Source organism: Mariniflexile sp. HMF6888 (genome assembly GCF_044335535.1).
Lineage (GTDB): Bacteria > Bacteroidota > Bacteroidia > Flavobacteriales > Flavobacteriaceae > Mariniflexile.
The window spans coordinates 1-115343 of record NZ_JBIQVZ010000008.1; the positions used below are offsets into that span (position 1 = coordinate 1).

Genomic DNA, 115343 nt, shown 5'->3' on the forward strand with positions numbered 1-115343 from the left:
TGGTTAATCTAAAAAGAAAAAATTCTACATTTTTAACCCCTCTAAACTGCGCTCTAAAGGCTTTAATTTTGTATTAAAAGATTCAGCCGACGCATTTGTGCTTCTGTTAAGGAAATAATTAAGGATTGACCTGTAATTTATCGAAATGGTGTTTGCAATGGTGTAGCCTTCCTTAGTATGACTGGTAATATCAAAATGGTAACTAATAGTTCTGGTAATAGTAATTTAAGTAGGTCTAAAGATAAATGCAAGGTTTTGTCTTTTTCTGCAAAAAGATTATTCCTTTTTTATTTACTCAACAACTTTTGACTTGATCCATCCTCCTTGAGTTCCTTAAAACAAGTCTTAATATTAATCAAAAAAAAATCCCGTAAACAATAAAGTTTCGGGATTTTTTTGTGGTACCTCCAGGAATCGAACCAGGGACACAAGGATTTTCAGTCCTTTGCTCTACCAACTGAGCTAAGGTACCTCGCCAAAGCGGTTGCAAATATATATCGATTTTTGTTATTCGGCAAGAGAAATTTGTAAAAAATGCATCTTCTTTTGTCTTTTTTTATTTTGTACGATGCATGTGTTTTATAATCAATATAATGAAGTGATTTGATTTTTTTGTTTGTAAGCGAAACTACCCTTTACGCAAGCTGGCTCGTTCACTAAAATAACCCATCGGGTTATTTTTACGCTCCGCCCTGTTTTATAATGAAGTCTTTTTTATGTCACATAGCAGAGCTACGGGACTTAAAAAAGGCAAAATTAGGAGACAAAATGTGGATTTTACAGGTAAAAGAAAAAGTTTAAATCACTTCAATAAGTTAAAAGGAATTGTTGTTGTTTTTCATTTTGTAAATTTGGACTTTAATAAGTATTATGAATTTAATAATTGACGTAGGAAATTCTTTTGTGAAATTAGCTATTTTTGATGGCGACCATATTGAGCATAAAGAAGTCGTTGAGCTAAATTTGATTTTAGAACGCATAAAAGCCATTGACTACACGTATAAACATATTAAGGAAGCTATCGTTTCTTCGGTCGGTAAATTAAGTAAAACGGATATTAACCTGATAGGAGAGCGTTTTGATTTATTGATTTTAAATTCTGAAACAAAATTGCCTTATGCAAGTCTTTATAAAACACCCGGAACTTTAGGGGTTGACCGAATAGCCCTTGTAAGTGCTTCTGTTAAAAGCTATCCAGATAGCAATGTACTTATTATTGACGCTGGGACGTGTATCACTTACGATTTTATAAACAATAAAAATGAATATCTTGGAGGGGCTATTTCTCCTGGTTTACGTATGCGGTATAAATCGTTGAATAATTTAACGGCTAATTTACCGTTATTAGATACGGAATTACCAAATAATATTATTGGAAATTCAACAGAAGCATCCATACATTCAGGTGTGGTTTATGGTGTTTTAAAAGAAATAGACGGAGTTATAGAGGCATACAAAGCAAATTATTCAGATTTAACAGTTATTTTAACAGGAGGCGATAGTAATTTCTTGTCTAAACAATTAAAAAGTAGCATATTTGCGACTCCTAATTTTCTTTTAGAGGGACTGAACTTTATTTTACAATTTAATTCAAACGAATGATTAAAAAACTTGTATTAGTTTTTATTGCAGTTTTTGCAATTAATAGTTATGGACAAGAGGGCACTGCCTCACCTTATTCCTTTTATGGTATAGGTAGTTTAAAATTTAAAGGTACAGTCGAGAACCGAAGTATGGGAGGTTTAAGCATTTATACCGATAGTATACATATTAATTTGAGAAATCCTGCATCGTACGCTGGAAAGAATCTTGACATGTTGGGAGGTGAAAGCAGACCCGTAAAATTTACTGTAGGAGGCACCTATTCGGATATAAAATTAAAGAGTAACTCAGGAAGTGCAAAAGCTAGCTCAACCACATTTGATTATTTAGCATTATCTATACCAATGGGAAAATTTGGTTTTGGTTTTGGCTTGTTGCCTTATACATCTGTGGGGTATAAATTGGAATCTTTGGATGATAATTATACCGATGGTAGAATATCAAATAAGTTTAAAGGTGAAGGCGGACTAAACAAAGCATTTTTAGGTTTTGGTTATCAAATTACCGATGAATTAAGTGTTGGTATTGATGCACAATATAATTTTGGAAACATTCAAAACAGTAATATAGCGTTTACTTATGATGATGATGGCAATTCTGCACAATATCAAACTAGAGAAAACAATAGATCTGATTTAAGCGGTTTGAATGTGAACTTAGGGTTGTCTTATAAAACCATGATAGGTAGTGATTTAGAGCTTGTTACTGGTGCTACATATACTCCTCAAAGCAATCTTTCTTCAAAAAATGAAAGATCTGTTTCTGCAATTATAGTTTCATCTACTGGAACCGAAACGGCTGTTAATACCATTGAAATCGATTTGGAATCTTTAGGATTGTTGGAAACCGATTTGGTGTTGCCATCCAAATTCTCAATAGGAGCTGGTATTGGCAAACCAAGAAAATGGTTTGTAGGTATAGAATCTGAATATCAAAAAACCAGCAATTTTTCAAATGATTTGTACACAAGTACAGCTGTTAAATACGAAAATGCAGCATCAGTCTCTATAGGAGGGTTTTATATTCCTCAATACAATTCATTTACAAGTTACTTAAAACGCGCAGTTTATAGAGCAGGATTGCACTATGAAAATACAGGATTAAACATAGAAAACGAATCCATAAACGAGTTTGGCATATCTTTTGGAGTAGGTTTACCAGTTGGTAGTTTTTTCTCTAATGCCAACTTAGGTTTAGAACTTGGAAAAAGAGGAACAACAAACAGTAATTTAATACAAGAGAATTTTATAAATTTCCAAATAAGTTTATCTTTGAACGATAGATGGTTCCAGAAAAGGAAATATGACTAACAGCGTAACATTATTATCATGAAAACAAAAATTACATTATTATTAGCAGCGTTATTTATTGGTTTAAATATAGGATTTGCACAGCAAGATGAAGAGTGTATGACAAAACTTTCTATATTCCACGAATATGTGAAGGCTAAAAACTATGATGCAGCATATGAGCCATGGATGACCGTAAGAAACAAATGTCCTAAATTTAATAATGCAATATATGTTGACGGAGAGAAAATATTAACCGACAAAATTGACAACGCTACTGGGGCAGATAAAGCTACTTACTTAAACGATTTAATAAAGCTTTGGGAAGAAAGAGGCGAGCATTTTTCCAGTAAAACTCCAAAAGGAGAATATGGCGCAAAAGCTTGTCAATTAATGTACGATAATAGAGAAGTATTAAATAAAACAAACGAAGAATTGTATGCATGTTTTGATGCCGTATACCAAGCAGATAAAGCCACATTTACACACCCACAAAGTTTATATACTTATTTTTCTTTGATGGTAGATTTATTTGATGCTGGAAAAAAACCTGCGGAAGATTTATTTAATAAATACGATGATATTGTAGAGAAAGTTGAAGATGAAGTGAAAAACTACTCTGAGAGCTTAAACGTACTTATTGAAAAAGAAGAAGCTGGTACCGAATTAACAAGTAAAGAAGGGCAATACAAAGCTTATTACGAAAGTTATTTAGAAGCTTATGACCAAATATCTGCAGGTGTAGATGAAAAAATGGGAACTAGAGCAAATTGCGAAATTTTAATTCCATTATATCAAAAGGGTTTTGAAGAAAACAAAACAGATGCTGAATGGTTACAAAGTGCAATGAATATGATGTATCAAAAAGAATGCACTGACGATCCATTGTTTGTGAAAATCGTTGAACAAAAAAACTCTATAGCTCCAGATGCAAATACTGCCTTTTATGTAGGCATACTTAAAGACAAACAAGGTAAATCAAACGAAGCTATTTCTTTTTACAAACAAGCAATTGATTTAGAAACAGATAATTTTAAAAAATCTAATCTTAATAACAAAATTGCATTAAAACTAAAAGCTAAAGGCAGCTATTCACAAGCAAGAACGTTCTTTAGAGAAGCTTTAAGATTAAACCCATCGAATGGACGTCCTTACTTATTTATTGCAGCTATGTATGCCGCAAGTGCTAACGATTGTGGCGACACTAACTTTAACAAAAGAGCTGTGTATTGGTTAGCAGCCGAAGAAGCTCAAAAAGCTGCACGAGTGGATTCTAAATTATCAGGTTCCGCAGCACAATCTGCGGCAAGCTATATGGCTAAGGCGCCTTCAAAAGCGGAGATATTTAGTGCTGGTAATTCTGGAGAAGTAATAAAAATTGGTTGTTGGATTGGTGCCTCGGTTACAGTTCCAAAAATGTAATGAAAAAAGTAAGTTTATATAAAATATTAAACATAGTCACCATATTTTTGGTGACTATGTTTTTTTCATGTAACGACAGTTTTGACCAAGTTCAAAAAATAGGGATCTCTGAGAATGAGCCCATTGGAGTTGCTGAAAACATTAATTTAAAACATACCGATTCGGGTAGAGTTACAGCTAACCTTTTAAGTCCTAAAATGCTGGATTTTACTAATCGAAACTTTCCTTATAGAGAATTTCCAGAAGGTATTACCCTAAACTTATTTGACGAACAAAATAAAAAAAGTGTAGTAGTAGCCGATTTTGCTATTGTTTATGATCAAACCGATCTTTTAGACTTGCAAGGAAACGTTGTTATTACAACCAGCGATCATAGGGTTTTAGAAACTGAACAGTTGTTTTACGACCAGAAGAAGGAATGGTTGTTTACCAATAAACCGGTAACATTTAAAACCGAAACCGATATTATAAATGGTAACGGTTTCGATTCTAATTCCAAATTCACCAATGCCGAAGTACTAGAAGTTACAGGTATTATTACTGTAGAAGACTAATTTTATTCAAGTTAATTTAAAAATCGCTATTCTTCAATTTTAATTATCTTTACAAACAAAACGAACACATGTAACATCCATGTCAAAGTCTTTTCTCCCAAGGGAATGATTGTGTAAGGATGTACCAAGCCTGTGCTGAGCGCAGTCGAAGCATAACCGCTAAAAAATAAAATATACACATGAAATATTCTAAAATTTTCCAATACGCCTATTTGGTTTTTGCTGTACTGTTTATTTATGATGGCATTACAAAATGGAATGACGGCACCAACAGTGCTTATATTTCACTTGGATTGGCTGCGTTAGCTATCTTTATGTATTTCTTTAGAAGAAAGTTTGCTAAAAAATATGATAATACCAATAATTCAAAATAAATGAGTATTGATGTCATTATCATCATTCTATCATTAATACTTTCAGCCTTTTTTTCGGGCATGGAGATAGCCTATATATCTTCAAACAAAATTCATATAGAGATTGAGAAAAAGCAAGAAGGTATTTTATCAAAAATTTTAACCAAACTAACCGCAAAACCCTCAAAATTTATTGCAACCATGCTTATTGGTAACAATATCGCTTTGGTTATTTATGGGTTTTTTATGGGGGATTTGTTGGTAGCTTGGTTTAAATCCATGGTGCCAACATCTTATGGTTTTTTAGACCTGATGCTAACCGATTTTAGTTTATTGACACAAACCGTAATTTCTACGCTCGTTATTTTAATTACTGCTGAATTTTTTCCTAAAGTGTTTTTTCAAATATATGCCAACTCTCTAATAAAAGCACTGGCAATTCCTGCTTATGGATTTTATATTGTGTTTAGTTTTATTTCAGATTTTGTTATTTGGATTTCAGATTTTGTTCTGAAACATATTTTTAAAACTGAAGGGGACCAAATACAATTGGCATTCACAAAGGTGGAATTGGGTAACTATATTAGTGAGCAAATGGAATCGGTAGAGGCGCATGATTATGTAGATTCCGAAATACAGATTTTTCAGAATGCTTTGGAGTTTTCCGAAGTTAAAGCCCGAGAAGTTATGGTGCCTCGAACTGAAATAACAGCTATAGAAATTAACGATTCCATTAAATCACTCAATGCTCTTTTTACCAAAACAGGTTTTACCAAAATTTTGGTTTATAAGGATACTATCGATGATATTTTAGGTTATGTACACTCTTTTGAACTGTTTAAAAAACCTAAAAACATTAAAGCCATGATGCTTCCTGTAGAATATGTTCCGGAAACCGTGCTGATTAAAGACGTACTCAGTGTGCTTATAAAAAAGCGAAAAAGCATTGCGATTGTTTTAGATGAATATGGCGGGACTTCAGGTGTTATGACGGTTGAAGATATTGTTGAGGAATTGTTTGGGGAAATTGAAGACGAACATGATACAGTCGATTTAATTGAAGAAAAACGGGATGATGGCACCTACACATTTTCCGCACGATTGGAAGTCGATTATATTAATGAAACCTATAAGCTAAACCTTCCGGAAAGCGAAAATTATGAAACTTTAGGAGGTTTGATTGTAAATCATACCGAAGAAATTCCGGCACAAAACGATGTTGTGAAAATCGACACTTTTGGTTTTACGATTTTAGAAGTATCAAACACCAAAATCGATCTTGTAGAGCTTAAACTTTTAAACGAAGATTAGCGGTAGTTTTCAATCAAAATTGCAGTAATTTTTCTTAACCCAGATTATGCTATAGAACTTTGTGATGAGGGCTGAAAGACCAATAAAAGAAGTGATTTCACCGACTGAATCATGGCATCGCTATGGTGAAGGAAGGAAATCAAGCGCAGCACCTTGTTTTACAGGTATTTCAGTCTGTAATAAATTTTCTATTGTATAATCTGGGTTTGATAAAAAAACAATCAACTTTACAGCAAACAAATGCCTAATAACACTTTTATTATTAAATAGAAAATAGTATTTTCGCCCACGATATTTTGTCAAGTAACAATTGGCAACCAACTTAACAAGCTAAATCTTAACAACAGATTTTTTTAAAAAAATAATTTCAAATGGCAGTTTTAAATAAGATAAGACAACGTTCACTATTTTTAATCATCGTCATAGCATTGGCGTTATTTGCTTTTGTATTAGCAGATTTATTTAAGAGTGGTAGTGCGTTTTCATCAGGGCCCCAAAATATTGTTGCGACCGTAAACGGAAAAGACATTACCCGTGAAGACTTTATGCAAAAAGTAGAAGCAGCACAACGTCAAGCAGGACCAAACGCTTCTAATACACAGGTTATCAACCAGGTTTTCGAACAGGAAGTAAGACAAGCCGTTATGGAAAGCCAATTTGAAAAATTAGGTATTTCTATTGAAAAAGACCAAATGAGAGATGCTTTAAAAAAGGCATTGGGTACGAGTCCTGAGTTTTTAAATGAAGCAGGTTTGTTTGATGAAAACAAATTAAATGAATTTATAGCTAATTTAAAAGAAATATCACCTAACCCTAGTTTTATTGCAGGTCAGCCCATAACTTACTCCGATTGGGTTAACTACGAAAAATCTATTGCTGCAAACACTTTGCAACAAAGCTATTTTAACATGGTTAGGGCTGGTTTAACAGCGACACTTAAAGAAGGCGAGTTAGAACATAAATTAGAAGGTAATAAAGTTGATATTCAATATGTTCAAATTCCTTATTCTTCAATTGAAGATGATAAAGTACAAGTTTCAACTTCTGATATTTCTGACTATATAAACAAACACAAAAAACAATTTGAAGTAAAAGAGTCCAGAGATATTAAGTTTGTACAATTTAATGAGGTCGCTTCTGAAGTAGATGAAAATGCCATTAAAGCAGATTTACAAGCGCTTTTAAAAGATAAAGTAGAGTACAACGATGTTTCAAAAGCAGAAGAAACAGTTGTTGGGTTTTTAAATACAATCAATAACGAAAGCTTTGTTAATAGTAATTCAGACATTAAGTTCGACAAGCGTTTTGTTTTTAAATCGGCATTGCCTTCTGAAGTTGCCGATAGTATTTTTAAATTGGATGCAGGTCAAATTTATGGCCCCTATAAAGATAATGGGTACTATAAAGTTTCTAAAGTAGTAGCCGTTAAACAAGTCCCGGATTCTGCAAAAGTAAGACACGTTTTAATTCCATTTATTGGTTCTCAAAGTGCAGGTCCAGAAGTTACGCAAACGGAAGCGGAAGCTAAAGCAACTGCCGATAGTTTATTAGCGGTTATAAAAGGAGACCGTAGCAAGTTTCCAGAATTGGTAACTTCGTTTTCATCAGATCAAGGAAGCGTTCAAAATGAAGGACGTTACGATTGGCATCCTTATAATTCTATGGTGCCAGAATTCAATGATTTTGAGTTTGAAGGTAAGGTAGGTGATTTAGGTGTGGTAAAAACCATCTTCGGTTTTCATATTATAGAAATTGAAGGTCAAAAAGAAAGAAAAAGAGCTTTGCAAATAGCAACACTCGCAAGAAAAATAGAACCATCTGAAGCGACTGTTGATAAGATATTTAGAGATGCTTCTAATTTTGAAATCGCTGTTGATAAAAAAGATTTTGAAGCGGCTGCTAAAGAAAAAAGTTATACTGTACGTCCTGTAAATGGCGTAAGGATTTTAGATGAAAATATACCTGGAGTTGGAAGCCAAAGACCTATAGTGCGTTGGGCTTTTGAAGACAATGCAAATGTAGGTGATGTGAAGCGTTTTAATATACCTAATGGATACGTTATTGCACAATTGGTAGCGAAACATGAAGAAGGACTGATGTCTGTTGAAGATGCCAAAGCTACGGTTATGCCAATTGTTCGTAATGAAAAGAAAGCAGCATTAATTAGAAGCCAAGTATCTGCAACGACATTAGAAGCGTTGGCGAAAGCTCAAAATACTACCGTGAAATCGGCATCAGCAGTTAATATGAAAAACCCAATGATTACAGGCTCAGGAAGAGAGCCTTTAGTAGTTGGTGCTGCCTTCGGATTGAAAGAAGGACAAACTTCTAAATTAATAGATGGTGCTAATGGTGTTTATATGATTAAAGTTACAAAAGTAACGCCAGCAGTTAAGTTAGATAGTTATCAAGCGGTAGCTAACAGAGTGGAGCAACAAAAATTAAATGTGGTCTCTTCTAAGCTTTATAACGCATTAAAAGAAGCTGCCGATATTGAAGATAACAGAGCTGAAAATCAAATTCAATAAGACTTTTCAATTAGAAGATTTTTAAAATATTTAAAAAGGAGCAAATTTAATTTGCTCCTTTTTGTTTGAACAAAGTTTTGCTTAAGATTTTATGGTCATGTGTAGAACAGGTTATGCAAATACCTGAAGACTTATGAAATTGACGATCGATTAAAAATGACACTGTTTTATTGGAATTGCAATATAAAAGTAGAGACATTTTAGGTAGCTTCTTAGTTTTTTAAAACCATATCATCATAAGGAATCACTACATCAAACCCTTTTTCTTTAAAATAAGCTGTCGGGTTTTCTTTTGAGGTTGCTAAAATAAAATCGCCGCCCCAAGCCCCTAGGCTTTTTATGCTTCCTTTAAAATCATTAAAGAAGATGGATTTTACAGTCGTTTGCTTAATCATGTTGGAAATGATCTGTTCATGTTTGTTTATTAAAGCTTCAAAATCTTCTAAGTTCTGACAATCGATAATGAGAGACGTTATGGTGTTTATACTTGAAATAACAGACACTAAATGATGCTTATTAGCGTTGTAAGTAGCAATACCATCCCGACTGTTTTGCTTTCTGTTTAAATAAACAAAATATAAGCAGTCCTTAAAGCTTGGATTAAAACTAACCGAATTTATTTCCTTAGTGTCACCTAAAGGTTGTAATTGGTAGGTTATGGGTGTATTGTTTTGCGCACAAGCAATATCATACCCACTGCCACCAAAGGTCTTTTCTAACAGTTCAAAGGCATTAACATGTGCCCATTGAGAAATATTATTAATTAAAGTTGAAGAAGTGCCCAATCCCCAATTTTTAGGGAACGTTAAATACGTAGAAATTTTAAAACCGTTTTTTGAGCTTAAAAAATCAGGATTCAGTGTTTTTGCAGCCTTTAAAATTTGAACAATCCTTTGTGAAATGGCATCGTCATGTTGAACCTGTTTCAGCATTTCACGAGTCTCTAATTCGAATGAATTTTCAAACCAACAAACCCCATTAGCATCAAAACTTTTCCAAATAAGTTTCGACTCGTTTATAAGTTCTATGTTTAACGATTGCCCAAACCTCGTAGGAACGGCAAGCGATAATGCGCCGTCAAGTACGACATATTCACCTGTAATTAAAAGTTTTCCGTTGCTGTAAAATGTCTGCATTCGTTAATCGTTAACCTTCATTCGTAAATTTTCAATAGCTTCAACTACTGCACTATGTGTTACGATATTCACTTTAAAATATTCAGTTAAGATTTCTTTTTCAATGTCTGTAGCATCAAACAGATTTAAAATATTCATTAAGTGCATCTTCATGTGCCCTTGCTGAATCCCCGTAGTGGTTAACGAGCGTAAAGCAGCAAAATTTTGGGCTAAACCAGCCACCGCTACAATCTGCATCAATTCCTTGGCTGTTGGATGGTGTAGCAACTCTAACGATAATTTCACCAAAGGGTGTAAGCCTGTAAGTCCTCCAACAGTGCCTAATGCCAATGGGATTTCCATCCAAAAGGTAAATATGCCATCTTCAATTTTTGCATGCGATAAGCTACTATAGGTTCCTTTTTGGGAAGCATAGGCATGCACACAAGCTTCAATAGCTCTAAAATCGTTGCCGGTAGCTAACACCACGGCATCAATACCATTCATAATACCTTTATTATGGGTAACAGCTCTATAGGGTTCTACTTCGGCAATCTTAACAGCTTGTACAAATTTAGTGGCGAATTCTTCGGCCGAAATATTTTTGTCCTCACTTAAATCTTCAATTTTACAGCTTACTTCAGCACGCACCAAACATTCAGGGACGTAGTTGGAAAGGATGCTCATGACTATTTGAATGATTTTTTCTTCAGCAGAAAAGGCATTAAAATTTAAAGCTTCAGTTTTAAAAGTTTTTGCTAACTGTTCTAAACAAGAATTTATAAAATTAGCACCCATAGCATCCAATGTTTCAAACGATGCATGTAATTGGTAATACCCTTTAATATCTTTGGTTTTATCACGTAGTTCAATATCTAAAATACCACCACCACGTTTTTCCATATTTTTGGTGATAGGTTTTGCATCTTCAATAAGTTGAGTCTTGATGTGATTGAAATAATTTTTGAGGGTTTCAGGATTTCCGTAATACATGAAATGTACCTGCCCAATTTTAGTGGTCGATATAACCTCTGTTTTAAAACCGCCTCTATCCATCCAGAATTTGGCAGCTTTACTTGCTGCGGCTACTACCGAACTTTCTTCAATGGCCATGGGAATAGTGTATAATTTTCCGTTTATTAGAAAATTAGGAGCAACTCCAAGCGGTAAATAATAATTGGTAATTGTGTTTTCTGTAAACTCGTCGTGAAGTTGTTGGATTTTTTCGTTAGTATTCCAATATTGTTTTAAAATACGTTTAGTATCTTCAGCATTAGAAAAGTAGGTTTCAACTATCCAATCAATTTTTTTGGATTTCGATAATTTGGAAAAACCGGAAATAGAAGCGCACATTAATTTGAGTTTAAATATAAGACAAAGATACTACATCCTTTTTTTATTTGAACCTAGCCGTATTTAATTGTTAATATCTGTGGGTTTTTAAAGAATTTTTAGTAAACTTGAAAACTTTTAGTAAAATCGCAACGATTGATTGAAATTAGCAAGATTATTTTAATGCAATAATATTTTGTCATTCAGATAATAAGATTCAAATAATTAAAATTTATATGTCAGATACTACGATAAGGAAAACAGAAGGTCAACAAATATTTGGGCATCCCAAAGGATTATTTATTTTGTTTTTTACTGAAATGTGGGAACGATTTTCGTTTTACGGAATGAAAGCACTTTTGATTTTTTATTTGACGAAATATCATTTGTTTACTGATATTGATGGTAACTTATTAATAGGAAGTTATGCTGCTTTAGTTTATGCAATTCCTGTAGTTGGTGGCTTTTTGGCCGATAGATATTTAGGTTTTAGAAAAGCCATTGTTTTTGGTGGTATCATGTTGGTTTTAGGACATGCTGGTATGGCTTATGAGGGGAATGCCGCTACTCAATCGGTAACTGGCGAGATTGTAAGGGATAATTTTGCGCTTCAAGTGTTTTATCTATCCTTGGCCTTTATCATTTTAGGTGTAGGCTTTTTAAAAGCTAATATCTCGTCTTTGGTGGGTGAATTGTATCATGAAGGCGATAAACGCAGAGATTCAGGTTTTACTATATTTTATATGGGCATAAATCTTGGTTCATTTTTGGCAACCATTATTTGTGTTTGGTTAGGAGAAACATATGGTTGGAGCTATGGATTTGGAGCAGCTGGTGTAGGTATGTTTTTTGGGTTGTTAACATTTATATCAGGTAAGAAACATTTGTTGGGAAAAGGAGAGTCTAATGTGCCAGAATTATTAAACAAAAAGACATTGGGCATTAAGAATGAATGGCTAATTTACGGATTAAGTGTATTGGGAACATTGATTGTTTGGCAAATGGTTCAAAGCCATAGTGTTGTTCAAAATTTATTAATTATTGCTGGTGCTGCGTCTTTTATTTATATAGTTTACTATGCCATTACACAATTAGATAAAGTAGCAAGAGAACGCTTAATAGCTTTGACCATATTGATAGTTTTCACTGTTATTTTTTGGGCATTGTTTGAACAGGCTTATACCTCATTAAATTTATTTGCAGATAGAATTTTAGATAGAGGCGAAATTGCCGCAGGAACATTTTTAAGCCTAAATGCACTATTCATCATTATTCTAGCTCCAGTTTTTGCTTGGTTGTGGATAAAACTTGGTAAGTATAATCCAAATACAGCAGTAAAGTTTTCTTTAGCACTTATGTTGGTAGGATTAGGTTTTGGTTCATTGGTCATGGGAATAAATGCTTCTGAAATGGGTAAAGTTGCTATTTTTTGGTTGGTGATAACATATTTTTTACATACTTGTGGAGAGTTGTGTTTATCACCTGTTGGTTTATCGGCAGTAACAAAACTTTCACCAGTAAAAATTGTTGGGTTTATGATGGGGGTTTGGTTTTTAGCCACAGCAAGCTCAGAATTTATAGCATCTGTTTTAGCCAATATAGCCTCTGTAGATACCACTAACGGAACTGCACCAGATTTAAATTTAGCAAAACAGAGTTATCTCAAACTTTTTGAATATTTATTCTATACAGGATTAGGTTTTGGAGCATTGCTTTTAATACTGTCCCCAATAATTAAAAAGTTAATGCATGGCGTAGATAAAGAATTAAATAACTAAATATTATGAGTGAGAATTCAACCGACCAATTTTTTAAAAGTACCGTTTTAGGTCATCCGTCAGGATTATTTGTATTGTTTTTTACCGAAATGTGGGAGCGTTTTTCTTATTATGGAATGCGGGCATTATTGGTTTTGTTTTTAACAGCTTCATTATTGGATGAAGGTTGGGGATGGCCACGTGAACATGCCATGGCATTATTTGGTTCTTATGTGGGGTTGGTGTATTTATCAACGATGATGGGTGGTTATTTTGCAGATAAAGTAATTGGATTTCGTTGGGCAGTTGTTGTGGGAGCTTTATTAATGACGTTAGGGCACGCTTCTATGGCAGTTGAAACTCAATGGTCAATTTATTTAGGATTAGGGCTTTTAGTAATTGGTAATGGTTTTTTTAAACCTAATATGACATCTATTGTTTCTGAAATGTACAAAGACAGACCAGAAAAAAAGGACGGTGCATACACCATTTTTTATATGGGTGTAAATGCAGGAGCGTTTTTGGGTATTTTACTTTGTGGTTATTTAGGCGAACGCGTGGGCTGGAGTATTGGGTTTGGTTTAGCGGGAATATTTATGTTTTTTGGTTTAATTCAATTTTGGTTAGCTCAAAATATTTTTGGTGATATAGGTTTGAAGCCTATAAAAGAGGATAAAAACTCAATTGAATCAAAAGATACTGATAAAAGAGTTCCATTTACTTCATGGCAATTAGGATTGATTGTACTCATGGTGGTTTTAGGATTGTTGTGGGTTTTAAATGCTCCTGCCACTACAATTTCCAATGGTAACGTGAATGTATTTTCATTTTTAGGTTCGAACGGTAATAATATAGCCATTTTAACGGCACTTGTGCTGTTCTTAATTTTGTTGGTTTACAGGTTTACACAATATTCTAAAGTTACTAGAGAAAAACTAATTGCGGTTACGTTTTTTGCGCTCCTGTCGGTTTTCTTTTGGGCTATTTTTGAACAGTCACCAGGAACTTTAACCATTTTTGCTAGGGATTATACCGATAGAACTTTAGATGGATCTTCAGCCACTATATTTAGAATTGTAAATGCGTGCATGACAATTATCCCCCTTGGAATTATTACTTGGGTTTTGTTCTTGCTTTTTAAGCAAACATTTGCCAAATATAAATGGGCGAATTTGGTTTTAAGTCTAAGTTTTGTAATCGTTTGGGGTATTGCTATTTGGATGTTATTGGATCAATTAAATGATAAAGAGCTTGAAATTCCAGCCTCTTGGTTTAGTGTTTTGAATTCCTTATTTATAATAACATTAGCTCCTTTGTTTTCAAAATGGTGGGAGAGTAAATATAATCCTTCTGCAAACGGAAAGTATGGGATTGGTATGTTTTTACTTGCGTTGGGAATGGCATGTGTTGCTTTTGGGGCTATGGGAATAGAACCAGGAGCTAAAACAGCTTCGGTAAGTATTATTTGGTTGATTTTAGTGTATTTATTTCATACCATGGGCGAATTATGTATATCTCCTGTTGGGCTTTCTTATGTAAGTAAATTGGTGCCAGCAAGAATGATTGCATTCATGTTCGGCGTTTGGTATTTAGCAATTGCCATAGGAATGAAAGGTGCAGGAGTTTTTGGTGAAAATGTTGATAAAATAGCCAATGAAAACGGAATTAGTTACTTTTTCTGGATATTGACAATCATATCTGTTATTGCTGGAATTGTTTCAATAATAATGACTCCAATAATTAAAAAACTCATGCATGGTGTTCGTTAATCGAAAATAAAGTTAAAAAATAATCAAAGTGCGCCATTTTTGGCGCATTTTTTGTAAGTTCGATATTCGTTTACAACAAAGTAAATTATGAAGAGAATAGTATATATAGTAGTTTTTGCTGTTTTAACCTCGGTTAGCAGTATAGCACAAGAAATTAATTGGGTAACACTTGATAAAGCTATAGAGCTTCAAAAGAAAAATCCTAAAAAAATAATGATGGATGTTTACACTAGTTGGTGTGGGCCTTGCAAGATGTTAGATAAAAACACTTTTCAAAACCCTGATGTTGTTAAATATGTAAACGCCAATTATTACGCTGTTAAGTTTAATGCTGAAGGAAACGATAAGATTACATACAAAAGTAAAACATTTTCAAATCCGGGATATAAACCAGAATTAGCCAGCAGACGTAATTCTTCGCACGAATTGACCCATTATTTACAAATTCAAGCATTCCCAACCATTGTTTTTATGGATGAAAAAGCGGAGGTTATTGCGCCCATTAGAGGGTATCAGTCACCTACACAATTAGAATTGTACCTGAAAATGTTTAAGGCAGATGAGCATAAAAATTTAGATACTCAAGAAAAGTTTAATACCTATTACACCGCTTTTAAACCTGAATTTAAAGGATAGTGTTTGTCAGGTTGAGGGATCTTTACAGTCTAAAAAGAACAATATAAAATGATGACGTTTAGTTTGTCAGACTGAGCTTGTCGAAGTCCCAATTTTAAAAAACCTCATTGGTAGCGCAGTCGAAACCTAAATATTTTTAAATCAATATTCAATAATAAAAGCACCCTTTTTGCTCGTTTGGTGAAAAGGGATTTTTCGTTTTTTACATACGGTTTCCCAATAAGTTACATATGATTTGTAATTGCTTCCATCGGCAATAATGTGCTTTGGTTTTATCGAGTCTATGAGCCGATTCAAATTTATTTTGGGAGATTGCCTTAATAAAACATAGTCGGGTTGAAATGATTTTATGTTGTAAATGCCTAAGCTATCAATGACTAAAACCTTTTTGTTGTTAAGTAAGTAAACCAATTGAAACGAGTCTTTTTCAATGGTTTTAATATGATTTCCAACCGTGTAATCTTTAATTATTTTATTTTTACTTTCAGTAATACTATCAAAATCTGATGCAATATGCATCTTATTGTTGAACGTGTTTCCTAAGAGAGAATGCCTGTTTTTATGGAATACAATGAATTTATTTTTTGGTCTTTCATAAGTGGTATAAATAATAGCACATTGTCCAATTAAAATAGCGATTAAAAATAACTTTAGCGAAGCATAATGTCGCTTTATATAAAATCGAATTAGAGCAATGATACATATATAAGAAACAAAAACATATAAAAGACTAAAAGGAATCTCTTTAAACAGAAACGATTCTTGTGCTGAAATCCATTCGACAAAACGGTTCATTAAACTAATAATATACCCATAAATTGTCGCTGCAAACTGAGGTAATATATTTAAAACTGCTAATAGGATTAGAAAAATTCCATAACCCAGGATAATTCCCAAAAGAGGTATGATGACTAAGTTGGATAGAAAAAATAAACTTGGAAATTGATGAAAATAATACAGACTAAGCGGAATAATACCCAATTGTGCTGAAAATGTAACAGTCAAGGTATGCCAAAGTTTATCAGGAAGCCAGTATTTGGTTTTCCATAATTTATACAATAATGGGTCGATGGAAACGATAGAAAAAACAGCCAGATAACTTAACTGAAACCCCACATCGAACAAGAACAGTGGTTTAAAAAGCAGTATAGTAAACATGGAAATTGCCAGCGTATTATAAATATTGGTAGGGCGTTTTAAATTCATGGCAATGGCAACAACACTAAACATAGTTACTGCTCTGGTTACCGAAGCCGATAACCCTGCGATTATGGCAAAGCTCCACAGGATGCTTACTATTAAAATAGCGCTTAGTAGTTTGCCATATTTAATACGTTCAATAGGTTTGGAAATATATTGTAATATCAATAAAATAATCCCAATGTGTAAACCCGAAATGGCTAAAATATGTATCGCACCAGCATTGGTGTAACTGGTATACACTTCTTCGCTAATATCCTGCCGTTGCCCTAATAAAAGGGCGTTTATAATAGCCAATTCATCTGGATTGAAATTGTAACGTTTAAGTCTTTCATTGATGTGGTTTCGTGTGTTATTGGCAATTCCAAAAAGGGTTGTTCCGTTCTGTTTTATTTTGAAAAGGGATGCTTCCGAAGTGAATAGTTGTTGATAAATATATTTTTTGTCTAAATATATTTTATAGTTGAATTGATTTGGATTTAACGGATTTATTAAATCTTTAAATGAGGTTTCTGTAATGTAAATAGCATCAACTTTTAAAGATGTGGTTAAAGAATCTTTTTGAATGTTCAATAACGATTTGCCTGAAACTTTTATATTGTCAACCTCCAATAAATCAACAACATATTTATCATAATACGAGCTTGGTTTTAAAACCTCCCGAATTCTACAAGTGATGGTTTTTAAGGAATCTTTTTCTTTTGAAAGTAGTTGGGTATAGTGCTTGGGGTGGTTTTTTTCGTTGTGAAGATTGGTTACAAGTATTCCAACCAAAATCATTGTAATAAAACTGAAAACACCAAACCAAACCGTTTTAATGAATTGTTTTTTTGCAACTAAGTAAAGTACGAGTAAGAAAACGAGGCTTATGCCTGTTAAAACCAAACTTAAATATAAAGGCATGTTAAAAAAATAGCCAATTATAATGCCTATAACAAGGCAAGCCGTTAGTTTTATTATGATAAAATTAAGTAGTCTCATGACTACTCAAATATAATAAAATATCTTACAATATTCTACGTGCTTCAACAAAAGCTTTATCCCAGTAACTTTCTGATAGTTTAGAAACAATAACGCCAGCACTTGTAGTTGAATGAATAAATTCAATATCGCCATTTTCGGTAGTGACAACAAGCCCTACGTGACTAATATCGTTTCTTCGGTTCATAGTCCTAAAAAAAAGCAAATCACCTTCTTGGGTATTTTTTAAGGAGATTTTTTCGCCTTGTTTTGCCATGTCTCTTGAAATCCTTGGTAAAATTATATCGAAGGCCCTAAACGATTCAAACACCAAACCAGAGCAATCCATACCGTCTCTTGTCGCACCGCCAAATTTATATTTGACACCACTAAATTGTCTCGCATAGTCTATAATATCAAGTGCTTTTGAATTGGTAGAATGGTTTTCGTTAGTTTCGGTATTTGTGCTTAAATCTTTGGGTTCAACATAAGTAGCGTCACTTATGTCTGTTGTTCGTTTAGGTATAATGGTTTTAGAAGAGGTTCCCTTTTTAACAATAATGCTTTTTGAAGATTTGCAACTGGTAAAACAAAAGCTAATTATAAGTAGAACGGTCGTCATGTTTTTTAAGAACATCATGAGGCTTTAATAGATTTGTAAATTAATTTGGCTGTTTTTTCGCTGGCACCTTTACCGCCAAGGGCTTTTTCCAATTCGTAATAATGAATAAAGATTTTAGAACGCTCTTCCTCATTTAAAATTATTTCGAGTTCTTTTTTTAATCGCTTTTTATTGAAATCATTTTGAATAAGCTCCGTAACAACTTCTTTATCCATAATCAAATTAACCAATGATATATATTTTAAGGTTATAATTCTTTTAGCAATTTGATACGAAATGGCACTTCCTTTATAACAAACCACTTGTGGTATTTTAAATAAGGCTGTTTCTAAAGTAGCAGTTCCAGAAGTTACTAAGGCAGCATAGGATAAACTCAATAAATCGTAGGTTTTATTAGAAACAAATTTCACGTTATGCGATTTTATAAAGGGCTTGTAAAAACTGTATTCCTGACTGGGTGCTCCTGCAATAACAAACTGATAATTGGGAAAATCATCAACCAGACTAAGCATAACCGAAAGCATGCTTTTTATTTCTTGTTTTCGGCTTCCAGGTAATAAGGCAATAATGGGTTTGTCGCTTAGCTCGTTTTCTGCTCTAAATTCATATTCGCCAACTTGTGTTCTATTGGCAATAGCATCAATTAATGGGTGACCTACAAATGTTACTTTGTAATCGTATTTTTTGTAAAAAGCTTCAACAAAAGGCAATATAACATACATGGCATCAATATCACGTTTTATAGCTTTTACTCTGCCTGCTCTAGATGCCCAAACTTGAGGCGAAATATAATAGTTGGTTTTAAATCCGGCTTGTTTTGCCCATTTCGCTATGCGTAAATTAAACCCTGAATTATCTATAAAAATAATAACATCGGGCTTAAATATCTGAATGTCGTCTTTACAAAATGAAATATCTTTAAAAATGGCAGATAGGTTCATAATTACTTCAGCAAAACCCATAAAGGCACGTTCTTTATAGTGTTTTACTAAGGTACCTCCAACTGCCTGCATGAGGTCGCCACCCCAAAACCTGAAATCGGCATATACATCTTCTTTTTGTAATGCTTTCATTAGGTTCGAGCCATGTAAATCACCCGATGCTTCTCCAGCTATAATGTAGTATTTCATTTTTTGTTGTCAGCTCGAGCGCAGTCGAGACCTATTTTTAAAACCTCTTGCAAGCTGCGCTTTTATCTTCAAATAAAAATATATTTTCACTTTTGATAATGCTTGAGGCGACAAGAATAATTAAAACAGTTTAAATACAAAGGTAAAAATAGCTATAAAAATGGTTATTAATAAAACGCCCCGGGCACGATAATCTTGTCGTTTTATTATGAAAATAAAAAAGGCAACTAGATTTAGAATAGCACCTAAACTAATAAGTTTGCCTAAAAATCCTTCGCTAGCGGCTGCTTTTATAACAGTTATAAAGTCATCACCTTGTCCTAAAAGTGTAGCGGTTGCAAATAAACCAATGCCATTTGCAATTAAACCGACAAGGATGCCTATAAAAATATCTTTTTTAATCATTTTAAATTCCAAGTATTTAAAGTTTGAATATAATGATGGGCCGTTAAATCAAACTGAATGGGCACAACCGAAACATAGCCATTTTCCAAAGCCCATTCATCGGTATCTTCGCCGCCATCTAAATTAACAAATTTTCCTGTAAGCCAATAATAATCCCGTCCTTGAGGTGTTTTTCGTTTGTCAAATTCTTCTACCCAATTCGCTTTGGCTTGACGGCAAATTTTAATGCCTTTTATGTGTTTCTTTGAAAGGTTCGGGATATTAACATTTAGCACGACACCATTAGGCAACCCTTCTTTTAAAGCATTTTTGGTAATTGTTTTTACAAAGTCTTTGGAGGTTTCAAAATTGGCACTCCAAGCATAATCCAATAAAGAAAAACCAATAGCAGGGATTCCTTCAATACCTGCCTCAATGGCAGCACTCATAGTACCCGAGTATATCACGTTTATTGAAGAGTTGGAACCATGATTGATACCCGACACACAAATGTCTGGTTTTCTGGTAAGTTTTTCTCTAATAGCCAATTTCACGCAATCGGCAGGAGTCCCCGAGCAACTGTATTCTATTTGTGGACCATCGTCAATAAAAACCTGTTCAACATACAGTGTCGAATCTAAAGTGACGGCATGTCCCATACCACTTTGTGGACTATCGGGTGCCACCACCACTACATCTCCAATGGTATTCATTATAGAAATTAAAGTTCTAATACCTGGTGCGTTGATGCCATCATCGTTAGTAACTAATATAAGCGGTTTTTTTGTCATTTTATACTAAAAAAAGTATCGCTAAAATACATAATTTCCTTAGGAAATGGCGTATTTCTTCAGTTTAACAAAAAATTATTAACGATTGCCCGTATTGGCATGGTTTTTTCTTTATTTTAGTAAAAAAATGATGGACTTTAAGAGTCATAGAATATTAACCGATATGAAAAAAATTATGAGAAGGAATTATAAAGTGTTGTTATTATCGTTATTGTTAGCTTTCGCATCGTGCAGTTTTACAACCAAAAAGTTTAGTAATCCTGATAAAGATAAATTACTAATTCAGGTCATTACTTTTGTGTTGGAACAAGGTCATTTTGATCCTATTGTTTTAGATGATGCGTTTTCGGCAGAATTGTTTAAAGATTATTTAGAAATCATAGACCCTGTAAAACGTTATTTTTATGAATCTGATTATAGGGAATTTGAAAAATACAAATTAACAATTGACGATCAACTAAAAGCAACTGATATCACCTTTTTTAATGTGGTACAAGAGCGTATGTTAAAACGTATTGAAGAAGCTAAGGAAATTTATAAAGAGGTGCTATCTGAGCCTTTTGATTATTCAACCGACGAATCATTTAATACCGATTACGAAAATAGCAGCTTTGTAAAAAATAGAAAAGAGCTAAAAGAACGTTGGAGACAACAACTTAAGTTTTCTACACTTTCTAATTATGACGATTTAATAGCACAAGAAGAATTGGCTAAAAAGAATGACCCGTCATATGTGATGAAAACCAATAAAGAGATAGAAAAAGAAGCGCGCGAATCGACTTTAAAATCGATCAATGTGTATTTTAATGATACTATTGACGACTTAGAACGCGAAGATTGGTTTGCGATTTATGTAAATACCATTGTTGAGGAATTCGATCCACATACCTATTATTTAGCACCAAGAAATAAAGAAGATTTCGACCAACGTATGTCTGGCAAGTTGGAAGGCATTGGTGCCAGATTACAAAAGAGAATGGACTACATAAAAATTGTAGAACTTATTTCAGGAGGGCCTGCTTGGAGGAGTAAGGAATTGGAAGTTGAAGATATTATTTTAAAAGTAAAACAAGAAGATGAGGCATTTCCTGTGAATATTGTAGGCATGCGTATTAATGACGCTATTAAATATATTAAAGGACCAAAAGGCACTAAAGTCACCTTGACCATTAAAAAAGTTGACGGGACTATTAGAGATGTTGTTATTACTAGGGATGTGGTTGAATTGGAAGAAACCTATGCTAAATCATCGTTGGTTAAGAAAGACAATATGACTTTTGGGATTATTGATTTACCTTCCTTTTATGTTGATTTTCAGGACTATAAAAATATAAATGCTGCCAAAGATGTAAAAGAAGAAATTGAACGTTTAAAAGCTGAAGGTATTCAAGGGTTGATTTTAGATTTGCGAAACAATGGAGGTGGTTCTTTGCCAACCGTAGTGGACATGGCAGGTTTGTTCATTAAAGAAGGTCCTATTGTGCAAGTGCGTTCAACAGGCGAAGCTAAAGAAGTGTTACGAGATAAAGATAAATCCATTTCTTGGGATGGGCCATTGGTTATTTTGGTAAACGAAATATCGGCATCGGCTTCCGAAATTATGGCTGCAGCAATGCAAGACTATAAACGTGCTATTATTATTGGCGGTAAGCAAACTTACGGAAAAGGTACTGTTCAAAATGTCATCAATCTTAATAATATGCTTAGGAACAATACCAGTGGTGATTTAGGAGCTTTAGCTTTAACCACCCAAAAATATTATAGAATTAATGGTGGATCGGTACAATTAGAAGGCGTTAAAAGTGATGTGAATGTACCTGGACGTTTTAGTTTTATAGAAGTTGGTGAAAAAGATAAAGAAAACCCATTGCCTTGGGATGAAATTGATGCCGCCGACTATACACCATGGGAAAACTATTTTGACTATGATGCAACCATTAAGAAAAGTAAAGAACGTATGAGTCATAACCAACAGTTAAAGCTTATTGAAGACAATGCGAAATGGGTAAAAAGTAAAATTGATGAAACTGTTGTATCTCTAAACTATAAAAAATATAAAGCAGGGTTGGAGTTGAATGAAGAGGAGGCAAAACGATTTGATGCCTTAACAAATTATAAAACCAATTTGACTTTCGATTCTACAAAATATGAAAAATCGCTTTTTAATAACGATACTACCGATTTAAAAGAAAAACGTACCCGTTGGCACGAAAGTTTAAGTCATGATATATATGTTGAAGAAGCTATCAATGTTTTAGAAGATTTAAAAATGTCATATCCTATAAAAAAAGTAGCATATACAACAAAAAATTAAGAGCTGTATGAGTCATAAATCAAGCTCATTAAAACAATTGGCGCTCCAAAAGTTCAAAAAGAACTTTTGGGGCGTTTTTAGTTTTTGTTTTATAATATTTATAGGATTAGTTTCAGTGTTTGCATATGTTTTTGCACCCGATAGTTCGCAATATGCCAACCAAATGCATCTGGCTATTCACTCAAAAAGACCTGGGTTTAAAGTCACCATGCTTACCATACCATCGCGTTTGGAAACCAATCAAAATGGTTTAGATAAATTGTTTTTTGGAAAGAAAGATGCCGATACCGAAATCCCAATTTCCGAGTATAAAATGAAAGGTGATATACTAACCTATAAAGAATACGCATCCGATGGATTGGAAGGTGTTGAAAAAACCATGAATATACATGAGTTTCCAAAGGGTTCATATAAAACGTATATTAAAGAAAAGACCTTCCTTTTTGGGACTGATAAATATGGTCGTGATTTATTAAGTAGGGTTCTAGTTGGTGCTAGAATCTCCTTTTTTATAGGCTTTGTGGCTGTTTTTATATCCTTGGTTATAGGCATATTTATGGGTAGCATTGCAGGGTATTTTGGAGGAAAAGTAGATGCCGTAATTATGTGGATTATTAACGTAACATGGTCTATACCAACTTTGTTATTAGTGATAGCCATTACCTTGGCTTTAGGAAAAGGTTTCTGGCAAGTGTTTATTGCCGTTGGTCTTACCATGTGGGTTGAGGTGGCCAGAGTGGTACGCGGACAAATAATAAGCGCCAAAGAAATGCAATATGTTACTGCGGCACGTGCTTTGGGTTATAACGATTTTAGAATCATAACCAAACATATTTTGCCTAATATTATGGCCCCCGTTATTGTTATTTCGGCAGCTAATTTCGCAGCAGCTATTTTAATAGAAAGCGGCTTGAGTTTTTTGGGTATCGGTGCACAGCCGCCCATGGCAAGTTGGGGCGCTATGATAAAAGACCATTACAATTACATTATTCTTGGGAAACCCTATTTAGCTATCATACCGGGGCTTTGTATTATGAGTTTGGTTATGGCGTTTATGCTTATAGGTAATGCATTGCGTGACGCTTTGGACGTGAAAGGGTAGGAGTTATTTTTGCTTACAAGGTTTATGTATGCAACTCAGATTGGCTTAGTAAAAACCAGTAATTTTTTATATGCGTCTTGTTGGCGGTAATATTTATTCCCAATCTGCTTTTTGTCAATCATTCGACCCTTTTCCTTCGAATATTTTAGGGATTGATTTTTCAATTCTCGATTCACGGGTTTTCGATTGCTTGGCTTGTGAAAAATATAGTAAATAACCTCTTTGCCTACCTGGTGTTAATGCCTTAAAAGCGGATTTTAAATCGGGATTGTCCTCTAAGGTTTTTTTAAATTCATCGGGCATTGTAAACTCGGAAGTCTTTTTCATTTTCACTTTCAAACCTGCTTTTTCAACCTCAATCGCTTCAAAAAGATAGGCTTTGATAACGGATTTTAAATTAATGATTTCTTGAACTTTGGTAAATCGGATTTGGCGAGCCGATTGCACATTTTCCGTTTGTTGAATTAGAATGTTGTTGGTATCCTGCAATAAAGCACCTTTATGAAAAAGAAGAGCACAATATTCTTTAAAGCCATGAATTAAGACGATATTATTTCCTTGGAATGTATAGCAAGGGTGCATCCACTTATAGTCTTCATCAAGTCCACAATCCAAACAGATTTTTCTTAAAAGTTTCGTTTCTTCTTTCCACCGCTCTATTTTTTCTATGTATTTTTCAACTTTTTCCATTTTCAAATTTATTTTGTTAATGAAGTGATTTTTCTGCTTTCTGGCCTGAAATACCAAGATAAAATAGTTACAAGCAATAATATTAATGATGGTATTGCCTCTGTTAATGGTTGACCGACTGCTAAATGGGAAATGGATGCTCCAGACATTACAAAGAAAAATCCAGCATATGCCCATTCTTTTAATAGGGGGGATTTGGGAATAAGAATAGCAATGACACCCAATATTTTCCAAACACCGAGAATACTTAAGAGGTATTGTGGATAGCCTAATTGTTTGATGATTTCATTGTATCCACCAATTTGAAGCATTTGCTGTACACCGCCTGCTAACATTCCAATTGAAAGGAAGCCAGTAACTATCCAATAAATGATTTTATTTCTCTTTGTTGTCATAATGTGTTATTTTGAATGGTTTAAAATGTCCTGTAATCTATCGTGTGCCATATTTAAACCACTAGCAAAAGGTAGTTTTAACTGTTCTGCTCGGTGTTTCTCAGACCTGTAAATTATTTGTATGGTCAGTTTACTGGTTTCGTCAGTGAGTTTTTCAAATTCCAAGAATTCAAGCTGCACACCACTAGGCATATTTTCCATTTCAAAGGTTCGGATGATTTTTTTATTGGGTAAAATTTCGTGAATTGTTCCGTTTGCCTTAAATACGACATTGCCGTTGTATGAAGTTTCAAACTGATAACCACCATGATTTCTATTTTCAAGTTTTATCACTTTTGTGCCCATCCATTGTTCTACAAGTTCAGGTTCGGTATATGCTTTAAAAAGTAATTCTACGGGTAATTCAAATGCCCTTGTTATTACTAACTCTTGTTTGCCTTCTATGGCATTGATTTTTGTTTTTTTCTCCATGGTGATTTATTTTTTGATTGATGTTTTTGCTCACTCCTAATTATTTCTTTTTGTGCTCGTGAATCTTCGATTTCATTAATGTTTCCAATTTATTAAATCGGTCATCCCACATGTTTCTAAAGGGTTCAATGAATTCAGCTATTTCTTTCATTCCTTGGGGGTTTAGCTGACAATAAATCTCCCGACCTCTTTGTTCCTGTTCGAGTATTTCGCATTCCGTGAGGATTTGTATATGCTTGGAAATCGTTTGTCTTGAATAGTCGAAATTTTCAGCAATTGCAGTTGGTGTCAATGCTTGAAGCGCAACTAAAGAAATGATTGTTCTTCGGGTTGGGTCAGCTATGGCTTGAAATACGTCTCTTCTTAGTTTCATTACGCAGTTATTTGACTGCAAATATAAATGCAGTTATTTGATTGCATAAATAATTTTTGAATTTTTTTTGTTGCTGGAATTTGGAATGTTTCTACTTGTGATGGTTTTGTGTGTCTTGGAAAGTTCTGTGTTTAGGGACAAGAAAATTAGAAGCTAGCAAACGGAGCAACTAACTTTGGCTTAGCTAAAAATAGCAATTTTTTATACACGGCTTGTGTCTAAGCTTTTATTTCATTCAGTTCTAGTGTATATAACCAATATTTAACTCCAAGTCTTGGCTCTAACTCTTCAAAGATTTTAAATCCAATTTTTTCATAAATATATCTAGCACTTTTCATTATTTCAGAAGTATGAAGTGCTATAGTTTGTTCATTATTTTCTAAAGCCAATTCAATACACATTTTGGTCAGTTTTTCTCCAATTCTATTGCCTCTGTATTTTGGGTCGACAGAAACAAATCTTAAATAACACCATTTCTCATCATATATTTCGGTCGGGTTTCCTTTAGGGATTAGAAAAGCCATACCAATTATGTTTTTGGTGTTATTTTCACAAATTAGACATTCCGATTTTTTAAGTAATTCAGAGTAAGTCTTATGGTCATCAAGAGTTTTATGTAATTTATTCCAATTATCATTGGTTAACTCATCTTTGAATTGTATCCAAGATTTTAACCCCAACTCTTTAAGTTGTTCTAAATCGTTTATACTTCCTTTTCTGAAAATCATTTGCAGACTTGTTTTCTAGCTTACACACAACTCGTAATATAGTACGTCTATTACCCTAATGCCAATCAAGATATAGTTACTTTTTGTTGCTGCTGCCAGTAAATATAATCAATATTTCCTACGAAAATAAAAAATCCCGACAGCAACCTATCGGGATTTTATAAATCTATTTTTCTCTAGTCTCTAGTCTCTAGTCTATTATCTATCGTCTTTTATCTCATTTCTTAATAACCCTAACATTCATTTCCTCAATCTTTTTATCAGATAGTATAGAAGGCGCACCAAATAATAAATCCTCACTGGTGCCTGTTTTTGGGAATGCCATGACTTCACGAATCGATGCTTTTTTCTCTAAAATCATCATCAAACGGTCAACACCCCAAGCAATACCGCCGTGTGGAGGTGCCCCGTAATGGAAGGCTTTATACATAGTGCCAACGCTTTTTAGCATCTCCTCTTTGCTATAGCCCATGTTTTTATAAGTAGCTTCCAAAATTTCGGGTTTGTGGGCACGTACCGAGCCGCCACCAATTTCGTAACCATTCAATATCAAATCGTATTGTTGGGCAATGATGCTTCCTATTTCTTCCTCTTTGCCATTCATGTGCTTATCGATATCATAAACCGCTGGCATCGAGAATGGATTGTGGGTAAAGGTCCAACGGCCTTCATCTGTTTTTTCAAACATAGGGAAATCAATCACCCACGCCGGACGCAATTCTTTCGCATTAATTAAATGCAACATCTTGCCAAGTTCCTGACGAACCGCATCCAGAGCTTTATTTGCTGTGGCATAATCGGCAGCCGAGAAAAACACAATATCGCCAACCTGAGCATTGGTTGCTTTTATAATGCCTGCTGCAATATCTTCACCCAAAAACTTAATAATAGGCGATTGTAAATCGGTTTCATTAACAATAATATAGGCCAAACCACCCAAGCCGTGCTGTTGTGCAATACCTGTTAACTTTTCAATTTGCCCTTTCGATAAACGTTTGTTGCCTTGTTCTTCAGCAGAGACTTTGATACATTTTACAATACCGCCTTCTTCAATAGGTTTGCTGAATACTTGGAAGGTCGTATCTTTTACAATGTCTGTAATGTTTTGAAGTTTTAGGCCAAAACGCAAATCGGGTCTGTCGCAGCCATAAAAATCCATGGCATCTTGATAGGTAATCACTTCAAACGGACGTAAAATCCATTTGTTACCGTATATTTTTGTCACCACTTCATTAAACATTTTGGTGTTTAAATCGATGATTTGCTGCATGCTGGCATACGCCAATTCCATATCCAGTTGGGTGAATTCCGGTTGGCGGTCGCCACGGGAATCTTCGTCCCTAAAACAGCGTGCAATCTGGAAATACTTTTCGTAACCGCTCACCATCAACATTTGTTTAAACTGTTGAGGTGCTTGTGGCAAGGTGTAAAATGCCCCGGATTGTTTACGTGTTGGTACAATGAATTCGCGAGCCCCTTCATCGGTTCCTGCGCTTAATATGGGTGTTTCAATTTCCAAGAAATGCTCCTCATCTAAAATATCACGCAGTAATTTTATAACCTTATGACGGTTGACAATAACGCGACGCACATCATCATTTCTGTGGTCTAAAAACTTATATTGAAAACGAATATTTTCATTGGTTTTTGTCGCACGTTTTATTTCAAAAGGAAGTGTTCTCGATAGATTTAAAATATCGAGTTCGTAAGCTTCCATTTCTATGGTTCCCGTTCTTAAAGCAACATTGTAATCATCTTCCTTACGTTGTACAATGGTTCCGGTAACAGTAATAACCGATTCTGGTTTTAACTTCACCAGTTCATCTAAATTAGGGAACGATTCCCTGCTTAAACGCACTTGGAAAACTTCGGTACTTGAATCGCGTAAATCGATAAATATCAATTCACCATGATCGCGAACACTGGAAACCCAACCTGCAAAGGTTACTTTTTCGGAAATATTAGTTTCAGAAATAGCGGTGATTACATGTGTTCTGTATTCCTCTTTTATAACAATAGGAATTTGAGGTAGAATTTCTTCTTTGGTTGATGGTTGTTGGTTGGTTGTTGTTTGTTGTGGAGTTGTTTGTTGTTGAGTTGTACTTCCGTCTTCGGTCATCGGTCTTCTGTCTTCTCCAGCAAGCGCTTTCAAAATTCCTTCACGAATCACTTTCCCAGAAGCTCCTTTTCCAATAATAGCTATGATTTTTCCAACTAAAATACCCGATTTCCCTTGGTTTCCGGCTTTAATGTCATTGGCTATGGCTTCATTTTCTGAAATGACTTTAGCAATGGCATCCTGGATTTTTTCTTCGGAAATACTGTTGTCTTCGAAATAGGTTTTATAATCAAAATGAGCATCAGCCAACAACGATTTAATGGCATTTTGAACCAATACCACTGTTATTTTTTCCTCTTTAAATAATTTGAAAACAGCAATAAAATCTTGAATGTTTTCAATTTGTGAATACGCTTCAGGCTTTATGTTGTTTGACAAGGTTTTGGCAACAAACGAGGCGTCATTCAACTCATTGTTAATAGCCACGAAGGTTTCCGAACGTAACGAATCGGCAGTAAAGAATTTAGCGTCCTGTGGTAATACGCCGCCATTTATTAAAATGGATTCTACGGCAAAAGGAAGCGTTTTGGTATCAACGTGAACTGCTTCAACAGCATCTTTAATATTTACAAAAGGTAAATCAGGCTCCGAAATGAAACGGTAATCAGCTTCAAATTCCTTTTTACGCATGGTTTTGGTTTGCTTTAAATCGGCATCCCATAAAACCGTGGTTTGGTCGGGTCTGAATTCTTTATGCTCAATATAGTAGTTGAATTGTTTTTCTACTTCCTCCTTTAAAGCATCGACCATAAACTTAAACGAATTTAAGTTTTTGATTTCGGTACGTGGGTTTAAAGTATAACTGTGTTTTTTACGAAGGGATACCGAAACATCCGATTTAAACTCACCTTTTTCAAGATTCGCTTCACTTATTTTTAAATTCTGAACAATACGTTGAATGTATTGAGCATAAATGGAAGCGTCCTCAATATGACGAATACAAGGTTCGGTCACAATTTCAATTAGAGGCACACCCGCTTTGTTGAAATCGACTAACGAAACAGTTTTTTCGTGCATCAATTTAGCGGCATCTTCCTCAATATGAACTTGGGTTAAATTGACCGTAAATTGGCTGCCATCATTTCTAAAACAGGATACTTGTCCGTCAGGAATAATCGGGTTATGAAACTGGGTGATTTGAATATTCTTTGGGTTATCCGGATATTCATAATGCTTTCTATCCCAAGAAATCACTTCGTTTTCAAAAGATGATTTTACTGCCTTTCCAAAATAAATAGCTTTGGTAATCGCTTCTTTATTGATGGCAGGCAAAACACCCATTTGCCCCGTACAAACAGAACAGATGTTTTGATTGGGTATGTCTATTTCTTGATTTGGACAAGAACAGAACAGCTTGGTTTTTGTATTTAGTCGAACGTGTGTTTCCAGTCCGATAACTAATTCTAACTCGTGGGCTTTTAATGCCGCGTCTAATTGCTCCAATTCCATTATATCGTGTCTTTTAAGAAGTTAGCAAACTTCAAAACAAGTTCGTCATTATTTTTTGCTGCCGTTATTTGCAAGCCGGTTTCCGTGCCTTGAGGTACAGTTAAGGTTGGCAATTGCCCAAGGCTAAAACCAACGGTATAAGCATCGCTTAAATACATGGCAAGCGGATCTTTTAAACTATCACCAATTTTTGGTGGTGTGCTTGGTGTTACAGGCGATATGATGATATCGACTTCCTTAAAATCGTTTTCAAAATTTTCAGAAATAGCATCGCGTAAAGCCAATCCTTTTAAATAAATTTCATCTGAAAACCCTTGAGACAATACTTGGTTGCCACCAACAATTCGGCGTTTTGTTTCTTCTGAAAAGTTTTCTGAACGTGTAATGGCATACGATTCCTTTAGGTTTTTATCCTCAATCCGATGGCCGTAATTGCTACCATCCAATCGGGATAAGTTAGAAGCCGTTTCAGCCATTGCCAAGGTGTAATAAGTAGAAACCAGAATATCGGATTTAAAGAAATCAAGTTCCTTAACAGCAATACCTTTGGCTTTTATTTTTTCTATAGCATCTAAAAAATCAGCTTTAATTTTAGGATCAATCGCTTCATTCTCAATAAAGTTTTTGAAGTATCCAACGGTTTTAATGCCTTCAGCATTTAAAATGGTTTCTTTTGAAATTTCCGAGGAAGCGTAAGTGGTTTGGTCTTTAGTGTCTTTGCCACTCATCACGTTCAATACGATACGAATATCCTCAACCGATTTGGCGATAGGACCCACACAATCTGTTGATGATGCATACGCCATCAAGCCGTAACGCGAAATACGCCCGTAAGTCGGTTTTAGGCCATATACATGATTGTAGCCAGCAGGTTGACGTACCGAACCTCCTGTATCGCCACCAATGGAAAATACGGTATAATCTTTAGCAACATTCACTGCGGATCCACCACTGGAACCACCACCTACCAAATTGGGGTTGATAGCGTTTTTTACAGCGCCGAAAATGGTGTTTTCACTTGAAGATCCATGACCAAAGCTATCGCAATTCTCTTTGACGATAGGAATCGCACCAGCATCCAATAATTTTTGAATGGCTGTTGCGGTGTAAGCCGACTTGTAATTTTTTAATAACTGAGAGCTCGCCGTTGCGTAAGTGCCTTGCAGCATATATACGTCTTTAATCCCAAAAGGAATGCCTTCCAATAGACCAATAGGTTCTCCTTTTGCTATTTTGGCATCTACTTTTGCAGCTAATTCTAAAGCTAAAGAATCTAGCAAAGTGTTAACGGTGTTATTGGTGTTGGCCTTTAGTAAATCTAATTTCCCTTGAATCAATGCTGTACAGGAAATTTCTTTGTTCATCAATTGCTGATGAAGTTGTTTTATTTGAGAGTCCATAATTTATTCTTCTATAACTTTAGAAACCACCAAATAGCCATTCTTTTTTTTGGGGAAGTTTTCGATAATGATTTGTTTCTCAATGGCAGAACTTTCAATCACGACATCGTCTCTTAAATCGCTTAACGACACGGCATTATTATGATTATTATTAAAAGAGTTATTATTTGTGGGTTGTGCATTTTTAATCACATCAAATAATTTGTTCACCGCCTCGCTGGGCTGTGCTCCTTTAATACTTGACAATATATCGACTGTCATAATTTTACTCATGTCTTACATTTTTTAGATTAAAAAAAGCCTTCCGTATTGGGAAGGCTTTATATATTTTTAAACAATAACCTTCCGACCCTAAAAATTAGGATTATTGAAATTATTATTGTTATTAGTTGTCATTATATGGTTTTTTACGCACCAAATATATACAGAAATAATATATCAAGCACTATTTTTTCTTATATCCTATTCTATATTGTCAAATTAGTAAAAAAAACGAGAATAAATTGAAAGTTCCTTAATATATCTGATGTATGGCGGAAAAAGGCACATAAAAGAGCAAAAGGATAAAACTTAAGCAAGTCTCTCAGTTCAAATTTTGTTGGGAAATTATTAAAGTGGCAATAAAAAACACTTTTTAATTTAAAGAATTCCTCGGGAATTGCCCTGTGGTTTGCTATCACCAGTTCGCTGTGTTCGTTCCCGCTTTGACTTCTCCTTGAGAAGAGGTCAAAACGGATCAAAAGACAGTTCTGGGTGAGGTGAAATAAAGTTAAAAAACATATCAAAATTTAGGTTTTAAGCCGTTTTTGGTTTTGCGGTTTATTTGAAGAGGATGAAATTAGCTAAAATCAATTTTAAGGCACTTTTTAGGCAATTTAAGACACTTTTAAGTAATTAACAAATGTTGATAATTTTGATTTATAATCGATAAAAAACTTTAAAAAAGCGCTATGGTTTTGTATATTTGTAAGTATCCTGAAATGATGCGCAAGTGTCATTTTTTTTATGAATTTTAATTAAAAAGATAACAATAAATGAAGGAAGAATTTAATAAGCACAATTATTCAGCAGATAGTATTCAGGCGTTGGAGGGCATGGAGCACGTACGTATGCGTCCGTCTATGTACATTGGAGATGTTGGTACAAGGGGATTGCACCATTTAGTTTATGAGGTTGTTGATAATTCGATTGATGAGGCACTCGCTGGGCATTGTAATAATATTACGGTAATAATTAATGAAGATAATTCGATAACCACCGAAGACGATGGTCGTGGTATTCCCGTAGATTTACATAAAAAAGAAGGTGTTTCGGCTCTAGAGGTTGTTATGACTAAAATTGGAGCAGGTGGTAAGTTTGATAAAGATTCCTATAAAGTATCTGGTGGTTTGCATGGTGTAGGGGTGAGTTGTGTGAATGCTTTGTCTGAACATTTGCGTGCTACAGTTTACCGAGATGGCAAAATTTACGAGCAAGAGTACGAGCGTGGTAAAGCCATGTATCCTGTTAAACAAATTGGTGAATCCGATAAAAGAGGTACGACCGTTACTTTTAAACCTGACGGAACTATTTTTACACAAACCCTAGAGTATAGTTATGATACTTTAGCGAGTAGAATGCGTGAGTTGGCTTATTTAAATAAAGGAATAACTATTCATTTAGTTGATAAAAGAGCGACTAAAGAAGATGGTTCTTTTGAAGGAGAGACATTTCATTCTGAAGAAGGTTTAAAAGAGTTTATCAAGTTTTTAGATGGCAATAGAGAGCCTTTAATGAAAGATGTTATTGCGTTTGAAGGTGAGAAAAATGGGGTTCCTGTTGAAGTTGCTATGGTTTATAATACCTCGTATGCCGAAAACTTGCACTCATATGTAAACAATATTAATACACATGAAGGCGGGACTCATTTGTCTGGTTTCCGTCGTGGGTTGACGATGACTTTAAAGAAGTATGCAGACGAATCTGGCTTACTTAAAAATTTAAAGTTCGAAATTGCGGGTGATGATTTCCGTGAAGGTTTGACTGCCATCATTTCGGTGAAAGTTGCAGAACCACAATTTGAAGGACAAACCAAAACCAAATTAGGAAACCGAGAAGTGTCTGCTTCGGTAAGTCAGGCCGTTTCTGAAATGCTGACCGATTATTTGGAAGAACATCCAGACGATGCTAAAATCATTGTGCAAAAAGTTATATTGGCGGCACAAGCGCGTCATGCAGCTCAAAAAGCACGTGAAATGGTTCAGCGTAAAACCGTTATGAGTATTGGTGGTTTGCCTGGTAAATTAAGTGACTGTTCGGAACAAGATCCTTCAAAATGTGAAGTATTTCTTGTAGAGGGAGATTCGGCAGGCGGAACTGCAAAACAAGGTCGTGATAGAGCATTTCAAGCAATTCTTCCGCTTCGTGGAAAAATCTTGAATGTTGAAAAAGCCATGGTTCACAAAGTGTTTGAAAACGAAGAGATTAAAAATATTTTTACAGCTTTAGGTGTAACCATTGGAACGGAAGAAGATAGTAAAGCACTTAACCTTTCTAAATTGCGTTACCATAAAGTTGTTATTATGTGTGATGCTGATATTGATGGTAGCCATATTGCGACTTTAATATTAACATTCTTCTTTAGATATATGAAAGAATTAATAGAGAACGGTCATATTTATATTGCAACCCCTCCTTTATATTTAGTTAAAAAAGGAAATAAAAAAGCATATGCTTGGAGCGATAAAGAACGCGACACCATAGCTGAAGAGCTTGGAGGTAGTGTAAGCATCCAACGTTATAAAGGTCTGGGAGAAATGAATGCAGAGCAACTTTGGGATACCACTATGAATCCTGAGTTTAGAACCATGCGTTTAGTTCAAATAGATAATGGTACGGAGGCCGATAGAATCTTCTCGATGCTTATGGGTGATGAAGTGCCACCTCGTAGGGATTTCATTGAAAAGAATGCTGTTTATGCTAAAATTGATGCTTAAATAAAATTCTAAATTATATAAAAATTATATAAAAAATGCCGCTTCAATTGAAACGGCATTTTTTTATATCTATCTATTGATTAAAAATCGAACCCAATAGAGAATTGCCAAACACGGTTTTTAGGATTGCCTTCATCGTAAACACTCCCTAATCCTAAATGATATCTAATACCTAAAGACACACCAGACTCCGTTTTAAAGCCAGCACCAAAGTTCATACCCCAATCAAAATTTTGTGGGTCAAATTCTTGAGAGGTATCAAATAATCCAAAACTGCTATCAAATTCTTCTTTGTGAGAGACTGCTAAGCCTACTTGAGGGCCCACTTCTAAAAAGAATGCTTTGTCTGGATAAAGCTTTAGCATTAAGGGCATGTTTATGTAATCTAATTTTTGGGTAAAAGTGCCCCCATTATCCTTTAATTCATAACCCTGTTGTGAATATTGTAACTCTACTTGTAATGCCACGCTTTCTGATAAAAATGATTCACCATAAAAACCAATATGGAATGAGTGTCTTTGTCCGGTTTCGGTATCACCATCAAAACTTACCGCAGCTAAATTATAACCACCTTTAAGTCCTGCATTGGATTTTTGTGTTTGTGCATTTGATGTTAATGCTATTGTAAGGATACATACTATTTTAAAAATTGTTTTCATGTGTTTGCTTTTTTTGAGTTGTAAGGTTATGAGGTTATGAGGTTATGAGGTTATGAGATTATGAGGTGATGAGATTATGAGGTTATGGGGTTATATGGTTATGGAGTTTCAAAGTCTTATCTCTTTGTCTTTTGTCTCGCTAATTTGTCTCGCAAAGCCGCTAAGACGCAAAGTTTTTAAGTTAAAAAGCTGCAAAGTGCCAAAGTTCTTCTTGTCTTGTCTCTCGTCTCTCGTCTCTTGTCTATTTGTTTTATTTACCGCCATTCGCCTGTAAATCGGCAATACATTGGGCATCTAACTCTGGTGCGGAATTTGCACCAATTAAATTATTTAAACCAGCGCCGCTTTCGACAGACCAATGCATTAAACAACTTTCAACGTTACAATGCTTGGTGTGTTCGGTGTCTTCATGATTTTCTACCATGTTTGCTCCTAAATTAGTGAGACCTAAAATATGACCAAATTCATGAGAAATTACAGTTGTTTCTAAAATAGTTCGGTTGGGCTCAAATGGGCTATTACTTAAATCCTGAATGGTTTCTTCATAAATTACAAACGATGTGTTTCTATAGGCTGTTCCTAAAACCACGCCCGAGTCGGTATTGCTTGCAGATTCACCATCCGCAAAAAAAGCCCAAACGGCTATTTGATCGTTTGTATTGTACTTAGTACGGTTGGCATCTTCTATGGTAATGATTTCTTGATTTGTGTAAGGAGCATTTCCAGGGGAGGCAATGGCTCTTTTTTCAACAGTAATGCCATGAGGTTTAAACGTTCTTGCTTCTAAAAAACTAACAAAGTTATTGATGCTGCTTTGGGTGGGTTCAAAACCTTCAACATAAACCAATTCAATAACCATACTTTTAAAAGTAGTATCTGATAGTAAATCGTTTGAAGAACTTCCCGTATTTTTTTGATTAGCTAATTTAGTGTTGGTTGCGTTTTCGTTATCAGTAGCATCTTCTTTTGAACAAGAAACCAAAAAGCCAAAAACCAATAGTAATGTTATTATTTTTTTCATTTGTTTTTTTTAAGTTGCAAAGTTGCAAAGTTGCAAAGTTGCAAAGTTTCAAAGCTTCAGAGTTTCAAAGTTTCAGAGTTTCAAAGTTTGTTGTCTTACTTCTCTTTCTCTCTTCTCTTTTTTCTTTTTTCTCTTTTTCTCTTTTTAAAATAAGCAGCTGTCAGTTTCCCGACAGCTGCTTCGCCATAAATACTATGGCAACCAACCAAAAATCAAATAGGTACTAAATTTGGGACAAAACTAATGTTACTGCAGCATTTGTCGTGCTTTTTAATGAAATGGATGTATTGCTAAAACTGGTTACTTCCCATGTGTTATTTAATAAACTAAATGTGGCGTTACCTGTAAAAGTTAGGTCTAAATACACTTCAGTTTCAGAAGCTACTTCATAGGTGCCTTCTACATTGTCTGCCAGTGCATTTACTTTGTCTTCTGCTACACACGATAAGTCGTTTGCGAAATCTATAGCGTAATTGGCATAGTCGGAAGTTTTGTCGATGCCTGCATTTACAAATGATTGTATTTTAAAGCTTCCTTCAACTAAAATAGTTTCCAAGTTATTTGCTTGGTCTTCTGCTTCATCTTCGGCATCTTCAATACCTAAACAATCTTCAATGCTAGCTTGTAAATCTAAATCGCTAGTAAGTGTTACCGTTGTGCTATCTGATAATGTAGCGGTAATAGGATAGTTTATTGCAAATAATTCGGTGTTGTCCATATCATTCATATACGCATATAATTGTTGTTCGGTTTCAATAACCACACTTCCGGTTTGCTCCAAACTTAGACTATAGGTTAAAATTGTTATGGGGAAATTAACGTCTAAACAAGAAATGGCATCTTCTCCAGCAGCTTCAGCAGCTTCACAGGCATCAATAATAGCATCGTATTCTCCTTGATTTGTAACAACCACTTCGGTATAATTACTTAATCGGACACTAAAAGGGAACTCCAGTGTTACAGTATCATTATCGTTAGTAAACTGGCCTAAAATGTTTAAAACAGTTTCATAATCAGACTGACTTATAATGCTCACTTGGATGCCATTTACTGTTGCAACAACAGGTAATAGTATAGATGAACAAGAAGCGTCATCTAAAAAGTCGTCAAAACTTCCGTCATACATAGAGCTACGCTCTAGGTTACTCGCAGTTTCAGAATTTGAATTATTGGTGTTTGGGTTTTGCCCGTTCTCATTATCAATTTCATCTTGACACGATGTAAAAGTTAATAAGGCTGTTAAGGCTAAACTTGTAATAAATCTTAAATTTTTCATGATAATAATTTTTTTGGGTTATGATATTGAACTTATTTAAACTTTTTTCAATTGGTTAAAAAATGGCCCTTTTACGCCACTCTTTGTTTTTTTTCCTTCCATAGCCCTGCTATGTAACTCTGAAAAAAACTTCGATTGGACAAAAAATGACTAATTTTCACTTCAATCAAAAAAGTTTAAATGCGTTCGTTTTCTTTTTCATAGCGATCTTTTCGCCTTTGTTTTAGTAAGACAACTACCTTTTATTTTACCCTACCTTATTTTAAAAGTCATTTTTAAATTTAGAAGTATTACTGCTAAAATAGATAAAGTTAGAATTATGATTAAGGTGGTTTTCATTATTTTATAAATGCAATCTTGCTTCATAATTGTTTGTGTTATCTTACACCATTAAGACAACTTAAAATATTTTTACCCTACTTTTGTAGAAATTTTTATTTTTAAAGCCTCAAGAACCTATATAAATGGATGCAAATAAACTTTGTGAAGAAACTTATTTTAATGCTTTTTATTTAGAACATGTACAATCGGCAAGTAATTTTGCCTATTATAAATGTGGAGATAAAGATGGCGCTTTGGATTTTGTGCAGGATGCCTTTTCTAAAATTTGGGAAAATTGTTCCAAAATAGATTTCACAAAAGCTAAAACCTATTTATTTACTACTATTAATAATTTGTTTTTAAACATGGTTAAACATAATAAGGTCGTTTTGGAATATGCCAAAGCAGCACCTTATTTAGATAAAACAAACGAAAGTCCTGAATATATTTTTGAAGAAGAAGAATTTAAAAAGAAGTTACAAGATGCCATCTCGTTATTAACTGAATCGCAACGCGAAGTATTTTTATTAAATAGAATAGAAGGTAAGAAATATAGGGAAATAGCCGATTTATTGGATATTTCCCAAAAGGCTGTAGAAAAAAGAATGTCTGGAGCTTTAAAAATATTGCGAGAACATATTGAAAATATTTAGAGTCTCTTAGACAGTTTCTTAAAATTGGGGTAGGGTAAAAATAGTTTAAGTTGTCTTGTATTTGAAGCGTAAAGAAATGAAAAACGAAAATAACATATTAAAATGGTTTGATAATGAGCTTAGCAAGGAGCAAATTCAAGATTTAAAACAATCTGAAAATGTTGAAACCCTTGAGAAGATAGCTTTTTATGCCAAACAAATGCAAGCACCTCAAGTTGATGTGCAAAAAGCATTGGCAGCTTTTAAAGAAAGAAACCTTACTAAAAAAGAGCCTAAAATAATTCCGCTTAATTTTAAAACTTTTTTAAGAATAGCTGCTGTGTTGGTGGTAATGCTTACATCGTCTTACTTCCTGTTTTTTAATAATAATGTGTCTTTTGAAACCCAAATTGCTCAAAATGAAACTTTAACGTTACCCGATAATTCCGAAGTCATTTTAAATGCCGCTTCAAAATTAAAGTACAACAAAAAAACTTGGAAAGATAAACGAAATCTAGAGCTAGATGGTGAAGCCTTTTTTAAAGTAAGCAAAGGAAAAAAGTTTACCGTAACAACCGATATAGGAACGATTCAGGTTTTAGGTACCCAGTTTAATGTAAAGGAGCGCGACAATTATTTTGAAGTGCAATGTTATGAAGGTTTGGTAAGTGTTACTTTTAAAAACGAAACGGTAAAACTTCCTAAAGGAAAAACATTTAGGGTTTTAAATGGAAGTATTCAGGAAGTGAATGATTTTAACGCAGAAACCCCATCTTGGATGCAAGCCGAGACCAGTTTTGAAAAGATCCCATTAAGTCAAGTAATAGCTGAATTTGAAAGACAGTATGATCTAAATGTGTCTTTAAAAGAAGTGGATGCTTCCCAATTATTCACAGGTACTTTTACCCATAAAAACAAAAATATAGCATTGCAATCAATCACTATTCCTTTAAAACTAAGTTATAGAATAGAAGGTAATCAAGTTACGGTGTATAAATATGAAAAATAATAAATGTATTATTTATATAGTTCTATTTGTCGCTAATTTCTGTTTTGCCCAAAATAATTCAAATAAAAAACCGCTTACGGAAATAATAGAGGCAATAGAGCAAAAATTTGATGTCAAGTTTTCGTATGCTTTTGATGATGTTGTTCATGTATTTGTTGAGCAGCCAGCGCCTGAGTATAACCTGCAAGAAACCATAGCATATCTTAATTCCAAAACCTTATTAAATTTTAAAACTTTAGATAATAGATATATTACCGTATCTGTTATAGAAAAAAACATTTCCATCTGTGGTTTTGTGATTGCTTCAGAGGGAAAAGAAGCATTATTTGGAGCTTCGGTAGCCGTAAATAATACTAATAAAGGCGTAATTACTAATGAAGTTGGCAATTTTCAGTTAGATGAAGTGCCTCTAAATGCCATTATTACTGTTTCGTATCTTGGGTATAAAAGTCAAGAATTAAATGCAAAACAATTTTTTTCAGAAGCCAACAATTGCAAACACATTCTTTTAGTTGAAAATAAAGAAGAATTAAACCAAGTCCTTATAACCAAGTTCTTAACTACAGGTTTTCAGAAGTTATTGGACGGAAGTACGGTTTTAAATACCAAAGCATTTGGGATTTTACCAGGTTTAACAGATCCCGATATTTTGCAATCTATACAGGTGCTTCCCGGAGTTGAAAGTGCCGATGAGAGTATTGCAAATATTAATGTGAGAGGTGGGACTAACGACCAAAACCTGATGCTTTGGGATGGCATTAAAATGTATCATTCTGGGCATTTTTTCGGGTTGATTTCGGCTTATAATCCCAATCTTACCAATAAGGTTATTGTAACTAAAAACGGTACAAGTAGTGAGTTTAGTGACGGTGTGTCAAGTACTATAAACATGTTTACTAAAAACGAGTTAACGGGTAAATTTTCCGGTGGGGCAGGCGCAAACTTAATAAGTGTCGATGCTTTTTTAGAAATTCCCATTACCAAAAAAATAGAACTTCATATTTCTGGTCGAAGATCTATTACAGATGTTTTTGGTACACCAACTTATGATAATTATTTTGACAGAAGTTTTCAGGATAGTGATATAAAAACCAACGACGGGCCTATAGAAAACCAAACCACAACATCAGATTTTGTATTTTATGATTACACAGCTAAAGTGTTATTTGATTTAAACGACCATCATAAATTTAGAGCCAATATTATTGGTATCGATAATAATTTAGATTATTATGAGCGTATCACAAACAGTAATGAAACCGCATCTAAATCAAGCAATTTAGCTCAAAAAAACATGGGATTTGGCGGTCATTGGATGGCTAATTGGAGTCCTAAATTAAGATCTCATTTTACTACGTATTATTCAAAATATAATGTAGACGCCAATGATTATAGAATTGAGTCGGATCAGTTATTAACACAGACAAATGAAGTGTTGGAGACTGGTTTTAAGCTTAATACTTATTATAAACTAACTGATTTTTTAACCCTTTTAAACGGTTATCAATTTAATGAAACAGGGATACTGAATAATACATCGGTATCAAGACCTTCGTACGATAAAACAAAGAAAGATGTATTGTTAAATCATGCTTTATATACCCAAGCGGAGTATAAGCAAGCCGGTACTTTTTTTAGAATTGGAGTCCGGGCTAATTATTTTCAGAAATTTAAAAAGTTATTAATAGAGCCTCGATTGAATCTAAGGCAAAAGTTATCAAATCAATTGGCCGTAAAATTAGAAGGCGAATTTAAAAACCAATCGGCAACACAAATAATTGATTTCCAGGACGATTTTTTAGGCGTTGAGAACAGGCGATGGATTTTGGCCAACGAGAAAAATTCATCTGATCCAAACGATAGGAATATACCGATTTCAGAAAGCAAACAAGGGTCTTTTGGGCTTGAGTTCAATCAGAATAATTTAAACATGGATGTTACTGGGTTTTATAAAACGGTTGAAGGTATAACAGCAAGTAACCAAGGGTTTTATAATAACTTTCAATATATCAATGCCATTGGGGATTATACAGTGAAAGGTCTGGAATTTTTAGCTAATAAAACAACCAATAATTTTAGTACATGGGTAAGTTATACGTATTCCATTAATGACTATAAGTTTGAAACTTTCACGCCATCGGTATTTCCAAACAATGTAGATATTAGACATTCCATTTCTCTAGGCATTAACTATGATATTTTGGAAAATCTGAAAATATCGATTGGTGGTATTTGGCGTTCCGGACGCCCATATACATCGCCCGTAGTAGGTAACGAAACTGTTCAGTCAGGAAATACCACTTATGTAAACTACGATGCACCCAATAGCAAAAACCTTGATGAATTTAAACGATTGGATGCATCTTTAAGTTATAAGTTTAATATTTACCAATCAACTAATGCCTCTTTAAAGATTGGTGTAATTAATATTACTAATACTAAAAACATAATAAACCGTTATTATAAAGTAAATCCAAACGATTCTAATGCTACCATTCAAATAAATAATGCTTCCTTAAGCTTAACCCCAAATGTGAGCTTTAGAGTTTATTTTTAAAACAAAACATCGTTAAAATGCTATTTTTTACGATAAAAAGTTTGTTTATGTAGTTTTTTATATATATTTGTGTAACCTAAATTTAAAAGAATGAAAAAAATTTGCCTACTTATGTTGTTGTGTATAGCAACGATATCATCAAAAGCACAAAGCGATTTAGATGCCTTACTTGCTGCAGGTGTAGATGATGCACAGCGTTTTGCTAATGATTATTTAGCGCCAGGAACCAATGGTTTAATGTATAGTATGAATGCCAACTGGTTTAATACAGCAGATGCTAAACCATTAGGTGGTTTCGAAATTTCAGTGATAGCAAATGCGGCTTCTGTTAAAGATGAAAATAAATCATTTTTAATGAATACAGATTTATACAACAATGTACAATTTGTTCAAGGACCAAGTTCGCAATATGTATCAACAGCTTTAGGATCTAACGATTTAGATGTTGTTGTAGAGGTTACTTATGAAGACCCTATTTTTGGAAGTCAAACCGAACAAATTACATTGCCAAGTGGTATAGGTTCAGGGAAGATTAATTTGCTGCCTACAGCCTTTATACAAGGAGCGTTAGGGTTAAGTAAAGGGATAGAGGTTAAAGCGCGTTTTGTGCCTAAAATAGATACGGATGATGTCGCTATAAGCATGTACGGTGCAGGCTTGCAAGTAGAATTTACTAAATGGTTACCTGCCGATAAAATATTACCAGTAGCTGTTTCAGGATTGGTTGCTTATACCCATTTAGACGGTACTTATGATTTAACGGGTTCTTCAAATTTAAATGGAGACAATCAGCGTTTAGAAAATGATACCAATACATGGTTGCTTCAATTAATAGCATCAACAAAATTGCCTATTATTAATTTTTACGGAGGTATTGGTTATATCAAAGGAAAATCAGAATCCGATTTATTGGGAACTTACGAGATTTCAGATGGTGTTTTTACAAAAGAAATTGTGGACCCATTTTCTGTTTCAAGTAAAGCTAGTGGTGTTAGGGGTACTCTGGGAACCAAGTTGAAATTAGGTTTTTTTAGATTTAATGCCGAATATCATTTGGCCGAATTTAATGCCTTTTCTGTTGGTATAAATTTTGGGTTTAGATAATCCTTAAATTTTCAAGAAAATTTTTAATGAATTCGAATTATATAATTGTTTAGTTTAAGTTATTTTAATAATGATTAGTTAATAAAAAAGTGCAAGATTTAATCTTGTACTTTTTTTATTTAGTGTATTTTAATTCGTAATTTAGCGTGCTTAAAAGCATAAAAATTAACCTTTTGTGGTGCGTGAATGCGTAATTTTTATATTGAACCCGTTTAAACTTTTCATAATTGGCTAAAAAATGGTCCTTTTACACTCGCTTTTTGTCTTTTTCTTCTTCCGTAGCCCTGCTATGCAACTCGAAAAAGCCTTTTACCGAGCATAGGGTGGAGCAAAAAATAACCTTGTGAGCTATTTTAGCGAACGAGCCAGCTGTCGCTGGGTTAATTTTAGCTTCAATCAAATAAGTTTAAACGAGTTCATTTCAAAAGGAAAAGATATCACAATTATTCAAAAAATTATTAAAAACTAAAAAATGAAAGTAACAGTAGTAGGTGCAGGAGCAGTAGGCGCAAGTTGTGCAGAGTATATTGCCATTAAAAATTTCGCTTCAGAAGTTGTTTTATTAGACATTAAAGAAGGCTATGCCGAAGGTAAAGCTATGGATTTAATGCAAACAGCCTCATTAAATGGTTTCGATACCAAAATAACGGGTATCACAAACGATTATAGCAAAACAGCAAATAGTGATGTTTGCGTAATAACTTCTGGTATTCCACGTAAACCGGGAATGACACGCGAAGAATTAATTGGTATCAATGCAGGAATTGTTAAAACTGTTTCTTCAAGCTTAATTGAATTTTCTCCAAAAACAATCATTATTGTGGTGAGTAACCCAATGGATACTATGACTTATTTGGTGCACAAATCTACCAACTTACCAAAAAACAAAATTATTGGTATGGGGGGAGCTTTGGATTCTGCACGTTTTAAATACAGATTAGCAGAAGCTTTAGGTGGTCCAATTAGCGATGTAGATGGTATGGTAATTGGTGGTCATAGTGATACAGGGATGATTCCTTTAACGCGTTTAGCTACTAGAAATGGCGTGCCAGTTTCAGAATTTTTAAGTGAAGATAGATTAGACCAAGTAAAAGAAGAAACTAAAGTTGGTGGTGCTACACTTACCAAATTATTAGGTACTTCTGCATGGTATGCACCGGGAGCTGCTGTATCTGGAATGGTTCATGCGATTGCTTGCGATACTAAAAAAGTATTTCCTTGTTCAACGTTGTTGGAAGGTGAATACGGTTTTAATGATATTTGTCTTGGTGTACCAGTGGTTTTAGGAAGAAATGGTATTGAGGAAATTGTTAATATCACTTTAAATGATGCTGAAAAAGCAACTATGGTAGAAAGTGCACAAGGTGTAAAAGCTGTTAACGATTTATTGTAATATATGAGTGCCTAAAGTGCGCTAAAGTTATAAGTGTACTAAAGTTATAAGTGTACTAAAGTTATGAGTGCCTAAAGTGGCGTGTTAAAAAGCTACTTTAGGCACTTTAAGTATTTATAACTTTCAATTTATAAGTATCACTTCAAAATTAAAAATATAAAAACTGTCAAATTATAAGCTAAAATCATATATTTGGCGCATGAAGGCAAAATGGTGCATTAGTACTTTAATTTTTATTTTTACTTTATTGGGTGTTGCAAATCATCAACAAGCTCCCGTGCCCAATCAGGAAATTGTATTGCAGTTTGCCCAACTGGAAGCCTCATCAAACCAAGCCAAAAACACCATCGCTATTGTTAAAAAACAATTGCAGATTTTAGGTGCTAATAATATTCAAGTAGAAGAACAAGCGGTAGGAAGCTATAAAATCTCATATTATAGCCATACCGATGTCGCCCATGTAAAAAAAATACTTTCTGAAGAAAAAGAATTAGCATTAGGTAAAGTGTCCTCTAATGAACACGAAAAACCAACTAAATCACCTTCCAAAAAACAAGCTGCTACATACAATTTAGATGTATTTGAAATACAAAAACATGACGCAAACACAGGTTTTGGTGGTAAATGTGCTTTAGAACTAAAGTACGATTACAACCGATTCTTTATTCCTATTGCATCTGTACCAACACAGGAAATAGTAATGAAGAACATAGAGCATCTTGAAAAAGAAGCCTATAGATTCCAAAAGAATATGGCGCTTGCCATAGACAATACGTCCCATAAAACACCTGAAGTTAGGGCGGGACCTACCTGCTAAAGAGGATCTTTACCAACACAAAAAAGCCATTTTAAGTATAGCTTTATTAGTAGTTTTAGAGCTATCGATATTCATTTATTATCATAAAAAAACAACTGTCAAATCACTGGTGAATTTTATATTTGCTCGTTTAAAAAAATTTGACCAAAAAAAATTACAATGCAAAACAAAGGACTCGTAAAGTTATTTGCCGTTTTGTTTGGTTTGGTAAGTATTTACCAATTATCATTCACGTTCAAGGCAAATCAAATAGAAAAAGCTGCTGAAGAAGTAGCCATTAACAAAATTCCAGAATCTGATCCAGATTATCGTGCAAAACGAAGTGCTGAAGAAGCCAACTATTTGCAATCTGTAGCTACAGATACTGTATTTAATATTGGTATTGCTAAATTCACTTATAACGATGTGAAAGCAAAAGCCATGAATTTAGGCCTTGATTTAAAGGGTGGTATCAACGTTATTCTTCAGGTTTCTGTAAAAGACATCTTAAAAGGATTGGCTAATAATACTAAAAATCCTGTATTCAATAAGGCTTTAAATGATGCCGAAACACTCCAGAAAAATAGTCAAAACACCTATTTGGAAGATTTTTTCATTGCATTTGATAAAATTAAAGGCGACACCAAATTAGCGTCTCCAGATATATTCTATACCAAAGCTTTAGATGGCGAGATTGAAGGAAACATGTCTGACGATGAAGTTAAAAAAGTCATCAGCACAAAGATTGATGAATCTATCGTTTCTGCTTTCGAAGTATTACGTAAACGTATTGATGAGTTTGGTGTTACATCGCCAAACATTCAGCGTTTAGGATCTTCTGGTCGTATTTTAGTAGAATTACCAGGTGTTAAAGATGTTGAACGTGCTACAAGTTTACTTCAAAGTACAGCGCAATTAGAGTTTTGGGATGCTTATAAAGGTGAGCAATTCTTTAACTTTTTAATGCAAGCCAACGAGGTTTTAAAAGAAACTGCTGAGGTTGAGAAAGACACGCTTAATGCGGAACCTCAAGATGAAGAAAATGCAACGGAATCAACGATTGATGCCCTTTTAGGAGAAGCTGCTACCGATTCTACAGCAACAAAAACCGTAAACCCAATTTTCGATTTAATTCGCGGACAAGGTTACCAAGGTGGACCGGTTATTGCACGGTTTGAAATTAAGGATAAAGAAAAAGTTCTTAACTATTTAAACTCACCAAAAGTACGTGCATTACTTCCTGCCGAAATGCGTTATGCCAAATTTGCTTTCGGGAAGCCAGAAAAAGATAGCGAAATAGTAGATCTATATGCTTTAGTGGGTAATAGAGATAACATACCACAATTAAGTGGTGCTGTTGTAACAGATGCCCGAAACGATTTTAGTCAAACTAATAAGCCAACGGTATCTATGCAAATGAATGCCAAAGGTGCTAAAATTTGGGAAGAAATGACCGGTAAAGCATATGCGCAAGGAAGTCAAATTGCCATTGTTTTAGATAATGTTGTGTATTCTGCCCCAGGTGTAACTACAGGACCTATTTCTGGTGGGAATTCAGAAATTTCAGGAAACTTTACACTAAATGAAGCTGTCGATTTAGCCAACGTACTACGTGCGGGTAAATTACCGGCATCTGCAGATATTATTCAAAGTGAAGTTGTAGGGCCATCATTAGGGCAAGAAGCTATTGATAGCGGCAGCATGTCTTTCATGATTGCTTTGGTATTAGTATTGGTTTGGATGGTGCTTTATTACGGAAAAGCAGGTGGTTTTGCCGATGTTGCCATGATTTTAAACATCTTATTAATCTTCGGTATTTTGTCGGGCTTAGGAGCTGTATTAACCTTGCCTGGTATTGCGGGTATCGTACTTACCATTGGTATGTCGGTGGATGCGAACGTTATTATTTTCGAACGTATTCGTGAAGAAATAGCCAAAGGCAAAGGACAAAAAGAAGCTATTCAAGACGGATTCAGTAATGCGCTGTCTTCTATTTTAGATGCCAACATTACTACAGGTTTAACCGCTTTAATTTTATTTATTTTCGGTACAGGTCCAATTAAAGGCTTTGCTACGACCTTATTAATTGGTATTGGGACCTCTTTATTTACAGCGATTTTTATTACCAGATTATTAGTTGATTGGTACGTGAACAGAGGTGGTAAATTAGAGTTCTCTACGCCTCTTACAAAAAACTTATTTAGAAATTTAAGTATCGAGTTCTTAAAGAAACGTAAAATTGCTTACATCATTTCAGGGGCATTTATTTTAGTGAGTTTAGGCTCTTTATTTACAAATAGTTTAGACCAAGGCGTTGATTTTGTTGGAGGTAGAACGTATCAAGTACGTTTCCCACAAGACGTTAGTGCTTCGGAAATTACAGCGACTTTAGTAGGTGCGTTTGGTAGTGCCGATGCCAAAACATTTGGTGATGCGAATCAGTTAAAAATCACCACTAAATATAAAGTAAATGAATCTGGTTCTGAAGTTGATGAAGCGATAAGAAAAACACTTTATACCACATTGCAACCACATTTAGAAGGTCAGTCTTATGACGATTTTATTAATGAATCTGAAGATAAGTCGGTTGGTTTAATGAAATACTACAAAGTAAGTCCAACGATTGCCGATGATATTAAACAAGCCTCTTTCTGGGCTATCTTAGGCTCTTTAATCGTCGTGTTCCTTTATATTTTATTGCGTTTCAAGAAGTGGCAATTCTCATTGGGAGCTGTGGCAGCGGTATTCCATGATGTATTAATTGTATTAGGTGTATTCTCGTTAACATACAAGTTTATGCCATTCAGTATGGAAATAGACCAAGCATTTATTGCGGCGATATTAACGGTTATTGGATACTCGTTAAACGATACCGTAATTGTATTTGATAGAGTTAGAGAGTATGTTAATGAGCATACCACCTGGAGTTTTGATAAAGTAATAGATGTGTCGCTAAGCAGTACCTTAGGAAGAACTTTAAATACATCGTTAACCACATTGGTAGTGTTGTTAGCCATCTTTACTTTTGGTGGTGATTCTATTAGGGGCTTTATGTTTGCATTAATAGTGGGTATTGTAGTAGGTACTTATTCATCATTATTTATTGCTACACCTTTAATGTACGATACCGTAAAAAGAAGTGATGACAAAAAGAAAGTAAAAGAATAACTTAATAAAATAGTTTCTCGAAAAAGCCTATTGACAGTTTGTTGATAGGCTTTTTTTTGTTTTATGGGCGTTCCCTAAAAAGGTCGGGTTTTACGCTATATCTTTTTAAAACGTCTTTGCAAGGATGTAAATATGGCAATCTGCTAAATTTTAGTATTTCACTATTTTTATTTCAATCAATTTTTAAAAAGGATGCCGCTTCAACCCCTAACGCAAAGCCCGTTTTCAAACCGAAGACCTGTTCAAGTATCTAATTAATAGTAAAAAAGATAACTAGTAATTTATTTTTAAACGTATATACAACAAACAACTAAATTATATACTTTTAATAAAGATTTCAATCATTCAAAACATATTCATTTCCTGTGAAAACACAACAACCCTTGAGCAAAAAGTTTCTTTTTGTATCGCGCTGGGGCGAATCTTTAGATATTATAAATACAATTAAATTAGAAGGCCACGATGTTAAAATGTTTATTGAGGACAAAGGCTCTAAAGAAATTGGATATGGCTTTGTTAACAAAGTAACACAGTGGGAAAAACACATCGATTGGGCAGATATTGTTGTTTTCGATTATACTGGTTATGGTAAAATGGCAAGCGAATTAAGAACAGCAGGAAAGTTGGTGATTGGTGGCACCGAATACACCGATAAGTTAGAGTTGGATAGAAATTTTGGACAGGCTGAATTACAAAAACATAAGATTAAGGTCATTCCGTCTAAAGAATTTACATCATTTAACGATGCTATCAAGTATATTGAAGCCTACCCAAACACCTATGTTATTAAGCCTTGTGGCGAAACCCAAGAGCTTAAGCAGCTCTTGTTTGTAGGGAGTGATGATGAAGGTTTGGATGCCATTCGGGTTTTAAAAGCTTATGAAAAATCATGGGGCAATGATTTTGGAGATTTTCAATTGCAACGAAGGGTCAAAGGTGTTGAAGTATCTATTGCTGCATTTTTTAATGGAAACGAGTTTATTTATCCTATTAACATCACTTTCGAACATAAAAAACTATTCCCAAAAGAGCTGGGTGTTTCAACGGGTGAAATGGGAACCAGTATGTTTTGGACCAAAGATTCACCTATTTTTGAAGCCACTTTATTGAAATTTCAAAGTACACTCGCCAAACATAACTTTATAGGACATATCGATATTAACTGTATTGTAAACGGAAATGGTATTTATCCGTTAGAGTTTACATCTCGGTTTGGATATCCACAAATCTTTATTCAACGTGCGGGAATTAACGAACCTATGGGCGAATTATTTTTAAAGTTGGCAGCGAAAAAGCAATTTAAAATCAATGTAAAAAAAGGGTTTCAGGTAGGAGCTTTTATTGTTGTACCACCGTTTCCGTATGACGACAAAAAAACATTCAACCTATTTTCCAAAGATGCTGTGGTCGTATTTAAGAAAAACGGAAAAGAAGGTGTACACCCCATGCATTTAAAAAAAGTAAATGACGAATGGTTAATTACAGGTAATACAGGTATTGCCGTTTTAGTTACGGGTGTTGGAAATACCATGAAAGATGCCCAAAAGATGATGTATAATAGAATTAGTAACGTGATCATCAATAACGGGTACTACAGAACAGATATTGGCGATCGTTGGACTGAAGATTCCGATAAACTTTGGTCGTGGGGCTTGCTGTAACTATGTCACCTTGAGCGCAGTCGAAAGGTACTTATTTTTCATCCAATTCATTTTTAATATATGCATAAATGATTTTTAAAGTTTGTACAGATACCGCCGAATTTTTTAAAATACTACCCAAGGATTGGCAAGACGGCATCGTGCCTTTTTGGGAACATTATAAAGAAACCACTAAATGCTATGCGCTTTTGGATAATAACCAAATAATAGCTGGTGGTTTGGTATTTTCAATCTGTCCTCCCGATATGTTGTATGCTGAAGCAGAAGCAAACACTTGGCTTCATAAAGGCTATCAATATTTAGGTTTTATTTTTGTTATAGAAGAAAGAAGACAACAAAATTTGGGCTCACTTTGGTTGAGTGAATTAAAAGCGATGCATCCAAAACAAAACTATTGGCTAACTATTGAAGATTTAAAATTAGATGCCTTTTATGTGAAAAACGGATTTCAACATAAAAAATGTTTATATAATAATGGAGTAGAAGAAGGGCTTTATGTTTTTGAAGCTACATGATGATTAATTTATCTTAGAAGTGATTTAAACTTTTTCAAATTGGCTAAAAAATCGCCGTTTTGCACCCTTATTTTGTCTTTTTATCGCTCCGTAGCCCTGCTATGCAGCTCAAAAAAGTCTTCATAACGGCACAAAACCATCAATTTTCACTTCAATTCAAAAAGTTTAAATCACTTCTTATTGAACTATTAATAAATACTTGCTGTCTAAGTTTTAATTATTGCTTAGTAGTTGTAACTTTGAGATTATAAAAATCATTTTAGTACATGACAAAAATCCAAATATAATCAGATGTCCGTATGGGTTTGTCGAAGCCGTATAAATAAAGAAGAGGTAGAGTAGGACTTCGACAAGCTCAGTCTGACAATGTATGGTTTAAATTGGTTTTGTCGAACACAGTCTGTCAAGCTGAGCCTGTCGAAGCTATATGCAGAAGTATTTGGGATTGGGCTTCGACAGGAACCTGTATGACACGCTTTAATTTTTGTCATGTACTAAAAAAAAACATAGATAATGAAATTAGTATTGTCACCAGCAAAGTCACTCGATTTTGAAACTAAGTTACCCACAACACAATATACCGAGCCGCAGTTTTTAGACCAATCGGAACGTATAAATAAATTGCTTAAAAAGAAATCGGCCAAAAGTTTATCGAAACTTATGGGTATTTCCGATGCTTTGGGACAATTAAATTATCAGCGTAATCAAGAGTGGCAATTACCTTTTACACCAGATAATGCAAGACCTGCCATGTATGCCTTTAGTGGCGAGGTTTACAGAGGATTGGATGCCTATACCATTTCAAAAGAAAAAATAGAAACGGTACAAAATACGGTGCGTATTATTTCAGGTTTATATGGTTTACTTAGACCCTTGGATTTAATTCAACCTTACCGATTAGAAATGGGAACCAAATTCCCTGTTGGAAAAAATAAAAATCTGTATGCCTTTTGGCAGAAAACCATTGCTAAAGCATTAAATGAAGAATTGGAAGACGGTGAGTTATTCTTAAACTTGGCCAGCAACGAATACTTTAAAGCCATCGATGCTAAAGCGTTAAAAGTACCTGTAATTACTGCAAATTTTAAAGATTTCAAAAATGGCGAATATAAAATGATTATGACGTTTGCGAAACAAGCCCGAGGCTTCATGGCGAGATACGTTATAGATACCAATGCAAAAACAGTTGATGATATTAAGGCTTTCAATTATGAAGGGTATAATTTCAGTGAACCTATGTCTACCGACACAGAATTGGTTTTTATAAGATAAGTTATGCCATACTATTTAATTCTATTACTTCAAGGTTACTGTATTTACCACGCATATAAACACAGAAACCCATACTATTGGTATTTTTTAATTATGTTTATACCCGTTATAGGCTGCATTATTTACTTAATAACCCAAGTTTATAATAAACGTGATGCGGAAAAAATTCAAGAGGAGATTGTATCGGTTATCAATCCAACCAAAAAAATTAAGGATTTGGAAAAGCGTCTTCAATTTACCGAGACTTACCAAAACAGGGTTAATTTAGCCGATGCTTTATGGGATCTTAAGGATTATAAAAATGCGATACCACATTATTTAGAAGCGTTGGAAGACAGTTCCCAAAACGATTTTTATGTTACTAATAAATTAATAGAAGCATATTATGGTATTGAAGATTATAGTAGCGTCATTCTATATGCTGAAAAAATTCAAAATCAATTTGAGTTTAAAAAATCGAGAGCACAATTTTTATATGGATTGGCTTTAGAAAAGTTAGGTAATTTTGAAGAGGCAGAGTCAAATTTAAGGCAAATTGATGTTCGCTATTCTTTTTATAATGAACGTTTAACACTTGCTAAATTTTTAATAAGCAGAGATAAAACGAGCGATGCTAAAGAGATACTAGAAGAAGTAAGAATTGAATCCCAAAACATGACACGTTCCAATAAACGCATTTACCGAGCCACTATTGAAGAGGCTGAAAAACTTTTGGCAGAACTTGGCCACTAGACATTATCTTGCAATGGCTTTTTTATCAATGCTAATTTTGGTTTCAACGGATGGTTTCTTTTTTATCCTAGGGCGTCTAACGCCAAAAGTGCCTCTGTTTATTTTGCCTCGTTTGGTTTTTTTATCTCCTTTTCCCATAATTCTATGTATTTTTAATCTAAATAACTCACCGAAGGTTCAGTCTCGGGGTATCCAATTCACCGCTCCTTTGGAGCGATCAGAACTGCCCGAAAAGGCAGTTCTAGGTAAAATACAAAATTTCAAATTAAAATCAAAGTAAAACTGTTTAAACATAAGCATCCATATCAACCATTTATACAAGCAGATACTACCAAATTAATTGTAGGTACACTGCCGCCGCCACGTTTTTCAATGGGCGAACTTTTAGAAAAGGATGTCGATTTTTGTTATGGAAGTTATTATAATTCGTTGTGGTTGTATATTGATGAAATTTACAATCTCAATTTAAAATATAACAATTCCCAAGAAGCAATAGATGAACGCAAAGCCTTTCTAATGATCCATAAAATTGGTGTTTGCGATATTGTTGAAAGTTGCGAACGCAATAAAATTGATGCATCCGATTTGGGGATGAAAAACATAAAACTAAGAAATTTAATAGGGTATTTAAAAGCATTTCCAAACATTGATACGCTTTTATTTACGGGTGGAAATAGTAAAAACGGTCCTGAATATTTCTTTAGAAAGCATCTTAAAGACTTTGGTTTAAAATTAGAAGTTGTTTCTTCCGAAGTGCCTCGAATACATCAATTTGAATTATCAGATGCTTTGAATGCAGTTGGAGCTTCCACAAGAATCATTAAAACGGTATCACTGACTTCAGGTTCTGGTGCTGCTAATATTTCAATAAGTAAACTACCGTTATACAAACAACTAAAGGCTGAAAACCCAAAATTCACCACCTTCGATTTTCGGGTGATGCAGTATAAAGCATTTTTATAGGCTATGTTTTATTGCGTTATAATGACCTTGGATTTGATTGCAAATAACTTCCATAAAAAACAAACATCCTTAAAAGGACGCATTTATATCTTGTTTTTATAAAATTATGGGTTTGTACAACCGGTTATCGGTGTTGGCATTAGTTTTTTTATCATATATTTTTAGTCAGATAATGTGAAGCATGACCTTTTGGCCGGCCATTTAGAGTTGCTATGTGGCTATATCCAACTTTTTCATAGAAGGGTTTTGCTTGCCAGCTTGTAGTTTCAACAAATACTTTTTCATAACCATTTTCCTTGGCAAAATTTTCAGCAGATTCAATTAACTTTTTTCCAATTCCTTTTCCACGACAGTCTTCAGATAACCAAAGTAATTCTATATGCATGGTATTCCAAAAGCAAACAGCTCTTATTCCTCCAATAATTTTATCAAATTCATTTCTAACAAAAACGAAAAATTTAATTTCTTTCTCAATAGGTTCAAGGTCGGAGGTTTTTGAGTTATTGAAGTTGATAATTCCTTGACTGATGGTTTCAGTATCTTGTTTATTAGGAGTTGTAGTTATTTCAATATTCATTTGTTTATCAGTTATCTTTTATTCTTGATTGATTCCGAAATTGCACACTTAGTGAGATACTACCTTTTATTTCAAAGAATAAAATATGGCCATTTAATAATACTCTATTGTCCTTTCAATGATGTATTTTGGTGTGTCTTCTCCAAAGTCAATCCGCTTAATCCAATTATTCTTTTCGTCATAGTCATATTTATAAATTTCTTTCGAACTATAACCGCCATCCAATAAATACTTCTTTTCAATTAAATTGTCTTTATCATCATATTTATATATGAATTTATGATTTACACCATTTTGATTAAAATTACTAGATTCAATTTTATTGCCATTATCATCATATTTATAAATTTCTTTCCAACTTAAAATACCATTTGTAAAGGTGCTCTTTTCAAGGGCATTTCCTTTATCATCATATTTAAAAATGTTTTTCCAATGCAAAATACCATCTACTGTATAAACACTAACTTCCGTTAGATTGTCTTTATCATCATATTTATAGGTGACCAAACTGCCTTCTAAACTCCCATTTGTATAAGTGATTTTTTCAATTATATTGTCTTTATCATCATACTTATAGGTGTTTCTGTAACTCATTTCTAAACTATCAATTGGGTAGTACGTATTCACTTCAATTGGGTTGCCTTTATCATCATATTTAAAAGTTTCTTTACCACTTTCTCCATTTGGGGCAAATTGATTTATATTAATTTTATTACCCTTATCATTGTATTTATAAATTTGTTCCAAAATTAAACTATCACCATCACCAAAATACCTTTCAACCCTTTCAATTATAAAGCCTTTGACGTTATATTTATTATAATATTCATCAGGTGCCAATATTCCTGGGCTGTCTATGTCTCCTTTTGTTATTTCACCAAATTTACCAATTGCATGATAAGAAATTTGCTTTAATGTTTTGATTATCATAAAATTATAGCTAACTTTCTATGCACTCCCCTTGTCAAAATAAAAAATCAACTTATATATTATGAAGAAAACCATCGTTTTCGTAATATTATTAACCGTAATTACTTACTGCAAGGGGCAAGATAAAGATTTTGGTCGTGGTTTGTCATTCTCTTATTCCACAAACAATGCTTGGGGTGTAGATATTTTCGCAAGAGCTGGCAATAATAGATTTCATCTAGGTTATGGTCACCAATTTAACGGACAGGAAATTAAAGTTGTAAAAAAACAAAAAGAAACTAATGAGTTAACGGAAATTGGGAATGGAGAATATTTCTGGGTTATTGATTTAGGATATAGCAGGATATTTATGGATAGAATAACTGTACATTCTGAATTCAGTATTGGAGGAGAAAATGAGTTCACTAGTTTTAAAGCTGATAGAACTTATTATAAAGATTATTCTCTAGTAACTGACTCAAAATTAGCCCTAGGTATCGGATTAAAAGTTGGCTACTTAATGAATAGTGGTATTGAACCTTTCATCGGGATTCATACACTAAAAAAATTGGATTTTGGAGTTAGACTTTCCTGGTAACAATTCTATCAATAATGAAAGGCCTAACAGTTTCAATTGGCAATCCCGAGTAGGAGTGAAATCAGAAATTATGATTTTGAAAATTCCAATATGTGTTTGAGTGAGTTCCAGAATTGCTTATAACCTTAAAAAGTACCTGAAATTCATAGAAAAACACAGTAAAAGTGGAGCGGCAAGCCTATATGCCTTTTTTCTCGTTTTATAGCAGCTATAGGCTTAATGTTAAGCCCGTATAACCGACTTAGATTTAGCTGTTAATAATTTGGTATAAAAATAAACGCCCTTAAAATGGGCGTTTTATATTTTGTTTTGTGAAATTGTGGGGTTGTGCAACGGCTACCATTGTTGTGCAACGTTTTATAATTTAAACTCATACAAGCTATTGTGGAGATTTCCTGTAATTCTTTTTGAATCCAAATCGGATTATTTTTAAAGACAAGTTATTTAAACACTACAGAACTATACTTAAAACTAATAATCATCTCATCAAATTGTTTTATAAAGTCTTGGCCTAAGTTGCCGTAAAAATTACTGACGTCTGTCTTAATTTCATTTTTGTGAAGTTGTAAACTCTTTAGGCTAGCAGTAGAATTACCAACAGATAAAGGTATACTATCCATTAAAAACCCTTCAAATTCAACAACGCCGCCAGCACTACCAGATTTAAAAGTTTGTGGTGTATAGCTCTTATCAATAGCCTTTTGATACTTTTTGTAAAAAGGAACATACAAAGAAGTTGTTCTTGCTCCTGTATCAAATCCAAAACTTAAAGTATCTTTTTGGTATTTAACTGCGATAATAGGAGTAAGACCATCTAAAGCAAAGTTTTCCTGTTTGTAATCTATGGGCTCTTTTGGAGTAAAAATGGTATCATTTTTTGAAATACGAACTTCATCCATAGCTTCAATTACAGGAAACCCAATAATACCATTTATGTAGTAATCTATTTGAGGAAAGGAAATATCCTCATCATTTAAAACCAAAAACACTACATTTTTAAAAATTAGGTTTCCAATCTTCAGCTTATCAGCAACAGCCAAGTCACTATCTACTTTTTCTCCTGTGAATGCTGTAACATAAAAATCAGATTCTATATAAGATAGTCCTAATTCTTCAACAAGAGACCGTTTTATGACCGAAATATTTGCTCCCGTGTCAAAAATATAATTCTTGGTTTGCCCATTCATGGACACATCTATATTAAAAAGCCCTACTTTATCTTTTATCAGTGGAAAAGAAACATCCGAATTTTTTACGATTTCTTGAGATGAACTATTCTCTAAAGATTTCCAAATTTTCAACTCGTTTTCTAACATTTCTATCTTGGAAGAATCGTTTAAATGATTGTAGCTTTTTAAAATGAGTTCACTTACTTCTCTTGCTTTTCTATATTGATATAGATTAATGTGATTCAATAGCTTAGTGTTGTACAGTTTGTTTAACATGGTGTCGGTTAAACTAAGTGATTCAAAACTTAACAATTCTTCTATTTTAGAGTTTGATTTAGATAGCTCATTAAATATATTCAAAACAATAGCTTCGTAATAAAGAACGTGTTCTTTAGATAGCTCATCCTTTTTAGAAATAAGGCTTTGTCTTAATTTAAAATAGTCTTGAATTTCTATTAGTGAATCCAGTTGTCTAGTTACTGTTGGGTTACTTACATTTTTACTTTGAGGGTTTTTACAGGCAACAGTTAAAATAAGTATAAAAAAAAAGAGGCTTCTCATTGTTTTAGTTTTTATCAGGTTTGAGTAAATGTAATTAATTATCATTGATTACTTCTCCAGATCCCGTAATTGAGGCGTTAATGGTAGGGAAATCTTTGTAATACACATTGCCACTGCCCTCAATAACAACATCCAAACTGTTTGAGCAATTTACTTCTACATCACCAGAGCCTTCAATTTCAACATTACAGTTATTTACCAAGAAGTCAAAGCTAAAAATATATCCAGACCCTTCGTTTACAATGTCTAGACTAGAGGACGATCCTTCTATATTAATACTTCCCGTTCCAGAATTATAAATTGAAAAAGAACCGTCTTCATCAATATTAGTAGCATAAATGTTTCCGACTCCTGAATTTTTTAAACCATTTAGGCTTGTTACGACAATATCTATCTGAACAGTCAGATTGCTATAGTTATTGTCATTGTCCAAGTAGAGTCTAAGTTCATTGTTCACCACCCTAGTTCTTATATGAGATATAATATTGTTGTCTGCTGTGACCTCTACAGATTGTTGTGTGCCTTGTGTGATGGTAACTTCAAAGACACCCTCTCCACTTACTTTAGTAAAATGCTCTACATTTCTAGATTCAGACACTAGGGTTCCAGACCCATCAATGGTCTCTTTTGAGCAAGAAAGGATTAATAAGGCAAAAGCCATGTAAATTAAAGCCTGTTTTTTCATTGTTTTTAAGTTTTATGATTGACTTCACAAAACTATTTGAGCAAACCGAATTTTGCATTGATCTATATCAAGTTTTTAGGGTTCTTAGTTTTGCTCTAACTCTAGATAACGTTTCTGGAGTCATATCTAAATAAGAAGCAATGATGTGATGCGGAATTCGATTGAATAAATGGATGTTTTTCTTATTAAATTCCTGAAGCCGTTGGGTAGCATTTTTGGTAAGGCTGGATATTTCCTTTTTGTGTTTTTCTATTATAAAATTTTTAAGTTTATAACTTTCAAAGGCTATAAACTCTGGTTGGGAAATGCTTAAGTCATCAAGTTGTCTTTTTGTCCAATACAGTAATTTGGTATTTAACAAAACTTGACAATTTATGTATGAAGGCTCACCAGTCCAAAAACTTATGTTTGATGAATAGAAAAAATCATTTTCTTTAGAAATCCGTATGGTTTTTTCACAGCCATGTATATCAGTCACAAAATGTCTGACAATACCTTCTATAACATAAAAAGCTCTATTTGAAGTATCACCTTGTTTTAAAATGTAATCATTTTTAGAGTATTCAACTTCACGGCCAAGTTCTAAAAAATTCTCAAGTGAAAATGCCATCGAAAACAGTTATAATTAATTGACGAATTTTAAATATAATTGTTACAATTTTTTAAATGTTGTACAACAGTTTGGTTATGGTGCGTGTTCCGCAGGGTCGCTATGCACTATATATTTTGTGCCTGTTGCACAACCCTTCAAATTTAAATAAAAAATTTAAATATTTGTAACTGAATTCTTATTTTTAAGGATGCAAGGCAAAAAACAATATCAAGAGAAATTGTTCAATCAATTTCAGTTAAGTGTTCGTGTTCCAGAACACAATTTCTACTGGCGGTTAAAAGCCGTGTTAAACCTAGACTTTTTATATAGCCAGACTAAAGGCTTCTATGGCAGCAGTGGGCAAAAGAGCATCGATCCCGTGGTATTCTTCAAACTATGTCCAGTGAGGTATTTAGAAAATATCATCAGTGACCGTAAGCTTATCGAACATTGCAGTATGCGCTTGGACATCCTTTACTTTTTGGGTTAGGATATCGACGAGGAACTGCCGTTGCATTCTACCATAAGCCGTACACGAGGGCTGTTTCCGGAGTCTGTTTTTGAAGATGTGTTTACAAAGGTATTTGAGATGTGTGTCGGCAGGTATGGTCAGTGGGCATACGTAGGCCATCCGATACTGGGCTATAATAAAACAATAAACGCCCTTAAAATAGGCGTTTTTTATCATAGGTTTGCAAAATTACGAGCTTGTGCAACGTCTACCATTGTTGGCTGTAGTTTTTATTTTTTCGTTTCTAAATTCTATATGATATTCCTTTTCTCTACTTTCAATAATGGCTTCAAATGGTTCAGGTTTTATTTTAATTGTAGTAGGAAACCAAACAGCTTTTAAATTATAGTTTGGTAAAAGAAAAATTCCTTCTTGTGTACCATTTGTCCCGAATCGTTCAATGTCTCCTTTCCAATATTCTGTTTTTAATTCATTCGAAAGTTGGTCATTTGTCTTTTTAATATTAGCTGTTGGCATTCCTATTTCATTTATTCCTAAAACTTTAGAAATGTCAAAGTCTGAATTATCATTATTTTTCAAGTCATACCGCGCAATAAATTCTGCTATATTTCCACTTGTATCATAAAAATAAAAGGAGTCGGCATTCCAAGATTCAAAGTTTTGAGTTTTTCTACCGTTTTCAATGGTTACAATTTCAGTTCTTTTTTCCATCCATTCCAAAGCCTCATATAATTTATTTGCAGGAATTAAAAAGCAATAATGATATTTGTATTCTTTTTCAGATTTTTCAAAGGATAATTCACTCCAACCAACTTTCACAGAGAATGAGTTGGATTTTTGCTCTAATAGTTCAAAACCTAAAGTTTCAGAATAAAACTTTAATTCCGATTCTAACTTATTAGTATACAGTTTTAGTTTCTTAAATTTCATTTTATGCATGTTGGTCAAATTACAGCCAACTGTATCATGTATGAGCAGTAGCGGATTTTATGCACTTACTGTTCGGTTAAGCCCAAAGATAACTAAAAAGCAGAAACTTTGGGTTTGGCACTTTCCCCGCTATTGCTTATACACAACTTGTTGTGTGTCGTTTTTTATTCAGTACTCCAAAAATAAACATTGAATTTCTCGATATCCGCTGTCATCATTCCATGTTTTACAGACGGGTCATTTTTTACAATGGTCAATGCTTCTTCATAGCTCTCAACTCGAAGTATAACCAATCCCTCGTGGTTTTTAAGACCTTGCTCTGTAATTCCTGCAACGATTATCTTCTTTTCGTTGGTTAAGCTATCCAAATAGGCAACGTGTTCTTTCTGAATGTTATGTTCTTTGTCTTTCCATTGGTTCTTAGTCTTGAACTTTTCGAGAAGCTCCAAACGATATAAGAATGTTTCTTGTGCTTTCATTGTCAAAGATGTTAAGAAGATGAATATTATGGTGATTAAATATTTCATTGCTTCAGTAGTTTTTTGATCGAATTATAATGAATCCATAATAGGATTGGCCCTATTCCAAACGCCACATAATTCATATTATGAAAAGGGCCTATATCGCTCCAAACCCAAAAGCAAATTCCTGTAACAATAACTAGTATATCTGTGAGACCGACAATGTTCGCAATCCAGAGCAGAACATTTTTCTCTTTCCAATGCTTTAGATATGCCATTGCTCCTAAAAGTGCAAGAAAACCCGATGCGATATGAAAATAGCCATCCAAAATGCTGAACCAACCTGGAATTATATTTACAACACCTTCCATTAAAAATCCTCCACCTACAAAAACCCGAAGCCCTTGCACGATTTGAATGTGCTCTTGACCTAGGTTAACCATCACTTTTTTTGATGTCAGTTCTAAAAGAATGACGACCAATAAAGCCCCACTTAAAATGATACCATAAAACCAAGTGCCACTAAGGTCTTCAGGCAATAGATTTTGACCTCCAAAAAGCCAATGCATAAAAAAAATGGTTAAGGCGAAAACAGTCGCTACAGTCCACAATGTTTTTGTCTTTGCTTTTCCTGTTTTAAAAAGCCAAAGAGTTGCAATTGCCACAACGATATCTACAAAAAGTACCCAATACGTTGTGTTTTGATAAAAAATTGATTCCATAGTATTAAATTTTAAAGTGATTATTTATTATTAATTGCCGATTGGTATTTGTGAAGCAGTTCAGGTTTTTCGATAGAACCGTGATGGTGTACTTGCCTCCATTGGTTTTCAATCCTCTCGAATATTCTGCTCGTCCTTATTTCGAGGTCTATTTTGTTACCGTTCAATTGAAAAAAACCACGTTCCCTACCAACAGCGTAGAACATTTCTGGTTTTTCGTGAATGGTGTAATCGTAGAACTCAACATATACTTTTGCCGAACCGTTAAACAGTCGAGAATAAACCTCTTTGATTTTACTCCAGCCTCGCACTATTCCTCCAAGAGGGTTGTCCATAGCAATTTCAGGTGAGTTTGCCCAATTATTGGACATTAGCTCCATTTTTCCATTGTTAAAAGCATCGTAGAATTCGATTAATGCTTCGTATGGTGTTGTCTTTGTTTCATGGGTTTCACTACCTGTAATGGGTTCTTTTGTTGTTTTCATTTTATTAAATTTTTAAAACATACTAATTGGTATGTTATTGGTTAAAAAAAATTATTTTAGACTTTCAAGGTATTTTTTGAGTTGTTTTAAATAGGATTTATATAAGGTAAGGTCATCATCTAATTTTCCTGTTGCACGCAGACCCTCGTAGCTAACGATGATAAAGTCTGCAACAGATGCTGTATTTACGTCTTTATCAATATGGCCCAATTCCTTGGCTCTATCAAGTTCTTGGGTCAAAGCTGTTTTCCATTTTTTGATAACACCTCTCAATTTGATTTTGAACTTTTCATTTATGGGACTCATCTCTTGTATAAGGTTGTTCATAGGGCAGCCATAACGTCTATCGAAATCAGCGTCTCGCAATAAATTGTTCTTTATGGTTTCGAATATTATTTCTAATGGTTTCTCTTTGTTTAGAATTGGTTGTATCAAAATTCTATTTAATCTTGGCAATAGGACTTCATCAATCATAGATAGACCCATTTTCTCTTTGTCCTTAAAATGATAATAAAATGCTCCTTTAGTAACCTGTGTAGTTTCGATGATTTTATCGATACTGGTGGCTTGGTAACCATTAATATAAATAAGTTCAAAGGACTTATTTAAAATGTGCATTTTGGTAGAATTTGCTTTATTCATAATACAAACATACTAATTAGTATGTTTTCTGCCAAATTTTTTTGAGATTATTTTTTTAAAGTCCTGTTCCGATTGGATTCTGGGAAGTGTGTTACAACGTGATTGTATAAGAATAGTGCGGTTTTGCTAGCTTCTGATTTTCCTCCGGAAAATCCTCGCACACAAAACCGCACTAACCTTTGATTAAGTATTAAACTAAGCATTATTTTTATACGGTGTGCCTATTGCACAACATCAAATATAATCTAAAATTTCAAAATTCGCATGAAACTTCTTATTTTTAAGGATGTAATGCAAAAAACAATATCAAGAGAAATTGTTCAATCAATTTCAGTTGAGTGTTCGTGTTCCAGAACACAATTTCTACCGGCGGTTAAAAGCCGTATTAAACCTAGACTTTTTATATAGCCAGACTAAAGGCTTCTATGGCAGCAGTGGGCAAAAGAGCATCGATCCCATGGTATTCTTCAAACTATGCCTAGTGGGGTATTTAGAAAATATCATCAGTGACCGTAAGCTTATCGAACATTGCAGTATGCGCTTGGACATCCTTTACTTTTTGGGTTACGATATCGACGAGGAACTGCCGTGGCATTCCACCATAAGCCGTACCCGAGGGCTGTTTCCGGAGTCTGTTTTTGAAGATGTGTTTACAAAGGTATTTGAGATGTATGTGTCGGTAGGTATGGTCAGTGGGCATACGCAGGCCATCCAATACTGGGCTATAAAAAAACAATAAACGCCCTTAAAATGGGCGTTTTTATATCATAGGTTTGCAAAATTACGGGCTTGTGCAACGGCTACCATTGTTGTACGTTCGTACTTCTGGCAGAATAAATAATATATAATCGTATTTTTTATATTAGATTTCACCGATTGATTATTCGGCTGGTAAATTTGAGTTAAAAATGTCTCTAAATAATTTCCATTTCCCATCAACTTTTTTCCAAAGCACAATATATTTTCCTTTATATACTTCAGCGTCTTCTACGAATAGGGATAACTCTCCTTCTTCTGTTATAAGGTTTTCCATTCCCCACACGTCAATTGTTGTCAGATTAACACTGGTAACTCCAGAATTCATTATTCCTGATATGGCTGACTGAATATTTTTTCTTCCAGTTACGGCAGGCGCTCCGTTATTCATAAACTTGGCATCTTGCGTATACAACTTGGACAAGCCAATCGAGTCATTAGCCGCAAATAACACCGAAAATTCTTTGTTAGCATCTACAATTTCTCCCTTGGCAGTTGCCAAATTGAATGTAGGCTCAACTACGGTCTCCTTGGTTTCTTCCGCTTTTTTATTACAACTGGTAATTGAAAAAACAAAAAATAGTGTCACAACTATTTGTGTTAAACATTTTGCTGAATTTTTCATTTTGGTAGTTTTTATTAACGCCTACTCTAATCGGTTTTCGGCTTCTCCGCTAATTCTATATTTAATGTTTTTAAACTTAAATTCACCTTTCTGTTATGTTTCAGTATGACGTATAACGGATTCGTATAAGAATCCGTTGCGGAAATTTAACAAAAACAAATGGAAAAACGAGAAAATTAAGTGAGAAAGAGGATTTTCCCTTCGGAAAAATCCGAAGCAATGGTTTTTACACGTTGTTGTGCGTTCGTACTTTTTTATGCTTATTTGCTGTTCATCTTTTTCATTCTCCGTGATACATATTAGAAAACATTTCAGCCAATTTTGAAGGTTCTTCTTTCCAAGCGTTGAACATTCCAATCCCCATTTCATCAGGTACAATATCCAATTCTCCTTCTTCTACTTTATCTAAGATTAAGCTTGCAACACTATCTGAAGATGGCATATCAAAAGGCATTCCTTTTGTCATATCTGTAGCAACAGCTCCGGGATTAATTGCCTGAACAACAATATTCTTTTTTGCCAATTCAATTCTTACAGATTGGGTAGCTGAAAAAAGAGCTGATTTTGAAGCCGAGTATCCTGCCAAAGACGGTAATGAGGAATAAGCTACAATTGAAACCATATTTACAATTTTTGCAGGTGCATTTTTTTCTAAAATTGGTGCAAATGCTCGCATCATATTTATAGTACCGTAATAGTTAACATTCATATTGTTTTCTACAGCGCTAATTTCTCCTTCTAAAATATTTCCTTGACTCAATATCCCTGCATTATTAATAAGAACTTCTACGTCCTTTGTTTTTTCTGCTACTTTTAAAACTTGAGCGTTATCTGTAATGTCCAGTTCTAATAGTAGAACTCTTTCGTCTCCAAAATTTGGCATTTTGTTTAAATCTCTGGAAGTAGCATATATTTTTCTTGCTCCTTTTTCTAATGATGATTTTACAAGCGATTTCCCAATTCCTCTGTTTGCTCCTGTAATTAATATTACTTTGTCTTTCAATGTTTGCATATTTCGTTATTTTGATTAATAATTATGATGCAAAAATACATTGACGATTGAGCCTGTAAAACCCGATACTTGCGGTATTAAATGTCGATTGTTCTAAAGGTTAAATTTATTCTTGGACTTTTTACTTTTTTTGTTGGTGGCAAACAATGAAGCCAATTTGTTTGCGTTCTCTCTTTCATAACCAATAAACTACCTTTTTCTAAATGGATGGAAACGGTTTGTTTTGTTTCTTTATGTTTAAATAAAAATTTGCGTTCTGAACCAAAACTTAATGAACCAATTGCACCATTTTTTTTCAAATCTTTTTCGCCATCACTATGCCAAGCCATTCCTTCGTCTCCGTCATGATAAAGGTTAAGCAAACAAGAGTTGAATTTTTCACCTGTTTTAATTTTTATAATTTCTTTGAGTTCTAAAAGTTCTTTAGTCCAAGGCAGAGCCGATTTAGTCGTTTTTGAATAGGTATAATCAAATGGTTTATCTGCATACCAAGCTACTTTGCGTTTAGTAATAATCAATTTTCCAAAAATGATTGCTTTGTCGTTTGCCCATTGAATATTCTGTAATAATTGGTCGAAATAATATTGAGATTTTTATGTATTCATTACTGAACCGTAATAATTTACTTCTCCGTCAAAAGGTAAGATATTGGCATTTTGTGAGGCATTAAATAAGTCCATTTTCCAAATTTTATAGTCGGAACGTAAACAATGTCCGCAAGGTCTAAACCCAAGTTCTTTGGCTTGTTCGATTGTTTTGAAAAAAACACGGCTTTTGGTTTTCATTCTTTTGCCCGATTTGCATTGCAAAGTTCCGTAGATTTTCAGATTGAGATTTCCGCCATAAACGATTTCCTTTCGTTTTATTTTTTGATGAAGTTCGGCATAATCAATGCCTATATGCTTTATCATTTTATTAGCTGGTTGCTTCGTGAAATATAACACCTAAAGTATGTCGTTTTCCGCTAATTACTTCACTAACTCCGTGTTTCATATTTACTCGATAATAACCTCTTGTTCCTTTAATTGGTTGGAAATTGGTAGTGAAAATGAGCATATCGCCTTTTTTTGGTTTTAAAACTATGGCTTTAGATTGTGCTCTTGGTGTTTGTTGTGTCAAAACAAATTCACCGCCAGTGAAATCTTTATCTGGCTCATTTAAAAAAAGAACGGTTTGCATTGGGAAATAAACATCTCCATATAAATCTTGATGCAAAGTATTAAATCCGCCTTTTCCATATTTTAAAATCAATGGTGTTGGTTTTAACTGATTATTTTTATGGCAAAGCGATTGTAATTCTTCAAATGTTTCGGGAAATACTTTATCAATATTTAGCACTTTCATCCAAAGGTTTGCGATTGGTGAAAGTTTGGGATATATCATTTCTCTTAATGTTTGAATGATTTTGGGAAGAGGATAATCGAAGTATTTATATTCGCCCAAACCAAAGCGATAGCGTTCCATTACAACCGTTTTTCGGTACAGATTTTCGTTATTGTATTCTTGTATTAGTTCATTGCATTGTTCATCTTGAAGTATTTTGGGAATAATGGCATAGCCTTTTTCGTTCATTGATTCAGATACGGATTGCCAATCGGTTGTGACAAGTTTTGTTTTTAAATTCTCCATTACTATAAAGCAATATTTGAAGCATTGATTTTTGATGCTTCCCAACCAATAATGGCAGTTTTACGAGTTGTTCCCCACATATAACCGCCAAAAATTCCTGTGGACTGAATAACTCTATGGCAAGGAATCAAAAAAGCAATAGGATTGTTTCCGATTGCGGTTCCGACTGCTCTTGATGCTTTCGGTTTTTGAATGAGGTTGGCAATATTTCCGTAAGTTGCTAAATTTCCAGTTGGAATTTTTAAAAGTGCTTCCCAAACTTTTAGCTGAAAATCTGTTCCTTTTAAGTGTAGTTTTATTTTATTGATTTTGCTCCAGTCTTGTGTGTAAATTTGTAAAGCATTTTGTTGAATTTCATCTGTTTGTTGAATGAAACTCGCTTTTGGAAAGCGTTTTTCCAATTCTGAAAATGCAATTTGTTTGTTGTCCGAAAAACCCATATAACAAATTCCTTTGTCTGTAGAAGCAACTAAAATTTCACCAAACAAACTCTCTGCGAAACTATAGTTTATAGTTAGGTTTTCTCCTTTGTTTTTGTATTCTCCTGGTGTCATTCCCTCAATTTTTACGAACAAATCGTGTAATCTTCCTGTACCCGAAAGTCCTGTTTTATAAGCAGTTTCAAATAAAGTAGTTTGTGAATTATTCAGAATTTGTTTTGCGTGTTGAACGCTAATAAATTGCAAGAATTTTTTTGGGCTTACACCTGCCCAATCTGTAAACATTTTTTGAAAATGAAAAGGACTTAAATGTACTTTTTTTGCAATTTCCTCAAGAGTTGGTTGTTCGGTGTAGTTCTGTTGTATGTATTCAATAGCTTCCGCTATTCGAGTATAATTTATGTATTCTTGCTCGTTCATTAAGTTCAAATTTTATAACAGCAAAAATAGAATTGATTTTACTCCTATAAAACCCGAAACTTGCTGAATTGCACGGACTTTTTTTGTATGACGCACAACGTTTGGTGTATGGTTAGTTTCGTGGTTTAGCAACTAATTTAGTAAACAAAAACTTGCCAGAGAAAATTCCGAAGGAATTTTCCAGATGTAGCCATAGCAATCAATTATACACTGTGTTAGCCATTGGCTTTTTCTTCATACTCTGGACAGTCTAATCTAATTTCTCGATTTAATAATTCTTTTTGAAGTAAATTACAATAATCCGATTCTTGTTTTTTTTGATAAAATTTGCAACCATAGCAAGTTCTTTGAACACTTAAAATTCCGTTGCGATTTAATTTGTAAATCAGTTGGCTTAAAGTTCCGAACAAGCTTTCTAATTCAGATGAAGAAAAGCTATCAATCTGTTTTTTTAATGGGTTTGAAAAATCATAGGTTTGAGAAATTATTTCAGTTCCTAATTCAGATAAGGTTATTGAATAACTACGACTATCAGATGACGAAAAATCTTTTATAATCATTCTTTTCTTGTCCAAAACCTTAATAGCATCACTTATAGTAGGTTTTGTTACGTTAAATTCTTTTGCAAGATGACTAACGTTGCACAATTCTTGTTTGTGAAAAGCTATGAAAGTGAGTACCTGAATTTGAATAGGACTCAAACCAACCAATTTAGCTTTTTCCCATAACAAGATTTTAAATACTTCCGAAACGCGTTCCATTCCCGCAACAATTTTACTCGAAATATCTTTTTCTTGCTGTGTTGGGTTAAATGTACTTTCTTTCATAAAAAAGCCTGCCAAATTTGTTCGACAGGCAAAGTTAGTAATCCTAATTAAATTAATTACAATTTTCCATTTCTATTATGTAATACCCTTTTTTTTCAATTGATAAAACTATTTCTTTTGTTGCTTGCTCAATATGGCACAGACGACATTCATTTGTTGATAATTGATTGGTTTTAAAAATTTTAGTCTTTAGATAATCTTTTCCGAAATTAAATATGGTTTGTTCATTGGTTACATTATCAGGAACGAGTATATCAAAATGCATAATATTACCATCTTCTCTTTTTACATAAGTGTCCCAAACTGCTACTTTCATTTTATTAGTTCTTTACTTTATATGGTAGCGACAAATCTCCACTTGCCACACTAAAAACTTCGTAAACTCCGAGCATAGGTAAATTTTCATTACTTGTATTCACTTTCATAAATGCAGTAACACCATCATAATTAAAATCTGTCCTATTGTTCATACGATAATCTGGCACAACTACTTTTATTGTGTTGCTTTTAATTGTAACAGGATAACCTGGTGAATCCATATACATTGGCATTCCTGGATTTGTTGGTGGTAAAACAACTGTCTCATCTGCTTTCTTAAATTGTTTAACCGAAAGTCCTCCATCAACTCTTTTATCTTCGTGAAGAATTACCCAATGTGGATGCCAAATAATTCCATCGTTATCAAATATTTTGTCATTATTCTCATCCCAAAGTGGTGTATCATCAAAATCAGGATGTGATGTTAGAGCAAGTGCAACAATTCCGTCTGTTTGATTAAAGCCAACATCAGTAGGTTTTAAACTTGTTGGAAAAACATAGCCTAAAACTGGTGCACCATCAAGTTGACCAACTTTAGTTGGTGTTGTTTTTCCTGCTGTTCCTTCTACAGTTATTTCCCAAATTGTAATTCCTAAATCGGGTTTGTGTATTACACTAACTTCATTGATTTTGAAATTGTCATTTTTATATTCGCTTCCTTGAGCACAAGAATTTGTTGTGTTTAAAAGCATCGTTGCTGATAGTAATAATAGTATTGATTTCATAATGATTTGTTTTAAGAAGTTAGGATTCCTTTAATATTAGGAATCCTAACTATATGTTTTAAAAATTAACCTTTTACATCTGCCATTGAAGCACCAAAGTTGATATGTAATGTATTGCCATTTGGTGTGACTAAAGCTGGAACAGAGTTTACTCCTGCTTTTTCTGCTTCTAAAATTCTGTTTCGGTCTTCTCCAATGTTTACGACTTCAACATTTTCAGCTCCTACTAAATTTATGATATCGTGTTCTGCACTTATGCAAACTGGACATCCTGCGTGATAGAAAATTGTTTTTTTCATTTTATTATTTTTTTGATTAAAGCATTGTTGCTTTTGCAAATATAGTAAGGAGTCCTAACTAAACAAATTTTAATCGTTTTTTTTGAAATACTAAAGTTTATTTTTTATTCAGATTGTTTGTTTAGTGCAGTATTTTTTAGCTTCTGACTAACGTTCTTACAATATGTTTAAAATCAAGTATTTACAAAACCAAGATCTTCATCAGTCAAAGCAAATTTATCGATTTGTTTTTTAATCCTCTTTACTAAGCCTAATTTTCTCTTCTGATCCAAAAACAGGTATCCTTCTGGATTGATATATGTAGTTCCTTTTACAACCATATTCCAAATAATCACTGCCAACTTTCTAGCTGTTGCACTGATGTCTGATACCCTCCCTTTCCTAAAGTTTATTCTATGAAAAAAATCCCTCAATGGAGTTGACTCCTTTAAATTTCCTATGGCATTTGCAGCATTTCTCAAAGCTATTTTAAGACGGTTGCTCCCTTTTGGGACCCTGCTCGATAGGACTTTACCACCACTTACTTTATTATTGGGGGCTAAACGGAGCCAAGAGGCAAAATGCTTGGCCGTATTGAACTTCCTGATACCTTCTATACCGACTTCACTCATCAAGGCCAATACTGTTGAGTAGCTCATGCCTTCAATGGCAAGCAAATCAGTTCCCTCAAACATTTGATAGGATTTTAAGTTCAGGTCTATGTTCTTAGGGGTATTTTTGTTTATTCTTTTATGAGTTTTGGGGTCAATATAGTGCTGTTTTTTGTTGTCATCGCTACCTATTATTTCATTGAGTTTTTTTTCAATTTCCAAATCACATTGTACAATCTTGTGTTGAAGGTATTCATAGGTTTCAAGTTCCTGCCTCAAGGCAAAGAGGTAATCTGTACGATTGTTGGAATGTAGGGCCTTGGCTATTTCCTCTTCTGATTTCCTGCAATTACCGTGGCGCAGGGATGCTAACTTTTGAGGTTCTTTTTCGCCATCACAAATAGCCTTGATAATTGAAATCCCGGTAAGTCCACAAATATCCTTTACCACCACATCTAGCCTGAGGTTTAAAAGGCGCAGGTACTTTTGCATTTTTTTGGAGGTAGAAGCACTCGAGTGGATTAAATTTGCCCTATGCCTGCAATAGGTCCTTAGTTGTTCTGTCCGTCCGTCGGGTAGAAAGCTACCCGATAGTAAGCCAAGGCTATGCAGTTTTTGAATCCATTGGCAATCCTTGACATCTGTCTTTTTTCCTTTGATGTTTTTTGTGAACTTGCCATTACATAGGATTACGTGGAAACCACGGGATAACAATACCGCATAGAGGTTTTGCCAATAGGTTCCTGTGCTCTCCATAGCTATGGTCTTGACTTGATTCTCTTCAAGCCAGTCTGCCATCGCAAAAAGGTCTTCATTAAAAACCCCATACTCCCGGAGATCTTGTTCAGATTGTCCCACAGCCACCCAATGGGAACGGCTGCCTACATCAATGCCCCCAGCGTGGGGATTGACGATTTCCATTGAAATTACATCATGTTCCATACAGTTAAGAATTAAAAAAGACTCTAAGGAGATGTGCTTTTGGCAGAGTAAATATTCTGAACGGGGTTCTCCATCTTAGGTGGAGACCGCCACTGAAGTCATCGCAAACATCTCAACCAGGATTGCGCCCGTGCTTTTATGCAACAGTTTGAAAATCGGCCTTGCAAAGAGCTAAACAAGTTTACGAAATTATTCGATATCCTCCGCTTAAGTTAGCGGGAGAAGTCAATGCTTCGGAATAGGGAGGATTGTGGCTAACGTGTTTCTATAAGAATAGTGCGGTTTTGTGTGCGAGGATTTTGCTTCGCCAGTTCGTTTCACTCGTGTCCGAAGGAAAATCGGATGCAAGCAAACAAGCAACGCCCTTTTGATTAGACCAAAATAAGCAATTTTTTATATACGTTTGTTAGCAACTGGCTTTATTTCCACCACTCGTCAATTTCCATTGGTTTGTAATCAGACCAACCTTTGCCGAAATACTTTTCGCCCGGTGAAAATTCACCTGCTCCAATGTCAAAATCTCGATTTGTATTAGGAATTCTATAATCAGCCCAATTGCAAATTTTTTCTTTGTCGGTTGTGTAGCTTTTCCAGATTCCAACAAACGCATTGTTTGTATATCCATCTGAAATGAATTCAATATTGTCGTATTCGATTTGATTTTTGGAATTCAAATACCATTTTGAATAGAGTCTGCCTTTAAAAATTCCGCTATGTTTCTGTTCCGAGTTTTCTTTGAATTCGTAATCAGCAATTAAAATTCCTTGTGATTTAATTCCTTTGTCTGCATATTCATCGTCAACTCCGAAGTGTAATTCTTTTACTTCTTTTATTTCTGTCAGAGTTATTTTTCCATTAAAATCACAGATTGTGCCTTTAACACACGACTTTCCAAATACAAGATATTCATTTGGATTATTTTGGTCTTTTTTAATTGAAATCAGTTTGATTTTTAATCTTTGATGTTCTTTTCCTATAATTCCGAGAACATTATTGTTTTCTGTTAATTCCCAAATTTTTGAAAAGTCAAATTGACTGTAATTGTCCAAAACATTTTCAGACTTGAGTTCACTTTCAAGTAAAAAGGCGGTCAGGAATTTTTCGTTCGATTGAGCAATCGAAATGTTTGTAAAAAGTAATAATGTCCAAATTAATAACTTCATTTTCTTGATTTGTTCAGCTTGCTGCCAACACTCGTATAACCACAACAAACAGCAATTCCATTATAATTATATCGTTTATATACGCAATATATTACTTTTTAACAAGGTATCCAATGGGCTTATAATGGTCTTATTATTAATTTCAATGGTTTTTGTGTAAATCTCTGTTGTTTTCGGAGAATTATGTCCCAACATATTCTGTAAATGCCTTATGTTTATGTTGTTTTCAATGCCATGTGTAGCTTATTGCCTAAAACTAATACTATCTCCTACAGCAAGCGACCAAGTATCTGATAAACCGGCATTAATTTCTAATACATATTTAGCAGGAACATGTGATGGCAACGAGCTTTCATCGAAAGGTTGGGCATTCTTTTGAAAGCTTACAATTTTTTTAGTGTCGCTTATGTAAATAATATCCAAAGGTATTTTGGTGTTTTTCATGTAAAAATAACGTTGGGCAACGTCATCAAAAACAAACAACATGCCTTGGTTTTCCTCCATGGCATCACGGTACATTAATCCCGTTTGGATATCAAAATCTGTATCGGCTATTTCAATATCCAAATGTATTTTAGTGGAATCAGCCGACTTAAAAATAGTAAGATTGCCTTCTTTTTTAAATGAAATGTCTGTTTGCGTGACTGCTTTTTTATCTTCTTTACAGGCAAAAACACTTAAAAGGATGATTGAAACGAACGTAACGTATTTAAAAAACATCTTATTTAACGGTGGTTTTGGGTTTGTAAACAAACATAAAATACAGACCAATACCTATAAAGGGAATGCTTAACCATTGCCCGGTATTTAATCCAAACCAATTGATGTATTCATCACCTTGAGGTTCTTTTACAAACTCTACAAAGAAACGTACCGTCCATAATAAAATTAAAAACAGGCCAAAAAGGAATCCCGTTTGGTCTCTTTTTGTTGTTTTAGAGTAGAAATACCATAAAATTAAAAATACAAAAATATAACAAAACGATTCGTATAATTGTGCAGGATGGCGGTATGGAACTGCATTTAATAACTCAACAAACTGAGGGTTATCGGTAACGGCATTATATGCTTTCTGAACATCGTTGATCCCCGTTAATTGCACAATTTGGTTTTTATAGTATTCATCTTGGATAAACCGAACGCCAAAAGAAGAATCGGTAACTTTTCCAATAATTTCAGAATTTATAAAGTTGCCAATACGGATAAAAATAGCACCCGAAGCCACCGAAATAACGACCCGGTCTAAAATCCAAAGTAACGATTTGTAGTTGTATTTTTTACGGTATAAATACATGCCAATAATAATACCAATAGCAGCACCGTGGCTTGCTAACCCTTGAAAACCTGTAAATTCGAAGCCTCCTTTAAATTTAAAAGGTAGAAAGATGCTGAAAAAATCTTGAGAGATTAATTCCGATTGGTAAAATAATACATGCCCTAAACGCGCACCAATCATAGTCGCTAAAACGGTGTATATAAATAAAGGATCCAGATATTCTAACGATACTTTTTCTTTTGTAAAAATACGCTTCATAATGTACCAGCCCAAAACAAAGGCAACCACCCACATAAGGCTGTAAAAGTGTAATTTAAAATTTCCAATAATGTCGATGCCTGTTATGGGATTCCAGTCAAATTTTAATAGGTACATAGATTTATAATTTTCAGCGTTTTATTAATATGCTTTATGCTTTTTTCGAAATTACTTTTGAAGCTCTAAAATTTCAACTTCAAAAATTAAATTAGTCTTTGGAGGAATCGCTCTATTTCCTGTTTCGCCATATCCTAAATGATACGGAATGAATAGCGTCGCTTTGTCGCCTACCTGCAATTGTTGTAAGCCTTCCTTAAATCCAGCAATCATTTGTGCATTAGGGCTTAAATTAGCCACGATGGGCTGGTATTGATTGGCCGCTTTTCGATGCTCATTCACAATGCCAAACGTTTCAGCTATTTCTAGTTGGTTAGTGTCAAGTATTTTGCCGTCTTCTAGGAATAAGGTGTAGTTCGTTAAAACCTTGCTGGTTTCTTTTAAATTGGCACCAGTGCCTTTTTCGGTAATGGTATATTGTAAACCGGAAGCTAGGGTGGTAGCTTGTTCCCGTTGTTTTCTAAATTTATCTTTAGTGGCGTTTAAAAGTGCTTCGGCTTTGGCTGCTTTTTCTTTTTCAAGTTTTTCAGCTTCAGCAAAATGATTAATAAACACTTTAGGAGCATCAAAGGTTTTGGCTGCTTTTCCTTTTCTTATAATGTTTAGTTCTTTAATAACAACAGCTTCAAGAGGTTTGTCGTTTGAATCTGTTTTTACATTTGAAATACTATCTTGTATATCCAAGCCTAAAACCAATTCGCCAAAAACAGCATGTTTGTTATCTAAAAACGGCGTAGGTTTTTCCGTTATAAAAAATTGACTGCCATTGGTTTTTGGACCCGAATTCGCCATAGATAACATACCAGGTTTATCATGTTTTAAATCGGGGTGAAATTCGTCTAAAAACTTATATCCAGGACTCCCAGAACCCGTACCTGTTGGGTCGCCACCTTGAATCATAAAACTATCGATAACACGGTGGAAAATGGTGCCGTTAAAAAACTTTTTTCCTTTATAAACGCTATCAACCATCGTGTTGGTGCCTTCTGCAAGCGATACAAAATTAGCAACGGTAGTAGGTGTTTTCTCGAAAGCTAATTTAGCGACCATAGTGCCTTTTGTAGTAACAAACTCTGCATAAATACCATCTTCAAGGTCTGGGTATTGTGCTTTGCAAGATGTAATAGCTATTAATAAAGTAATAAATAAAACTTTAAAAGAAATTTTTAATGGGGTCATGCTAATTTGTTTGATTTTGGGTAATAGAATTGATGGTGACTTCACAAATTAAAGGGATGTTGCTACCAATTTTATGTTCGTCGCCATAATAGCCATACGCTTTTTGGGATGGAAATAAAAAGGTTGCCGTTTCGCCTGTTTTTAAAAGTTTTAAGCCTTCACGCAGCCCTGAAAATAGCGCTTCTCTATCCATAGCGTAGTTTTGGGTTTTAAGTTCTTCTTTAGAATATATCAAACGGCCATTTAGTGTTTTTACATTGTAATCGTAATTAACAATATCTCCAAATTTTGGGGTCTCTAAAGAATCAATCTCAACTTTTGAATTGTAGTAATACCAAAAACCACTTTCTGAAGCTATATAATTATTTTCTTTATCTTTCTTTATTATTTTTTCAATTAGAGATTGCTCGTGGGCATATAATTTTTTATTTCGTTCAACCGAAGCATTAATAAAAGAACCAGAACTCACAGAAACCGGGCGTCTGGCTTCTGGTTGTTTACAGCTAACAAAAGCTAGTAAAATAACGATTATTAAATACAGTTTATTCATTGTTTAGGGCTTTATTATAACTAGGCAATATACTAATAAATTTTTCAACGGTATCTTTTAAAGATAAATTGCTTTTTCCGCCAGCGGCATTTATATGGCCACCACCATCAAAATGTGTTCTAGACATGTCGTTTACAGAAAAGCTGCCTTTAGAACGCAATGAAATTTTTACAATGCCTTCTTGTTTGTCTTCTATAAAAATAGCAGCCAAAACGACATTTTCTAATGACAAACCATAATTTACAATGCCTTCTGTATCCCCTTTTTTGTAATCGTATCGGTTGAGCTCTTCTTGGGAAAGGGTTATATAAGCTGTTTTAGATTCTGGAATAACTTTTAAATTGGTTAGTGCACACCCCAATAATTGTAAACTTTTGTAGCTATTGGAGTCATAAATGTTATTATGGATTTCGGAGTTGTTGGCGCCTTTGTCAATTAAATCAGCTAAAACCCGATGGGTTTTGCTGCTGGTGGAAGAAAATCTAAACGAACCCGTGTCGGTCATAATCCCTACATATAAACACGTTGCGATGTTAATGTCGATAACATTCAAATCGCCTAGCATATCAATAAAATGATAGACCATTTCACAAGTAGAACTCATGCTAACATCACTAAACACATAGGTTGCATAATCGTCTGGTGCTTGGTGATGGTCAATCATTATTTTAATGGCTTTACTTGCCTCTAAAACCGTTTCCATGTTTCCTGTTCTATGAAGTGCATTGAAATCCAGCGTAAATATGATATCAGCATCAGTAATGATATCATCACATTTTTTTGTTTGCGAATCGTATTTTAAAATGGTTTGTTCACCTGGAATCCATTTCAAAAAGTTTGGATAGTCATTAGGTGCTATAACTTGTACTTGATGATTGCTTTTTAAAAGATAATGGTAGAGCCCCAATATGGAACCAATGGCATCACCATCAGGGTTTTTATGAGGTACAATTACTATTTTTTTTGAGGTTGATAATAACTGTTTTGTATTCGAAATATCTTGTTTATTCATAGGTGACGAAGATACAATTTTTTTAAAATTGACAGACTTGTTTTTATTGATAAATACCTTACTTTTGCAGCAAAATTATAAGAGATTTGTTGGTCTGTTTTCTAAAAAAAATGTTTTTTGTAAATCAAGGCCTATGAATCAAATTATTTTAACTGAATAAAATTAAAACAAAACAATGGCAACAAATAGAACATTTACAATGCTAAAGCCAGATGCTGTAGAGAAAGGGCATATTGGAGCAATATTAGAAAAAATTTCAGCTTCAGGATTTAGAATTGTTGCGATGAAATTAACACAAATGACCACCAAAGATGCTCAAACTTTTTATGCAATACATAATGAGCGTCCGTTTTTTGGTGAGTTGGTCGACTATATGACACGTGGCCCAATAGTAGCTGCTATTTTAGAAAAAGACAATGCAGTCGAAGATTTTAGAACCTTAATTGGTGCTACAAATCCTGCTGATGCTGCCGAAGGTACCATTAGAAAATTGTTTGCAGACTCTATAAGTGAAAATGCAGTACACGGAAGTGACAGTGATGAAAATGCAGCTATTGAAAGCGCTTTTCATTTTTCTGGAAGAGAGATGTTTTAAAACTTGTAAAGTTTATAAATAGAAAATCCCGCAACATGGTTACGGGATTTTTTGTGTCTTAAAAAAAATTAAATAGTATTTATTAAATTACTTTTACATTTACCGCGTTTAATCCTTTTTTGCCTTCTTTTAATTCAAATTCAACTTCGTCGCCCTCACGAACTTCGTCAATTAAACCTGAAATGTGAACAAAATGTTCTTTTTTCGAACCGTCTTCAACTATAAAACCAAATCCTTTGGCATCGTTGAAGAATTTAACTGTTCCTTTACTCATACTTTAAATTATTAAATTAATACTATAAATGTAATGTAAAAAATTATTAAAAAAAAAATGTTTTTTCAGAAAGCTTGTAAAAACAAAAAAAAGTCTATCAAAATGATTGACAGACTTTTAATTGTAATTGTTAAAGTATATGTGTTAGATTACTTTTACGTTTACGGCGTTTAAACCTTTTTTGCCTTCTTGTAGATCGAATTCTACGGCATCACCTTCACGAATTTCATCGATAAGTCCTGAAATGTGTACGAAATGTTCTTTGTTGTTGTCATCTTCAGTGATGAATCCAAAACCTTTGGAATCATTGAAGAATTTTACGCTACCTTTACTCATGTTGTAAATAATTAATTATTAATTGTTTCAAAAGTACAGCTAAATATCATCATATACCCTATATATTTCAATTAATTTATTTTTGAGGTGAAATCCAACAAAAAAGTCTATCAAATTGATTGATAGACTTTTAATTGTAATTGTTAAAGTATATGTATTAGATTACTTTTACGTTTACGGCGTTTAATCCTTTTCTACCTTCTTGTAGATCGAATTCTACGGCATCACCTTCACGAATTTCATCGATAAGTCCTGAAATGTGTACGAAATGTTCTTTGTTGTTGTCATCTTCAGTGATGAATCCAAAACCTTTAGAATCATTGAAGAATTTTACGGTACCTTTACTCATTATGTTTATTTATAAAAATTAAAGGAACAAAGGTAGTATAATTTTTTGTAAGCCGATGCTTTTTATCGGTTTTTTTATTTTATATGTAATCGTCTAATTATCTTAAAATCAATTTTTTAATAATTTCCTTCCCCAATTCTTCATTAAGCATCTTGATAATTTTTTCTTTACCATAACTTAATTCTTCTCTTAAAACACTCGAACTAAGTTGTATGTAAAGGGTGTCCCGTTCTAAATTTACAGCTGTGGTGTAGTTGTTAACGCCATTGCCCATAAGGTTTGCCCAAGCATCAGCTACATTTACTTTATTTAGACCTTTTTCCAATTTATTGGTCTCAACAAATTCTTTAAGGGCATCGGATATACTTATATGTTCGTTGTTGCGTTTTGCCATTTGTTTTAATTTTTAATGCTGAATTCGGATAGCTTTTCTACAAATTTAGCTCTTTGATACCAATCATTATAAACTAATTCTACAGTTTCAACACTAAATGTTCCAAAATTTTGTTCTCTATATTTTTTTACAACTTCTAAGAAATTATTTTTCTGGTGAAACTTTTCTTTAAAGCGAACTACTGTAGCGTGTGCTGTTTGAATAGTATAGCGTTGATCGATACTTTGCTGTAAGTTTGAGTTTTTAAATTTTTCTCTTAAATTGTTTCTCAACTCGTTTAGTATATCATTATTCATAAAACCCTGAATCATTAAACATGATGTTGATGCAGTGATACCTTTAAATTCAATTTCTATATTTGATATGTTAGCTAAACTCTTCTTAATTAATTCTACATACTTAGATGTTTGAATAGATTCTAATTTGAAACCGTTATAACATGATATTATAGACATGATGGTTATATGGATATCCGAATTATCGTAATAATATTGATTTGGTTCTATTTCTTTAAGTTCATTTAGAAACTTTTGAATATTATTTTTGACTTCTAAGGAAGGTCTAATTAAAAGTGTAATTCCAAATCGGTTATCTAAAGGTGAATCTATTAAATCGTCTAATTGATAATCATCGGATAAAATACTTTTAACAGATTGCGCGTAAAGATTGTTGTAATGCTCTGCAAGATTCATAATTTAAAAATCTCATAACTTTGGTGTACTTGTTTCACAACATGCTCCGTTCGTTCGGCATGTGTGTCGCTTATAAATAGTTGCCCGAAATTTTCATTATCAACTAATTTAATAATTTGTGCCACACGATTTTCATCTAATTTATCAAAAATATCGTCAAGCAATAAAATGGGGTTTATGTTACTGTGTGTTTTTATAAAATCGAACTGAGCCAATTTTAAAGCTATTAAAAACGATTTTTGCTGTCCTTGGCTTCCGAACTTTTTAATAGGATGGCTTTCGATATTAAAATGCAAATCGTCTTTATGGATGCCAACACTTGTATATTGTAAGGCTTTGTCTTTGTTAATGTTTTTTTGCAGAAGCGTATTTAGGTTGTCTTCAAATAAATCGCTGTGATAGTTTAATTCAACCACTTCGTTGCCGTTGCTTATGGCCTCGTAACGCGCTTTAAAAATGGGGATGAATGTTTTTAGAAAAGTGTCGCGTTTTTCAAAAATCACGACACCAAAATCGTTTAATTGGTTGTTGTAAACGTCTAAGGTGTCTTTGTTAAAGGTGTGGTTTAATGCAAAATACTTTAGTAGTGCGTTGCGTTGTGCCAGTATTTTATTGTAACTTATTAAATTGCTTAAGTAGTTTTTGTCACTTTGTGAAATGACGCTATCAATGAACTTCCGACGGGTTTCGCTGCCTTCAATAATTAAATCCCTATCGGCTGGTGAAATAATAACTAAGGGTAAAAAACCTATATGCTCACTAAACTTTTCATAGGGTTTGCCATTGCGTTTAATCACTTTGGTTTGTCCGCGTTTTAGGCTAATAACTATTTTTTCGATTTTTTTGTCTTTTTCGTAATCGCCATGAATCACAAAAAAGTCTTCATCATGCTTTATATTTTGAGTAGCAACTGGGTTAAAATAACTTTTTCCAAAGGATAAATGATAAATAGCATCTAGAATATTTGTTTTTCCCATACCATTATTGCCAACAATACAATTAATCTTGTCGTTGAAAATGAACGATTTACTATCGAAATTCTTGTAATTTAGTAATGAAAGTGATTTTAAAATCATAAAAAAGTTAACTTAAACGGTACACGGAAGACGCAACTCTTTAAAAGGATGTGCAAATTATTGAAAAATATCAAATAAATACCCTTTTAGTTATGAAGAAAAATTATATTTTTGCGGCGCACTAATTTTAGACTAGATACATGGCAACTTATAATAAAAGAGGATACAAACCTAAAACAAAAGAAGAAAAGGCAGAAGAAGTAGAACAACATTCTACGACTGCCGAAGTTTTTAATACACTTGATGAAACGGCATCAAAAACTGAAGCTTTTGTAGAAAAGAATCAAAAGTATATTTTTATTATTATAGGTGTTGTTGCTGCAGTAGTGTTAGGATATTTAGGTTATAACGAATTTATTGCAAAACCGAAGCAGGCAACAGCAATGAACGATATGTTTCAAGCGCAAAAATATTTTAACGAGGCTGTAAATGGTACTGCAAAAGATTCACTTTATACTTTAGCTTTAAAAGGTGGTGAAGGAAAATTTGGTATGCTGGATATTATTGAGGAACACAGTGGTACGCCATCTGCCAACTTAGCTAACTATTATGCGGGAACGGCTTATTTGCATCTAAAGGATTATAAAAAAGCCATAGAGCATTTAAGTAATTTTAAAAGTGATGACGAAATATTAGCGCCTTTAGCTAAAGGAAATATTGGCGATGCGTTTGCACAGTTAAACCAATCTGAAGATGCTTTGGATTATTATGAGCAAGCTGCAGAATTACGTAATAATGAATACACAACACCTATGTATTTATATAAAGCTGGTGTTATTGCTTTAGAGTTAGGTAAAGCCGACAAGGCACTTACTTATTTTAACAGAATAAAAGAAGCGTTTCCAAGCTCATCTGAAGCTGGAACCATCGATGTGTTTATTGGTAAAGCTCAAGTATTGGCAAATAAATAATATGGCTACGGCAAATAAAAATTTATCCGACTACGATAAAACAACAATCCCAAATGCGAGCAAGTTTCGGTTTGGGATTGTTGTTTCAGAATGGAACGATACGATTACCGAAGGTTTGTTCCAAGGTGCTTATGATGCGCTTATTGAAAATGGTGCATTGCCAAGTAATATTATCCGTTGGGACGTTCCTGGAAGTTTCGAACTTATTTACGGCAGTAAAAAAATGCAGCAACAAATGGTTAATGCTGTTATTGCCATTGGTTGCGTTATTCAAGGTGAAACAAAGCATTTCGATTTTGTTTGTGAAGGTGTAACACAGGGTATTAAAGACCTAAACGTATTACACGAAACCCCTGTAATTTTCTGTGTACTTACCGATAATACCATACAACAATCTATTGATCGCTCAGGTGGAAAACACGGTAACAAAGGGACGGAAGCCGCCATTGCCGCCATTAAAATGGCTGAGTTACGGAAAAAATAGTTTTATTTCTGAGTTACAAAGTTTCAAAGCTTCAGAGTTTCAAAGTTGCAAAGCTTCAAAGTTTCAGAGATTGAGAGTTTCAAAGGTTGGGAGTTTCTGAGTTACAGAGTTTAAAAGTTTATGAGTTTAAAGTTTTAAAAGTTTATGAGATTTGACTTTGTAACTTTGCGTCTTTGCCACTTTACAACTTTACAACTTTACAACTTTACAACTTTATAACTTTTCCACTTTGCATCTTTGTCACTTTGCGTCTTTGTAGCTTTACCACTTTACAACTTTGCACCTCTGTAACCATATAGCCTCATAACCATATAACCTCATAACCTCACAACTTCTAAACTGTTAACATTTTTTAGCAATTCTATTCTTAGTTTCTGCCTATTTTTAAGTATTTTTGAGGGATAAGAACGTATTCACTTTGTTGAAACAACGCAAACATAAAGCCTTTGATTACGAATCTCCTTTTTCAAAAGAGAAGAGATTAGATAACGACTTAGAAGATTCTAAGAAGATAGATTTTGTTTCTAAATGGAAACGGAATAGCAAAAGAAGCCGAAAAGCAAAAGGTGCTATGCCAATGCGAACACTCATCATAGTTTTGGTATTATTATTGATTTGCATGTATTTGTTAGAGAAAAAATATATGTAACCAAAAACTTAGAGATTATGGGAATTTTAAAACTGAGAAAAAATAAAAAATTTAGTTATACACCACGTTATTTTGATGATAAAGGTGAAGGGAACCCATTTGAAATTAAACATAAATTTGACGAACATAGAAAAACCGTTGGCGGTAATATAGGTTTTAAAGCAAAACTGAATAACGCCTTAGATGATTTAAGAAATAATCCAGATAAACAAGTCGATAAGCGTATTTTAATTATTGTTGCTGTACTGGTTTTTATATTTTTAGCCATCATCGAATTCGATTTATCCATCTTCTTTTCCAAATAATACATGGCAGACATTATACAGCTATTACCAGATCATGTAGCAAATCAAATAGCTGCTGGGGAAGTTGTACAACGTCCCGCTTCGGTAGTTAAAGAATTATTAGAGAATGCTATTGATGCCAATGCGACAGTTATAAAACTCATTATAAAAGACGCTGGTAAAACCCTAGTTCAAGTTATTGATAACGGTAAAGGGATGAGTACCACCGACGCCCGATTGAGTTTCGAGCGTCATGCTACTTCCAAGATTCGTACTGCCGACGATTTATTTCATTTACACACAAAAGGGTTTCGTGGTGAAGCCTTGGCAAGTATTGCGGCTATTGCACATGTAGAATTAAAAACCAAACAAGAACAAGATGAGGTTGGTAATAGCATTGTTATAGAAGGCAGTAGCATTGTGTCCCAAGAAGTTGTGGTGACACCAAAAGGGACCTCAATTTCCGTAAAGAATCTTTTTTTTAATATTCCGGCGCGACGTAATTTTTTAAAGTCGAATGCGGTAGAACAGCGTCATGTTATTGACGAATTTCATCGTGTTGCTTTGGCGCATCCTAATATTAGTTTTGCTTTATATAACAACGGAAGCGAAACATTTAATTTGCCAATTAGTAATTACAGACAGCGTATTGTTAATATCTTCGGGAACAAAACGAATGAAAAATTAGTACCCGTTGAAGAAGAAACCGAGGTTTTAAAAATCTCGGGTTTTGTTGGAAAACCAGAGTATGCAAAGAAAACCAGGGGCGAGCAGTATTTTTTTGTAAATGATAGGTTTATAAAAAGCCCTTATTTAAACCACGCCATCTCATCGGCGTTCGATGGGTTGCTAAAAAGTGGTAACCATCCCAGTTATTTTTTAAACTTGACGGTAGATCCGCAAACTATTGATATCAATATCCATCCTACAAAAACAGAGATTAAGTTTGATGATGAGCATACGCTTTATGCTTTATTGCGTTCGGCGGTAAAACACAGTTTGGGACAGTTTAATATTGCACCCGTGCTTGATTTTGAACGTGATGCCAGCTTAGATACGCCTTATCATTTTAACAATAAAGAAACAAGTACGCCAGTTATTGAAGTAGACAGAAGTTTTAATCCGTTCAAGGAAAGTTATGCATCTGGAAAGCAAGCAACAGCTTTTAAAAAGCAAACCCCAAGCCATTGGGAAAGTTTGTATGTAGGCTTGGAGTCTAAAGGCACCAAAACCGACCACGATTTTAGCGAAGTACATTTTGAAAGCGAAGAAACGACCATGTCGGCATTTAATGACGAGAATAAAATTGAGCAGACAAAAACCACCTATCAACTTCATAATAAATACATAGTAAGTACCATAAAATCGGGCATGTTGGTTATCGACCAGCATCGGGCACACCAACGTATTCTGTATGAAGATTTTCTTAAGAATTTGACTATCAAAGAAGGAGTGAGTCAACAATTATTATTTCCGTTGGAGTTGCATTTTTCTTCACAGGAGATTCAAATTATCAGTCAATTAAAAGAAGACTTAGAACATACAGGTTTTGTGTTTTCAAGCGTTACTAATGAAACTATTGAAATCACAGGTGTTCCTGTATCGGTTCCGGAAAGTGAAGTGTCCATTATTTTAGAACAATTAATTGGTGATGTTGAAAACGAAGTGCCCGATACTCATTTTAGCGCGACCGATTTATTGGCAAAATCAATGGCAAAAAGTTTAGCGATTAAAAGAGGACAATCGCTACAAAAAGATGAACAAGAGCATTTGGTAAATAAATTGTTTGCATGTAAAGAACCCAATGTGTCACCTACTAACCGAACAACATTTATAACGATGAGTGTTGACGAGTTAGACAAAAAATTTATATAAAACTAAAACAAAGAAGCAGGTAATTATTGTCACCTTGAGCCTTTCGACTACGCTTAAGATAAACTAAAGTCGAAAGGTTTTTTAATTACTTTTTACTTTATAAGAAAGATTAAAACTATGATGCGAATTTCAGAAACCGTTAAGCATTTAATAATCATAAATGTGATTATGTTTGTCGGTACGTTAACCATTGGTGGTGGCGTATTGTTTTATGATTGGTTCGCGATGCATTTTCCAAAAAACGAATCGTTTCAGTATTGGCAAATAATTACACACATGTTTATGCATGGTGGTGGGATGCATTTATTCTTTAATATGTTTGCTTTATGGATGTTTGGTTCACCCGTAGAACATGTTTTAGGTTCCAAGCGTTTTTTGTTTATTTATTTTTCTGCCGGCTTAGGGGCTGTTGCGTTGCAGGTTGGATATTATTACTTTAAATTTTATAGTGGAATGTCTTTATTAGATAGTGCAGGGTTTAATCATATGGAAACTTTAGAGACATTGAAATCTGGTTTTAATATATATGATAAACGTTGGGAATCTATATTGTCTCAAGAACAACTTGGAAGTTTTGTTAGTATATTTAATAGTACTATGGTTGGAGCTTCAGGATGTTTAATGGGTATCATGGCTGCTTTTGGTATGATGAATCCTAATGCAGAATTGATGCTTATCTTTTTACCCATTCCTATAAAGGCTAAATATTTTATACCTGGAATTATACTTATAGATTTAATTTCTGGTATTAGGGGACAGTCAATTTTTGGATATGGAAATGTTGCACACTTTGCACACGTTGGGGGAGCACTCACTGGGTTTATCATTATGTGGTATTGGAAAAAAAATCAGTTTAATAAAAACCGTTGGTATTAATGAGTTTGACTAACGACATAAAGTATAAACTATCTCATCTTAATGTTTTAGAAAAAATTATAGCTGTTAATCTGGTTGTATATATTCTAACATTTTTTTTTAAGCTAAATTGGTTTGAATTACCGAGTAGTTTAGGCAGTTTTATAGTAAAACCTTGGTCACTTATAACGTATGCTTTTGTGCATTATGACTTTTGGCATATTCTTTTTAATATGCTTTGGCTGTATGTTATTGGGCGTATGTTTCTAAACTTGTTCAGCGCTAAAATGGCTTTAAATATTTACTTTCTTGGAGCCATGTCTGGAGGTTTGCTGTTTATGCTATGCTACACCTTGCTTCCAAGCGTGTTTGGTGCTAATTCTAATTTAGTAGGGGCATCGGCAGCGGTAAGGGCATTGCTGATTTTCCTGTGTGCTTATATGCCCAATCAAGAGCTGCGTTTTTTTGTTTTTAATATTAAACTTTGGTATGTTGGCTTAGCCATTGTGATTTTAGATGTCTTTGGTGTTTTTACAGGAATAAGTAATCCCGAAATAGGTAATGCCGGTGGGAATTTAGCACATTTAGGTGGTGCGTTATTGGGTTATTTTTATGCAAAGCAATTATTAAAAGGCGACGATATAGGGAAAGGATTTGAGCGTTTTATGGATTTTGTTGCCAATATGTTTAAAACTTCAAAAAAAGGACCATTAAAAACAGTTCATAAGAATAAAAGTAAAGTTGGGGGATATACTAAAGCCGATTTTAATGAGTTTAATACTCAAAAGAAAATAGATGTTATTTTAGATAAGATAAGCAAAAGCGGTTATGATAGTTTAACAGCGGAAGAAAAAGAGTTTTTATTTAGGTCAGGGAAGTAACAGTTAAAAGACAGGAGATAGTGCTATATGTTAAAAGCAAGAGATAAATGATAGGTTTAAGAGCTTATTGTGATAAAAAATGATGAGTGCTTTAGGATTGATTTTGGAAACAATTTAAAATAATATTTTTATTTGGACAATAGCTGTCGGTCATCAGCCAGCCGTCATTAAAAATGAATATGAAAAAACTTAAAGGTATAAACAAAATCATCTACGTTATCAATGTATTGGTCGCTGTTGTTCTATTACTAGCTTATGCCTTACCTTTTTTACCTCCAAAGGCGTTTTCTGTATGGTCTGTACTTAGCTTAGGAGTGCCTTTCTTAATTTTATGTAACGTATTGTTTTTTTTATATTGGTTGCTTAGAATTAGAAAGCAGCTTATTATATCGTTAGTGGTGCTTTTAGTAGGGCAAATAGTGTTTGGATCGTTATATAGGTTCTCATCTTCAAAAAAGGTAGAAAGTCCCAATAACATAAAAGTTATGAATTATAACGTGAGGTTATTTAATTTGTATGAATGGATTCCCGAAAAAAATATTGATACCAAAATAGTCGATTTTATAAAAACTGAAGCTCCCGATGTCTTGTGTATTCAAGATTATCGACCAAGTTCACAAGTTGATTTGACCTTTTTTAAACATAAATTTGAAAAAATTTCGGGAAAAAAAATCCATACCGGGCAAATTATTTTATCTAAGTTTCCAATAATAAATTCAGGCTCTTTAGAATTTCCAAATACGAATAATAATGCCATTTTTGTTGACATCGTTAAAGGAGAAGATACCATTCGGGTTTACAATATTCATCTGCAATCCTTAAAAATCGATACCGATGTAGAAAAACTGAAACAAGAAAGTACATCGCGCATTTTTAAGCAAGTTGAAAATACCTTTAAAAGACAACAATTTCAATCTGAAATATTTTTAGAACATAAAAAACAATGCCACTATAAGATGATTATTTGTGGCGACTTTAATAATACAGCCTATTCGTATGTGTATAGAAAAATTAAAGGTGATTTGAATGATACTTTTAAAGAGGCAGGTAATGGGTTTGGACGCACTTACGAGTTTAAATTCTTTCCAGTACGTATTGATTATATTTTTTCAGATAAAGCCTTTACGGTAAATGGATTTAAGGCGTACAATGAACATTATTCCGATCATTATCCCATTATGGCTACTTTGAGTTTGGAGGAGTAGTTTTAGTCTCAGTGGCAGTCTCAGTCGCAGTTGCAGTTGCAGTCACAGTCGCAGTTTTGTTCAGAAATCAAAAATCGTTACTCGTTACTCTTTAATACCAATACTTTGATTCTTTACAATTCTACAATTCTGCATCTTTGAAACTTTGTAGCTTTGAGACTTTGCAACTTCTAAAAAAAATTACATCAACGTACAATCTACTGTATCAGCAAAAATATGTATGACCAAACCCAAGCCAATCAGTCTTGTTTTCTTCGGAATTAAAAGCAATAGATAGACACCAATGGCATAGTAGGAGTGTAGTGGGTGGAAGCCAATACTGCATCTATTTGGGTCGAAAATTGGGTTTGCCAATAAATGGTCTAAATCTATCAGCATTCCTAATATCATGATGAGGTAGGCAAATTTCCAATTCGATTTATAAAAAACCAAAGCCACCACTAACGGAATTAAAAAATGACAACCGTAATGCGCTACTGTTTGTAACATTATTGGGGGGTTATAGTTTGAGATTCTAAATAATTTAGAGCGTTCGGACCTTCATTAAATAGCAAATCCAAAATACTTAAGTTTGGAATGAAGCCATGTTTGTCACTAAAGACTTGGGTGTAACTATCAAATGCCTGTGGTTGTTCTTTTTTAGCGTTTACCAAGTACCTGAAATCACTTGTGTTTTCAATGGTTTTCTGATAAACTTCCGATTTTGAAGTCTGCAAATCCAATTGCAAACAATCACAAATCACCTCAAAGCATTTCAAATTATAATCTAAAATATAATCCGTTTTTAAGTTGAATAAGGGGTGTAGTTCATCTTCATAAAACTCAAAAAAAGGAGAAGTTCTATAGGCCGAAAGTAAAGATTTCCAATGTAAATCTTGCCATTTGGTTTCATTGAAAATTTTAACATCCCGATATTTCTGCCTGTTTTTTTGGGTATGAATAACAGGAATATTTAAAGCAAGCTTACCGTTTGCACCATAAATATAAGTGCGGTTTCGGTAAGTTTGCTTTAAAAAATTATCATCAACTTCAAACATTACATCTTTAGCATTTGCTATGGCAACAAAATGTGCGATGTTAGGAAAGTATGTTAGATGAATTAAAATACTTTGCATTTAAATTTTACTCTTATTTTTCAATTACTACTGATTTTGCAGCAAAGTCATGAATTGCTTTTTTCTTTTCATTTCCAGTTATTGTCAAAAGAGATATCCATCCAAGAGTTGCTTTAAGGATAAACCTTATAAAAGCATTTGGAAAGGAAATGTATTTATCAAATTCACCATCTTTTCTCACACCTATTTTGGAGAGAGAATGTCCAATAGTTCCACCATTAAAAGCTGTAAATAATGGATCGTACAGTAAAAATATTGCCACAGAAACAACAATCTTTACAGTATTTGGGATTGAGCCAAAGAGTGTAAAAATTTCACTATTTAAGTACATTGCTCCAATTATAATTATTGAATCAATGAAAGCGGCTTTAATTCTGTTTGCTACAGATGCATAAACCTTATCAGTTTCCAATGTTTTAACGTCTTGGTTTGCTCTTTTTTTCTGTATCCATTTATTTAATATTATATACAAAGCAAGTAAAATCAAAAAAGGAATCAAAAAAGAAGATGATTTCCCACTACCGCTAACGGTTGTAAAGAAACGTTCCCAGCGTGGTTTTTTGCCATCCCAACTCATCCAAATAAATACGGGTTTCCCAACGACGTGATCAAAAGGCACAAAGCCCCAAGAACGTGCATCAATAGAATTGTGTCGGTTATCACCCATCATCCAATAATAATTTTGTTTAAAGGTATAAGTAGTTGCTACTTCACCATTTATTAAAATTTGGTTGCCTTTTACTTGCAGTGTATTGCCTTCGTATTCTGTAATAACACGTTTGTAAAGTGGTAATACTTTTAGGTTTATATCTATTGTTTTTCCGGCTTCAGGAATGTATAGTGGGCCAAAAAAGTCTATGTTCCAGTTGTAATTTGGGTCGTGCGGAAAAATATTTGGGTCTCTAACGCCTTTTTCTTGCTTATTAGGTGTTATGCTTAAAACATTAGGATTATTTTTAAATTTAGCTAAAGCTTCATCGGAAATAGCAGAAAAATAATAGGTATTTTGATTGTTTATAATGCCAAATCCATCGGTAATATCGTAGCGTTCTTTTAAGAAAACAGGATTAAATTGTGACGTTTTTGGTTGTACATGATAGCTGAATTGCAAATGGGCCCTGTCTGGCAACTCATTTTTCTTTCCGTTAATATAAACAAAGCCGTTGCGAACTTCTAAAGAATCACCCGCAACACCAACACAGCGTTTTACTAAATTGGTTTTTTTATCTATAGGTTTGTAATAGTTTCTGTCTGGATGAAAATCGTTCATATCCAACAGAGTATCTGCAGGTTGGTTAAAAACGACAATATCATTTCGTTCTATATCTTCAAAACCTGGAATTCTAAGGTAAGGTAATTGTAGTTTGTTTTTCCAAGAATCGCTCCCTTTATGGTCATCAAACAAATACGATTTCTTTTTTAATAGAGGAATGGTATCGTGTACCATAGGGGCGCCCACAGTTGTCATGGGCACTCTGGCACCATAATGAAACTTGCTTACAAAAAGAAAGTCGCCAACTAATAACGATTTTTCTAAAGATGAAGACGGAATGGTAAACGGTTGAATAAAATATGTGTGTACAATGGTTGCAGCTACAATGGCAAATAAAATAGAGCTTACCCAATCGCCTGCACCAGATTTAGGATGCAAGCTTCTGTCCTCTATGTATTTAACATCTGTAGCGTAATTCAAATAATAGTTGTAAAAACCTAAAGTGATTACTGCTAAAAAGGTATCTAAATTGCTGTTTTTTCCAAAGCTTCTAGCGGTTTCTACCCAAACTACAGCAAGCATAATAAGGTTTACTATAGGTAAAAATAAAAGGATAACCCACCACCACGGACGATTAATAATTTTCATTAAAACAACCGCATTATACACAGGTACAAAAGCTTCCCATGGGTGTCTTCCTGCTTTAATGTATAATTTCCAAGTACCTAAACCATGTATTACTTGAATAATTAAGATGAAAATAAACCATTGTATCAATGTCATAATCGTGTTTTTTATTTTTTAGTAGCTAAACTTACTTATGTTGTTACGTGTTTTTGAATCTATTAACCAATATTTAACACATCATTCATGGTAAAAACACCTGTTTTTCCTGCAAGCCATTCAGCAGCAACGACAGCACCTAAGGCAAATCCTTGTCTGGTATGTGCCACGTGTTCTATGGTAATGGTATCTACGTCGCTTACGTAATTTACAGTGTGTGTGCCCGGAACGTCTTCAATACGTTTTGCAATAATAGGAATGGTTCTATCTGCAGTTTCGTCTAATTTCCACGCATCAAAATTGGCATTGTTTGCAATAATGTCATTAGCCAAAGAAATAGCTGTTCCGCTAGGGGCATCCAATTTTTGTGTGTGATGAATTTCTTCCATAGACACATTATACTGTTTTAGAGTGCTCATCATTTTTGCCAGTGTCTTATTAAGCTCGAAAAAGATGTTAACCCCTAAGCTATAATTTGAAGCATAAATAAAAGCACCTTTCTTCTCTTTACATAAAGCAACCGCCTTATCGTAATTATCTAACCAACCAGTAGTTCCGGAAATTACAGGAACACCGCTATTTAAACAATTTGAAATGTTATTAAAAGCCACGGTTGGAATACTAAAATCTATAGCAACATCGGCTTTTGTTATATCGTAACCTTCATCATCTTTATCAACGGTTAAAACAATGGTATGTCCGCGTTTAATGGCAATTTGCTCAATGGTTTTTCCCATTTTCCCATATCCAAGTAAAGCTATTTTCATTTATTTATAGTTTTAATTTGTCAAATGCCCATTATGGGCTAAAATTTAAAATTTAAAGTTAATCCGAGATTGCTTGTTGCATCAATCTCATTGATTTTAAAATGTGGTGCCAAAGATAGATTTTCATCTACATTATATTGCATTAAATGTGCATCTACATTGGCATCAATAATGTTTAAGGCATAAATGCCAAGTGTTACCAAAAGTGAAATTTCTTTGTTCTTTCGGTAAAACTTTTGGCCTCGTTCTAAACCTTCGGTTGTAACTCGTGGAGTGGTTAGTGGGTTGCCTTGAGGATCAAAATAAAACTCATCGGTTTTTAAACCTGCCAGTCTGCTTTTGTAGGCATCCCGGTATCGATTGTATTCTTTATTGTTGGTTGTGTAAAAATAAATACCAGTGGCTAATCCACCATAAACGAAGGGGATTTTCCAATATCTTTTGTTGTAGGCTTGTCCCAGACCGGGTAAAACTGCCGAATAAAAAGCAGCTTTTGCGGGAGAAAGCGGATTATAGGAACTTTTAATTTCTATAATAGAGTCAACAGTAATAGCTGCAGGTAGCTCTTTTTTTTTCTTGTTTTTTTCTTGTGCTGATAGAAAGCAGCAAAATAATAGTGAGAATACGCTAGCTATAAAGAGTTTATTTGGCACCTTCAACTAATTTTTTAATACGATTAAAATCTTCTTCAGAATGAAACGGAATCGTAATTTTTCCTTTTCCATTCTTAGAGACTTTAACGTCTATTTTATGTCCAAAGTATTCTGAAATGGCTTTAATTCCCTCTTTAATATGTTTAGGGGTTTCTTCGCTTTCTTCTTTTTTAGGTGCTACTTTTACTTCTTGTGTGGTACTGTAATTGCGAACCAGATTTTCTGTATCCCGTACCGACAGTTCGTTTGAAAGTACTTTTTCGTAAATATCTAACTGGGTGGTTGGGTCTTCAACTGTAATTAAAGCACGGCCATGTCCCATAGAAATAAACCCATCACGCATCCCTGTTTGAATAATTGGATCTAATTTCAAAAGACGCAAGTAGTTGGTAATGGTAGAACGTTTTTTTCCAACACGCTCACTCATTTGTTCTTGTGTTAAGTTGATTTCATCAATTAAACGTTGGTAGGATAAGGCAATTTCAATAGGATCTAAATCTTGACGTTGAATGTTTTCAACCAAAGCCATTTCTAACGATTCTTGATCGTTTGCAATACGTATGTATGCAGGAATGGTTTCTAAACCTATTAATTTTGAGGCTCTAAAACGACGTTCACCAGATACCAACTGGTATTGGTTAAAACCTAGTTTTCTAACGGTAATAGGCTGAATGATGCCTAATTCTTTTATAGATGATGCTAATTCACGCAGCGATTCTTCGCTAAAATTGGTACGCGGTTGAAAGGGGTTAACTTCAATAAAGGCAATATCTAACTCAATAATATTACCAACAACTTTATCTGCATTTTTATCTTGTGCCGATTGTATGTCGTTACTTGGATCTTTTAAAAGTGCCGATAAACCTCTTCCTAAAGCTTGTTTTTTAATTGCCTTAGCCATAATTAAGCGTTTTTATTGATAATTTCTTTTGCTAAACTTAAGTAATTGCTAGCGCCTTTACTAGCGGCATCGTAATTAATAATGCTTTCCCCAAAACTTGGCGCTTCACTTAATTTTACATTGCGTTGTATGATGGTTTGAAATACCATATCGTTAAAGTGTTTTTGAACCTCTTCTACGACTTGGTTAGACAGTCTTAAGCGCGAATCATACATGGTTAGTAGTAAGCCTTCTATATCCAATTCGGGGTTGTGTATTTTTTGAACACTTTTAATGGTGTTTAAAAGCTTTCCTAAACCTTCAAGTGCAAAATATTCACACTGAATAGGTATTATTACAGCATCAGCAGCTGTTAAAGCGTTTAGGGTTAATAAGCCTAAAGATGGCGCACAATCAATTAAAATATAATCGTAATCGTCTTTGATTTCTTGTAACGCTTTTTTTAGCATGTACTCTCTAGCCTCTTTATCAACGAGTTCTATTTCGATAGCCACTAAGTCGATATGCGCTGGGATAATGTCTAAATTAGGTGTTTCAGTTTTTAAAATGGCATCTCTTGCAGAACTAGAATGTTCTAAAAGTTGGTAGGTGCCTATTTCTATAGATTCTACATCAAGTCCTATTCCAGAAGTTGCATTTGCTTGAGGGTCAGCATCAATAAGTAATACTTTTTTTTCCAGAACGCCTAGTGAAGCGGCTAAATTTATGGATGTTGTTGTTTTACCAACGCCTCCTTTTTGATTTGCAATTGCAATGATTTTACCCATTAAATGATTTGGTTTTATGAACGGTAAAAATACAATTATTTATGAGTAATAAAAACCCAAATTATAAGAGACTGTTTAAATTTTGTTTTTGGAATATTTTATAGTGTATTTTATCGTCAGACGAGGGTGTTTTGAGGGTGATAGCCACAGTTGCGATTAAGTATTGTGGAAAAAGACGCATAAAGAACCAAAGGATAAAACTTAGACAGTCTTTACACATGAGATCAAATGATAAGTTAAATTAAAATTAGAGTTTATTTGTAATAAATTTAACATGTTTAAAATGATTTTTTTGTTTTTAATTATTATTTTTGAAAAAATACCATTGTAATTATGAATAAAATCAATCAAAACATGAAATTATTAATGATTTCTGTAATGTTGATGGTAACATCATTAACATTAGAAGCCCAAATTAAAAAAATGGCCAGTGTTGAAGGTATTACCGAATACATGCTTGATAATGGATTGAAGGTCTTGTTATTTCCGGATAATTCATCTCAAACCATCACCGTAAATTTAACGTATTTAGTAGGGTCTAGGCATGAAGGTTATGGTGAAAAAGGCATGGCTCATTTATTGGAGCACATGCTGTTTAAAGGCACGCCCAATCATCCTGATATACCTAAAGAATTAACCGCTCGAGGGGCTAGGCCCAATGGAACGACTTATTACGATCGAACCAATTATTTTGAAACTTTTAATGCAAATGATGAAAATTTGGAATGGGCTTTAGATTTGGAGGCAGATAGGATGGTAAATTCATATGTAGCAAAAAAAGATTTAGAATCGGAATTTTCAGTAGTTAGAAATGAATTTGAAAGTGGAGAAAACTCCCCATCAAGAGTGTTAATGCAAAAGGTCATTGACGCAGCTTACATGTGGCATAATTATGGAAATTCTACCATTGGTAATCGTTCGGATATTGAGCGTGTTCCTATCGAAAATCTACAAGCATTTTACAAAAAGTATTACCGACCAGATAATGCTGTATTGATGGTAACTGGGAAATTTGAAACAGATAAAACTTTAGCTCTAATAGATAAAAAGTTTTCAGGTGTTAAAAACCCTAACGTACCACTTCGAGATATCCCAACTATTGAACCAGCGCAAGATGGAGAAAAGCGTGTAACAGTCAGCAGAGTAGGCGATTTGCAAATTGTTTCCACTTTATATCACATACCTGCTGGTTCCCATGAAGACTATGCAGCCATGGCAATTGCAGAAGAAATTTTAACCGACCAGCCTTCGGGAAGACTTTATAAAGCACTAGTTGATGGTAAGAAAGCTTCTTCAGTATGGTCCTACTCACCATTTACAAAAGAACCTTCGTTTTTGTATTTTAACGTAGATGTGCCATCAGATAAATTAATAACTGAAGCTGAAACCACATTGCTTTCTACACTAGATGGTTTTAAAGATGAACCGGTAACTGAAGAAGAGGTAAATAGAGCTAAAGCCAATTTATTGAAGAAATATGATCAAATAAGCAGAAATTCGGCGTATTTGGGTACTTATATGAGTGAATTTATTGGTGCTGGTGATTGGAGGTTGTCCTTTATTCATCGCGATAGGGTTGAAAGTATGACTGCTGATAAGGTTAACACAGCCATCCAACGTTATTTAATTAATACCAATAGAACCGTAGGGAATTTTATACCAAGCAAACAACCAATTAGAATAGAAATTGAACATACGGAAGGTATTGAAGCATTGGTTTCTAGCTATAAAGGAAAAGAAGGCTACGGAGCAGGTGAAGCTTTTGATGTATCTTATGACAACATTCAAAGCAGATTGAATTCTGGGATATTGCAAAAAACACCTATAGAGTATGGTTTTATTAAAAAAGATAATCGTGGTAAAACGGTAACACTATCCTTTACTTTTAGAAATGGAAATGTAAACGATTTTATGAATAAAGGCAAGGTGGCAAGCTATACGGCTAGAATGCTTAATAAAGGCACCCTGAACAATTCAAGACAGGACATTGAAGACAAATTGAGTGCTATAAAATCATCTATTTCCTTTAACGGTTCCAATGGTCGTGTAACTGCAAGTATTAATACAACTGAAGAACATCTTATGGAAGCATTGGCTTTAATGACCGATATGTTAAAGCACCCAAAATTTGATGCAGATGAGCTAGACAAGCTTAAAACACAAGAGTTGGCGGGTATTGAACAAAATAAAACAGAACCTCAGTTTTTGGCTAGCAAAAGGTTAAGACTGCTAAATCAAAAGTATAAAAAAGGACATCCACTTTATGCTACAACCATAGAGGAAGATATTCAAGATATTAATGCTGTTACAGTTCAGGCTATTCAAGATTATTATAAAACGTTTTATGGACTTTCAGATAACGCTACTTTAATTGCCATAGGGAATATTGACGAGCAGACATTGAAAAATTATTTTGAAACCGAATATGCCGATTTTAAGTCGAACAAACCATATGCACCTATAGCCGATACATTTGCACCTAACAAGGAGGCTAATGAGAGTATAAAAACACCAGACAAGAAAAATGCCATAAGCATAGGTGTTTTGCCTTTTGAAAGCAGTCAGGTTGATAAAGATTATGCTGCTTTACAAATAGCAGGAGAGATTTTTGGCGGCGGTGTTTTAAGTTCCAGAATTACCACACGATTACGCCAACAAGATGGTGTTAGTTATGGGGCTGGAGGACAAGTTCGTGTTGATGCAGATAAAAATGACAAAAATTCATCAATGCTAGTCTATGCTATTTATGCACCAGAAAATGCTGCAAAAGTACAAACGGGCTTTAAAGAAGAAATAGAACGTTTTATAAAAGAAGGGATTACCGAAGAAGAATTAAAAGTTGCCATTACCAGTTGGGTGCAAGGTGAGAATGTCTCTAGAGCAAAAGATAATGAACTCTCTGGATTGATTAATAATAACTTGTATTATGATAGGGATATGATGTTTCACAAAGAGATTGAAGATAAAATAACAGCATTAACCGTTGCGGATGTTAATAAAGTAATTAAAAAATACTTTAAAACTTTTGACAAATGGACTGTTGTTAACGCAGGTGATTTTGTTGAGCATGAAATTAAAAACAAAGATGAAAAGGTGGATTAACTTTTTTCATTCCATGGCATAATGTGGGTTTAATGAGGCTGTATAAAAAGTCTAGTTCCATGTCATATTGAGGGTGTCGAAATATTTTAACTTATTGGTAATCAATATCGGTTTCGACAAGCTCAACCTGACAAACTAAATTTAAAGGACTTTTTATACAGCCTTATTTTAATTAGTGTCTATCAAAATCTCTAAAATATCAATGGCTGCATCGCTAATTTTGGTACCTGGGCCAAATATGGCTGTGGCACCTGCATCTAGTAAAAATGGGTAGTCTTGTTTAGGTATGACACCACCAACAATAACCATAATATCATGGCGGCCATATTTTTTAAGTTCCGCAATAACTTGTGGTACAAGTGTTTTGTGTCCAGCTGCTTGCGATGAAACACCTAGAATATGCACATCATTTTCGATGGCTTGTTTTGCCACTTCTTGTGGTGTTTGAAAAAGTGGGCCAATATCGACATCAAAACCTACATCGGCATAACCTGTAGCAACTATTTTAGCACCACGGTCATGTCCGTCTTGCCCCATTTTAGCAATCATAATACGAGGCCTTCGCCCTTCTTGCTTGGCGAAAATATCGGCTAATTCTTGTGCCTTTTTAAACGAGGCATCATTTTTTATTTCTTTGCTATACACACCAGAAAACGATTTTATTTCAGCTTTATAACGTCCAAATACTTCTTCAAGTGCGTCACTAATTTCTCCTAATGTGGCACGCTCTCGAGCTGCTTCAACAGCTAAAGCTAATAAATTCTCATTCCCACGAAGATGGGGATCTTTTAGTTTAGATGTGAAATCTTGCCCAGATTTACTATTCAAATTTACATAAAATTTAGCCGCCTCTGTTAATTTTGATAAGGCTATGTTTACTTTTTCAGAATTTCTTTCGGCTTTAATGGTGTTTAAACGCTCAATTTGTTGTCTGCGTACCGTTTCATTATCAACTTCAAGTGTTGCTATGGGGTCTTCTTTACTAAGCTTGAACTTGTTGACACCCACAATAATATCTTGATTGGAGTCAATACGCGCTTGTTTTTTTGTTGCTGCTTGTTCAATACGCATTTTGGGTATGCCTGCTTCAATAGCTTTGGTCATACCACCAAGTGCTTCAATTTCTTCAATAAGTGCCCATGCTTTTTTTGCAATATCATGGGTTAATTTTTCAACATAAAAACTGCCCGCCCAAGGATCGACCGTTTTTGTTATTTTAGTTTCTTCTTGTAAAAACAGTTGTGTATTTCTGGCAATTCGTGCCGAAAAATCGGTTGGTAACGCAATGGCTTCGTCTAGAGCATTGGTGTGTAAACTTTGCGTGCCACCAAAAGCCGCCGCCGCCGCTTCAATAGTGGTTCTAGCTATATTATTAAATGGGTCTTGTTCTGTTAAACTCCAACCAGAAGTTTGGCAATGTGTTCTTAAAACTAACGATTTTTCGTTTTTAGGATGGAATTGCTTTACCAATTTTGCCCATAGCATGCGTGCAGCCCGCATTTTGGAAATTTCCATAAAATGATTCATGCCAATCGCCCAAAAAAACGAAAGGCGAGGGGCAAATGTGTCTATATCCATGCCTGCGTCTAACCCTTTTCTTATATATTCTAACCCATCAGCCAATGTGTATGCCAACTCAATATCGCAAGTGGCACCAGCTTCTTGCATGTGATACCCCGAAATACTGATGCTATTGAATTTTGGCATATTTTTACTAGTGTATTCAAAAATATCCGATATGATTTTCATGGATGGTTTAGGTGGATAGATATAAGTGTTACGCACCATAAACTCTTTTAAGATATCATTTTGAATGGTACCGGAAAGTTGTTCTGTTTTAACGCCTTGTTCTTGTGCTGCCACAATATAGAATGCCATAATGGGCAAAACAGCGCCATTCATAGTCATGGAGACACTCATTTCATCGAGTGGAATTTGGTCGAAAAGCCGTTTCATATCTTCCACCGAATCTATGGCTACACCTGCTTTTCCAACATCGCCCATAACACGCTCATGGTCGCTATCGTAACCTCTGTGTGTGGCTAAATCGAACGCTACCGAAAGTCCTTTTTGTCCTGCTGCCAAGTTGCGCCTGTAAAAGGCATTGCTATCTTCGGCAGTTGAAAATCCTGCATATTGCCTAATAGTCCATGGTTTTTGGACATACATGGTACTGTAAGGTCCGCGAAGGTTTGGGGTTATGCCAGCAGCAAAGTTGAGGTGTTTTAAATTTTCAATGTCTTGTTTTGAGTAAGTTGATTTTATGTCAATCCCTTCAGCTGTAACAAACGTTTCAGAAGCTTCCGATTTCGGTTTCCCGATTTCGGTCTTTAGATGAATATGCTGAATATTTTTTCTAGACATTATAATATCATTTTTTGTAAAAAAGGGTCGAAATTCACATCAAAACCTGTTAATAATTGTACGTAAATAGTTTTGCTATTTGCAGATACGATGTATGATGAATTGAAACTTGTGAGTTGCTTTTTTGTGTTTTCGATTTTATGGATTGCCTTAAAAATTTGAGTACCGGCATGGGCACTGTATTTTGCTGTGATTTTGGTGAATTCCAAATCGGTTGTTCTTGAGATTTTATCGTTATTCATGGAAATCATGCCTAAAATATACTGTGCGTCACCTTTGTGCATTGGCATATACGGCATGGTATTAATGGTGTAGGTGGAACGGGTTTCTTCATCAAAAAAGATGTAAAAATGACCTTCCATGTTGCGTAAAAACTCCAAGCGTTTTATTTCCAGTTCGTAATTTTCTTTACTTGCTAAAGAATCTATAAGCTTTTCGTATCCAGCTCTTGAATATCTTTTAAAAGCGTCTGGTAAATAAATTTTTATTTGGTCTTCGGTTAAAAAATGATATTTACCTCGAACGTCTTCAATATCGCCAACTTCTATCCAGCTTTTAACGTCTTTGGCTATGCTTAAACAGGATATGTTGCATAGTGTTAAAAAACTTAAAAGAGAAAATAATATGAAGCTGTTTCTATTCATGCTTTAATCGTTTTTGTTCTAATGTTTCGGCTAATCGTTTTTCAATAATAGGTTCTATAAGGGTTTTTCTTTGATGTGTTTTTACGAAAGGATAAAGTTCTAATTCATTTTTCATGGCGTCATTAGGGTTTGGGTGTTTGTTTGTGCCTAATAAAATAGTTTCGCCAGTATCAAACTGTTGCTGTTCTTTGGTGGCACTTTCTTTTATTTTTCGTTGAATGGTGCCTTCTTTCAATTGTTTTAAAAAACCGCCATTAGCTTCAATATCCTTAAATAGGGTTAAGGCTTTTTCTGCAAGTTGGCTGGTTAAAGATTCTATATAATAAGCACCATCAGACGGATTGTTTACCTTATCAAAATAGCTTTCGTACTTTAAAATTAAAAGCTGGTTACGAGCCATTCGTTCGCTAAACGTATTGGCTTTTTTATACATGGCATCATAAGGTAAATTACAAATAGTATTGGCGCCACCAAGTACAGCACTCATACATTCGGTGGTGCTTCGTAATAAATTGGTGTTGTAATCGTATATGGTTTTATTTCGTTTTGTAGGTGTTGCTGTGATGTGGCAATGGCTGTTTATGTGGTATTCTGGAGCTAGTGTATTCCAAAGCAGTCTTAAGGCACGTAATTTGGCGATTTCAAAAAAGTAGTTAGAACCTACGGAAACCTCAAAGGTTATTTGAAAAGTTTGTTTGGTTTCTGTGTTAAAATCACTATCAATAGCATTTAAGTATTCATTGGCATGTGCAAGTGCATAAGCCAATTGCTGTACCATGTTGGCACCTGCATTTTGGTATAAGGTAGCATCGATTTTAAAAGACTTGGTTTGTTTGGTTATTGATTTGAATTTAGTAAAATCGCTATTTATAGTGTCAAACCAATTGCCTGTCCTAGCAAGGTTTCCTATGATGTCTGTTTGAATTTGGATGTTGTTTTTTAAAGTAACCTTTCGATTGTGCTCAAGTTGCCATTCGTTTAGTTTTTTAATATATGTTTCAGAAAGAAATTGGAATTCTAAAAAAACAGGAATGGCATCAAGGTTTTCCAATAAATCTTCAATTGAAATATCTTGATTGGGTATGATGAATTTGATGCTTTCTGCACCTCGTTGAATGGCCTTAATGGCTTTTCGGTTTGATTTTTCAACATTTGCAACAAAAATAGCTTGGCAAATTTGCCATAGAGTTGCTCTAGTGTTTGGGGCTTCTGGGATGGTTTTTAAATCTTCTGAATTGTAAAATGGTTTTACCGAAATATCTTCATTACTTTTCCAAATAAGCGTTTCGTTATAATCAGCACCGTTTAAATCGAACTGGATTTTTTGTTTCCACTGTTTAGCTGAAACCGAATCGAATTCATCAAACAAACCATTAATCATTTTCTTTAGTTTTTAAGCTATCTTCATATTCAATGATATAAATTTCCTCATTATCACGTTTCATATAGTATTCTTCACGAGCAAATTTTTCTAAACCTTTTTTGGTGCTTAGTGTTTTGATAGCTTTATTATCTTTTTCAATTTCTTTTTTATAGTATTCTTTTTCACTTTCCAAAGCATCAATATCGGTATTTAATTCATGATGGATTAACCACGAATTGGCGTCGAAAAAAAGCATCCAAACTATAAATACTGCTAAAATGAGTATGAATATGTTTTTAAAAGGTTTGAATATTTTATGCTTAAAAAAAGCCATATTTATAACTTGTTATTAATAATGGTGCGAACAATATCAACCGCTACTGTGTTGTATTTGTTATTTGGTATAATAATGTCTGCGTACTCTTTCATGGGTTCTATAAACTGGTCGTGCATGGGTTTTAATGTGGTTTGATAGCGTGTTAACACTTCGTCTAAATCTCTACCACGTTCAGAAATATCACGTTTTAATCGGCGTATTAAGCGTTCGTCACTATCGGCGTGCACAAATATTTTAATATCGAAGATATTCCGTAATTCTGGATGTGTTAAAATTAATATGCCTTCAACAATCATTACTTTTCTTGGGTGCGTTAAAATAGTATCGCCTGTTCTATTATGTTTAACGAAAGAATACACGGGTTGGTGTACTGGAATGTCATTTTTTAAATCTTTAAGATGATTTTCCAAAAGCTCAAAATCTATAGATCGGGGGTGGTCGAAATTTATTTTAATACGCTCTTCGTAACTTAAATGCGTGGTGTCTTTGTAATAAGAATCTTGTGAGATAACGCCAACCTCGCCTTCAGGAAGTTCGTTAAGTATTTGATTTACAACGGTTGTTTTGCCACAACCCGTTCCGCCAGCAATTCCTATAATAAGCATGAATAGTTTGATTAATTAGGTCTTACAAAGTTAGTTAAATGTAAATCAATTACAGAACTCGTTTGAACTTTTTATAATTGGCTAAGTATTGTCTTTTTTCCTTTTGTAGTTCTGCTATGCAACTCAAAAAAATCTTCAACCGAGCCCAACTGGCGTAAGGTTAAATTTTCGCTTCAATCAAAAAAGTTTAAACGAGTTCACTGTGTCTTACTTTATTTTTTGATTTTAGAAACCTCTGCTTCGGTTACTATGTTGTCGTTTTTATTGCCCCAACTATTGTTTATGTAATTCATAACATCGGCAATTTCATCGTCACTTAAACCTAAAGGCGTCATAACATTGTTGTACTTCTTTCCATTAACAACAATTTCACCACTCATTCCAAATTTAATGCCTTTAATGCTAGCTTCCCTATTTTTAAGCAGATAATCTGAATTGGCAAGTGGTGGATAGACTTTTTCGACACCTTTCCCATTAGGTAAATGGCAGGATACGCAAAAATCGGTGTAGATTTCTTCACCGCGTTCTATACTCGCTTTTAAAGCGTTGGTTTGTGAAAAACTTGTAAATATAACTGAAAGTGTAACGAATAAACTTAACTGAAATAATTTCATATGTAAATACTTGTTGTTTTTTAACTTTTAGGAACTATTTTAACAATGCCTTTGCCTTCTACTGCCACGTAAATATAGCCATCTGGTGCTTGAATAACGTCTCTAACACGACCAATCTTGTCTAATAATTTTTCACGTTTCACAACTTTTTCCTTTTTTAAAACAAGACGTTCTAAATATCCAAATTTAAGTGAACCAACTAGAATGCTTCCTTCCCAATCTGGATATTTATTTGACGTAACAAATGCCATGCCGCTAGGAGCAATAGAAGGTACCCAATAAAAAAGAGGTTGTTCCATGCCTTCTTTTTCAGTAATATCTGTAAAAGGTGTTCCGTCATAGTTAATGCCATAGGATATAACTGGCCACCCGTAGTTCTTTCCTTTTTTGATAATATTGATTTCATCACCACCTTGTGGTCCGTGTTCATGCTCCCAAATGTCTCCAGTTTCCGGATGTTTAATTAAGCCTTGCGGATTTCTGTGTCCGTAACTATAAATGGCTGGTTTTGTATTTTCTGAATTAACGAAAGGGTTGTCTGTTGGAATGCGTCCATCGTCATGAAGTCTGTAAATTTTACCGCAATCACGGGTAATGTCTTGTGGGTTTATATCGCGTTCACCGCGTTCGCCAATAGAAAAATATAAATAGCCATCGTTATCAAATTCTATACGGGAGCCAAAATGTTGTCCTTTTTTTGAGTTAGGTGATGCCTTATATAGGACTTCTTTCTCAACTAAGCTGTTGTCTTTTAGTTTGGCGCGCATAATTGCGGTATTGCCACCATCGCCTTCTCCTTCCGCGGAAGCATAAGAGAAATAAATCCAGCCATTAGTTTCGTAATTTGGATGTAATTTTATGCCCATAAAACCACCTTGACCACGCACGTATATTTCGGGAACGCCTTCAATTAAGGTTTTTGTGCCATTTTTAAAATGAATAAGTTCGCCTGCTTTTTCGGTTATTAGCATACTGCCATCAGGCAAAAATGCCATGCCCCAAGGGATGTTTATATCTGAAACAACTAATTCTGTTGTATAATTTACGTTTTCAGGATTTTGGGCTTTTACTGCAGATTCGGATTGTTGTGCACAAGCATTTAAAGAGATTAAAATTATAACGAATGCAATATGTAGTTGTTTCATGTTTTTTTTTATAAATTTAGTTAAAATAGATAACTTACGTTTATTCCTGTGTAAAAATTAACAGGATTGCCTGGATAATAATATCTTGGTGCTGCACCGCCGAAACCAGTGGCATTAATTAGTATTTGTGATACGTAGTGCTTATCAAAAACATTATCTAAACCAAAATAAGCATTTAATTTAAGGTTTTTATTAATAGGGTGTTTGTAACCTAACTTGATATGTGTTAAACTGTAACTGTCTGTGAAAAGTGAATTGCTATCCGTCATAGGAATCCGTCCAACAAATTGGTAATTAATGGTTGTATATAGTCCTAATTTTGTATCAAAGTCTATACCAGTATTTAATATGTTTGAAGGAACGCCTGTTAGTTTGTTATTTGAGAAATTGTTTCCATCATCAACAAATTCTTTAAATTTAAAATCGTTAAGCGTGTACGAAACATAATGGTTTAATGAGATAATTTCCGATGATATCCATTGATATTTTAAAACCATTTCCAAACCATTGTGCAAGGTTCTTCCAGCATTTACGCCTATAAATTGATCGTCGCCCGTTCTTCTAGCTACTAAAAGGTTTTTGACATCCAATCTGTACAATGCTAAATTAAGTTGTAAACGATTATTGATGAAAGATGAGCGCGTACCTAATTCAAAATTCCAACCGGTTTCTGGTTTTATATGGGGACTGATTAAACCATCGGGTAATAGAGTTTCGGCAGTTGAAGGTGGCGAAAAACCATGACTTATATTAGAGTAAGCATTGATGTTGTCATTAAATACATGTGAAATACCAAATTTAGGAGATAGCATGCCTTTGAAATTGTAAGTACCCGATTGATCAGGGTTTTCATCTGTAACAAATCGGTCTAATACATCATAAGATGTTTTGTTGAAATTCAATCCAATAGAAAGGGTCGTTTTTTCTGAAGCGGTATAATTGGCCTCGAAAAAGAGGTTGTAATAGGTTCGCTTTTCCTTAAAATCCGAGAATTTATCGCCTTTAACACTACCTGTGCCTGCGGGATAATCTTGATATAGGTTTTCGTAATTTCTCGATTTATAAGAGTCTTTAAATAATTCACCACCAAGTGTCCAATTCAATTTCTTTATAGTGCCTAAGACACGACTTCGGATGCCAATTGCAGAAGTGTTTTCGGTAAGAATATCAAAAGGTCTTGGTTCGTAGGCTTCTTTGAAGGATGTAAAAATACTGGTGACTTGTTTTGTATTGCTATTATATTGATGGTTCCATGATAGTCCATGAATACCACGTTGCGAATCTTCATATCCTTTAGATTGTGCCCACGTAAAGGCGGCTGATTTCGGGTTGTTTTTAAAAGTGCTTTCGTTTATGGAACTTGGTATAAATCCTTTTAAATCTACATAGCTGGCCAAAAATGTGATGTCATCATTGTTACTTAAAAAATGGTTGGTATTTATGGTAAATGTTTGTCGGTCATAGTTGTTATTGTCTCTATATCCGTCGCTATGTGTATTACTGTGAATGGCACGAAAACTATGTTTTTCAGTTCCGTGGTTTACGTTTAAAACACCTTTCATAAGTCCGAAAGACCCAAAAGAAAGATCACTTTGTACTGTAGTTTGGTTTAGATAAGCACTTTTTGGAATTAAATGAATGGTACCGCCAAGTCCTGCACCATAGATACTAGAACCAGCTCCTTTTATGATTTCAAAACGCGAAATAGAACCAAGTTCAAAATCTTCAATAGTTGTTTCCCCATTTCCGGAAGTTAACGGAATGTCTTGAAAATAAGCCCTTATTTTAGAGGTTCCGTAGAGATTTCTAGAGCCAATACCTCTAATGGAGATTTTGTTTGTGTTTAATGCGCCCGTTTGCATAAACACACTGGGTACTCTATTTAAAACGTCAACGACATTAACCGTATTTACACGTTCGATGTCTTTAGAAGTGATAATGTCAATGGTTGTATTTGCTCTTTGTAGTTTTTGGGGAATGTGATTTGTATTTACTATAACTTCGTTTAAGTTTGAAGGATTTAATTCAAGCTGAATAATGGTGTAACCAGACTTTAAATATTCGTTTTTTTCTTGATAACCTGTTAGGGTAAATTGATAAATTCCTGTTTTTTGTACTTCAAATTCACCTGAATTATTTGAAATTACAGTGGTATTGTTTTGTGTATTTTTAATTATTGTATTAGGAATAGGTGTCCCATTTTCACTATCAATAATTCTACCTCTTATAATCTGTTGTGCATAAGTAAAAGAAATACCAATAAAAAAAACAGTTATTAAAACTGTTTTCCTTAAAATGAATAAGTTAGGTTTGGTCATTTGAATTTGGTTAATTTATTAGTTTTTAAAACTTAATATAACTTGATTTAAAATAAAAAGTCTAAAAATAGATTTTTTAAAATTAAATAAAATATTTGTTGAGTATATTATATAAAAAAGTATATTTGCATCCCGTTAGAATAAAACTAACCTCGGGGTGTAGCGTAGCCCGGTTATCGCGCCTGCTTTGGGAGCAGGAGGTCGCAGGTTCGAATCCTGCCACCCCGACACAATAGAATATCAATCAACAACAAAAACCTGTTAATCGTATGATTTACAGGTTTTTTAATTTTTAATGAAATCAAAAAGAAGTAAACAATGCAATCAAAAAAGGCAACAAATCGGATAACAAAATAATTCTTAAAAGTTTGTTGACCGAACTGTTAAAATCCATCGATTGGTTGGAGAAATAAATGTATCTTTAAAGTGATTTGGCTTTCGTCTGGTAATAAACAATTATTAACAAAAAGACGAAAACATGAAAACAACAGCAACTTTTTGTTGCAAGTCCAACTGTGACCTATCCTGAAATAAGGACTATAAGAAAAGGTATGTTGTAAGATATTTATGCTAATAGGTTAGGTTATATTATTAATAACCAGTATCTTGCCAGTATTGGAGCTAGTTTAATAACGATTCTTCTCTCATTTTGAGCTCCTAATCGTAGTATAATCATAAAAGTGTTTTATAAAATAAGTAAAAAGGAAGTAACACTTCCTGTAATTTCTTTTGTTTTAATTACAGTATTGATATTGGCAATATGGAATGAACTGATAAAATCCCATAAGCAAGCAATACATAGAAATCTAGCCCATACCGGAAAATCGGTCTCACGAGAATTCAGTTTGATTTTTGAACAAGATATAGAAAGTATTGAAAACCTTAAAATGAGGTTAGAATATACGGATGGGAAAAACTTCCAATATTGGCAAGAAGATGCGCAATTGCTTCTGGAACAAAATCCGTGCTTTCATTTTATTGAATGGATAGACTCTACTATGGTGATAAAAAGCATTGTTCCTTTAATGGGAAATGAGAGTGCCCTTAATTTGGATATTTCCAAAGTGGACTACCGAAAAAAGGAATGGATTGAACATAGTCTTGATAACACTACCAATATAACCTCTTGGACAAATATGAGACAAGGTGGGCAAGCCTTTTTAATTGACGTCCCAGTGTATTTCCAAAACAAATTTCAAGGCACAATCAGTGCCGGTCTGGATTTTAGGGAAAGCCTCTCCAGAATTACAGAAAACAAGGATGAATACCAAATAGAAATGAGTGATAGTGATGGTACTGTTTTCTATACATACAACAAACAGGACATTGTTAAAAGATCCAATGGTTTAGTTTACGAAGAAAAGATTTTAATTGATAAACTTCACAGCAAGTACTGGATCTTAAAAATGTACCCTTCCCAATCATCGATTTTAGCGGACGGGCTCAACCTCATTAATTTATACGTGCTAATAGGTTTCGTTTTGGACTTGTTAATATGCTTGCTTATTCACTTTTGTATAAAAGCAGAAGTGAGAACTAAAAGGGCGATAAGATATAGCATGGCATTATCAAAATCCAATCAAAACCTAAAAAGAGAAAAGAATAGAGCTGAAAAGGCCACAAAGGCAAAATCAGAATTTTTATCCAACATGAGCCATGAAATCAGGACACCACTCCATGCCATATTGGGATTTGTACAAATTATAAAAGGCAGCAAATTAAATGAAGCCGATAAAGTGTATGTTGATTTGTTGGATAAATCCTCATCCAGCCTTTTATCAATTGTTGATGATATTTTGGTAATTGACAGAATTGAAAAAGGGTGCATTCAATTAGAAAATATCCGTTTCAACCCATCGCAAAAAATAAATGAATTAATAGATACCTACAAGCATCTGTTCTATGATAAAGATCTTTATGTAAACTCCAAATTTAAAGAACCCTTTGGAGCCAATGTTATTGGCGATCCAAACAAATTGTCGCAAATTATAATTAACATTCTTAAAAATGCCTCAAAATTCACGGTTAAAGGAGGAGTCATTATCTCATATGCCGAAGAACAGATAGATAATCAATTAAAAGTAAAAATAACCATTGAGGATTCAGGAAAGGGTATTCCCAAGTATAAGGTGCATACCATTTTCAACAGATTTATGCAATTGGATAGCTGTTTAAAAAAACAGCATGAGGGCAGTGGTCTTGGGCTGGCCATTAGTAAAGATCTGGCCCGTATGATGGGAGGCTTTATTAAGGTTTACAGTGTTTTAAACCAAGGTTCTAAATTTGAAGTTTCAGTAGTATTTGAAATGGCAGAAAAACAAGATATGTATATTTTAAATAGGAACCATGTCAATATGGATTTTTCTTATTTAGACATCTTAATTGTGGATGACAACAAAATAAATATTGTAATACTTAAAAAAATACTGGAAGACAGTAACATAAAAGTTGATATTGCCATGAATGGTAAAATTGCGGTCAATAAAGTTGAAACCAAAAAATATGATATAGTTTTTATGGATATACACATGCCAATAATGGACGGTTATCAAGCGACACACCTAATAAGAAAGTTTGATACTGATATTGCTATTTTTGGATTATCGGCCAATGTGACCCCCGAAGCAAATACCAAAGCATTGGAGAGTGGGATGAATGATTATTTGACCAAACCATTCACCAAAGATCAACTTTATAAGCTTTTATTGCCTGTTTTAGATCATGACAAATTAAAAGCAAAAACCGATTTACACAATAAAGATAAAACGAAACGTATAATGGGTTTAATGGATCATTGTTTGCTGCCAGCAAAAAATGGACTTGAAATTTGTAAATAAAACATAAAAACCTTCATCATGGAGGATGCTATAACGCATAATTTTAATGTTCGTTTCATACCATACAGTAAACGTTTTTAATGGGATGGGTTTATGGGCTGCCTTTTATGGATAGTGTCTTTCAGTTTTATATCTTTATACAACCAAAAGCAAACAAATTTTGTTTTTAAACAGTTCTAATAAAAACACTATTAATCATGTGATTAACAGTGTTTTTTTTGTTTTATGCATATTACTTTGATATCAAATAAAAGCATTTAAAATCATTAAAAAGGTGAACAATTGGGTGAATACTTTTTTACCATAATTGTTGTAATTTAAAGGAGCTATTTAGAGGCAGTTTGACTTTTGTCATTACTGGGTTTCTTAATTCAGTTGATAAACGTTTGTATTTTTCCGAACAATCGAAATAATAATACCACAAATTGATAAAAAGTGCTATTATTGTAATGGTAAATGATATCACTCAAAATCAATAAATCCTCGATGAATAAAGCCTGGTTTTTTAAATTCAGGATAACTAACAAATCCCCAAAGATCCAATTTTTTCTGTTAGGAGTATTTATTTTGTGCCTTGGGTCTTGCAAGGAAAAAAAATTCAAAGATAATTTTGATGTTCAAATTCATGAAATTTCGGTACTTAAAGATGTTTCACGGAAAAAGTCTTTTTCCAAGGTTGAACAACTAAAGTTTACTTCGTACCAGCACAACCTCGTCAATTTAGGCTTTGGAACCGAAGCTGATTGGGTTAAAATACTTTTAAAAAATAAGGACTCCACGACCGTTTCACGGATTTTGCGAATTGCAAAACCGCTTCAGGATAGTATCAGCTTCTTTTCAAAAGTAAACGGGAAGTATCAGGTGCGCCATTCCGGAGTGATGGTTCAAGAAAAAAATAAAATTTTAAAAGGATCTTCCATTTATTTTCCTTTTGTTTTAAAACCGAAGGAATCAAAAACTGTTTACCTAAGAGTGGTGAGTAAATATGGAAAATCGTTTGATTTAACCATCGAAGACCAAAGCTCATACATTCAAAAAGAGAAAATTGAATTAATAATTGTATCTATCCTTATAGGAGCCTTATTAACTATAGGAATCTATAATATTTTTTTGGGTTTAGGACTGAAAGATAGTACTTATGGCCTTTATGGGTTGCTTTGTTTTGGTTCCTTGTTTACTCAATTAACTGTTCGAGCAGTTCCCAAACAATTATTCGGAATTGCTAACCGACTTTTTCTTGAATGGTTTCCACCTTTTATTATAGCCATTAGTGTGATGCTTGCGCTAATGTTTTGTATCCGGTTTCTGAATACAAAAAAATATAGCCGAACTGCCGATTTTGCCTTAAAAGGGCTTCTTATTTTAGAACCTTGTTTTTTTCTGTATGAATTTATAAGAATGGAGGTATTTGGAATGTATACCACCAATGGTTTAGTAGCCTCAGGAGTCATGATTTTAGGAATTTTTGCACTCTACGCGGGAATTACATGCTATCGCAACGGAAACCGATTTGCGCTTTATTTTATATATGCCTGGTTAGCATTCTGTTTAGGAATGATCGTTTATGTTGGTACCTTATTTACCATTATACCCATTAATACAATTACCTCAAACATATATCTCCTTGGCTCGATTATGGAAGTTTCCCTGTTATCGTTTGCTTTAGCTAGTCGCTACAGACAGTCGGAACGTGAGAAATATGTTTTAAGTTCCAATTTGCAACTGAAAGAAATGGAGCTTACTAATAAAAAAGAGGAGGTAATTTCCCTAATGAACGAGTCCGTAGAGCATCTAAAATCCAAGGTTAAACTAGCGAACAACCTGAAAAAACTGGCAAAGGAAGAGGGCGTAAATCTGAAGAGTATCCTAGCCGATTTAAAATCAAAAGAACTTGAGGATTCGAAGTTGTTGCTTATTCGAAAAAATATTTCTGATATTAATTTTGAATTTTTACGACGATTAAAAAAATTGCATCCTAACCTTTCAAAAACTGATCTAGAAATCTGTTCATTTTTTCTGATTGATTTAACCCGAAATGAAATCGCAAATTTGAGAAATACTACCCTACATGCTGTTAAGGCTTCAAGAGCCAGAATTAAGAAAAAATTAAACCTGGATTCAAAGGTATTCCTTGATGATTATATCAAACGCATTGGGCAGGAAACCAAATCAAATATTCAAAAGAATTCTTAGCTACTTGTTATTCATTTAAGCTGAATTTTCAAAGAAACGGAAAAAAATAGAAATAGGTGTCTAGCCATAGGTTACTTTTTAATAATTTTTATGGTAGTCATCAACTTGTTATTATTTAATTTGATAAAATAAACCCCCGGATTGCTAGGTAGTACCACGTCAATCTTTTCAGCAGATTTAAAGAATTTACTTGAAATCTTTTGACCCAAAGAATTTACCACAGTAACATTTAGATTTGAATGCGCCGTTCCCAAATCAATTGAGACTATACCATCCGTTGGGTTTGGGTAAGCGCTCAAAGTTTTGGTGAAATCATTTAAGCCCAATGTCACCAGATCAAAACAAGGTGAAATTTCTGTGCCGCAGTTGTAACTGGTAGTTTCTAGCGCATAACTACCCGATGCTGTTGGGGTAAAAGTACGGTTGGTTTCTCCTGATATGGGTATATTACCATTATTACAATCCAACCATTGGTAAGATGCATTGCTAAAATTGGATCTTAAAGTAGATGCGTCAATTTGAGTTACCGATTCAGCACCACAAGATCTTATTTTATAAACATACCGGATATTAGCACCGGAAAGTTCAATATTTCCTATAAAAAACGATCCTGAAGATCCTGTTGAGCAGGAAGCGGTACCATAAATGTTTCCATAATCATCGGTTACAACATCGTGTGCAGTGTCTGTAGCATCACTGCGTCCAATATTAAAAGCCTGTAATAAAGAACCATCTGTTTGAAACTTGGAGAAAAAAATATCGGTATAACTTGTACTATTATCTATAATTTGCTCTCCGGTAGTATGGTCAAAATCTATTGAGCCAATAAAAGCTCCAGTAATCAGAATCGTATTATCGGGAGCTATGGTTATTTGTGAAAGTTGGAGTAATCCATTATATACCTCAAAAGGATCAAGCCAAATAAAAACGCCATCTTTGCTTAATTTCAAAAGAAAAAATCCTTCTGTATTTGTGGCAGAAAAATCAGTTTTAACCGTTGGATTGGCATCATCAAAAGCTACAAGGCCGTAAGCACTCCCATAAATGTAAATATTATCATTTGAGTCCAATGCCATGCTTTCGGAAAGAACCTCCCTAGGTAAAGGTCCTGCATCCGCCATATAACTTTTAACCCAATTAAAATTACCTGAACTATTTATTTGTAATAAAAAAGAAGAAAATTGGTCAGTCGAAGCAATCTCTGTAACTCCGGGGCCTTCTTCAAAATCTAAGTTGTAACTATTAGGCTCTCTATAGGATCCCCAAAGATTAATATTCCCATTGGAGTCTACTTTTATATCGTTAACTTGGTAATCTGGCATTTTACCTGCAGCGCCTTCTGTTCGATATATCCATTGAAAATCACCACTGGTATTGAGTTTTACAACAAATACATCCAAGTAATTTGAAGGTTCATTAGTCCCGGCAGGATAGAATAAAGCATCATAGAAATAGCCTCCAATAAATACGTTTCCTGATCCATCAACATCAACCGCAAAGTTTTGAGCATAGGTGCCTACAAAGTTTTTGATAAATTCTATTTGACCTGTAGCGCTGAATTTAGCTAAAAACCCACTGCCATAACCAGAGTCCGTTATGGTTTGTTCAACCCCGCCTATAGTAGCAATTAAATTAGTGCTGAAGTTACCAACTACATAAAAGCTTCCATTTATGGTTGCAACCATAGAAGTTGTAGTCAATACATCATCAGATTCTAATTTATTGGCCCATAAAAACTGACCGTCTGGATCAAAACTGATGTATACTTGTCCGGAGTTGTGGTCTTTTGTGACCGTACTTGTCCCTAGCCCGAGGTCTGCATCAACGGATGCATCAAGTCTGGCACCCATTAGGGTGATGCCATTACTTTGTGCAGCCATTCTTTCAGGACGTAATGCATTTGGTGAATTAATGTAGGCGGTTGCCCAATCAAATACCATATTTTGACTGGAACAATAATAGGTTCCTAAAAAAATAAAAATCAGGAAATTGAAAATAGTTTTGGCTTTTGATTTCATGGGGCGTTTTGGGATTTGGTATGGTACTTCTAAAGTAATTTTTATAAATGATACTTTCTTAAGATGAATTTGTGTTAAAGTTTTTGGTAATCGCACCTTAATATCATTTATAATAAAGTCATTATTGATTATGCGAAATCAAAACTTTTTTGAACGATTCGCCTTTATCTGATTGGATTTTAACCAGGTACAATCCGGATTTCAATGCTTTAACATTAATGTAATCTTTGAAGGAGTCGCTGCTTTCAACAAGCTGTCCCTGAATGTTGTATATTTTTACGGCGCTAATCGTTGCACTTCCTTTTATAAAAAGTTTGTCGGACACGGGATTTGGATACATCGAAGAATTTGACGCATTATAATTCTTTACAGCCAGTGTTGCTTGATCGGATACCACAATGTCATCAATACCAAATCCATTTCCTCCAACCATAGAAATTGAAATATAAACGTTAGAAACATTTGCCGAGGTTGGTAGTTGCGTTTCAAAATTGGTCCACTGGTTCCTAACCGTAAGATCTGCATCAGAAGTTAATGTAGTAAAAGTAGAACTACTATTTTTGATTTCAATTGTAACCGATGTTGGTCCAAAAGAACTGGTTGCAGTTATAAGATATTTAAAACTAAAGTAAGCGCCAGTAGTTTGACCTGATAAATCAAACGTTGCACTTTGTGGGTAACAATTGGTATAGCCACCACAAGGGTCTTCAGGATTCATTCCAAAAAAATAGGTAGAATTTTCCGTAGCATGAAAGGATATATTGCCTCCGGAATGCGTGGAGGCATCCGATTTAGAACCATATCCGCACGCGGATGAGCCTTCAAGTAATGTTGCTTCAGTGAAATTACCTCCGCCATCAGAGTTTCTGAAATTGGTTATAGGTGAGGTAGATTCAAAATTTTGCTCAAAAAAGCTGGTCTGAGAAAAAACTGTAACAGATGTTAACAAAGTAAGAAGGGCAAAAAAAGTAATTTTTTCATTCATAGTTTTGGTGTTAAGGTGGTTATACTTGGGTTATGGTTAATGCTTTAATAAATATGGAGCTATTGTAAGTAATTAAATCGTTAGAAATTGATCTGAACTAATATTATTGCCAATAAAATAAGAATTGATATCCCAAATAGAATTTTCGAACAAGTATCCAAAGTTTTTATTTGCGTTTCGGGATATGACGCTTTTTTAATTTTTTTAAATTCAAAATCTTTCATTGTAGTGTTAAGTTTGGTGGATGCAAGTTTAAGATTTTGCTACATAAGTAGAAAAAAAAAATAGGGTACAAAATGGGGTATATTTTTATATCTATTGCTTTTAAGCAACCTAGTAATAAAGGAAATGATTATTGTTTTTAATTGTTCGGAGGTTTAATTTTCTTTTATGTGAAGTTTAAAATATTATAATAATTGGAATGGCATTTTTATTCAACTAAAACTCAAATGTATATTAAACATCATCCAAAAATGTAGCCTATCCCATTTTAGGACACCTAATAAATTCGACAAAAATTTGTTCCCTCCACAGAAATTCTAAAATAAGTAGTTCAATTTTGGAACTAAAATAGAATGTAGGGCAGTAGGGCGTTAACTTAATAGTCATGTATTTGCCAATGTTTAAGTTAAATAGTGTTGGGGTAGTAAATTTATGAATGGTTATCATAAAATTAATATTGAATTGCCTTGATTTGGTGATTAATAATATTTATAAAACCAGTAAGTAAAGCAATTTATTTTAAGGTCATTTATAACCCCGTCAACAAATCGGCTAACAGCTTGTTTTTTGAGTTTATAAATGATTGATATATAGCATAATGAAGTGGGGAATAGGATTCCTGCCACCCCGACGAACCTAGTAATAGGTTAAAACAAAACACTGTTAATTGTATGATTATCAGTGTTTTTTTTTTTTTTTTTTGTTTTGTTTTTAATGGTTTTATTTGAAACCAATTAAAATCATAT

At 34.0% G+C, this 115343-nt stretch carries 107 protein-coding genes, 2 tRNA genes and 4 pseudogenes; 41 read left to right on the forward strand and 72 right to left on the reverse strand.

What is annotated here, in order from left to right; translation table 11 throughout:
- Both ACGLWY_RS15080 and ACGLWY_RS15085 read right to left on the reverse strand, forming a co-directional pair.
- Window positions 1-129, reverse strand: a pseudogene (locus ACGLWY_RS15080) (transposase); the annotation flags it as partial.
- A gap of 270 nt (window positions 130-399) precedes the next feature.
- Window positions 400-472 (reverse strand) — tRNA-Phe (locus ACGLWY_RS15085).
- Between the two features lie 398 nt (window positions 473-870).
- On the opposite strand from ACGLWY_RS15085, the gene ACGLWY_RS15090 reads away from it, so the two are divergent.
- The 7 genes from ACGLWY_RS15090 to ACGLWY_RS15120 all read left to right on the forward strand — a co-directional run bounded on the left by ACGLWY_RS15090 (window position 871) and on the right by ACGLWY_RS15120 (window position 9059).
- A complete protein-coding gene (locus tag ACGLWY_RS15090) occupies window positions 871-1602 on the forward strand; it encodes a type III pantothenate kinase (protein WP_396620504.1) in 732 nt (243 codons plus the stop codon).
- Window positions 1599-2912, forward strand: a complete 1314-nt coding sequence (locus ACGLWY_RS15095) for a hypothetical protein (protein ID WP_396620505.1) — start codon at window positions 1599-1601, stop codon at window positions 2910-2912. The genes ACGLWY_RS15090 and ACGLWY_RS15095 overlap by 4 nt, the downstream gene beginning before the upstream one ends.
- An 18-nt stretch (window positions 2913-2930) precedes the next feature.
- Window positions 2931-4313 (forward strand): tetratricopeptide repeat protein, encoded by a 1383-nt coding sequence (locus ACGLWY_RS15100; protein ID WP_396620506.1) that lies wholly within the window; start codon window positions 2931-2933, stop codon window positions 4311-4313.
- Entirely contained in the window at window positions 4313-4867 is a 555-nt protein-coding gene (lptC, locus tag ACGLWY_RS15105; RefSeq protein WP_396620507.1) for an LPS export ABC transporter periplasmic protein LptC, read from the forward strand. Before ACGLWY_RS15100 ends, lptC begins: the two co-directional genes overlap by 1 nt.
- A gap of 179 nt (window positions 4868-5046) precedes the next feature.
- The gene (locus ACGLWY_RS15110; protein WP_396620508.1) at window positions 5047-5241 is read left to right on the forward strand and encodes a hypothetical protein; all 195 of its coding nucleotides are present in this window, start codon (window positions 5047-5049) and stop codon (window positions 5239-5241) included.
- The gene (locus ACGLWY_RS15115; protein WP_396620509.1) at window positions 5242-6531 is read left to right on the forward strand and encodes a hemolysin family protein; all 1290 of its coding nucleotides are present in this window, start codon (window positions 5242-5244) and stop codon (window positions 6529-6531) included. It begins immediately after the preceding gene.
- 371 nt (window positions 6532-6902) lie between these two features.
- Window positions 6903-9059: a SurA N-terminal domain-containing protein gene (locus ACGLWY_RS15120; protein ID WP_396620510.1), complete on the forward strand. Its 2157-nt coding sequence runs from the start codon at window positions 6903-6905 to the stop codon at window positions 9057-9059.
- A 212-nt stretch (window positions 9060-9271) separates the two neighbouring features.
- Here ACGLWY_RS15120 and ACGLWY_RS15125 read toward each other — a convergent pair whose 3' ends face one another.
- Both ACGLWY_RS15125 and ACGLWY_RS15130 read right to left on the reverse strand, forming a co-directional pair.
- Complete coding sequence (locus tag ACGLWY_RS15125; protein ID WP_396620511.1) at window positions 9272-10195, reverse strand: GYDIA family GHMP kinase; 924 nt, start codon at window positions 10193-10195, stop codon at window positions 9272-9274.
- Between the two features lie 3 nt (window positions 10196-10198).
- A complete protein-coding gene (locus ACGLWY_RS15130) occupies window positions 10199-11527 on the reverse strand; it encodes a hydroxymethylglutaryl-CoA reductase, degradative (protein WP_396620512.1) in 1329 nt (442 codons plus the stop codon).
- 215 nt (window positions 11528-11742) lie between these two features.
- Between ACGLWY_RS15130 and ACGLWY_RS15135 the strand changes: the two genes are divergently transcribed.
- The 3 genes from ACGLWY_RS15135 (at window position 11743) to ACGLWY_RS15145 (ending at window position 15668) form a co-directional block, all read left to right on the forward strand.
- A complete protein-coding gene (locus ACGLWY_RS15135) occupies window positions 11743-13284 on the forward strand; it encodes a peptide MFS transporter (RefSeq protein ID WP_396620513.1) in 1542 nt (513 codons plus the stop codon).
- A gap of 5 nt (window positions 13285-13289) precedes the next feature.
- A complete protein-coding gene (locus tag ACGLWY_RS15140; protein ID WP_396620514.1) occupies window positions 13290-15032 on the forward strand; it encodes a peptide MFS transporter in 1743 nt (580 codons plus the stop codon).
- A gap of 87 nt (window positions 15033-15119) precedes the next feature.
- Entirely contained in the window at window positions 15120-15668 is a 549-nt protein-coding gene (locus ACGLWY_RS15145; protein ID WP_396620515.1) for a thioredoxin family protein, read from the forward strand.
- A 141-nt stretch (window positions 15669-15809) separates the two neighbouring features.
- On the opposite strand, the gene ACGLWY_RS15150 is transcribed toward ACGLWY_RS15145, so the two are convergent.
- The 5 genes from ACGLWY_RS15150 to surE all read right to left on the reverse strand — a co-directional run bounded on the left by ACGLWY_RS15150 (window position 15810) and on the right by surE (window position 20755).
- The gene (locus ACGLWY_RS15150; protein WP_396620516.1) at window positions 15810-17849 is read right to left on the reverse strand and encodes a ComEC/Rec2 family competence protein; all 2040 of its coding nucleotides are present in this window, start codon (window positions 17847-17849) and stop codon (window positions 15810-15812) included.
- A gap of 25 nt (window positions 17850-17874) precedes the next feature.
- Window positions 17875-18468, reverse strand: a complete 594-nt coding sequence (locus tag ACGLWY_RS15155) for a C40 family peptidase (protein ID WP_396620517.1) — start codon at window positions 18466-18468, stop codon at window positions 17875-17877.
- Entirely contained in the window at window positions 18465-19580 is a 1116-nt protein-coding gene (gene lpxB / locus ACGLWY_RS15160) for a lipid-A-disaccharide synthase (RefSeq protein ID WP_396620518.1), read from the reverse strand. The genes ACGLWY_RS15155 and lpxB overlap by 4 nt, the downstream gene beginning before the upstream one ends.
- Before the next feature lie 120 nt (window positions 19581-19700).
- On the reverse strand, window positions 19701-19985 hold the full coding sequence (locus tag ACGLWY_RS15165; RefSeq protein WP_396620519.1) for a hypothetical protein: 285 nt from the start codon (window positions 19983-19985) through the stop codon (window positions 19701-19703).
- Window positions 19982-20755 (reverse strand): 5'/3'-nucleotidase SurE, encoded by a 774-nt coding sequence (gene surE, locus ACGLWY_RS15170; protein ID WP_396620520.1) that lies wholly within the window; start codon window positions 20753-20755, stop codon window positions 19982-19984. Before surE ends, ACGLWY_RS15165 begins: the two co-directional genes overlap by 4 nt.
- A 175-nt stretch (window positions 20756-20930) precedes the next feature.
- Here surE and ACGLWY_RS15175 point away from each other — a divergent pair, with 175 nt between their 5' ends.
- Together ACGLWY_RS15175 and ACGLWY_RS15180 are read left to right on the forward strand one after the other, a co-directional pair.
- Window positions 20931-23069, forward strand: a complete 2139-nt coding sequence (locus ACGLWY_RS15175; protein ID WP_396620521.1) for a carboxy terminal-processing peptidase — start codon at window positions 20931-20933, stop codon at window positions 23067-23069.
- Window positions 23070-23076: 7 nt separating this feature from the next.
- The gene (locus tag ACGLWY_RS15180; RefSeq protein WP_396620522.1) at window positions 23077-24171 is read left to right on the forward strand and encodes an ABC transporter permease; all 1095 of its coding nucleotides are present in this window, start codon (window positions 23077-23079) and stop codon (window positions 24169-24171) included.
- A gap of 114 nt (window positions 24172-24285) precedes the next feature.
- Here the strand turns inward: ACGLWY_RS15180 and ACGLWY_RS15185 are convergent, their stop codons facing one another.
- The 8 genes from ACGLWY_RS15185 to ACGLWY_RS15220 all read right to left on the reverse strand — a co-directional run bounded on the left by ACGLWY_RS15185 (window position 24286) and on the right by ACGLWY_RS15220 (window position 32069).
- On the reverse strand, window positions 24286-24861 hold the full coding sequence (locus ACGLWY_RS15185; protein WP_396620523.1) for a YdeI family protein: 576 nt from the start codon (window positions 24859-24861) through the stop codon (window positions 24286-24288).
- Between the two features lie 8 nt (window positions 24862-24869).
- A complete protein-coding gene (locus tag ACGLWY_RS15190) occupies window positions 24870-25256 on the reverse strand; it encodes a DoxX family protein (protein ID WP_396620524.1) in 387 nt (128 codons plus the stop codon).
- A gap of 6 nt (window positions 25257-25262) precedes the next feature.
- A complete protein-coding gene (locus ACGLWY_RS15195; RefSeq protein ID WP_396620525.1) occupies window positions 25263-25727 on the reverse strand; it encodes an SRPBCC domain-containing protein in 465 nt (154 codons plus the stop codon).
- Between the two features lie 40 nt (window positions 25728-25767).
- On the reverse strand, window positions 25768-26100 hold the full coding sequence (locus ACGLWY_RS15200; RefSeq protein WP_396620526.1) for an ArsR/SmtB family transcription factor: 333 nt from the start codon (window positions 26098-26100) through the stop codon (window positions 25768-25770).
- A 218-nt stretch (window positions 26101-26318) separates the two neighbouring features.
- Window positions 26319-26828 carry a GNAT family N-acetyltransferase gene (locus ACGLWY_RS15205; protein WP_396620527.1) on the reverse strand — a complete coding sequence of 170 codons (510 nt, stop codon included), beginning with the start codon at window positions 26826-26828 and terminating at the stop codon, window positions 26319-26321.
- Window positions 26829-27045: 217 nt separating this feature from the next.
- Window positions 27046-30396 carry a bifunctional amidotransferase subunit GatB/aspartate--tRNA ligase AspS gene (gatB/aspS, locus tag ACGLWY_RS15210; protein ID WP_396620528.1) on the reverse strand — a complete coding sequence of 1117 codons (3351 nt, stop codon included), beginning with the start codon at window positions 30394-30396 and terminating at the stop codon, window positions 27046-27048.
- On the reverse strand, window positions 30396-31796 hold the full coding sequence (locus ACGLWY_RS15215) for an amidase family protein (protein ID WP_396620529.1): 1401 nt from the start codon (window positions 31794-31796) through the stop codon (window positions 30396-30398). Before ACGLWY_RS15215 ends, gatB/aspS begins: the two co-directional genes overlap by 1 nt.
- Window positions 31797-31799: 3 nt before the next feature.
- Window positions 31800-32069 carry a hypothetical protein gene (locus ACGLWY_RS15220; protein WP_396620530.1) on the reverse strand — a complete coding sequence of 90 codons (270 nt, stop codon included), beginning with the start codon at window positions 32067-32069 and terminating at the stop codon, window positions 31800-31802.
- A gap of 761 nt (window positions 32070-32830) precedes the next feature.
- Between ACGLWY_RS15220 and gyrB the strand changes: the two genes are divergently transcribed.
- Window positions 32831-34771, forward strand: coding sequence for a DNA topoisomerase (ATP-hydrolyzing) subunit B (gyrB, locus tag ACGLWY_RS15225; protein WP_396620531.1), 1941 nt, complete (start codon window positions 32831-32833; stop codon window positions 34769-34771).
- Between the two features lie 80 nt (window positions 34772-34851).
- Here the strand turns inward: gyrB and ACGLWY_RS15230 are convergent, their stop codons facing one another.
- The 3 genes from ACGLWY_RS15230 to ACGLWY_RS15240 form a co-directional block, all read right to left on the reverse strand.
- Window positions 34852-35430 (reverse strand): porin family protein, encoded by a 579-nt coding sequence (locus tag ACGLWY_RS15230; RefSeq protein WP_396620532.1) that lies wholly within the window; start codon window positions 35428-35430, stop codon window positions 34852-34854.
- 250 nt (window positions 35431-35680) lie between these two features.
- Complete coding sequence (locus ACGLWY_RS15235; RefSeq protein ID WP_396620533.1) at window positions 35681-36451, reverse strand: membrane metalloprotease; 771 nt, start codon at window positions 36449-36451, stop codon at window positions 35681-35683.
- Between the two features lie 223 nt (window positions 36452-36674).
- A complete protein-coding gene (locus ACGLWY_RS15240) occupies window positions 36675-37727 on the reverse strand; it encodes a hypothetical protein (RefSeq protein ID WP_396620534.1) in 1053 nt (350 codons plus the stop codon).
- Between the two features lie 464 nt (window positions 37728-38191).
- On the opposite strand from ACGLWY_RS15240, the gene ACGLWY_RS15245 reads away from it, so the two are divergent.
- The 11 genes from ACGLWY_RS15245 to ACGLWY_RS15295 all read left to right on the forward strand — a co-directional run bounded on the left by ACGLWY_RS15245 (window position 38192) and on the right by ACGLWY_RS15295 (window position 52887).
- Window positions 38192-38701: an RNA polymerase sigma factor gene (locus tag ACGLWY_RS15245; protein ID WP_396620535.1), complete on the forward strand. Its 510-nt coding sequence runs from the start codon at window positions 38192-38194 to the stop codon at window positions 38699-38701.
- A 76-nt stretch (window positions 38702-38777) separates the two neighbouring features.
- Complete coding sequence (locus ACGLWY_RS15250) at window positions 38778-39689, forward strand: FecR family protein (protein WP_396620536.1); 912 nt, start codon at window positions 38778-38780, stop codon at window positions 39687-39689.
- A complete protein-coding gene (locus tag ACGLWY_RS15255) occupies window positions 39679-42246 on the forward strand; it encodes a carboxypeptidase-like regulatory domain-containing protein (RefSeq protein WP_396620537.1) in 2568 nt (855 codons plus the stop codon). Before ACGLWY_RS15250 ends, ACGLWY_RS15255 begins: the two co-directional genes overlap by 11 nt.
- 90 nt (window positions 42247-42336) lie before the next feature.
- On the forward strand, window positions 42337-43350 hold the full coding sequence (locus ACGLWY_RS15260; protein WP_396620538.1) for a DUF6588 family protein: 1014 nt from the start codon (window positions 42337-42339) through the stop codon (window positions 43348-43350).
- Window positions 43351-43822: 472 nt separating this feature from the next.
- Window positions 43823-44743: a malate dehydrogenase gene (gene mdh / locus ACGLWY_RS15265; RefSeq protein WP_396620539.1), complete on the forward strand. Its 921-nt coding sequence runs from the start codon at window positions 43823-43825 to the stop codon at window positions 44741-44743.
- 199 nt (window positions 44744-44942) lie between these two features.
- On the forward strand, window positions 44943-45560 hold the full coding sequence (locus ACGLWY_RS15270) for a hypothetical protein (RefSeq protein ID WP_396620540.1): 618 nt from the start codon (window positions 44943-44945) through the stop codon (window positions 45558-45560).
- 159 nt (window positions 45561-45719) lie between these two features.
- Window positions 45720-48707 (forward strand): protein translocase subunit SecDF, encoded by a 2988-nt coding sequence (secDF, locus tag ACGLWY_RS15275; RefSeq protein WP_396620541.1) that lies wholly within the window; start codon window positions 45720-45722, stop codon window positions 48705-48707.
- A 383-nt stretch (window positions 48708-49090) separates the two neighbouring features.
- Window positions 49091-50368, forward strand: coding sequence for a phosphoribosylamine--glycine ligase (locus ACGLWY_RS15280; protein ID WP_396620542.1), 1278 nt, complete (start codon window positions 49091-49093; stop codon window positions 50366-50368).
- 68 nt (window positions 50369-50436) lie between these two features.
- On the forward strand, window positions 50437-50883 hold the full coding sequence (locus ACGLWY_RS15285) for a hypothetical protein (protein ID WP_396620543.1): 447 nt from the start codon (window positions 50437-50439) through the stop codon (window positions 50881-50883).
- Between the two features lie 513 nt (window positions 50884-51396).
- A complete protein-coding gene (gene yaaA / locus ACGLWY_RS15290; protein WP_396620544.1) occupies window positions 51397-52155 on the forward strand; it encodes a peroxide stress protein YaaA in 759 nt (252 codons plus the stop codon).
- A gap of 3 nt (window positions 52156-52158) precedes the next feature.
- Window positions 52159-52887, forward strand: a complete 729-nt coding sequence (locus tag ACGLWY_RS15295) for a hypothetical protein (protein ID WP_396620545.1) — start codon at window positions 52159-52161, stop codon at window positions 52885-52887.
- 3 nt (window positions 52888-52890) lie between these two features.
- On the opposite strand, the gene ACGLWY_RS15300 is transcribed toward ACGLWY_RS15295, so the two are convergent.
- Window positions 52891-53025 (reverse strand): 30S ribosomal protein THX, encoded by a 135-nt coding sequence (locus tag ACGLWY_RS15300; RefSeq protein WP_117178930.1) that lies wholly within the window; start codon window positions 53023-53025, stop codon window positions 52891-52893.
- A gap of 144 nt (window positions 53026-53169) precedes the next feature.
- Between ACGLWY_RS15300 and ACGLWY_RS15305 the strand changes: the two genes are divergently transcribed.
- Entirely contained in the window at window positions 53170-53850 is a 681-nt protein-coding gene (locus ACGLWY_RS15305; RefSeq protein ID WP_396620626.1) for a uracil-DNA glycosylase family protein, read from the forward strand.
- A gap of 151 nt (window positions 53851-54001) precedes the next feature.
- Here the strand turns inward: ACGLWY_RS15305 and ACGLWY_RS15310 are convergent, their stop codons facing one another.
- Entirely contained in the window at window positions 54002-54427 is a 426-nt protein-coding gene (locus ACGLWY_RS15310; protein WP_396620546.1) for a GNAT family N-acetyltransferase, read from the reverse strand.
- 93 nt (window positions 54428-54520) lie between these two features.
- A complete protein-coding gene (locus tag ACGLWY_RS15315; RefSeq protein ID WP_396620547.1) occupies window positions 54521-55357 on the reverse strand; it encodes a hypothetical protein in 837 nt (278 codons plus the stop codon).
- Between the two features lie 61 nt (window positions 55358-55418).
- Here ACGLWY_RS15315 and ACGLWY_RS15320 point away from each other — a divergent pair, with 61 nt between their 5' ends.
- Window positions 55419-55934 carry a hypothetical protein gene (locus ACGLWY_RS15320; protein WP_396620548.1) on the forward strand — a complete coding sequence of 172 codons (516 nt, stop codon included), beginning with the start codon at window positions 55419-55421 and terminating at the stop codon, window positions 55932-55934.
- A gap of 440 nt (window positions 55935-56374) precedes the next feature.
- Here the strand turns inward: ACGLWY_RS15320 and ACGLWY_RS15325 are convergent, their stop codons facing one another.
- The 3 genes from ACGLWY_RS15325 to ACGLWY_RS15335 all read right to left on the reverse strand — a co-directional run bounded on the left by ACGLWY_RS15325 (window position 56375) and on the right by ACGLWY_RS15335 (window position 58959).
- Window positions 56375-57664, reverse strand: a complete 1290-nt coding sequence (locus tag ACGLWY_RS15325) for a retropepsin-like aspartic protease (protein ID WP_396620549.1) — start codon at window positions 57662-57664, stop codon at window positions 56375-56377.
- A 34-nt stretch (window positions 57665-57698) separates the two neighbouring features.
- Entirely contained in the window at window positions 57699-58349 is a 651-nt protein-coding gene (locus ACGLWY_RS15330; protein WP_396620550.1) for a GIN domain-containing protein, read from the reverse strand.
- Between the two features lie 67 nt (window positions 58350-58416).
- Complete coding sequence (locus ACGLWY_RS15335; protein WP_396620551.1) at window positions 58417-58959, reverse strand: Crp/Fnr family transcriptional regulator; 543 nt, start codon at window positions 58957-58959, stop codon at window positions 58417-58419.
- A gap of 190 nt (window positions 58960-59149) precedes the next feature.
- Here ACGLWY_RS15335 and ACGLWY_RS15340 point away from each other — a divergent pair, with 190 nt between their 5' ends.
- Window positions 59150-59431, forward strand: a complete 282-nt coding sequence (locus ACGLWY_RS15340) for a transposase (RefSeq protein ID WP_396620552.1) — start codon at window positions 59150-59152, stop codon at window positions 59429-59431.
- A 210-nt stretch (window positions 59432-59641) separates the two neighbouring features.
- Here ACGLWY_RS15340 and ACGLWY_RS15345 read toward each other — a convergent pair whose 3' ends face one another.
- From ACGLWY_RS15345 to ACGLWY_RS15365, 5 genes are all read right to left on the reverse strand, one after another.
- Complete coding sequence (locus ACGLWY_RS15345; RefSeq protein WP_396620553.1) at window positions 59642-60343, reverse strand: VOC family protein; 702 nt, start codon at window positions 60341-60343, stop codon at window positions 59642-59644.
- Window positions 60344-60507: 164 nt separating this feature from the next.
- The gene (locus ACGLWY_RS15350; protein WP_396620554.1) at window positions 60508-60822 is read right to left on the reverse strand and encodes a YciI family protein; all 315 of its coding nucleotides are present in this window, start codon (window positions 60820-60822) and stop codon (window positions 60508-60510) included.
- A 44-nt stretch (window positions 60823-60866) separates the two neighbouring features.
- Window positions 60867-61526 carry a hypothetical protein gene (locus ACGLWY_RS15355; RefSeq protein WP_396620555.1) on the reverse strand — a complete coding sequence of 220 codons (660 nt, stop codon included), beginning with the start codon at window positions 61524-61526 and terminating at the stop codon, window positions 60867-60869.
- A gap of 20 nt (window positions 61527-61546) precedes the next feature.
- Complete coding sequence (locus ACGLWY_RS15360) at window positions 61547-62011, reverse strand: YybH family protein (RefSeq protein ID WP_396620556.1); 465 nt, start codon at window positions 62009-62011, stop codon at window positions 61547-61549.
- A 51-nt stretch (window positions 62012-62062) separates the two neighbouring features.
- The gene (locus ACGLWY_RS15365) at window positions 62063-62653 is read right to left on the reverse strand and encodes a TetR/AcrR family transcriptional regulator (protein WP_396620557.1); all 591 of its coding nucleotides are present in this window, start codon (window positions 62651-62653) and stop codon (window positions 62063-62065) included.
- A 316-nt stretch (window positions 62654-62969) separates the two neighbouring features.
- On the opposite strand from ACGLWY_RS15365, the gene ACGLWY_RS15370 reads away from it, so the two are divergent.
- Entirely contained in the window at window positions 62970-63392 is a 423-nt protein-coding gene (locus tag ACGLWY_RS15370; RefSeq protein WP_396620558.1) for a transposase, read from the forward strand.
- Between the two features lie 141 nt (window positions 63393-63533).
- Here ACGLWY_RS15370 and ACGLWY_RS15375 read toward each other — a convergent pair whose 3' ends face one another.
- The 17 genes and pseudogenes from ACGLWY_RS15375 to ACGLWY_RS15455 form a co-directional block, all read right to left on the reverse strand.
- Window positions 63534-64034, reverse strand: a complete 501-nt coding sequence (locus ACGLWY_RS15375; protein WP_396620559.1) for a YybH family protein — start codon at window positions 64032-64034, stop codon at window positions 63534-63536.
- Between the two features lie 280 nt (window positions 64035-64314).
- Complete coding sequence (locus tag ACGLWY_RS15380) at window positions 64315-65046, reverse strand: SDR family NAD(P)-dependent oxidoreductase (protein ID WP_396620560.1); 732 nt, start codon at window positions 65044-65046, stop codon at window positions 64315-64317.
- A 77-nt stretch (window positions 65047-65123) separates the two neighbouring features.
- A pseudogene (locus ACGLWY_RS15385) lies at window positions 65124-65726 on the reverse strand (alpha-ketoglutarate-dependent dioxygenase AlkB family protein).
- Window positions 65727-65765: 39 nt separating this feature from the next.
- Window positions 65766-65957: pseudogene (locus ACGLWY_RS15390) on the reverse strand (metal-binding protein); the annotation flags it as partial.
- A 4-nt stretch (window positions 65958-65961) separates the two neighbouring features.
- Window positions 65962-66675 (reverse strand): 2OG-Fe(II) oxygenase, encoded by a 714-nt coding sequence (locus ACGLWY_RS15395; protein WP_396620561.1) that lies wholly within the window; start codon window positions 66673-66675, stop codon window positions 65962-65964.
- A 2-nt stretch (window positions 66676-66677) separates the two neighbouring features.
- Window positions 66678-67535: a bifunctional helix-turn-helix domain-containing protein/methylated-DNA--[protein]-cysteine S-methyltransferase gene (locus ACGLWY_RS15400; RefSeq protein WP_396620562.1), complete on the reverse strand. Its 858-nt coding sequence runs from the start codon at window positions 67533-67535 to the stop codon at window positions 66678-66680.
- Between the two features lie 215 nt (window positions 67536-67750).
- Window positions 67751-68362 (reverse strand): MarR family transcriptional regulator, encoded by a 612-nt coding sequence (locus ACGLWY_RS15405; protein ID WP_396620563.1) that lies wholly within the window; start codon window positions 68360-68362, stop codon window positions 67751-67753.
- A 52-nt stretch (window positions 68363-68414) separates the two neighbouring features.
- Window positions 68415-68678: a DUF2024 family protein gene (locus ACGLWY_RS15410; protein ID WP_396620564.1), complete on the reverse strand. Its 264-nt coding sequence runs from the start codon at window positions 68676-68678 to the stop codon at window positions 68415-68417.
- A 4-nt stretch (window positions 68679-68682) separates the two neighbouring features.
- Window positions 68683-69405, reverse strand: coding sequence for a hypothetical protein (locus tag ACGLWY_RS15415; RefSeq protein ID WP_396620565.1), 723 nt, complete (start codon window positions 69403-69405; stop codon window positions 68683-68685).
- A 65-nt stretch (window positions 69406-69470) separates the two neighbouring features.
- On the reverse strand, window positions 69471-69704 hold the full coding sequence (locus ACGLWY_RS15420) for a thioredoxin family protein (protein WP_396620566.1): 234 nt from the start codon (window positions 69702-69704) through the stop codon (window positions 69471-69473).
- Between the two features lie 173 nt (window positions 69705-69877).
- Window positions 69878-71236, reverse strand: coding sequence for an IS110 family transposase (locus ACGLWY_RS15425; RefSeq protein WP_396620567.1), 1359 nt, complete (start codon window positions 71234-71236; stop codon window positions 69878-69880).
- 419 nt (window positions 71237-71655) lie between these two features.
- Entirely contained in the window at window positions 71656-72399 is a 744-nt protein-coding gene (locus ACGLWY_RS15430) for a hypothetical protein (RefSeq protein ID WP_396620568.1), read from the reverse strand.
- Between the two features lie 243 nt (window positions 72400-72642).
- Window positions 72643-73119, reverse strand: a complete 477-nt coding sequence (locus ACGLWY_RS15435; protein WP_396620569.1) for a DUF192 domain-containing protein — start codon at window positions 73117-73119, stop codon at window positions 72643-72645.
- A gap of 1 nt (window position 73120) precedes the next feature.
- Window positions 73121-74050 carry a prolipoprotein diacylglyceryl transferase gene (gene lgt, locus ACGLWY_RS15440; RefSeq protein ID WP_396620570.1) on the reverse strand — a complete coding sequence of 310 codons (930 nt, stop codon included), beginning with the start codon at window positions 74048-74050 and terminating at the stop codon, window positions 73121-73123.
- 51 nt (window positions 74051-74101) lie between these two features.
- Complete coding sequence (locus tag ACGLWY_RS15445) at window positions 74102-75229, reverse strand: peptidylprolyl isomerase (protein ID WP_396620571.1); 1128 nt, start codon at window positions 75227-75229, stop codon at window positions 74102-74104.
- 1 nt (window position 75230) lies between these two features.
- On the reverse strand, window positions 75231-75779 hold the full coding sequence (gldI, locus tag ACGLWY_RS15450; protein WP_396620572.1) for a gliding motility-associated peptidyl-prolyl isomerase GldI: 549 nt from the start codon (window positions 75777-75779) through the stop codon (window positions 75231-75233).
- The gene (locus ACGLWY_RS15455; protein WP_396620573.1) at window positions 75772-76791 is read right to left on the reverse strand and encodes a bifunctional oligoribonuclease/PAP phosphatase NrnA; all 1020 of its coding nucleotides are present in this window, start codon (window positions 76789-76791) and stop codon (window positions 75772-75774) included. The genes gldI and ACGLWY_RS15455 overlap by 8 nt, the downstream gene beginning before the upstream one ends.
- A 175-nt stretch (window positions 76792-76966) precedes the next feature.
- On the opposite strand from ACGLWY_RS15455, the gene ACGLWY_RS15460 reads away from it, so the two are divergent.
- Window positions 76967-77386 (forward strand): nucleoside-diphosphate kinase, encoded by a 420-nt coding sequence (locus ACGLWY_RS15460; RefSeq protein ID WP_396620574.1) that lies wholly within the window; start codon window positions 76967-76969, stop codon window positions 77384-77386.
- An 82-nt stretch (window positions 77387-77468) separates the two neighbouring features.
- Here ACGLWY_RS15460 and ACGLWY_RS15465 read toward each other — a convergent pair whose 3' ends face one another.
- From ACGLWY_RS15465 to recF, 6 genes are all read right to left on the reverse strand, one after another.
- On the reverse strand, window positions 77469-77660 hold the full coding sequence (locus tag ACGLWY_RS15465) for a cold-shock protein (protein ID WP_117175436.1): 192 nt from the start codon (window positions 77658-77660) through the stop codon (window positions 77469-77471).
- 144 nt (window positions 77661-77804) lie between these two features.
- Complete coding sequence (locus tag ACGLWY_RS15470) at window positions 77805-77996, reverse strand: cold-shock protein (protein ID WP_394465774.1); 192 nt, start codon at window positions 77994-77996, stop codon at window positions 77805-77807.
- A gap of 157 nt (window positions 77997-78153) precedes the next feature.
- On the reverse strand, window positions 78154-78345 hold the full coding sequence (locus ACGLWY_RS15475; RefSeq protein WP_034044451.1) for a cold-shock protein: 192 nt from the start codon (window positions 78343-78345) through the stop codon (window positions 78154-78156).
- Between the two features lie 97 nt (window positions 78346-78442).
- Entirely contained in the window at window positions 78443-78739 is a 297-nt protein-coding gene (locus ACGLWY_RS15480) for a DUF721 domain-containing protein (RefSeq protein WP_394465775.1), read from the reverse strand.
- 5 nt (window positions 78740-78744) lie between these two features.
- On the reverse strand, window positions 78745-79431 hold the full coding sequence (locus ACGLWY_RS15485; RefSeq protein WP_396620575.1) for a mutarotase: 687 nt from the start codon (window positions 79429-79431) through the stop codon (window positions 78745-78747).
- On the reverse strand, window positions 79428-80507 hold the full coding sequence (gene recF / locus ACGLWY_RS15490) for a DNA replication/repair protein RecF (RefSeq protein WP_396620576.1): 1080 nt from the start codon (window positions 80505-80507) through the stop codon (window positions 79428-79430). Before recF ends, ACGLWY_RS15485 begins: the two co-directional genes overlap by 4 nt.
- Window positions 80508-80647: 140 nt before the next feature.
- Here recF and ACGLWY_RS15495 point away from each other — a divergent pair, with 140 nt between their 5' ends.
- The 8 genes from ACGLWY_RS15495 to ACGLWY_RS15530 all read left to right on the forward strand — a co-directional run bounded on the left by ACGLWY_RS15495 (window position 80648) and on the right by ACGLWY_RS15530 (window position 87651).
- Window positions 80648-81418: a YfgM family protein gene (locus ACGLWY_RS15495; RefSeq protein WP_396620577.1), complete on the forward strand. Its 771-nt coding sequence runs from the start codon at window positions 80648-80650 to the stop codon at window positions 81416-81418.
- 1 nt (window position 81419) lies between these two features.
- A complete protein-coding gene (gene ribH, locus ACGLWY_RS15500) occupies window positions 81420-81902 on the forward strand; it encodes a 6,7-dimethyl-8-ribityllumazine synthase (protein WP_396620578.1) in 483 nt (160 codons plus the stop codon).
- Window positions 81903-82323: 421 nt separating this feature from the next.
- Window positions 82324-82551 carry a hypothetical protein gene (locus ACGLWY_RS15505; RefSeq protein WP_396620579.1) on the forward strand — a complete coding sequence of 76 codons (228 nt, stop codon included), beginning with the start codon at window positions 82324-82326 and terminating at the stop codon, window positions 82549-82551.
- Window positions 82552-82568: 17 nt separating this feature from the next.
- Complete coding sequence (locus ACGLWY_RS15510; protein ID WP_396620580.1) at window positions 82569-82856, forward strand: riboflavin synthase subunit beta; 288 nt, start codon at window positions 82569-82571, stop codon at window positions 82854-82856.
- A 3-nt stretch (window positions 82857-82859) separates the two neighbouring features.
- A complete protein-coding gene (mutL, locus tag ACGLWY_RS15515; protein ID WP_396620581.1) occupies window positions 82860-84710 on the forward strand; it encodes a DNA mismatch repair endonuclease MutL in 1851 nt (616 codons plus the stop codon).
- A 117-nt stretch (window positions 84711-84827) separates the two neighbouring features.
- Window positions 84828-85586 (forward strand): rhomboid family intramembrane serine protease, encoded by a 759-nt coding sequence (locus ACGLWY_RS15520; RefSeq protein ID WP_396620582.1) that lies wholly within the window; start codon window positions 84828-84830, stop codon window positions 85584-85586.
- Window positions 85586-86446: a rhomboid family intramembrane serine protease gene (locus ACGLWY_RS15525; RefSeq protein ID WP_396620583.1), complete on the forward strand. Its 861-nt coding sequence runs from the start codon at window positions 85586-85588 to the stop codon at window positions 86444-86446. Before ACGLWY_RS15520 ends, ACGLWY_RS15525 begins: the two co-directional genes overlap by 1 nt.
- 179 nt (window positions 86447-86625) lie before the next feature.
- Window positions 86626-87651 carry an endonuclease/exonuclease/phosphatase family protein gene (locus ACGLWY_RS15530; protein ID WP_396620584.1) on the forward strand — a complete coding sequence of 342 codons (1026 nt, stop codon included), beginning with the start codon at window positions 86626-86628 and terminating at the stop codon, window positions 87649-87651.
- A gap of 180 nt (window positions 87652-87831) precedes the next feature.
- Here the strand turns inward: ACGLWY_RS15530 and ACGLWY_RS15535 are convergent, their stop codons facing one another.
- The 8 genes and pseudogenes from ACGLWY_RS15535 to ACGLWY_RS15570 all read right to left on the reverse strand — a co-directional run bounded on the left by ACGLWY_RS15535 (window position 87832) and on the right by ACGLWY_RS15570 (window position 93850).
- Window positions 87832-88140 (reverse strand): DUF6122 family protein, encoded by a 309-nt coding sequence (locus tag ACGLWY_RS15535; protein WP_396620585.1) that lies wholly within the window; start codon window positions 88138-88140, stop codon window positions 87832-87834.
- On the reverse strand, window positions 88140-88766 hold the full coding sequence (locus tag ACGLWY_RS15540; RefSeq protein WP_396620586.1) for a WbqC family protein: 627 nt from the start codon (window positions 88764-88766) through the stop codon (window positions 88140-88142). Before ACGLWY_RS15540 ends, ACGLWY_RS15535 begins: the two co-directional genes overlap by 1 nt.
- A gap of 13 nt (window positions 88767-88779) precedes the next feature.
- Entirely contained in the window at window positions 88780-89178 is a 399-nt protein-coding gene (locus ACGLWY_RS15545) for an RDD family protein (protein ID WP_396620627.1), read from the reverse strand.
- 18 nt (window positions 89179-89196) lie between these two features.
- Window positions 89197-90762: pseudogene (lepB, locus tag ACGLWY_RS15550) on the reverse strand (signal peptidase I); the annotation flags it as partial.
- Between the two features lie 62 nt (window positions 90763-90824).
- The gene (dapB, locus tag ACGLWY_RS15555) at window positions 90825-91529 is read right to left on the reverse strand and encodes a 4-hydroxy-tetrahydrodipicolinate reductase (protein WP_396620587.1); all 705 of its coding nucleotides are present in this window, start codon (window positions 91527-91529) and stop codon (window positions 90825-90827) included.
- 38 nt (window positions 91530-91567) lie between these two features.
- On the reverse strand, window positions 91568-92182 hold the full coding sequence (locus ACGLWY_RS15560) for a DUF5683 domain-containing protein (RefSeq protein ID WP_396620588.1): 615 nt from the start codon (window positions 92180-92182) through the stop codon (window positions 91568-91570).
- Complete coding sequence (locus ACGLWY_RS15565) at window positions 92172-93083, reverse strand: ParB/RepB/Spo0J family partition protein (RefSeq protein ID WP_396620589.1); 912 nt, start codon at window positions 93081-93083, stop codon at window positions 92172-92174. The genes ACGLWY_RS15560 and ACGLWY_RS15565 overlap by 11 nt, the downstream gene beginning before the upstream one ends.
- Before the next feature lie 2 nt (window positions 93084-93085).
- Complete coding sequence (locus ACGLWY_RS15570) at window positions 93086-93850, reverse strand: ParA family protein (RefSeq protein ID WP_396620590.1); 765 nt, start codon at window positions 93848-93850, stop codon at window positions 93086-93088.
- A 333-nt stretch (window positions 93851-94183) separates the two neighbouring features.
- Here ACGLWY_RS15570 and ACGLWY_RS15575 point away from each other — a divergent pair, with 333 nt between their 5' ends.
- Window positions 94184-96952, forward strand: a complete 2769-nt coding sequence (locus ACGLWY_RS15575) for a M16 family metallopeptidase (RefSeq protein WP_396620591.1) — start codon at window positions 94184-94186, stop codon at window positions 96950-96952.
- Window positions 96953-97120: 168 nt separating this feature from the next.
- On the opposite strand, the gene scpA is transcribed toward ACGLWY_RS15575, so the two are convergent.
- From scpA to ACGLWY_RS15615, 8 genes are all read right to left on the reverse strand, one after another.
- Window positions 97121-99316, reverse strand: coding sequence for a methylmalonyl-CoA mutase (scpA, locus tag ACGLWY_RS15580; RefSeq protein ID WP_396620592.1), 2196 nt, complete (start codon window positions 99314-99316; stop codon window positions 97121-97123).
- Window positions 99316-99960 carry a hypothetical protein gene (locus ACGLWY_RS15585; RefSeq protein ID WP_396620593.1) on the reverse strand — a complete coding sequence of 215 codons (645 nt, stop codon included), beginning with the start codon at window positions 99958-99960 and terminating at the stop codon, window positions 99316-99318. Before ACGLWY_RS15585 ends, scpA begins: the two co-directional genes overlap by 1 nt.
- On the reverse strand, window positions 99953-101341 hold the full coding sequence (locus ACGLWY_RS15590) for a methylmalonyl-CoA mutase subunit beta (RefSeq protein WP_396620594.1): 1389 nt from the start codon (window positions 101339-101341) through the stop codon (window positions 99953-99955). The genes ACGLWY_RS15585 and ACGLWY_RS15590 overlap by 8 nt, the downstream gene beginning before the upstream one ends.
- The gene (locus ACGLWY_RS15595; RefSeq protein ID WP_396620595.1) at window positions 101334-101657 is read right to left on the reverse strand and encodes a septum formation initiator family protein; all 324 of its coding nucleotides are present in this window, start codon (window positions 101655-101657) and stop codon (window positions 101334-101336) included. The genes ACGLWY_RS15590 and ACGLWY_RS15595 overlap by 8 nt, the downstream gene beginning before the upstream one ends.
- A 2-nt stretch (window positions 101658-101659) precedes the next feature.
- Window positions 101660-102265: a uridine kinase gene (udk, locus tag ACGLWY_RS15600; RefSeq protein ID WP_396620596.1), complete on the reverse strand. Its 606-nt coding sequence runs from the start codon at window positions 102263-102265 to the stop codon at window positions 101660-101662.
- A 212-nt stretch (window positions 102266-102477) separates the two neighbouring features.
- Window positions 102478-102879 carry a c-type cytochrome gene (locus ACGLWY_RS15605; protein WP_396620597.1) on the reverse strand — a complete coding sequence of 134 codons (402 nt, stop codon included), beginning with the start codon at window positions 102877-102879 and terminating at the stop codon, window positions 102478-102480.
- A 20-nt stretch (window positions 102880-102899) separates the two neighbouring features.
- Window positions 102900-104024, reverse strand: a complete 1125-nt coding sequence (locus ACGLWY_RS15610) for a PQQ-dependent sugar dehydrogenase (protein ID WP_396620598.1) — start codon at window positions 104022-104024, stop codon at window positions 102900-102902.
- A 20-nt stretch (window positions 104025-104044) separates the two neighbouring features.
- The gene (locus tag ACGLWY_RS15615; RefSeq protein WP_396620599.1) at window positions 104045-106342 is read right to left on the reverse strand and encodes a TonB-dependent receptor; all 2298 of its coding nucleotides are present in this window, start codon (window positions 106340-106342) and stop codon (window positions 104045-104047) included.
- A gap of 153 nt (window positions 106343-106495) precedes the next feature.
- Here ACGLWY_RS15615 and ACGLWY_RS15620 point away from each other — a divergent pair.
- The 3 genes from ACGLWY_RS15620 to ACGLWY_RS15630 all read left to right on the forward strand — a co-directional run bounded on the left by ACGLWY_RS15620 (window position 106496) and on the right by ACGLWY_RS15630 (window position 111372).
- Window positions 106496-106570, forward strand: a tRNA-Pro gene (locus ACGLWY_RS15620).
- A 452-nt stretch (window positions 106571-107022) separates the two neighbouring features.
- The gene (locus ACGLWY_RS15625; RefSeq protein ID WP_396620600.1) at window positions 107023-109179 is read left to right on the forward strand and encodes a response regulator; all 2157 of its coding nucleotides are present in this window, start codon (window positions 107023-107025) and stop codon (window positions 109177-109179) included.
- Window positions 109180-109665: 486 nt separating this feature from the next.
- A complete protein-coding gene (locus tag ACGLWY_RS15630) occupies window positions 109666-111372 on the forward strand; it encodes a 7TM diverse intracellular signaling domain-containing protein (RefSeq protein ID WP_396620601.1) in 1707 nt (568 codons plus the stop codon).
- Window positions 111373-111443: 71 nt separating this feature from the next.
- Here the strand turns inward: ACGLWY_RS15630 and ACGLWY_RS15635 are convergent, their stop codons facing one another.
- Complete coding sequence (locus tag ACGLWY_RS15635) at window positions 111444-113486, reverse strand: T9SS type A sorting domain-containing protein (protein WP_396620602.1); 2043 nt, start codon at window positions 113484-113486, stop codon at window positions 111444-111446.
- 25 nt (window positions 113487-113511) lie between these two features.
- Entirely contained in the window at window positions 113512-114375 is an 864-nt protein-coding gene (locus ACGLWY_RS15640) for a T9SS type A sorting domain-containing protein (protein ID WP_396620603.1), read from the reverse strand.
- Window positions 114376-115343 lie beyond the last annotated feature (968 nt).

Excerpts from the sequence above, each read along its gene's own strand:
- ACGLWY_RS15215 (WP_396620529.1), bottom strand. The coding sequence starts at position 31,796 with ATGGACTCTCAAATAAAACAACTTCATCAGCAATTGATGAACAAAGAA.
- gldI (WP_396620572.1), bottom strand. The coding sequence starts at position 75,779 with ATGAATAAACTGTATTTAATAATCGTTATTTTACTAGCTTTTGTTAGC.
- ACGLWY_RS15125 (WP_396620511.1), bottom strand. The coding sequence starts at position 10,195 with ATGCAGACATTTTACAGCAACGGAAAACTTTTAATTACAGGTGAATAT.
- ACGLWY_RS15100 (WP_396620506.1), top strand. The coding sequence starts at position 2,931 with ATGAAAACAAAAATTACATTATTATTAGCAGCGTTATTTATTGGTTTA.
- ACGLWY_RS15310 (WP_396620546.1), bottom strand. The coding sequence starts at position 54,427 with ATGAATATTGAAATAACTACAACTCCTAATAAACAAGATACTGAAACC.
- ACGLWY_RS15190 (WP_396620524.1), bottom strand. The coding sequence starts at position 25,256 with ATGACAACAAAGAGAAATAAAATCATTTATTGGATAGTTACTGGCTTC.
- ACGLWY_RS15285 (WP_396620543.1), top strand. The coding sequence starts at position 50,437 with ATGATTTTTAAAGTTTGTACAGATACCGCCGAATTTTTTAAAATACTA.
- ACGLWY_RS15540 (WP_396620586.1), bottom strand. The coding sequence starts at position 88,766 with ATGCAAAGTATTTTAATTCATCTAACATACTTTCCTAACATCGCACAT.
- ACGLWY_RS15510 (WP_396620580.1), top strand. The coding sequence starts at position 82,569 with ATGGGAATTTTAAAACTGAGAAAAAATAAAAAATTTAGTTATACACCA.
- ACGLWY_RS15180 (WP_396620522.1), top strand. The coding sequence starts at position 23,077 with ATGAGTCATAAATCAAGCTCATTAAAACAATTGGCGCTCCAAAAGTTC.
- ACGLWY_RS15330 (WP_396620550.1), bottom strand. The coding sequence starts at position 58,349 with ATGAAAAAACAGGCTTTAATTTACATGGCTTTTGCCTTATTAATCCTT.
- recF (WP_396620576.1), bottom strand. The coding sequence starts at position 80,507 with ATGATTTTAAAATCACTTTCATTACTAAATTACAAGAATTTCGATAGT.
- ACGLWY_RS15630 (WP_396620601.1), top strand. The coding sequence starts at position 109,666 with ATGAATAAAGCCTGGTTTTTTAAATTCAGGATAACTAACAAATCCCCA.
- ACGLWY_RS15485 (WP_396620575.1), bottom strand. The coding sequence starts at position 79,431 with ATGAATCTTGCAGAGCATTACAACAATCTTTACGCGCAATCTGTTAAA.
- ACGLWY_RS15130 (WP_396620512.1), bottom strand. The coding sequence starts at position 11,527 with ATGTGCGCTTCTATTTCCGGTTTTTCCAAATTATCGAAATCCAAAAAA.
- ACGLWY_RS15430 (WP_396620568.1), bottom strand. The coding sequence starts at position 72,399 with ATGAAGTTATTAATTTGGACATTATTACTTTTTACAAACATTTCGATT.
- ACGLWY_RS15460 (WP_396620574.1), top strand. The coding sequence starts at position 76,967 with ATGGCAACAAATAGAACATTTACAATGCTAAAGCCAGATGCTGTAGAG.
- ACGLWY_RS15445 (WP_396620571.1), bottom strand. The coding sequence starts at position 75,229 with ATGACCCCATTAAAAATTTCTTTTAAAGTTTTATTTATTACTTTATTA.
- ACGLWY_RS15520 (WP_396620582.1), top strand. The coding sequence starts at position 84,828 with ATGATGCGAATTTCAGAAACCGTTAAGCATTTAATAATCATAAATGTG.
- ACGLWY_RS15480 (WP_394465775.1), bottom strand. The coding sequence starts at position 78,739 with ATGGCAAAACGCAACAACGAACATATAAGTATATCCGATGCCCTTAAA.
- ACGLWY_RS15325 (WP_396620549.1), bottom strand. The coding sequence starts at position 57,664 with ATGAGAAGCCTCTTTTTTTTTATACTTATTTTAACTGTTGCCTGTAAA.
- ACGLWY_RS15270 (WP_396620540.1), top strand. The coding sequence starts at position 44,943 with ATGAAGGCAAAATGGTGCATTAGTACTTTAATTTTTATTTTTACTTTA.
- ACGLWY_RS15260 (WP_396620538.1), top strand. The coding sequence starts at position 42,337 with ATGAAAAAAATTTGCCTACTTATGTTGTTGTGTATAGCAACGATATCA.
- gyrB (WP_396620531.1), top strand. The coding sequence starts at position 32,831 with ATGAAGGAAGAATTTAATAAGCACAATTATTCAGCAGATAGTATTCAG.
- ACGLWY_RS15090 (WP_396620504.1), top strand. The coding sequence starts at position 871 with ATGAATTTAATAATTGACGTAGGAAATTCTTTTGTGAAATTAGCTATT.
- ACGLWY_RS15565 (WP_396620589.1), bottom strand. The coding sequence starts at position 93,083 with ATGGCTAAGGCAATTAAAAAACAAGCTTTAGGAAGAGGTTTATCGGCA.
- ACGLWY_RS15255 (WP_396620537.1), top strand. The coding sequence starts at position 39,679 with ATGAAAAATAATAAATGTATTATTTATATAGTTCTATTTGTCGCTAAT.
- ACGLWY_RS15250 (WP_396620536.1), top strand. The coding sequence starts at position 38,778 with ATGAAAAACGAAAATAACATATTAAAATGGTTTGATAATGAGCTTAGC.
- ACGLWY_RS15300 (WP_117178930.1), bottom strand. The coding sequence starts at position 53,025 with ATGGGAAAAGGAGATAAAAAAACCAAACGAGGCAAAATAAACAGAGGC.
- ACGLWY_RS15525 (WP_396620583.1), top strand. The coding sequence starts at position 85,586 with ATGAGTTTGACTAACGACATAAAGTATAAACTATCTCATCTTAATGTT.
- ACGLWY_RS15640 (WP_396620603.1), bottom strand. The coding sequence starts at position 114,375 with ATGAATGAAAAAATTACTTTTTTTGCCCTTCTTACTTTGTTAACATCT.
- ACGLWY_RS15360 (WP_396620556.1), bottom strand. The coding sequence starts at position 62,011 with ATGAAAACAACAAAAGAACCCATTACAGGTAGTGAAACCCATGAAACA.
- ACGLWY_RS15610 (WP_396620598.1), bottom strand. The coding sequence starts at position 104,024 with ATGAAACAACTACATATTGCATTCGTTATAATTTTAATCTCTTTAAAT.
- ACGLWY_RS15185 (WP_396620523.1), bottom strand. The coding sequence starts at position 24,861 with ATGGAAAAAGTTGAAAAATACATAGAAAAAATAGAGCGGTGGAAAGAA.
- ACGLWY_RS15175 (WP_396620521.1), top strand. The coding sequence starts at position 20,931 with ATGAGAAGGAATTATAAAGTGTTGTTATTATCGTTATTGTTAGCTTTC.
- ACGLWY_RS15435 (WP_396620569.1), bottom strand. The coding sequence starts at position 73,119 with ATGTTTTTTAAATACGTTACGTTCGTTTCAATCATCCTTTTAAGTGTT.
- ACGLWY_RS15605 (WP_396620597.1), bottom strand. The coding sequence starts at position 102,879 with ATGAAATTATTTCAGTTAAGTTTATTCGTTACACTTTCAGTTATATTT.
- ACGLWY_RS15475 (WP_034044451.1), bottom strand. The coding sequence starts at position 78,345 with ATGAGTAAAGGTACCGTAAAATTCTTCAATGATTCTAAAGGTTTTGGA.
- ACGLWY_RS15165 (WP_396620519.1), bottom strand. The coding sequence starts at position 19,985 with ATGATTAAAAAAGATATTTTTATAGGCATCCTTGTCGGTTTAATTGCA.
- surE (WP_396620520.1), bottom strand. The coding sequence starts at position 20,755 with ATGACAAAAAAACCGCTTATATTAGTTACTAACGATGATGGCATCAAC.
- ACGLWY_RS15320 (WP_396620548.1), top strand. The coding sequence starts at position 55,419 with ATGAAGAAAACCATCGTTTTCGTAATATTATTAACCGTAATTACTTAC.
- ACGLWY_RS15530 (WP_396620584.1), top strand. The coding sequence starts at position 86,626 with ATGAAAAAACTTAAAGGTATAAACAAAATCATCTACGTTATCAATGTA.
- mutL (WP_396620581.1), top strand. The coding sequence starts at position 82,860 with ATGGCAGACATTATACAGCTATTACCAGATCATGTAGCAAATCAAATA.
- ACGLWY_RS15245 (WP_396620535.1), top strand. The coding sequence starts at position 38,192 with ATGGATGCAAATAAACTTTGTGAAGAAACTTATTTTAATGCTTTTTAT.
- udk (WP_396620596.1), bottom strand. The coding sequence starts at position 102,265 with ATGCTTATTATAGGAATTGCTGGCGGAACGGGTTGTGGCAAAACAACC.
- lgt (WP_396620570.1), bottom strand. The coding sequence starts at position 74,050 with ATGTACCTATTAAAATTTGACTGGAATCCCATAACAGGCATCGACATT.
- ACGLWY_RS15335 (WP_396620551.1), bottom strand. The coding sequence starts at position 58,959 with ATGGCATTTTCACTTGAGAATTTTTTAGAACTTGGCCGTGAAGTTGAA.
- mdh (WP_396620539.1), top strand. The coding sequence starts at position 43,823 with ATGAAAGTAACAGTAGTAGGTGCAGGAGCAGTAGGCGCAAGTTGTGCA.
- ACGLWY_RS15590 (WP_396620594.1), bottom strand. The coding sequence starts at position 101,341 with ATGATTAATGGTTTGTTTGATGAATTCGATTCGGTTTCAGCTAAACAG.
- ACGLWY_RS15615 (WP_396620599.1), bottom strand. The coding sequence starts at position 106,342 with ATGACCAAACCTAACTTATTCATTTTAAGGAAAACAGTTTTAATAACT.
- ACGLWY_RS15115 (WP_396620509.1), top strand. The coding sequence starts at position 5,242 with ATGAGTATTGATGTCATTATCATCATTCTATCATTAATACTTTCAGCC.
- ACGLWY_RS15220 (WP_396620530.1), bottom strand. The coding sequence starts at position 32,069 with ATGAGTAAAATTATGACAGTCGATATATTGTCAAGTATTAAAGGAGCA.
- ACGLWY_RS15455 (WP_396620573.1), bottom strand. The coding sequence starts at position 76,791 with ATGAATAAACAAGATATTTCGAATACAAAACAGTTATTATCAACCTCA.
- ACGLWY_RS15585 (WP_396620593.1), bottom strand. The coding sequence starts at position 99,960 with ATGAATAGAAACAGCTTCATATTATTTTCTCTTTTAAGTTTTTTAACA.
- lptC (WP_396620507.1), top strand. The coding sequence starts at position 4,313 with ATGAAAAAAGTAAGTTTATATAAAATATTAAACATAGTCACCATATTT.
- ACGLWY_RS15465 (WP_117175436.1), bottom strand. The coding sequence starts at position 77,660 with ATGAGTAAAGGAACAGTTAAATTCTTCAACGATGCCAAAGGATTTGGT.
- ACGLWY_RS15240 (WP_396620534.1), bottom strand. The coding sequence starts at position 37,727 with ATGAAAAATTTAAGATTTATTACAAGTTTAGCCTTAACAGCCTTATTA.
- ACGLWY_RS15200 (WP_396620526.1), bottom strand. The coding sequence starts at position 26,100 with ATGAAACTAAGAAGAGACGTATTTCAAGCCATAGCTGACCCAACCCGA.
- secDF (WP_396620541.1), top strand. The coding sequence starts at position 45,720 with ATGCAAAACAAAGGACTCGTAAAGTTATTTGCCGTTTTGTTTGGTTTG.
- ACGLWY_RS15405 (WP_396620563.1), bottom strand. The coding sequence starts at position 68,362 with ATGAAAGAAAGTACATTTAACCCAACACAGCAAGAAAAAGATATTTCG.
- ACGLWY_RS15230 (WP_396620532.1), bottom strand. The coding sequence starts at position 35,430 with ATGAAAACAATTTTTAAAATAGTATGTATCCTTACAATAGCATTAACA.
- ACGLWY_RS15155 (WP_396620517.1), bottom strand. The coding sequence starts at position 18,468 with ATGATGTTCTTAAAAAACATGACGACCGTTCTACTTATAATTAGCTTT.
- ACGLWY_RS15595 (WP_396620595.1), bottom strand. The coding sequence starts at position 101,657 with ATGGCTTTTTTTAAGCATAAAATATTCAAACCTTTTAAAAACATATTC.
- yaaA (WP_396620544.1), top strand. The coding sequence starts at position 51,397 with ATGAAATTAGTATTGTCACCAGCAAAGTCACTCGATTTTGAAACTAAG.
- ACGLWY_RS15350 (WP_396620554.1), bottom strand. The coding sequence starts at position 60,822 with ATGAAAGCACAAGAAACATTCTTATATCGTTTGGAGCTTCTCGAAAAG.
- ACGLWY_RS15135 (WP_396620513.1), top strand. The coding sequence starts at position 11,743 with ATGTCAGATACTACGATAAGGAAAACAGAAGGTCAACAAATATTTGGG.
- ACGLWY_RS15120 (WP_396620510.1), top strand. The coding sequence starts at position 6,903 with ATGGCAGTTTTAAATAAGATAAGACAACGTTCACTATTTTTAATCATC.
- ACGLWY_RS15355 (WP_396620555.1), bottom strand. The coding sequence starts at position 61,526 with ATGGAATCAATTTTTTATCAAAACACAACGTATTGGGTACTTTTTGTA.
- ACGLWY_RS15095 (WP_396620505.1), top strand. The coding sequence starts at position 1,599 with ATGATTAAAAAACTTGTATTAGTTTTTATTGCAGTTTTTGCAATTAAT.
- ACGLWY_RS15295 (WP_396620545.1), top strand. The coding sequence starts at position 52,159 with ATGCCATACTATTTAATTCTATTACTTCAAGGTTACTGTATTTACCAC.
- lpxB (WP_396620518.1), bottom strand. The coding sequence starts at position 19,580 with ATGAAATACTACATTATAGCTGGAGAAGCATCGGGTGATTTACATGGC.
- ACGLWY_RS15410 (WP_396620564.1), bottom strand. The coding sequence starts at position 68,678 with ATGAAAGTAGCAGTTTGGGACACTTATGTAAAAAGAGAAGATGGTAAT.
- ACGLWY_RS15145 (WP_396620515.1), top strand. The coding sequence starts at position 15,120 with ATGAAGAGAATAGTATATATAGTAGTTTTTGCTGTTTTAACCTCGGTT.
- ACGLWY_RS15415 (WP_396620565.1), bottom strand. The coding sequence starts at position 69,405 with ATGAAATCAATACTATTATTACTATCAGCAACGATGCTTTTAAACACA.
- ACGLWY_RS15315 (WP_396620547.1), bottom strand. The coding sequence starts at position 55,357 with ATGATAATCAAAACATTAAAGCAAATTTCTTATCATGCAATTGGTAAA.
- ACGLWY_RS15235 (WP_396620533.1), bottom strand. The coding sequence starts at position 36,451 with ATGAAAAAAATAATAACATTACTATTGGTTTTTGGCTTTTTGGTTTCT.
- gatB/aspS (WP_396620528.1), bottom strand. The coding sequence starts at position 30,396 with ATGGAATTGGAGCAATTAGACGCGGCATTAAAAGCCCACGAGTTAGAA.
- ACGLWY_RS15375 (WP_396620559.1), bottom strand. The coding sequence starts at position 64,034 with ATGAAAAATTCAGCAAAATGTTTAACACAAATAGTTGTGACACTATTT.
- scpA (WP_396620592.1), bottom strand. The coding sequence starts at position 99,316 with ATGTCTAGAAAAAATATTCAGCATATTCATCTAAAGACCGAAATCGGG.
- ACGLWY_RS15575 (WP_396620591.1), top strand. The coding sequence starts at position 94,184 with ATGAATAAAATCAATCAAAACATGAAATTATTAATGATTTCTGTAATG.
- ACGLWY_RS15140 (WP_396620514.1), top strand. The coding sequence starts at position 13,290 with ATGAGTGAGAATTCAACCGACCAATTTTTTAAAAGTACCGTTTTAGGT.
- ACGLWY_RS15195 (WP_396620525.1), bottom strand. The coding sequence starts at position 25,727 with ATGGAGAAAAAAACAAAAATCAATGCCATAGAAGGCAAACAAGAGTTA.
- ACGLWY_RS15205 (WP_396620527.1), bottom strand. The coding sequence starts at position 26,828 with ATGATTTTCAGAAAAGGAAGTATAAACGATTTAGAACAACTTAAAGAG.
- dapB (WP_396620587.1), bottom strand. The coding sequence starts at position 91,529 with ATGAAAATAGCTTTACTTGGATATGGGAAAATGGGAAAAACCATTGAG.
- ACGLWY_RS15365 (WP_396620557.1), bottom strand. The coding sequence starts at position 62,653 with ATGAATAAAGCAAATTCTACCAAAATGCACATTTTAAATAAGTCCTTT.
- ACGLWY_RS15400 (WP_396620562.1), bottom strand. The coding sequence starts at position 67,535 with ATGAACGAGCAAGAATACATAAATTATACTCGAATAGCGGAAGCTATT.
- ACGLWY_RS15535 (WP_396620585.1), bottom strand. The coding sequence starts at position 88,140 with ATGTTACAAACAGTAGCGCATTACGGTTGTCATTTTTTAATTCCGTTA.
- ribH (WP_396620578.1), top strand. The coding sequence starts at position 81,420 with ATGGCTACGGCAAATAAAAATTTATCCGACTACGATAAAACAACAATC.
- ACGLWY_RS15150 (WP_396620516.1), bottom strand. The coding sequence starts at position 17,849 with ATGAGACTACTTAATTTTATCATAATAAAACTAACGGCTTGCCTTGTT.
- ACGLWY_RS15110 (WP_396620508.1), top strand. The coding sequence starts at position 5,047 with ATGAAATATTCTAAAATTTTCCAATACGCCTATTTGGTTTTTGCTGTA.
- ACGLWY_RS15570 (WP_396620590.1), bottom strand. The coding sequence starts at position 93,850 with ATGGGTAAAATCATTGCAATTGCAAATCAAAAAGGAGGCGTTGGTAAA.
- ACGLWY_RS15425 (WP_396620567.1), bottom strand. The coding sequence starts at position 71,236 with ATGGAACATGATGTAATTTCAATGGAAATCGTCAATCCCCACGCTGGG.
- ACGLWY_RS15470 (WP_394465774.1), bottom strand. The coding sequence starts at position 77,996 with ATGAGTAAAGGTAGCGTAAAATTCTTCAATGATTCCAAAGGTTTTGGA.
- ACGLWY_RS15340 (WP_396620552.1), top strand. The coding sequence starts at position 59,150 with ATGCAAGGCAAAAAACAATATCAAGAGAAATTGTTCAATCAATTTCAG.
- ACGLWY_RS15495 (WP_396620577.1), top strand. The coding sequence starts at position 80,648 with ATGGCAACTTATAATAAAAGAGGATACAAACCTAAAACAAAAGAAGAA.
- ACGLWY_RS15420 (WP_396620566.1), bottom strand. The coding sequence starts at position 69,704 with ATGAAAAAAACAATTTTCTATCACGCAGGATGTCCAGTTTGCATAAGT.
- ACGLWY_RS15380 (WP_396620560.1), bottom strand. The coding sequence starts at position 65,046 with ATGCAAACATTGAAAGACAAAGTAATATTAATTACAGGAGCAAACAGA.
- ACGLWY_RS15395 (WP_396620561.1), bottom strand. The coding sequence starts at position 66,675 with ATGGAGAATTTAAAAACAAAACTTGTCACAACCGATTGGCAATCCGTA.
- ACGLWY_RS15345 (WP_396620553.1), bottom strand. The coding sequence starts at position 60,343 with ATGAAATTTAAGAAACTAAAACTGTATACTAATAAGTTAGAATCGGAA.